Raw genomic sequence first — 113,567 nt, 5'->3', positions numbered from 1 at the left:
GCGGTTCAACCCCATCATCAACCTGCCTCATGCCGTCGATTCCTATTATTGGCAGAAGGCCGGGCCGCAACATAATCCGGAGGTCGTCGTGCGGACTCGCATCCTCTCCGTGATCGATTACCTGAACCGAATTCAGCAGAAATAGCGGCCAAACAGCGTCGCTCGCCGCCTGCTACCCGGCCTCGCCTGCCGCCCACCGATCGGGGTCCGGACTGTGTCCGATCAGTGCCAAGCCATAGGCGATCGACTCGAACTGATCGCCCGACATCAGACGGTCGTTGCCGAACCGCTCGGAGAACAGCTTTCGCACTGCCGGCACAAAGGAGGTGCCGCCGGTCAAGAACACCTTCTCCACCTCGCGCGCGGTGATGCCGGCCTTGGCCAGCACCTTGTCGACGGTGGCCCCCAGCCGGGCGATGTCGTCGGCAATCCAGGATTCGAATTTCTTTCGCGTGATCGCCGCGCCGATGTCGACTCCGCCGCCCTTGAAACGGAAGTCGACCTCGTCCTGTGCAGACAATGCCACCTTGGCATCGGACACCGCACGGTACAGCGGAAAGCCGAGGTCGAGATCGACGATGGTGATGAAATCCTCGAGCAGTTCCGGCTTCAACGCGGTGCGCGCAAGCTCCCTGAGCTCGCGCAGATCGCCGTTGCTCTTCATCATCGCCAGTTGATGCCAGCGCGCGAGGTTGGTGTAATGGCCGCTGGGGATCGGCAGCACCTTGTCGAAGGAGCGGAAGCTCGAGCCTTTGCCGAGCCGCGGCGAGACGACGCGGTCGACGATGCGGTAGTCGAACGTGTCGCCGGCGATGCCGATGCCTGCATGGCCGAGCGGCTCGGCGCGCAGATGGCCGCCCGCGCGCGAAAAGCGCATCACGGAGAAATCGCTGGTGCCGCCGCCGAAATCCGCAACCAGCACGGTGGCATCGCGCTCCAGCCTTCGCGCAAAGGAGAACGCCGCACCCACGGGCTCATAGACATAGCGGGCGTGGCCGGCACCCAAGCGCTCGAACGCGGCGCGGTAGCGCTGCATTGCCAGCGCCTCGTCGGGATTGCCGCCGGCGAAGCGCACGGGGCGGCCCACCGTGATGGTCGACGTCTCGAAGCCGAACTTGTCGCCGCCATGGCGCGCCAGCGTCCGCAGGAATGCCGCCAGGATGTCCTCGAACTTGAAGCGCTGCCGGAAGACCTGCGTGGTGTTGAAGCTGCTGCTCGCAGCGAACGTCTTGAACGACTGCAGGAAGCGGTAGATGTGGCGGCCTTCGAGGAATTGCTCGATCGCCCACGGGCCGCCCTCGGCCTGGGCGCCGGCGCCCGGCCGGTCCTCCCAGAAGCACAGCGCCGACACGTAGACGCTGTGGCGCTGTCCGCCATGGTCGAAGCGGATGGCCTCGACCCGGCGGTCATCCGCCGCGATGGCTACGACCGTATTGCTGGTCCCAAAATCGATGCCGATCGAGACGGCGGCCGAGGCGCTCGACATGAACCACTCTGACAGTTGATTGGATAGGGGGCGGACCACTAGCGGCTTTGACTTGTCCTGCCAAGGCCCGCCCGTTGCAGTGCGGCCGTAACTTGGAGAGCATCTCTGCGACATCGCTTCGAACCGGATACTTCAGCCTGCCTTTCGCGGCTTTCGGCACTGGAAAGCCCGGGCAGTCCGCAGGCTCCGGCAATTTTATCTCCGAAACGCCCCCGTTAACCCGGCATTATGCTGCGATGCGAGAGTCTTCATGCTGCTATGCAAACAAGAGCATGGACATTGGCATCTGGTATACATAACTTGCCTTTCGAAATGAGACAGCAAGGCTGACTGTCTTCTAGAAAGGGAATTCCGATGTCCAAGACCGCTTCCGTTGCTCTCGCCCCCTCCTCCTCGCTGTTCGCCCGCCTGATGGCCTCGATCGACAGTTTTCTGATGGCAAGCGCCGAGATTTCCAACCGCAACGGCGATCTGCCGCGTTTCGGCCTGTAAGAAGACCCTTCAAGAAGGGCCTTGCCCGCCGGCTGGCAGTCCAGCAGAGGCACGGTTTGATCAAATGGCTCCGCAAGTCGGGGCCATTTTCTTTTGCGCCCGATCCGGGCCCGCCACCACAACTGCGACAATTCGTCCGCCGCCTGCCCCGCCGATCTGATTGTTTGTCTACTGGCATTTCGCATACCATTGGACAAATTTGAACGATTGCACGATCTCAGGTGCAAGACGGGGAAACGTAACGCAGGACGGGAACAGCCGAGGGGCAAACCTGCCGCAACCTTGGCGACGCCCCTTAGCCGAAAGAAGCGGATGCCGCGCGTTATCCCTGCTCATAGAGTTTCTATCGGGACTGCCTTTGGAGACGGCCCATTGGGGTTGACGCCGGGCATGTGAATCGAGATGGGCTGACGCAAGCCGACAGAGAGCGGCTGCGTTCGAGGTTCGACAGGGAGAGAAACAAGATGAAGCCATTCGTTCTGAATGTCGCTCTGGCGGCAATCGCAATGTCGTGCGCCAGCAACACCGCAAGCCGTGCTGCCTGGGAACCGGTCCGTCCCGTCGAATTCGTGGTGCCGGCGGGCACCGGCGGCGGCGCCGATCAGATGGCACGCACCATCCAGGGCATCGTCACCAAGCACAATCTGATGAAGCAGCCGCTGGTCGTCATCAACAAGGCCGGCGGCGCGGGCGGCGAAGGCTTCCTGGATCTGAAGACGTCCTCGGGCAATCCTCACAAGATCATCATCACGCTGTCGAACCTGTTCACGACGCCGCTGGCGACGGGGATTCCGTTCAACTGGAAGGATCTGACCCCGGTTGCGATGCTGGCGCTCGACGAGTTCGTGCTCTGGGTGAATGCCGAAAAGCCGTACACCACGGTCAAGGACTACGTCGACGCGGCGAAGAAGGCACCGGCCGGCTCATTCAAGATGGGCGGCACCGGCTCCAAGCAGGAAGACCAGATCATCACGGTCGGCATCGAGAAGGCGATCGAGGCGAAGTTCACCTACATTCCCTACAAGGGCGGTGGCGAAGTCGCCGTTCAGCTCGTCGGCAATCACGTCGATTCGACCGTCAACAATCCAATCGAGGCGGTCGCGCAATGGCGCGGCGGCAAGCTCCGCCCGCTCTGCGTGTTCGACGCCCAACCGATGGCCTATGACGAGCCGGTCGCCGAGGGCAAGGCCTGGAAGGATATTCCGACCTGCAAGTCGCAGGGCCTTGCAATGGAATATCTCATGCTGCGCGGCATCTTCATGTCGCCCAAGGCCACCAAGGATCAGATCGAATATTACGTCGAGCTGTTCAAGAAGGTCCGCGCCACGCCGGAATGGCAGGATTTCATGAAGAGCGGCGCCTTCAACACGACCTTCCTGACCGGCGCCGACTACGCCAAGTGGATCGAGGCGGAGGAGAAGCGCCACGAGGGCTTGATGAAGGACGCCGGCTTCCTCGCATCGGCAAACTGACGGGGATTTCGACGACGGCTGAGGACGCTGGCCGTCCTCCCGTCTGCCGCGATCGCGAAAGACTGAAATTCCGCCTGGAGGTCCCATGACTGAACGATCCGGATCCGCATCTGGCCCGGCGCACAAGACGCTGGAGATCGGCATGGCGCTGCTGATCGGCGCCTTCGGCCTGGTCGTGATCTTCGGCAGCCTGAAGGCCGGCATCAACTGGGGCGCCGAGGGCCCGCGTGCCGGCTTCTTCCCCTTCTATATCGGCGCCGCCATCGTCGCCTCGAGCGCCATCAACCTGTGGCACGCGCAGCGCGACGACGACGGCCGGCTGTTCGCAGAATGGGGACAGCTGCGCCAGGTCATGAGCGTCGTCGTGCCCACCGCGATCTATGTCGGCTCGATGCCGTTCATCGGCCTCTACGTCGGCTCCATGGTCTTCATCGCCTGGTTCATGCGCTGGCTCGGCGCCTATCGCTGGCTGACGGTTGCCGCGATCGCCATCGGCATGCCGGTCGTGACCTATCTGGTTTTCGAGCGCTGGTTCCTGGTCCCGCTTCCCAAGGGACCGCTGGAGGAATGGCTCGGTCTGTAAGAAGCTGCGCCGTCATCCCCGTTATTGCTTATTGCTGCAGGACGTATCGACATGGAAGAGTTGGCCAATCTGTTTCACGGCTTCGCGGTCGCCCTGCAGCCCTACAACATCATGCTGATGATCATCGGCATCACGCTCGGGGTCATCATCGGCGTGCTGCCGGGGCTCGGGGGCGCCAACGGCGTCGCCATCCTCTTGCCGCTGACCTTCAGCATGCCGCCGACATCGGCGATCATCATGCTCTCCTGCATCTATTGGGGCGCGCTGTTCGGCGGCGCCATCACCTCGATCCTGTTCAACATACCCGGCGAGCCCTGGTCGGTGGCGACCACCTTCGACGGCTATCCGATGGCTCAACAGGGCAAGCCCGGCGAAGCCCTGACCGCCGCCTTCACCTCCTCCTTCGTCGGCGCGCTGTTTGCCGTCATCATGATCACGCTGGTTGCGCCCCTCGTCGCGGGCTTCGCGCTGAGATTTGGTCCAGCGGAGAAGTTCGCGGTCTATTTCCTCGCCTTCTGCAGCTTCGTCGGGCTGAGCAAGGAGCCGCCGTTCAAGACCATCGCCGCGATGATGATTGGCTTCGCGCTCGCCGCGGTCGGTCTCGATTCGATCACCGGGCAGTTGCGGCTAACCTTCGGCATCACCGAGTTGCTCAACGGATTTGACTTCCTGATCGCCGTGATCGGCTTGTTCGGCATCGGCGAGATCCTGCTGACCATGGAGGAAGGGCTGGCGTTCCGCGGCGGCAAGGCCAGCATCAACCTGCGCGTCGTGCTGCAGACCTGGCGGGAACTGCCCGCCTATTGGATGACTTCGCTGCGTTCCTGCCTGATCGGCTGCTGGATGGGCGTCACGCCCGCCGGCGCGACGCCGGCCTCCTTCATGAGCTACGGCATCGCCAAGCGCCTGGCGCGGCGCGGCAACAATTTCGGCAAGGGCGAGATCGAGGGCGTGATCGCGCCGGAGACGGCCGCGCATGCCGCGGGCACCGCGGCGCTGCTGCCGATGCTCTCGCTCGGCGTGCCGGGCTCGCCGACCGCGGCGGTGCTGCTCGGCGGCCTGCTGATCTGGGGCCTGCAGCCCGGCCCGATGCTGTTCGTCGAGCAGAAGGAGTTCGTCTGGGGCCTGATCGCCTCGATGTATCTCGGCAATATCGTGGGCCTGATCGTCGTGCTGACCTGCGTGCCGATCTTCGCCGCGATCCTGCGCGTGCCCTTCGGCATCATCGCGCCTCTGATCCTGGTGCTCTGCGCGATCGGCGCCTATTCGGTGCACAACAGCACCTTCGACGTGATGCTGATGCTGGTGTTCGGCGTGATCGGCTATCTCCTGAAGAAGTGCAACTACCCGCTCGCGCCGCTGGTGCTCGCCATCGTGCTCGGCGACAAGGCGGAGGAAGCCTTCCGCCAGTCGCTGCTGGGATCGCAGGGCTCGCTGGGCATCTTCTTCTCCAACGGCCTCGTCAGCACGATCATGGCGCTCGGCCTGGTCGCCCTGTTCTGGTCCGCGATCCAGGAAGGCTACAGCCGCCTGCGCATGTCGATGGCGTGAGGCGTGATTCGCCCCGCCGCCACTGCCAAACCGTCGCAGGCTGAACTGCTGGGATAACGAATTCCAGCAAGAGCGCCCTCGTCCAACGCTCCCAGCCGGCAGCGCGCGAGCAGCGCATGAGCGGAAAATTCTCCGCACGCACCAACTTTTCCCGCACCCTCCGGGCGGCACTTTCTTGGTGAAAATACCCATTAAATCAACTATTTGCATGACTTCCTAGCCATTCCCATCGGCACGCGGGCAGCACGCGGGTCTTTACAATCCGGCGCTGATGGCGCATGTGAACAGGCCCGCGTTATTTCGCCGCACCTCCCCGTCCTCAGCTTGAATCTTGGCATAATGCATACCAGGATGCGGGCCAGCGCATGCATAAAAATGATCGGCGCGTTCGGGAGGGTTTTTAATGACGGACATGGTGCATTCGGCAGCGGCCCCTGGTGTCGCGCGCGTAAGCGACGCCTATCGGTGGACGCAGCTGGCGGTTGGCGTCGCGGCGATGGTGATGATCGCCAATTACCAATACGGCTGGACGTTCTTCGTCCCTGACATCCAGAAGACGTTCGGCTGGGATCGCGCCTCGATCCAATGGGCCTTTACGCTATTCGTGCTGTTCGAGACCTGGCTGGTGCCGATCGAAGGATGGTTCGTCGACAAATACGGTCCGCGAATCGTCGTGCTGGTCGGCGGCGTGCTCTGCGCCATCGGTTGGGCGATCAACGCGCAGGCCACCACGCTCAACGGCTACTATCTCGGCATGATCATCGCGGGCATCGGCGCCGGCGGCGTCTACGGCACCTGCGTCGGCAACGCGCTGAAGTGGTTTCCGGACAAGCGCGGTCTTGCCGCGGGCATCACGGCCGCGGGCTTCGGCGCAGGCTCCGCGCTGACCGTCGCGCCGATCCAGGCCATGATCAAGGACAGTGGCTTCCAGACCACCTTCCTCTATTTCGGCCTCGGCCAAGGCCTCATCATCTGCATCCTCGCCTTCTTCCTGCTCGCGCCGAAAGCCGGCCAGGTGCCCAACGTGGTGGCGAACGCCAATCTGCTGCAGACCCGCCGTAACTACCAGCCGACCGAAGTTCTGCGTCAGCCGATCTTCTGGCTGATGTACTTCATGTTCGTGATCGTCGGCGCCGGCGGCTTGATGGTGACGGCAAATCTGAAGCCGATCGCGGCCGACTGGAAGGTCGACAACGTGCCGGTCACGCTGATGGCGGTGACGATGACGGCAGTGACCTTCGCGGCGACGATCGACCGCGTGCTCAACGGCCTGACGCGTCCGTTCTTCGGCTGGATCTCCGACATGATCGGCCGCGAGAACACGATGTTCATCGCCTTCGGCATGGAAGGTTTCGGCATCTGGATGCTCTACCTCTGGGGCCACGATCCGATCTGGTTCGTGCTGCTCTCGGGCTTCGTGTTCTTCGCCTGGGGTGAGATCTACTCGTTGTTCCCATCGACCTGCACCGACACGTTCGGCGCCAAGTTCGCGACCACCAATGCCGGCCTGCTCTACACCGCGAAGGGCACCGCCGCGCTGCTGGTGCCGATCGCGAACTACATGCAGCAATCGTCGGGCACCTGGGACGCCGTGTTCATCATCGCGGCAGGCGCCAACATCCTGGCTTCGCTGCTGGCGATCGCGGTGCTCAAACCCTGGCGTAAGGTCGTCGTCGCGAAATCGACCGTCTGACACTCCACCACATTCACCAAGCAAGACGCCCGGCCGCACGGCCGGGCGTTGTCGTTTGCGGACGATGCCATGCGCCCCCTCCGACAGGGAACCGGCGCCGTTCTGCAGAGAGGACGCCAAGTTAGGGCTTGCAATCTGGAATATCGTATACCAATCTCCGGCTAGCGCCTGCGACGATAAGCCACAATCTTTGCGACATCAGGTCATCTTGCGATCCTGTGTTGCAGCCAATCAGGCGCGTTGGGAGGTTCTCGATGATTTCCAGCCCGGATGGCGCCGTCACCGCCGCGCCGCTTCGCACAGGTTTCCGCTGGCTCCAGCTCGGCATGGGCATCGTCTGCATGGCGATGATCGCCAATCTGCAATATGGCTGGACCCTATTCGTCGATCCGATCGACGCCGCCCACCATTGGGGGCGCGCCGCCATCCAGCTCGCTTTCACCATCTTCGTCGTCACCGAGACGTGGCTGGTGCCGGTCGAGGCCTGGTTCGTCGACAAATACGGCCCGCGCATCGTCATCATGTTCGGCGGCGTGATGATCGCGCTCTCCTGGATCCTCAACTCCTATGCCGACTCGCTCACCCTGCTCTACGCAGCCGCGATCATCGGCGGCATGGGGGCGGGCGCGGTGTACGGCACCTGCGTCGGCAACGCGCTGAAATGGTTTCCGGATCGCCGCGGCCTTGCCGCCGGCGCGACCGCCGCTGGCTTCGGCGCCGGCGCCGCGCTCACCATCGTGCCGATCGCCAGCATGATCGCATCGAGCGGCTATCAGCACGCCTTCCTCACCTTCGGCATCGGCCAGGGCGTGATCGTCTTCGCACTCGCCTTCTTCATCCAGCCGCCGCGGCTCGCGATCCCGCCGAAGAAGAAACAGCTCAATCTGCCGCAAACCAGGATCGACTTCACCCCGCCGCAGGTGCTGCGCACCTCCATTTTCTGGGTCATGTACCTCGTCTTCGTCATGGTCGCCTCGGGAGGCCTGATGACGGCGGCGCAGATCGGCCCGATCGCGCACGACTTCAAGATCGCCGACACGCCGGTCACGCTCGTCGGCTTCCAGATGGCGGCGCTGACCTTCGCGATCTCGCTCGACCGCATCCTCGATGGTTTCGGCCGTCCGTTCTTCGGCTTCGTCTCCGACACGATCGGCCGCGAGCACACCATGTTCATCGCGTTCGGCACCGCCGCCTTGATGCTCCTGACACTGTCAGCCTACGGCCACATCCCGCAGGTCTTCGTGCTGGCGACCGCGGTTTACTTCGGCGTGTTCGGCGAGATCTACTCGCTGTTTCCCGCCACCTGCGGCGACACTTTCGGCTCGAAGTTCGCAACCACCAACAACGGCATGCTCTACACCGCAAAGGGCACCGCCTCCCTGCTCGTTCCGCTCGCAAGCGTCATCTCGGCTGCCTATGGCTGGAAAGCCGTGTTCGTGGTCGCGGTGGCCTTGAACGCGACGGCGGCGCTGATGGCGCTGTTCGTGATCAAGCCGCTGCGCCGCTCCTTCATCCTCGGCAAGGAAGCCGAGAGCACCGAGGCCGCAACCGGTCGCGCCAAGACAACCGCAAAGACCGAGACGGTCTGACCGCCGCACGCTTTCGCGCAAGGGGAAAGGGGCGCAGCGATGCGCCTCTTCCTCCTCTCCTTGCGTCAAATGTCAGTATTGCTGTCGCAAGATTTTTCGGATCACCCAAATGCAGCGCTTGACGATTGGCATTATGTATACCACACTTCTCCCAACATTCACCCAGGGAGGTTGCAATGCTGGTCGGAGACATTCTGCGCAAGAAGACGCCGCGCGTTGTCACGGTGCGAATGAACGAAACGGTGGGCATCGCCGCCAAGCTGATGCGCGCCAACAACATCAGCGCTCTCGTGGTCAAGGACGTGGTCCGCTCCGAGGGTAACACTGCGGTCGGCATGTTCACCGAGCGCGACGTGGTGCGCGCCGTCGCCGAGCACGGCGCGAACGCCGTCAACGTCAAGGTCTCGCAGCTCGTCTCGGTGCAGCAGCTCGTGTCCTGCGCCTCGAGCGACACGATCGAGCAGGTCCGGCATCTGATGAACATTCATCACATCCGCCATTTGCCTGTGATCGACGATTACAGCCTCGTCTCCGTCATCAGCATGCGCGACATCGCAGCCGCCATGGACGAGGCCATCAACGGCAAGCCGCAAGCGGCAGCCTAAAAGCGCCAAAACTTCCCCTGTGACTACCGGCCCCGGCTCGGATCCTTCCGAGCCGGACCGGATCTTTCGTCCCAAATTCCGGCTTCCGCTGCTTCGCGAGGACTTCATGAAGATCTGCATCTACGGCGCCGGCGCGATCGGCGGATATCTCGGAGTTCAGCTCGCGCGCGCGGGCGCCGATGTCAGCCTCATCGCACGCGGCGCCCACCTTACCGCCATGCGCGAGCGCGGCCTGACGCTGCTCGCGGGCGAGGACAAGCACACCGTTCATCCGCGCTGCACCGACGACCCCGCCGAACTCGGCGTGCAGGACTACATCATCATCACGCTGAAGGCGCATTCGATCACCGGCGTGATCGAGAGGATGCAGCCGCTGCTCGGGCCGCACACCCGCATCGTCACCGCCGTCAACGGCATCCCCTATTGGTACTTCTACAAGCACGGCGGCCAATACGAGAACGCGACGCTGGAGAGCATCGATCCCGGCGGGCGGCAGTGGCGCGAAATAGGCGCCGAGCGCGCCATCGGCTGCATCGTCTATCCCGCAACCGAGATCGAAGCGCCCGGCGTGATCCGGCACGTCTACGGCAACAATTTCCCGCTCGGCGAGCCCTCGGGCGAGATCACCTCGGACGTCACGCGCATCGCCGATCTCTTCGTCGCCGCCGGGCTGAAGGCCCCGGTGCTCGACCGCATCCGCGACGAGATCTGGCTGAAGCTCTGGGGCAATGTCTGCTTCAACCCGATCAGCGCGCTCACGCACGCCACGCTCGACGTGATCTGCACCGATCCGGCAACGCGCTCGCTGTCGCGCGCGATCATGGTGGAGACGCAGGCGATTGCCGAGACGTTCGGGGTCAAATTCCGCGTCGACGTCGAGCGCCGCATCGAGGGTGCCCGCAAGGTCGGTGCCCACAAGACCTCGATGCTCCAGGATCTCGAGCGCGGCCGCCCCATGGAGATCGACCCGCTCGTCACCGTCGTACAGGAGATGGGCCGCCTTACCGGCATCCCGACGCCCGCGCTCGACTCGGTACTGGCGATGGTGACCCAGCGCGCCCGCATCGCCGGCCTCTATGACGGCGTCTCGACGCCGGCAGATCCCCGCGCATTGGCGGTGGCGTGATGACGACCGCGGTGAAGAAGTGGCTGCGCTTCCGTCATGCCGGCGCGACCGGTTTCGGCATGCTGACGCCATCGGGCATCAGCGTCCATGAAGGCGAGATGTTCGGCCGCAACGCCGCGACCGGCAAGAGCCTGGCGCTCACGGAGGTCGAGCTGCTCGCGCCGTGTGCGCCCAGCAAGATCGTCGCGCTCTGGAACAATTTTCACGCGCTCGCGGCCAAGCTCAACCAGCCCGAGCCGCCGGAGCCGCTCTATCTGCTCAAGGCCACCACCACCATCACGTCGCCGGGCGCCGTGATCCGCCGCCCGTCCTACTACGACGGCAAGACCACCTATGAGGGCGAGCTCGGCATCGTCATCGGCAAGACATGCGCGCGTGTCTCCCCGGGCGAGGCCGACGGCTTCATCTTCGGCTACACCTGCGTCAACGACATCACCGCAAACGACATCCTGACCAGCGACCCCACCTTCCCGCAATGGGCCCGCGCCAAAGGCATCGACGATTACGGCCCGTTCGGCCCCGTGATCGCAACCGGTCTCGATCCCGCAAGACTCACGGTCCGCACCATCCTCAACGGCGCAGAGCGGCAGAACTACCCGATCTCCGACATGATCTTTTCGGCGCAGGAGCTGGTCAGCAGGATCTCCCATGACATGACCCTGCTCCCCGGCGACCTCATCGCCGTCGGCACCTCGGTCGGCGTCGGCGTGATGAAGGAGCCGGTGAACATCGTGACCGTCGCGATCGACGGCATCGGCGAGCTCACCAACGAGTTTCGGCTGTAGCGGCGAACACGGCGCAGTAGCCCGGATGAGCGAAGCGACATCCGGAGAGGTCTGTCGTGTCGCACTTCGCTGTCGCGGGACTCATGCGGGCTACGACCTTACCTCTCTCTCTCCGTCATTCCGGGGCGCGCAAAGCGCGAACCCGGAATCCATCGAGCGGCAGTGACGGTCGATAAATGGATTTCGGGCTCGGCGCTTTGCGCCGCCCCGGAATGACGGCGGGAGAGGCAGCCCCGCTCGTCGGGAAAAATCTACCGTAGCCCGGATGAGCGAAGCGACATCCGGGACGATCGATCGGCAAGAACATCCGTAAACATCACATCTTCGCGCGCCAATGCCGCCGACATGCCCCGCGCACGCCGCAACTTGGACGCATTCGGCCGCCCTTCTGTGAGGCGTGTCTGGGGGCACGGCATGGCCGTGTTTGGGCCAAACCTTCTAGGGGTATCACTGTGAAGAAGATTGTATTTGCTCTGGGTGCCACGCTTGCTCTGGTGACGGCCGCGAACGCTGCGGATCTGCCGCGTCGTCAGCCCGTGCCGGTCTACCCGGCCGAGCAGGCGCCGATCGGCAAGATGCCGATTGGCAAGAGCCCGGTTGGAAAGGCTCCGATCGGCAAGGCGCCGGGCCCGGTCGCAGCGCGCTACTGACGCGCCGCGCAAACCAGCGTAGGCGGCCGACAGTCGAGGGGCACAGCGTGACGAACAAACCTGATCGATCGGGATCCTGCATCCTTGCGGGGCTCGCGCTCGCGGCGATGATCGCGTGCCTGATGCCCTCGGCTTCGGCGCATGAGGCGAACAAGCGCGTTGCCGACGCCAATGCGCTTGCCACGACCGGCTCCACGCCGCGGCCGGCGCCGCAATCGACGCGGCGCTCCGTCGCGCGCGCGGAGAAAGGTCCGTATTACGTCGACTTCCGCGCCCGCACGGCCGCAAGCTGGGGCCATGCTTTCGTCTGGTACGGCAAGACCAGCGAGAAGGCGGTCGAGGTCGCAGGCCTCACGCCTGCCGGCGACACGCTCGCTTACGTGCTCGGTCATATCACCTTCGTGCCGTCAGAGACCGGCGCGAGCTACGGCGATCTCGATCCGGACTATCTGACCGCGAGCTATCGCGTCTATCTGAACGAGGCCGACGCCAAGCGCGTGTTCGCCTATATCAAGAAATTGCAGGCCAGCTCGCCAGTGTGGAACGCCGAGACCGTCAACTGCACCGGCTTCATCGGCGACATCGCCGAGTTCATGGGCCTCGAGGTCCCCAACCGCTGGCAGCGCCCGGAAAACTTCGTCAACCGCCTCAAGGAAATGAACGGCGGCCGCCAGATGGTGCGGCTGTCGGCGGAGTAGCCGCCCGTTCCAAACTCGGTGTCATTGCCCGCGAAAGCGGGCAATCCAGTATTCCAGAGACAGCAAGGCTGAAACCGACAAGCCGCGGCGTACTGGATGCCCCGGTCAAGCCGGGGCATGACAGTGTTTGGTGTGGCAACAATTTGCTCGCCCGTCGGGCAAAACACCCCGCCAATTCCTCCCCCTCGCCTGTCAAGCCCCGCTTGCGCAAATATTCTACTTTACCGAATTTCTGATTTATCGTACAAGCAAAACACCCTGGCCCGAGACAAGGGGCGGATCGCGATCGTCACGAACCGCGGGCTGGGCAGCGATGGACGCGACGGCGTCGGGCGCGAAGCGCATTCAGGGCGGGTAACCGTGAGCAAGGCGCTTTCCGCGCATACGACCCGGCGCCGACAGCGTCTTCGCATGGCTTCGGGCGTGAGCACGCGCCAGCGTTCGAAGCGACATGCGAGGACGTGCGCGGACGGCCAAGTCGTGTGGTCCTGACGCCCGGGGTCTGTGCGTCAAGTCCTGCGGTGATGCCGCGACCAACCGGTACGCGCATCGATCATCCGCAAGGCGACGGGGGCAATAGTGCAACGCTCCCCGAGGAGAGCACGAAGTACGCCGTAAACCATTGCGCAGGGAAGGCCGGGCGTTCGGCTCACCTGTGGTCCACCCCGTGTGCATCTTTTCGCGCACGGATCGCGGGTGCCAGCCGGCGCCCGGCCTTCCCTGCGCCCTTGTCTCGATAGGGGCGATGCGATCAGCAAGACTCGGGCGGAACATGCCGCGAGAGGGCGAAGGTGTGTCTGCGATCTGAAAGCTGACGAAACGAGCGGTCAATCATTTGTCCGTGCCCCGGACGCAGCGCAGCGTCTCGATGGCGATGCGAAGCATCGTCCAGTGGGACGGCGCGCTGCAGAGCGGCGCCCCATCTCTCGGATTGTTCGTGGAACATGGGTCCCGGCTCTGCGCAGCAACGCTACGCGCTGCAGCGCGTCGGGGACACCAGACCGAGTGGCGCTGCCACGTCCCTCGTTGCGTCCCGATTACCGCCCCACGGAATCCCTCATCCCCCGCATGATTGCCCCGCCCTTACCGCAAGCCGATCCAAATAGACATTTCCCGACCCCGGCGGCATCCTGCGCCATCAACCGATAACAGAGCGCCATGAGCGGCAGGGGGAAACAGACAATGTTGCAGACACGGTTCACCAAACTCGTCGGCGTCGAGCACCCGATCGTCCAGGGCGGCATGCAATGGGTCGGCCGCGCCGAGCTGGTTGCCGCCGTCGCCAATGCCGGCGCGCTCGGCTTCATCACGGCATTGACCCAGCCGACGCCGGAGGATCTCAGGAAGGAAATCGCGCGCTGCCGCGACCTCACCGACAAGCCGTTCGGCGTCAACCTCACCATCCTGCCCGCGATCAAGCCGCCACCCTACGCCGAATACCGCGCCGCCATCATCGAGAGCGGCATCAAGGTGGTCGAGACCGCCGGCAACAAGCCGCAGGAGCATGTCGACGAGTTCAGGAAGCACGGCGTCAAGGTCGTGCACAAATGCACCAGCGTGCGCCACGCGCTGTCGGCCGAGCGGATGGGTGTCGATGCCATCTCGATCGACGGCTTCGAATGCGCCGGCCATCCCGGCGAGGACGACACGCCCGGCCTGATCCTGATCCCGGCCGCCGCCAACAAGGTCAAGATCCCCATGATCGCCTCGGGGGGCTTCGCCGACGCGCGCGGCCTGGTCGCGGCGTTGGCCCTGGGTGCCGAAGGCATCAACATGGGCACCCGCTTCATGGCGACCAAGGAGAGCCCGATCCACCAGCTCATCAAGGAGAAAATCGTCGCCAATGACGAGCGCGAGACCGAGCTGATCTTCCGCACCATGCGCAACACCTCGCGCGTCGCCAGGAACGAGATCTCGACGAAGGTCGTCGCCATGGAGAAGGAAGGCGCCAGGTTCGAGGACATCCGCGAGCTCGTAGCGGGCGCCCGCGGCAAGATGGTCTACGCGACCGGCAATTCCGACGAGGGCATCTGGTCGGCCGGCCAGGTGCAGGGCCTGATCCAGGACATCCCGAGCTGCGCCGAGTTGATCTCCCGCATCGTGCGCGAGGCGGAAGCGATCATCCGCAGCCGGCTGGAGGGCATGATCGTTCAGCCGCAACGCGAAGCCGCGGAACAACAACTGCAAGAAGCGAGAGCATCATGAAAGCCTATGTCTATGGCGCCAACGGCGCGACGATCTCCGACGTCGCCCAACCAAAGCCCAAAGGCACGCAAGTGCTGGTCCGCGTCCGCGCCTGCGGGCTGAACCGCGCCGACACCGGCATGCGCAAGGGCCACGCCCATGGCGCGGCCGGCGGCGCCGGCACCGTGCTGGGCATGGAGTGGGCCGGCGAAGTCGCCGAGATCGGGCCGGATGCCAAGGGCGTCAAGATCGGCGACCGCATCATGGGCTCGGGCGCCGCCGCGTTTGCCGAATACGCGCTGGCCGATCACGGCCGGCTATTTCATGCGCCCTCGAACATGAATTTCGAGGAGGCGGCCACCCTGCCCGTCGCGCTCGCGACGATGCACAACGCCGTCGTCACCGTCGGCGGCGTGCAGCCTGGCCAGAGCGTGCTGATCCAGGGCGCGAGCTCCGGCGTCGGACTGATGGCGATGCAGATCGCAAGGCTCAAGGGTGCAAAGCTCGTGATCGGCTCGTCGACCGATGCCACCCGCCGCGGCCGGCTGAAGGAGTATGGCGCCGATCTCGCGGTCGACAGCTCCGATCCGACATGGGTCGACGAGGTGCTGAAGGTGACCAACGGCGAAGGCGTGGACCTCATCGTCGACCAGGTCTCGGGCAAGGTCGCCAATCAGAACCTCGCGGCTACCAAGGTGAAGGGCCGTATCGTCAATGTCGGCCGGCTCGGCGGCACCCATGCCGATTTCAATTTCGACCTGCATGCGGCCCGCCGCATCGACTATGTCGGCGTCACGTTCCGCAGCCGCACCATCGAAGAAGTCCGCGAGATCTTCGAGGAGGTCCGCAAGGACATCTGGGGCGCGGTGGAGTCGCGAAAACTGCAGCTGCCGATCGACAAGGTGTTCGCGTTCGACGACATCGATAGGGCATTCGAGCACATGGAGGCGAACAGGCATCTGGGGAAGATCGTGGTGACGTTATAGGGGCGGCGGGTGGAGCGATGAGACCATCATTCCGGGTTCGCCTTCGGCGCCCCGGAATGACAGCCCGTCAAGCTCCCCGCTCCTGCAACTCACTAGCGACTACTTCTGTGGATCACCGCTTGATGTTCACCCACGCCCTGCTAAATCCCCGCCATGACCTCCCAGCACGACAAAACCTCGGTCGCCGCGATCTCGATCGTCGCCAGCGGCGCCATGGCGGCGGCCAAATTCGCGGTCGGGATCGCGATCGGCTCGCTTGCGCTGATCTCCGAGGCCCTGCATTCCACGATCGATCTGGTCGCAACCATCATCACCTGGGCGGTGGTGCGGGTGTCCGACAAGCCGGCGGACGAGGAGCACCATTACGGCCACGGCAAGCTGGAGAGCGTCTCGGCGCTGGGCGTCACCGCCCTGCTCTACGTGCTCGCCGGCGGCATCCTGGTCGAGGCCTATAGCCGGCTGAGCGAAGGGACCCCGCCGCCGACCATTTCGGCCGTGCCGTTCGTGGTGTTGGTGATCGACATCGTCGTCAATCTCTGGCGCGCCCGCGCCCTGCACCGCGCTGCGCGGGAGACCCGGAGCCAGGCGCTGGCGGCGGATGCGCTGCATTTCGCCTCCGACGTGATGGGCTCGTTCGCCGTGATCGCGGGCCTGATCCTCGCCGGCCTCGGCTTCTGGTGGGGCGATGCGGCCGCAGCCGCCGCAGTCGCCGTGATGATCGCCCTGCTTGGGCTGCGCATGGCGGGCTCGACCGTACAGACGCTGGTCGACCGCGCCCCCGAGGGCGCGCACGAGAAAGCCACGGCCGCGATCCGGAGCGTGGCCGGCGTGATCGATATCGAGCGGCTGCGGGTGCGCATGGTCGGGGCGACCACGTTCATCGACACCATCGCCAAGGTGCCGCGGACCTATCCGATCGACCGTGTCGAGGACATCAAGCGCAACGCGCAAGCCGCCGTCAGCAAGGCGTTCGGGGACGCCGACCTCACCTTCGCCGCGGTGCCTGTCGCCCGCGACAACGAGACCGTGCGCGACCGCATCATGGTGATCGCGCGCAACTCCGGGCTCGCCATCCACCACGTCACGGTGCACGATCTCGGCGCCAAGCTGATCGTCAGCATCGACCTCGAGGTCGACGGCGGAATGCAGCTCGACGCCGCTCATGACGTCGCCAACGCCCTGGAGCGCAACATCCAGGAGGAGTTCGGCGACGACGTCGAGGTCGACGTCCATATCGAGCCGCTGGAACCGGAACTGCCGTTCGGGGTCGATGCCACGCCGGAACGGGTGCGGACGATCGCGGCCGCGCTGACGGAATATGCCGCCGGCGGCGAGATCCACGACATCCACAATGTCCGTGTCCGCAACACCGATGCCGGGGAGATCGTCAACTTCCACTGCCGCGCCACGCCGTCGATGAGCGTGATCAAGGTGCACGAGCATGTCGACGCGATCGAGCGTGCGCTGCGGCGCGCGTTCCCGAGCGTGAAGCGCGTGATCAGCCACGCCGAGCCGCCGCGCGCGTGACGCGCGCACGAGACGAAGAACGTGCAGGGAATTCCACGTTCTCGTTTCGGACTCCTCGCGCCCGTGAGTTTGCGGACGCACGACGCGGAAACTGCACATTGGATAAGAATAATTTCGCGTTAACGATTCGTTGACTCTCGACAGCCCGCGAAAACTGGATTCAAATCGCTGTGATTCGGAAGCGATGTGGGGCTGCTTCCGGACTTCAGTTGCAAGCTGGTTTTCAGGGGGCCGAAGGCATGTCGCGTGCAGACGCCGCGAACGCGTGCGTCCAATCCGATTCGATCAAGGGATTGGCGCAATCGATCGCGAAACCTGCCTATCATCGGCTCTTGATCGCAGAGCCGGCGCTTCGTCGCGCCGTGCCGACGCTGATCATCGCTTTCCTGATCACGATCTGTCTCGGCGCATTCGTTCAGGTGGTCGACCAGACCCGCCAGAAGCGGCTGGTGATCCGCCACGACATCTCGGCGCTCGCCGATCTGCTCGCCGAACGCATCGACCGCCTCACCTCCGTGCGGCAAGAGCGGATCAAGAACATCGAGAGCCTGCCGGCGCTGCTGCCCGACCTGATCCCGACCTGGGGCACGGCCTCGGGCCGCCACGTCATCGTCACCTCGGCCGGCATCGACCGCCGCGTCCTCGCCCGCGTTCCGATCGACAACGATCCGTCAGGCAACGACCGCCTGCTCGATGCGATCACCACGGCACAACTGCTCGCGGCGCCGACGCGCGACGGCAACATTGCCGACATGACGCTGCCGAGCGGCAACGCCGCGATGGCGACCTCGCGGCAGATCAAGTCGATGCCCGGCTTCGTCACCGTGATCCAGGAGCGCAACGAGCCGATCTGGGGATCGGACGCGGCGCTTTCGGTGACGCTGTCGGCGACGACGGGCTTCGTCGTCCTGATCCTCGGCTTCGCCTTCCACTGGCAGTCCACCCGCGCCCGCGAGGGCGACCTCATCAACGACGCCGTGCGCGGCCGGATCGACACCGCGCTCAACCGCGGCCGCTGCGGCCTGTGGGACTGGGACCTCTCGCGCGGCCGAATCTTCTGGTCGCAGTCGATGTTCTCGATGCTGGGCCTCGACGGCCGCCACGAGCTCCTCACCTTCGGCGAGGTCAACGCGCTGGTGAAGTCGGACGACATCGACCTGTTCGCCATCGCCGATCAGCTCATCTCCGAGAAGATCGACCACATCGACCAGACCTTCCGCATGCAGCACGTCGACGGCCACTGGATCTGGCTCCGCGTCCGCTGCGAGAAGACGCGCGGGGCGACCGATTCCAGCGTGCACCTGATCGGGATCGCCGTCGACATCACCGAGCAGAAGAGCCTCGCCGAGAGGACGGTGGAAGCCGACCTCCGCCTGCGCGACGCCATCGAGACCATTCCGGAAGCCTTCGTGCTCTGGGATGCAAGCGACCGCCTCGTGCTCTGCAACTCGCACTTCCAGCGCCTGCACAAGCTGCCCGACACCGCCGTCATTCCCGGCACCTCCTACGAGACCGTGCTCGAGGTCGGCCGCATGCCGGAGGTACGCACCCGCCACAACGAGACCGCTGCCCAAGGCCCTGGCGCGCGCACCTTCGAGGCCCAGCTCGACGACGGCAGCTGGCTGCACATCAGCGAGCGCCGCACCAAGGACGGCGGCTACGTCTCGGTCGGCACCGACATCACCCGCATCAAGGAGCACGAGCAGAAGCTGGTCGACAACGATCTGCGCCTGCGGGCCACCGTCATCGACCTCAAGCGTTCGCAGGCCGCGCTGGAACGCCAGGCGGTCGAGCTCGCCGATCTCGCCGAGAAGTACCAGCGCGAGAAGACCCGCGCCGAGGAAGCCAACCAGACCAAGTCGAAATTCCTGGCCAATATGAGCCACGAGCTGCGCACGCCGCTCAACGCCATCATCGGCTTCTCCGAGATCATGGGCTCCGGCATGTTCGGCGAGCTCGGCAGCGAGAAGTACCAGGAGTACTGCCAGGACATCCTCACAAGCGGCCACTATCTGCTCGAGGTCATCAACGACATCCTCGACATGTCCAAGATCGAGGCAGGCCGCATGAAGCTCGACATGGAAGAGCTGGACCTCGCGCAGACGCTGGCGGAGTCGCTGCGGGTCGTCACCGGCCGGGCCCAGGACAAGTACCTGACACTCGACGCCGATATCGCAAAATCCATCTCCGTCGTCGCCGACCGCCGCGCCACCAAGCAGATCATCGTCAATCTGCTCTCCAACGCCGTGAAGTTCACGCCCGACGGCGGACGCATCGTGGTGCGCAGCCGGCAGCTCGACGACAGGATCGTGCTGATGATCGCCGACACCGGCATCGGCATCGCGCCGCATTCGCTGACCCGGCTCGGCCGCCCGTTCGAGCAGGTGGAGAGCCAGCTCACCAAGACCTATCACGGCTCGGGCCTCGGCCTCGCGATCGCGCGTTCGCTCGCGCAGCTCCACGGCGGCTCGATGCGGCTGCGCTCCAAGCTGGAGGTCGGCACCGTCGTGCGCGTGACCCTGCCGCGCGACGCCGTCAAGGCGGCGTCCGGAATATCGGCCGCGGCTTGATCCCTACAGTTGCAGCTTCGGCGCCACTTCGCGCGCGACATTGACCAGGGCCGCGATCAGCGGCGTCATCGGATCGCGCTGCGGGATCACCATGCCGATGCTGTAATTGACGTCGGGATCGACGATCGGGATCGAGCGCACCGTGTCGGACAGACCGAGCGTCTCGGCGAGCTTGGCCGGCATCACGCTCGCCCAGCGCCCCGTCTTGACATGCGTGAACAGCACCAGCAGGGAGTTCGAGGTCAGCGTCGGCGTCGCCTCGGCGCCGACCGAGCGCAGCGCCCGGTCGATGATGCGGCGGTTCTGCATGTCAGGTGTCAGCAGGCAGAGCGGCACCTGCCCGACCTCCGTCCATGTCACCGTCTCGCGGTCACCGAACATCGCATCCGGCGCGGTCAGGAGACGATAGCTCTCATTGTAGAGCGGAATGGTACGCACCTTGCCGATCGGCTCGTTCTCGATATAGGTCAGCCCCGCGTCGACCTCGAGATTCTCGAGCAGCCCCAGCACCTCGGACGAGGTGGTGGACTGGATGCGGAAGCGCACCTCAGGATGCCGGGCGCGGAACGGCGTCGTCAGCGCGGCGACCATGCCGAGCACGGTCGGGATCGCCGCGATGCGGATCTCGCCGGAGAGCTGGTGCTTCAGCCCGTTGATCTCGTCGCGCATGGCGCGGGCATCGCCGACGATCCGCCGCGCCCAGTCCAGCGCCCGCTCGCCTTCCGGGGTAAAGCCCTGGAAGCGGGACCCGCGCTGGACCAGCATCACACCGAGGATCTCCTCGAGCTGCTTGAGCCCGGTCGACATCGTCGGCTGCGTCACGCCGCAGACCTCCGCCGCGCGTCCGAAATGGCGCTCCTTCGCCAGCGCCAGCAGCAGTTCAAGCTTGTCGAGCAACCGAACGTCCCCTCGAATTCTGTCGTGGCATGCAAGCTAGCACGCCTGCCCTCTCCCAAACACGCAAAAACGCGCTGCGGAACGCCCAAATTGCAATTTCGCATCGTGTGATCGCATTCGCCAATCGATTGAAATCCGCAATCGCCGCACGGAACAGCTTTATTGATCCTCGAATGATTCCAACTAGTTTGCGGCCAGGGAACGCTCAGGTCGAGACGAATAATGACAGCGGTTTACGAGCCTTGGAACGAGACGCGCGGCGCCGAAATCATCGCCGAACATGCGAGCCAGGAGGGCGCGACGCTGGTCATCCTGCACGCGCTGCAGGAGGCATTCGGCTACGTACCGGAGGCCGCCGTTCCCATGGTGGCGCAAGCGCTCAATCTGTCGCGTGCCGAAATCCATGGCGTATTCACGTTCTACCATGATTTCCGCCACAAGCCCGCCGGCCGTCATGTGCTCAAGCTCTGCCGTGCGGAGGCCTGCCAGGCCGCGGGCGGCGATGCGTTGGCTGCGCGCGCGGAAGTAAGGCTCGGCGTGGCGCTCGGCAACACCACGGCCGATGATCGCGTCACGCTGGAGCCGATCTACTGCCTCGGCCTGTGCGCGACCGCGCCGTCCGCGATGCTCGACGGTCGCCTCATTGGCCGGCTCGATCAGAAGCGCCTCGATGCGCTGGTCGCGGAGGCGCAAGGATGAGCATCCGTCTCTACGTCTCACGTGATGCCGGCGCGCTCGCCGTCGGCGCCGACGAGGTTGCGCTGGCATTGGAGCAAGCCGCCGCGAAGGGCGGTGTGGCCATCGATATCGTCAGGACCGGCTCGCGCGGCCTGTACTGGCTGGAGCCGTTGGTCGAGGTCGCAACGCCGCAGGGCCGGATTGCCTTCGGCCCCGTCACCGAGACCGACGTAGCGTCCCTGCTCGACGCGCTCGCCGGCAACACGCCGCACCTGTTGCGGCTCGGCGCAACCGACGAGATCCCCTGGCTGAAGCGTCAGACCCGCCTCACCTTCGCCCGCTGCGGCGTGATCGATCCGCGCTCGCTCGACGACTACCTCGCCCATGGCGGCTACAAGGGCTTGCAGCAGGCACTGTCGCTCGGCACGGATGCGATCCTCACCGAAGTCACGGCATCGGGCTTGCGCGGCCGCGGCGGCGCCGGCTTTCCGACCGGCATCAAGTGGAAGACCGTTGCGCAGGCCAAGGCCGACCGCAAGTTCATCGTCTGCAACGCCGACGAAGGCGACAGCGGCACCTTCGCCGACCGCATGATCATGGAGGGCGATCCCTTCCTGGTGATCGAAGGCATGACCATCGCCGGCATTACGGTCGGCGCGACCAAGGGCTATATCTACATCCGCAGCGAATATCCGCACGCGGTCGAGGCGATGAACGCTGCCATCGTGGTCGCCAGGCGCGGCGGCTATCTCGGCGACAAGATCGGCGGTTCAACGTACAGCTTCGATCTCGAAGTCCGCGTCGGTGCCGGCGCCTATGTCTGCGGCGAGGAAACCTCGCTGCTGGAAAGTCTCGAAGGCCGCCGCGGCATCGTGCGCGCCAAGCCGCCGCTCCCCGCGCATCACGGCCTGTTCGGCAAGCCGACCGTCATCAACAACGTGCTGTCGTTCGCCGCCGTCCCCTTCATCCTCGCCGAAGGCGCCAAGGCCTACGCGGATTTCGGCATGGGCCGCTCCCGCGGCACGATGCCGATCCAGCTCGCCGGCAACATTCGCCATGGCGGTCTGTTCGAGACCGCCTTCGGCGTGACGCTCGGCGAGCTCGTCGACGACATCGGCGGCGGCACGCTCACAGGCCGCCCGGTTCGCACCGTGCAGGTCGGCGGGCCCTTAGGGGCCTACTTCCCCCGGACGCTGTTCGACACGCCGTTCGATTACGAGGCCTTCGCCGCGCGCGACGGCTTGATCGGCCACGGCGGCATCGTCGTGTTCGACGACAGCGTCGACATGCGCAAGCAGGCGCGCTTCGCGATGGAGTTCTGCGCGGTCGAATCCTGCGGCAAGTGCACGCCGTGCCGGATCGGCTCGACCCGTGGCGTCGAGACCATCGAGAAGATCATCAACGGCGAGCGCGTGAGCGAAAATCTCGCGCTGGTCGAAGACCTCTGCAACACCATGAAATTCGGCTCACTCTGTGCGCTGGGCGGCTTCACGCCTTACCCCGTGCTCAGTGCGTTGAAGCATTTCCGGGAGGATTTCGTCCCGGCACCGACCACGCTTCAGGCCGCGGAATAGGAGAACGACGATGTCTCTGATCGAGGAAATCGACTACGGCACGCCGGCTTCCAAATCGAAAACGATGGTGACGCTGACCATCGACGGCAATGAGGTCACGGTGCCCGAGGGCACCTCGATCATGCGCGCCGCGATGGACGCCGGCCACCAGATCCCAAAACTCTGCGCGACCGACATGGTCGACGCGTACGGCTCCTGCCGTCTCTGCCTCGTCGAGGTCGAGGGCCGCGCCGGCACGCCCGCGTCCTGCACCACGCCGGTGATGTCCGGCCTCGTCGTGCACACCCAGACCGAGCGGCTCAAGAAGCTGCGCAAGGGCGTGATGGAGCTCTACATCTCCGACCATCCGCTCGACTGCCTCACCTGCGGCGCGAATGGCGACTGCGAATTGCAGGACATGGCCGGTGCAGTCGGCCTGCGCGACGTGCGCTACGGCTATGAAGGCGAGAACCACGTCTTCGCCAAGACACCTGGCAAGTCGGACGGTCGCGCCAACGACCACTGGATGCCGAAGGACGAGTCCAACCCCTACTTCACCTACGATCCCTCCAAGTGCATCGTCTGCTCGCGCTGCGTCCGCGCCTGTGAGGAGGTACAAGGCACCTTCGCGCTGACGATCTCCGGCCGCGGCTTCGACAGCCGCGTCTCGCCGGGCATGAGCGAGAGCTTCCTCGGCTCCGAATGCGTCTCCTGCGGCGCCTGCGTGCAGGCCTGCCCGACCGCGACGCTGACCGAAAAATCCGTGATCGAGATCGGCCAGCCCGAGCACTCCGTGGTCACCACCTGCGCCTATTGCGGCGTCGGCTGCGCCTTCAAGGCCGAGATGCGCGGCGAGGAAGTGGTGCGCATGGTGCCCTACAAGGACGGCAAGGCCAATCGCGGCCATTCCTGCGTCAAAGGCCGCTTCGCCTGGGGCTACACCAACCACAAGGAACGCATCCTCAACCCGATGATCCGGGATCGGATCGAGGATCCCTGGCGCGAAGTGTCCTGGGATGAGGCGTTCTCGTTTGCTGCAACCAGGATGCGCGGCATCCAGAAAAAATTCGGCCGCGACGCCATCGGCGGCATCACCTCATCCCGTTGCACCAACGAAGAAACCTACCTGGTGCAGAAGCTGATCCGTGCCGGGTTCGGCAACAACAATGTCGACACCTGCGCCCGCGTCTGCCACTCGCCGACAGGCTATGGTCTCTCCACCACCTTCGGCACGTCCGCCGGCACGCAGGATTTCGACTCGGTCGAAGATACCGATGTCGTCGTGATCATCGGCGCCAATCCGGCCTCCGCTCACCCGGTGTTCGCCTCGCGGCTGAAGAAGCGGCTGCGCCAGGGCGCCAAACTGATCGTGATCGATCCGCGCCGCACCGAGATGGTGGAATCGCCGCATGTGAAGGCGCTGCACCTGCCCCTGATGCCCGGCACCAACGTCGCGGTGATGACTGCGCTGGCGCATGTCATCGTCACCGAAGGCCTCGTCAACGAGACGTTTGTGCGTGAACGCTGCGACTGGAGCGAGTTCGAGGAATGGGCGGCGTTTGTCGCCCAGCCCAAGAACAGCCCGGAAGCCACGGCCATCCTCACCGGCGTCAACCCGAAGGACCTGCGCGAAGCAGCTCGCACCTACGCGACCGGCGGTAACGGTGCGATCTATTACGGCCTGGGCGTCACCGAACACAGCCAGGGCTCGACTACCGTGATTGCGATCGCGAACCTCGCGATGGTCACGGGCAATATCGGCCGCCCCGGCGTCGGCGTGAACCCGCTGCGCGGCCAGAACAACGTGCAGGGCTCCTGCGACATGGGATCGTTCCCGCACGAGCTGCCCGGCTACCGTCACATCTCCGGCGATGCTGTGCGCGACCAGTTCGAGGCACTGTGGAACGTCAAGCTTAACCCCGAGCCGGGCCTGCGCATTCCCAACATGTTCGATGCCGCGGTCGAAGGCACCTTCATGGGGATCTACGTGCAGGGCGAAGACATCCTCCAGTCCGATCCGAACACCTCGCACGTCGTCGCGGCGCTGTCGGCGATGGAATGCGTCATCGTCCACGACCTCTTCTTGAACGAGACCGCAAACTACGCCCATGTCTTCCTGCCCGGCTCGAGCTTTCTCGAGAAGGATGGCACCTTCACCAACGCCGAGCGCCGCATCCAGCGCGTTCGCAAGGTGATGACGCCGAAGAACGGCATGGCCGACTGGGAGGTCACGATCGGCCTCGCCAAGGCGATGGGTTTCGAGATGAACTATAGCCACCCCTCGGAGATCATGGACGAGATCGCGGCGCTGACGCCGACCTTCGCCGGCGTCTCCTACGCCAAGCTCGACGAGCTCGGCTCGGTGCAGTGGCCCTGCAACGAGAAGGCGCCCGAAGGCACGCCGGTGATGCATATCGACGGCTTCGTTCGCGGCAAGGGCAAGTTCGTCGTCACCGAGTATGTCGCGACCGACGAGCGTACCGGCCCACGTTATCCACTGCTGCTCACGACGGGCCGCATCCTCAGCCAGTACAATGTCGGCGCGCAGACGCGGCGTACCGAGAACGTGGTCTGGCACGCCGAGGATCGCCTCGAGATCCATCCCCACGATGCCGAGCAGCGCGGCGTGCGCGAGGGCGACTGGGTGCGGCTGAAGAGCCGCGCCGGCGAGACCACGCTGCGCGCCGAGATCACCGATCGTGTCGCGCCCGGCGTCGTCTACACCACCTTCCACCATCCGGATACGCAGGCCAACGTCATCACGACCGACTATTCGGACTGGGCGACCAATTGTCCCGAATACAAGGTCACGGCGGTGCAGGTGTCGCCCTCGAACGGCCCGTCCGACTGGCAGAAGGCCTACGACGCGCAGGCGCGGCAATCGCGCCGCATCGCGCCGGCCGAGGCCGCGGAGTAGAGGCATGCACGTCCCGGTCCTGGCGATCGATCGCGAAATCTGGCGCAACGGCGTGGCGTCCGAAGGAACGCGATTGATTCCGGAAGAGACGCCGCTGGCACTGACCTATAATGGCGGCACCTATGCCGTCATGATGGGAACGCCGCAGAACCTGGAAGATTTTGCCGTTGGCTTCAGTCTGAACGAAGGCATCATCAAGTCGGTCGACGACATCAAGTCACTCGAGATTGTTCGCCTCGACGACGGCATCGAACTCAGAATGTGGCTGGCGGCGGAGGATGCGGCGCTCATCAGCGAGCGCCGCCGCCATGTCGCGGGCCCCACCGGCTGCGGCATTTGCGGCATCGAGTCCATCGCCGAAGCCGTGCGCCCCGCGGCGGTCGTGCCGCACGATCAGACCTTCACGCCCGGGCAGATCATGGCGGCGATGCAGGCCATCGCGCCGCTGCAATCGATCAATTTGCAAACCCGCGCCGTGCACGCAGCCGCATTCTGGTCCCCTGCCGGCAGCATCGTCGCGCTGCGTGAGGATGTCGGCCGCCACAATGCGCTGGACAAGCTCGCCGGCGCGCTGGCACGCAGCCGCACGGATGCTCACGGCGGCATGGTGCTGCTGACCAGCCGCGTCTCGGTCGAGATGGTGCAGAAGGCGGCCGCAATCGGCGCCCCGATGATGATCGCGGTCTCCGCGCCCACTGCGCTCGCAGTGCGCACTGCGGAAGCCGCCGGCATCACGCTGATCGCGATCGCCCGGCAGGACGGATTCGAGATATTTACGCACGGCAGCCGGATCGTGGCTCGCCATGCCACGGAGGTTGCCGATGTCGCCTGACCGTCTGATCTACATGGCCAACCAGATCGGAACGTTCTTCCGCAGCCAGGGCCATGGCAAGTCCGTGCCGGGCATTGCCGAGCACATCAGGAAATTCTGGGATCCCCGCATGAAGCGCGCGATCTTCGCCCATCTCGATGCCGGCGGCGCGGGCCTCGAGCCTGATGTGCGCGAGGCGATCGCCTCGCTGAAGCAGGCTACGCCCCTTCCAGCAGCGCCCTGAACACGCGCCGCACCTCGCTTTGGGTCTCCTTCACGCGCGCCTCCAGCGACGAGAAGTCCGGCGCGTCGCCGGCCCGCGCCATCACGCGCTGCAGATCGGTGCCGGCGGTTTCCGGCTTGAAACGGTCGCTGACGCACAGCCGCAGGATCTGCGTGAGGTCATGATAGAGCCGGGCTGCAGCTCGCAATATCTCGGTCTCCGACTGCGAGAGCACGCCGAGCCTGCATGCGTTCTCCAGCACCTGCATGGTGCTGACGTCGAGAATCTCAGGCTTGTCGTGCGCGTGCACGAGCTGGAGATATTGCGCGATGAAGTCGATATCGACCATGCCGCCGGCGGCATGTTTGAGATCCCAGCAATCGCCCTCGCCCTTCTCCTGGGCGATCGCGCGCCGCATGTCGGCGACGTCATTGGCGGTGATTCCAGGGTCGCGTCGGCGGGTCAGGACGTCGCGGATGACGCGCTCGATCCGTTCCCGAAATTCGGGCGAGGCCGACACCACGCGGGCGCGCGTCAACGCCATGTGCTCCCAGGTCCAGGCCTCGTTGGCCTGGTAGTCCGCGAACGAAACGAGGCTCGAGGCCACGGGACCCGCGCGTCCCGACGGACGCAGCCGCATGTCGATCTCGTAGAGCACGCCGTAATTGGTGCGCGTCGTGAACGCGCTGATCAGGCGCTGGGTCAGCCGCGCGAAATAATGCGCGCCCTGAAGCGATTTCGCGCCGTCGGAGTCCGGATTGTCGCTGTCGAAATCGTAGAGCAGGATCAGGTCGAGATCCGACGAGGCCGTCATCTCGCGGCTGCCGAGCCGGCCCATCGCGATGATCGCAGTCTCCTGCCCCTCGATCCGGCCGTGCTGGGCGGCGAAGCGCTCCGCGACGAGGCCGTGCACGGTGTGGACGATGCCTTCGGCGACATCGGCAAAGGCCGTGCTCGCCTGCTGCGCCGAAACGGTGCCGGAGAGAATCCGCGTGCCGATCAGGAACAGGCTCTCCTGCCCGAACAGGCGCAGGCGATCGAGGAATTCTTCGTACGAGCCGGCATCCTGCACGGTCGCAGCCAGCCGCCCCGACAATTCCTGCCGGTCCGGCATGGCGCCGAAGAAGCGCGGATCGATCAGGCCGTCCATCAGTTGCGGCTGCCGTGCCAGCATCTCGCCCAGTCGCGGCGCCGCGCCCAGCACCAGCGCGACCAGCGCAACGAGGTCGCGGTTCTGGCCGAGCAGCGTGAACAGTCGGCCGCCGCGCTGAAGTGCGCCGAGGAAATGGTCGAACGCCACGACGGCGCGATCCGGCTCCTCGGCGTGGGCGAGCCCGTCGATCAGGGCCGGCACGAATTCGATGAAGGCGTTCCGCGTCGCCTCATTGCGGAACACGCGATAGTCGCCAGTGATCCAGTCGCGCACGGTCTGCGCGACGGCGGCGGGCTTCTTGAAGCCGAGCATTGCGAGGTGCTGGAGCAGCCTCGGATCGTCGGCACCCGCACCGTAGTCGAGTGCAGGAAGCTTGGCGGTCCCGGTCGGATCGTCGCCCTCGAAGAGCTTTTCGTAGTGCCCCTGCACGATCTTGAGATGCCGCAGCAGATCGCTCGCGAAGGCCTCGCGATCCGGATAGCCGAAGAAGCGCGCGAAACGCTCGACCGCGTCCTTGTCTTCGGGCAACGTATGGGTCTGCTCGTCGGCGATCATCTGAATGCGATGCTCGACCCGGCGCAGGAATTCGTACGCAATGGTCAGCTCGTCGCGCGCGGCAACGGTAATCCAGTTGCTGGAGGCGAGAATGTCGAGCGCCTTCAGCGTCGGCCGCACGCGTAATTCCGGATGGCGGCCACCTGCGATCAATTGCTGGGTCTGGGCGAAGAACTCGATCTCGCGGATACCGCCGCGGCCGACCTTGACGTTGTGTCCCTCCACCGCGACCTCGCTCTGGCCGCGATAGATCTGCATCTGCCGCTTCATGTCGTGGACGTCGGCGAGCGCGGCGAAGTCGAGATGCTTGCGCCAGACGAAGGGCGCGATCTCGGCGAGCATCGCCTCGCCCGCCCGGGGATCGCCGGCGCAGGCGCGCGCCTTGATCATCGCGGCGCGCTCCCAGGTGCGCCCTTCCCGCTCATAATAGTTCAGCGCGGCGTCCCGCGAGATCGCCACTTGCGTCGAGGACGGATCGGGCCGCAGGCGCAGATCGACGCGGAAGACGTAGCCGTCGTAAGTGCGCTGCTGCAGGATGCGGGCCATTCCTTGCGTCACCCGGACGAAGAACGGCTGCGGTTCGATGTCGGGCGCAAGCGTCGTCGCCTCGGGGTCGAAGAACACGATGAGGTCGATGTCGCTGGAATAGTTCAGCTCGCCCGCGCCCATCTTGCCCATCGCGAGCACGATGAGCCCGCAGCCCACTTCGGGCGCCTCGGGATTGGGTGGCGAGAGCTTTCCGCGTGCGGCTTCCTGCCGCAGCAGATATCGCAGCGCCGCCTGCACCGAGGACACCGCGACATCGGTCAGCGCCGCCGTCACCCGCATCACCGGCCAGACGCCGCCGATGTCGCACAAGGCCGTCAGCAGCGCGGCCTCCGCTTTCATGCGGCGAAGCAGCCGCATCACCTCGACCTCATCCGCCGCCGCGAGCACCGCATCCCTCGCCTCAGCGATCAGCGCCGTCAGATGCGCATCCGGATCGCATTCGAGCAGCCGGATCAGGCGCAAGGCATCGGCGCGCACCAGATCGAACAGATAGGGTGAGAACTCCGCGATTCCGGCGAGGATATCCCTCGCGAAGGGATGGGCCAGCAGCGCGTCGAGACGGGCTGCTTGGGCCAGCTCGAGCTCGCTCAGCCAGCTTTCAAGACGTCGTTCGTCGGTTGTGGAAGCGGCAATATGGGGAGCTTCCGCAAAGCGCGCGGCCAGCTTCTCGCCATGCTTGTCCGCGTTTCCCGGCGCGGAGTGGTTCATGCCACCTTCTGTGGCACATCCGGTATTGGCGGAGCAACCCTGTCGCCGGCACTGAGGCGCGCAGGCAACACCAGCGTGGCGACGAGGCCGGGCTGGGCATCGCCCAGGCGCAATTCGCCGCCGTGCAACGTCGCGACCGCCGAAGCGAGGCTGAGACCGAGACCGGAGCCCGGCAGCGTGCGGCTGGCTTCCAGTCGGACGAATCGCTCGACGGCATGCTTGCGATCGCCCTCGGGGATCCCGGGACCGCGATCGGTGACGCTGAGCAGCACCTGGTCGCCATCGCGCCTGGCCTCGATCAGAATTGGCCGGGCGTCCATGCTGACCACGGTTCCGCCGGTCTGCGCGACCGGTTTGCCGTATTTGATCGCATTCTCGACCAGATTGGCGAGCGCCTGGCTGACCAATTCGCGGTTGGCGTGAACCGGTGCCGGCTCGGCCCTCACGTTCAAGGTCATGCCGTCGTCCTCGGCGAGCGGCTCGTAGAGCTCATGGATTCCGTTCGCCACCTCGGCCGCGTCGAAATCGTCCATGTTGCCGCGCGCCTGGCCCGACTCGGCGCGCGCGATCATCAGCAGCGCGTTGAAGGTGCGGATCAGGCCGTCGGATTCCTCGATGGTGCGCTCCAGCGCCGCGCGGTAATCGGCTTCGCCGCCCGATCGCGCCAGCGCCTCCTCGGCGCGGTTGCGCAGGCGCGTCAGCGGCGTCTTGAGATCATGCGCGATGTTGTCGGAGACTTCCTTGAGCCCCGCCATCAGCGCCTCGATGCGCTCCAGCATGGCGTTGAGGTTCTCGGCGAGGCGATCGAGCTCGTCGCCGCTGCGCCCGACCGGCAGGCGCTCGCTGAGATCGCCGGACATGATGCGCTGAGTCGTTCCCGTCATGGCATCGATGCGCCGAAGCACGCGGCGGGCGACGAACACGCCGCCGGCGAGGCCGAGCACGACGACGATCAGGACCGACCATTGCGCGGCCTTGGCGACGATGCCGAACAGCCGCCGCCGTTCGGCAAGGTCGCGGCCGATCAGGAGGCGAAAGCCGTTCTCCAATTCGGTGACGCGCACCAGCGCGCGGTGGTCGCGGTCGTCGGCGTCCTCGAGGCGCCGGTAGGCGGTCTCCGACCAGCCGCGCGTCGCCATCACCCCGGGCGCCAGTGAGCCGACATTGCCGGCAATCGCCTGCCCGGTCGGCGTGGTCACGAGATAGAGGTTGGCGCCCGGCCGCAGCGCGCGATACTCGATCGCGAGAACGAGGCCGCGCAGGCCGCGTCGGCCATAGATCTCGCTGATCTCCGAGGTCTCGGCATTGACCGTCTGCGTGATCTCCTCGGTGATGAGGCGCCGCGTATTCCAGGCGAAATAGGCCAGCAGCGAGGCCGCGAACATCGCGAACAGCAACAGATAGACCAGCGTCAGCCGGAACGCCGTGGTGCGGACGAGTTTACCGAATGCCGTCACGGATCATGTATCCCGCGCCGCGGATGGTGTGCAGCAGCGGCCGCTCGAAGCCCTTGTCGATCTTGGAGCGCAGCCGTGAAATGTGCACGTCGATCACGTTGGTCTGCGGATCGAAATGATAATCCCAGACGTTCTCCAAGAGCATGGTGCGCGTCACCACCTGGCCGGCATGCTTCATCAAATATTCGAGCAGGCGGAATTCGCGCGGCTGCAGCGTCAGCTCGTCCTTGCCGCGGGCGACGCGATGGGAGAGCCGGTCGAGCTCGAGATCGCCGACGCGGTAGAGCGTGTCCTCGGCGGGACCGCCGCGGCGGCGCGACAGCACCTCGACCCGGGCCAGCAGCTCGGCAAAGGAATAGGGTTTGGGCAGATAGTCGTCGCCGCCGGCGCGCAGGCCCTTGATGCGGTCGTCGACCTGTCCGAGCGCGGAGAGAATCAGCACCGGCGCCGTGTTGCCCTTGTCGCGCAGCGCACCGATCAGCGACAGGCCGTCGCGCTTGGGCAGCATGCGATCGACCACCAGCACGTCGTAATCGCCGTTCTCGGCCATGGCGAGGCCTTCCTCGCCGTCGGCGGCGTGATCGGCAATGTGTCCGACTTCGCGAAACGCCTTCACGAGGTAATCGGCGGATTCACGGTCGTCTTCAATGATCAGGAGGCGCATCGTGCGTTCGGCGGCGGTCAAGGAGGTCAACCTTCTCTAAACATGGCGCGAGCGGCAATCGCATGCAAGCCGAGGGGGAGACTCTGGCATCGAGAAAAAGGCGGGCGGTGAAGCTGGGGGGACTTCACCGCCCTAGGCCTTCCGACGGAGGGGGGCGTAATTCCACCGGAAGGTAGACAGGGGAAGCGAAAATTACGCTGCTTCCCCGAAGGGCGCCGACGGCGGGGGCGACTGATGCCGGCGACGCCCTTCATCTCGAGAGCATCCTTAAGGCTTACCCCTTGGCGATGGGCACGGCGACGAAGCGCGACTGGCCGCCGCTCTTCACGCGCATCAGGACGCTGTTCTTGTTGTCGGTCCGCGCCGTACTGATGGCATCGCGGACTTCGCCGGCGGTGGCGACGCTCTTGCCGCCGACCTCCAGAATCACGTCGCCTTCCTTGAAGCCGCGTTCGGCCGCAGCGCTCTTCGGATCGACCTGGGTGACCACGACGCCTTCCTTGCCGGCACCGGCCACGGAGTTGGCGGGCGCGACGGTCATGCCGAGCTTGGGCACGTCGGTACCCTTGTTGGCGCCCTTGCCGCTGTCGCTGTCAATGTCAGCCTTGGCTTCCACCGTGTTCGGCAGCTGGCCGAGGGTAAGGTTGACGACCTTGTCCTGGCCCTTGTGCAGCACGTTGAGCTTCACGGTCGCGCCGGGCGCCATGCCGCCGATGGTGCGGGCGAGTTCGCGCGCGTCCTTCACGGCCTCGCCGTTGACGGAGGTGATCACGTCGCCGGACTCGATGCCCGCCTTCGCGGCCGGACCGTTGGCCTGCGGCTCCGCCACCAGCGCGCCCTCGGCCTTCTTCATGCCGAGGCTGTCGGCGATGTCGGACGTCACGGGCTGAATCTGCACGCCGATCCAGCCACGGCTGACCGAGCCCTTGTCCTTGAGCTGGGCGACCACGCTCTTCACGGTGCTCGCCGGGATCGAGAAGGCAATGCCGACGCTGCCGCCGGAAGGCGAGTAGATCGCGGTGTTGACGCCCATCACCTCGCCGTTGGTGTCGAAGGCCGGACCGCCGGAATTGCCCTTGTTCACGGGCGCGTCGATCTGGATGAAATCGTCATAGGGGCCGTTGCCGATGTCGCGGCCGCTGGCCGAGACGATGCCCGCGGTCACGGTGCCGCCGAGGCCGAAGGGATTGCCGACGGCGAGCACCCAGTCGCCGATCCGCGGCTTGGCGTCGGCGAGCTTGGCGAACGGGAAGTTCGAGCTGCCCTCGACCTTGATCAGAGCAAGGTCGGTGCGCTGGTCGGTGCCGATCACCTTGGCGGTGTAGGTCTTGCCGTCGTCGGTGGTGACCTCGACCTTGTCGGCGCCGTCGACCACGTGATTGTTGGTCACGGCATAACCGTCGGCCGAGATGAAGAAGCCGGAGCCCTGGCCCTGCACCACGCGACCACGGCCGCCACCCTTCAGACCGGGGATGCCGTCCGGACCGCCGAAGCGGCGGAAGAAGCGCTCCATCGGCGAGCCCGGCTGGAACGGCGAAGAGGAATCGTCGCCGTCATCGTTGCTCGCGGTCTTCTCCTTCATGTTGACCTTCACCGAGATCACCGACGGCTTCACGCGTTCGACGACGTCGGCGAATCCGACCGGACGCTCGACCTTGCGGACCTCGTTGTTGACCTGCGCATGCGCCGGGCTCGAGAACAGATCGGCCGGCGAGGTCGAGGGGCTGAAGCCGTACACGGCGGCGCCGAGACCGGCGACGACCGAGGCCATCAGCGCGATCTTGCGCGCGGAGAACACCGACGGGCGCGGCTGCCGGTAGGAGGGAAGGTTCGAGAGGTCGGGACGGTCGGTCATGCGGAGATCTCCAGGGCCTTGAAATTCATTGGCGCCCGATGGCGGCACCTTACGGACCTGAACATGGGGGCTCCCGCCTTACCGCGCGCTGGCGGCGGGGTTAAACTTTTGTAATGAAGCGGTGAGGCGGATGCGGCAGTTCAGCGCAGCCCGAAAATCGTGATCTTACAGGAACTTAATCGAGTTCCCGCAATGCCTCAAAACGCGATTCTTTGGCGCCGCCTAGCTCGCCTTGACGCTGACGATGAACTCGTCGACTTCGCGCTTCAAGGTTTCGGCCTGCTGCGACAGGTCGACCGCGGAATCCCTGGCCTCGGCGGCCATGCGGCCGGTCTCCGCGGAGGTCGAGGTGATCTGGACGATATGGTTGGAGACGTCGTCGAGGGTGCCGCGCGCGGCGTCCTGGGCGCTGCGCGTGATCTCCTGCGTGGCATTGCGCTGCTGGGCCGTATCGACCTCGATGCCGGACATGATGGACGAGATCTCCGACAGCGTCTTGGAAATGCCGTCGATCGCGCCGCGCGTTTGTGCGGTGATGCCTTGAATGCTGGCGACATGGGAGGTGATCTCCTCGGTCGCCTTGCTGGTCTGATGCGCCAGATTCTTGACCTCGGAGGCAACCACCGCGAACCCTCTGCCGGCCTCCCCTGCCCGTGCCGCCTCGATGGTGGCGTTCAGCGCCAGCAGATTGGTCTGCGATGCGATCGCCTGCACGAGTTGCACGACCTCGCCGATCTTGTCGGCGGCATCCGGCAGCGTGTGGATGGTGTCGCGGCTCTTCTCCGCCTGGGACGCTGCGCCCTCGGCACGTTGGGTCGCGTCCGTGACGCGGCGGCTGATGGTGCCGATCGAATTCGTCATCTCCCCGGCGGAACCTGCGACTGTCTGCACGCTGGTGCTGGCCTGGTTCGCGGCGCTCGCGACCGCGTTGGCCTTGGTGCTGGTGTCGTTGGCCGTCCGCGACAGCGTCTCGGCGTTGCTCTTCAGATGCACGGCCGATGACGCCACGCTGTCGACGACGCTGGCGACGAGATCATTGAAGCGCTTGATCCGGTCGTCCAGGAATTTCGATCGCTCGGCCTGGTGCTGCGCTTCTTGCATCTGCCGTTCGGTGAGGTGGCGCCGCTCGAGGCCGTTGGTCTTGAAAACCTCCAGCGCACCGGCGAGCAGGCCGATCTCGTTGGTGCGGCCGAGCCCGGGCACGGGCGTCTCGAATTTCTGGTCGGCGACCTCGCGCATGGCATGCACGATCGCCGCGAGCGGACTGAGGATGCCGTTGCGCACGGCGAACCAGGTGGTGAGACAGATCGCGACGGCAACGACGGCGATCACGCCGCAGGCAACCAGGAAGTAGGAGAACGCGGTCTGCGCCTGCTGATAGATCTGCATGGCATGGTCGCGTGCAGGACCGCTCAGCGCGGCGAAGTCCGAGGACAGGCTAGTGATCTCGTTGTTGAGATAGAGCACCGCGATGAAGCCAGTGCCTCCGCCGATTCCCAGCAGGAACAATAATGCGGCGACGACGGCGCCGACCAGGAAGCGGATCGTCAGATTGCTGTTCGCGAACATCGGGGACTCGGAGTCTGGAATCACATCTCGCGACAAGCTTCCAGACAAAGGTCAACATAGCATGAAGCACGCGCGAAGCGGGCCGGCGGCCTAGTTCATGACGTCGCCAGGACGATCCTAAAGCTCGGGAAATCTAGGAAGATTTCGCATCGTCCGACATCAACGCAGCGAGCCGTGCCTTCTCGTCGGGCGAGAGTGGCGGGGCCGGTACGTCTGCACCACTGCGCGCACGACGCCGGATTTGCAGCCATAGCGCCACGCCGCCCCCGATCAGCAGCACCGGCCCGAGCAGCCACAACAACAGGGTCTGCCGCTCGAAGCGTGGCTTCAGCAGCACGAACTCGCCATAGCGGGCGACCAGGAAGTCGAGCACCTGCGAGTTGCTGTCGCCGGCACCGATGCGCTCGCGCACCAGCAGCCGCAGGTCGCGCGCCAGCGGCGCATCGGAATCGTCGATCGACTGGTTCTGGCAAACCATGCAGCGCAACTCGCGCGACAGCTCGCGTGCGCGGGCTTCCTTGGCGGGATCCGACATGATCTCGTCGGGCTGCACCGCGTGCGCCGCAGGCAAGGCCAGCAGCATCAGCAGGGTGAACGCGGCCATCATCCGACGCATCGGATCACTCCGCAGGCTGGAGGCGCTGCTTGGCCCGCGCCGGCTTCGGCGCGCCGACCCGCAGGCGCCGGTCGGACAGCGAGAGCACGCCGCCGAACGCCATCAACACCGGCCCCCACCAGATCAGGAGCACCAGCGGCTTGTGATAGATGCGCACGGCGATGGCGCCCTCGGCCGTGGCGTCGCCAAGCGAGATGTAGAGCTGGCTCGCGCCGCGCGTCAGCAGCGCGGCCTCGGTGGTCGACGAGCCGCGAGTGGTGAAGCTGCGCTTGGAGGGCGTCATGACGCTGAGGGTCCCGCCATCACGGCTGACGTTGAACTCGGCGATCATCTCGCGGTAGTTCGGGCCCTGACGCTGAAGCACCCCGTCGAGCTTCACGTCGAAGCCGGCGATGTGGACGACGTCGTTCTGCTTCATGGTTGCGATATGTTCGCTGTTCCAGGTCGTTTCGCAGACGATCCCGATGAGCGCCACGCCGAGGCCGGCATGCGCGAACGCCGTGCCCCAGACCGAGCGCGGCAGGCCGCGCGCCCGGTGCAGCACCGTTGCGAACGGCAGCCGCACGAGGCCGGTGCGCTCGACGATGTCGGTGACCGCGCCGGCGATGACGAAGATGCCGAGGCCGATCGCCAGCGGCGCCAGCGCACTGCCGCCGCGCGCCCAGCCCCAGGCAATGGCGACGGCAACGAGCCCGGCAACGCCCGCGGCTAACAGACGCTGCATCACGCCGAGCAGATCGCCGCGCTTCCACGCCATCATCGGCCCGAACGGCACGGCCAGCAGCAACAGGGTGAACAGCGGCGCGAAGGTGAGATTGTAGAAGGGCGCACCGACCGACATCTTGAAGTCGGCGAGCATCTCCATCGCCAGCGGATAGAGCGTGCCGAACAGCACAACCGCGCAGGCGACCGTGAGCAGCAGATTGTTCAGGACAAGCGCGCCCTCGCGCGAGATCGGCGCGAACAGGCCGCCCTGCTTCAACGAGGTGGCGCGGCCCGCGAACAGCGCCAGGCTGCCGCCGATGAACAGGCAGAGGATCAGCAGAATGAACACGCCGCGGGTTGGATCGGTGGCAAAGGCGTGCACCGAGGTAATGACGCCCGAGCGCACCAGGAAAGTGCCGAGCAGCGACAGCGAGAAGGTCAGGATCGACAACAGGACGGTCCAGACCTTCAGCGCGTTGCGCTTCTCCATCACCAGGGCGGAATGCAACAGCGCGGTGCCGGAGAGCCACGGCATCAGCGAGGCGTTCTCGACCGGATCCCAGAACCACCAGCCGCCCCAGCCGAGCTCGTAATAGGCCCAGTACGACCCCATGGCGATGCCGAGCGTCAGGAAGATCCAGGCGACCAGCGTCCACGGCCGCACCCAGCGCGCCCAAGCGGCGTCGATCCGTCCCTCCATCAGCGCCGCGATCGCGAAGGAGAACGAGATCGAGAAGCCGACATAACCGAGATAGAGCATCGGCGGATGCACGGCGAGCCCTATGTCCTGGAGCACGGGATTGAGATCGCGTCCCTCGATCGGCGGGCTCGCGATGCGCAGGAACGGATTCGATGTCACGAGGATGAAGAGGTAGAAGGCACTGGCGACCCAGGCCTGCACCGCCAGCACGTGCGCGCGCAGCGACAGCGGCAGATTGTTGCCGAAAGCCGCGACCAGCCCGCCGAACAATGCGAGGATCAACACCCACAGCAGCATCGAGCCTTCATGGTTTCCCCACACGCCCGTGATCTTGTAGAGCAGCGGCTTCATGGAGTGGGAATTTTCGTAGACGTTGGCGACGGAGAAATCCGAGTTCACGTGCAGCAGCACAAGCGCCGTGAACGAGGCACCGACGAACAGCAGCTGCGCCAGCGCGGTGGAGCGCGCCACGTTCATCAGCGCGGCATCGCGCAGGCGCGCACCGATCAACGGCACGACGGACTGGATCAGCGCGAGGGCGAGCGCCAGCACCAGGGCGTAATGTCCTGACTCCGCGATCACCGCACCGCTCCTTGTGGATTGCCCTGCGCCGTCGTGGCAGCGGGCTTGCCGCCGCCAGACGGCTTGGCGTCAGAAGTCTTGCCGTCGTAATCGTCCTTCCAGTGCCCCTGCTTCTTCAGCGCATCGGCGACGTCCTTGGGCATGTAGGTCTCGTCGTGCTTGGCAAGGACGGTATCGGCCTTGAACACGCCATTGGCGTCGAGCGCGCCTTCGGCGACAACGCCCTGTCCCTCACGGAACAGGTCGGGAAGAATGCCCTTGTAGGCCACCGGCAGCTTGGCGCCACCGTCGGCGACCTCGAAGGTCACCATGAGATTGTCGCCACGATAGAGCGAACCGGGCTGCACCAGCCCACCGAGGCGAAACCGCTTGCCGGGCTCGACCTGCTTCTCGGCGACCATGGTGGGGGTCGAGAAGAACACGATGGAGTCGCGAAGCGCGTTGAGCACCAGCGCGGCCGCGAGGGCGAGCACGGCGAGCGAGCCGCCGATGATGGTCATACGTCGCTGCTTGCGCGTCATGGCGTATCAATTCTCCGCTCGTCTCGTCTCGACATCGTCATCCGCCGAGTCCGAGAGTTCTGAGGCCTTCGTTGAGCTGGCGCAGCCGTTCGGCGTCGCTGGCGACCGCCTGCCGGGCATCGGCCGATGCCCCCACGGCCTTGTCCCGTTCGCCCATCACGAGATAGGCGCGCACCAGGCGCAGCCAACTCTCGACGTCGTCGCCCTTCTCCTTCAACCGGGTGGCCAGACGTTCGACCATGCCGCGCACCATCGCGTTGCGATCGCCTTCTGCCATCTCCTTGGAAGCAGCAATCGTTTCATCGGACAGCGCCGGCATCGTGCCGCCGCCACCGACTCGCGCCAGCGAGGACTGCACCAGGGCACGCCATGGCGCATCCGCGGGCGCTTTCGCAAGCAGCGCGCGCCAGATCGTGGCGGCATCGTCCTTGCGGCCATCCTGCTCGGCGGCAAGGCCGAGGAAGTAGTTCGCCTTGGGATCATCGGCATTCAGGGCGTGTGCACGCTCGAATTCAGTCTTGGCCTCGGCGGTCACCACGCCACCGGCAGCGGCCGCGAGTGCTTCGCCGAGATCGGACCGGCGCTCGGCGCTCTCGCCATTGTAGGTGAGCGAGTTGCGATAGGCGCGCACCGCGTCGTCGAAACGGCCAAGCCGCTCCAGCACCGGCGCGAGCACGTTCCAGCCGCGCCCGTCGGTCGGGTTCTTCTCGAGATGGTCCTGGACCTGCGCCACGAGATTCTCGAGCGACTGCGCCATGCCGGACCCGGATCCGCGCTCCCGCTCCGCCAGGGGAAAGTCCTGAAGCCGGGGCGAGCCGAGCGGCATGTAGACGCCGACCGCAATGAGCGGCAGGCCGGCGAGCGCCAGCACCGCCGCCACGCGGCGCCATTTGAGATTCGACGTCGGCGCCACAACGGGTTCGCTGGCCGCGGCGGCGAGCAGCCTGCGACTGACCTCGACGCGCGCCGCCTCGGCGTCCGGTGCGGGGATCAAGCCCGCGGCGAGATCACGCTCGATCTCGGCCAACTGGTCCTTGTAAACCGCGACCTCGCTGCCCTGGTCTTGCGCGCGCGCGCTGCGGCCAAGCGGCAGGAGCACGGCGAAAATCGCCGCGACCGTCATCAGCGCGAACACGAACCATAGCGTCATCAGGTAAACTTCCGGCAGCGCACGAACCGCGCCCATAGGTGGCTTTACACCACGGCCAGACGATGCGGCAATTGACAATTGTCAATTCGGCGCGACCCGTGCGCGTCCCGAAACGGTGAAACTCCAACGGCTTAGCCGATCTCGAAGTCCGTGCTTTGCGCGGCATCCTCACCGTGGCCGTTGAGAGCCTTGAGGAAGTACGTTCCGGGCCTGATTGTCGCGGGCAGTCGGATGCGCAACGCCCCGACCGGAACCGGCGAGGCGACCCTGGTGACTGTCTCAGGCAGTTGCCGACCGCTTGCCTTTTCGACCAGCACCACCTGCGCGCCGACCATCAATCGTTGATATTTGGCAGTAATGACGCGGTTCTCGATTTCGATGGAGCTGATAACGGGTTTCATGCGCCCACAAATAGAAGTACCCCGGACTTGCACGGGGACCGTAGGGCGCGCAACCGGCACGGTCAACTACAAATTGTGATCACGAAAATATGCGCTTGGATCAGCTTGCGCGCGACGATTTGCGCTCGCCGGTGGCTGCGTTTTCCGCTGCCCGGCTCATCAGCGAGGCGTAGTCATCGCCGAACAACACCTGACAGAAGCGAATCGCGGCCTGCACCTGCTGTTGCCTGTAGGTGCGGACCTTGTGATCGGCGGCACGCAGCGACTGCACCAATTGCTCGGTCGAGCGTTCGACATATTGCTGGAGATCGGAATAGGTGCGCAGCGTCACCTCGTTGATCGCAAGCTCACTCGCATAGTTGCGACAGGTGGCGACAAAGTCGATCAGCGCCACCGCTTCCTCGACCTCAGTGCTGTCGATCCGCGCGCCCGGCGGAATGTCCTTCTCCGGGCGCTGGCGCAGGATACGTCGAACGCGGCCGGGAACGCTGTCGATCTCGGATTGCAGCGCATTGGAGATGTCGGCCCGGATCGAGGTCAATTGCTTGCCCCAGGCGGAATCGTTGCGCAGGTCGAGTTCGGTGCGCAGGCCGCGCACGCCGTCGTGCAATGTCTTGAGATTGCCCGCAACGTTGTCGAAATGGCCGCGCTTGATGTCCATGCGCAGGGTGGCGGCAACACAGGACAGATCGTGCAGCGCGATCGTGACGGCGATGCCATAGGGCGTCGCCGCGACGCGGATCTCGTCGTCGGACGCAGCAATCTTGATGGCGAGGCGAATGATCTGCCAAGGGGCGGTCATCCGCTGCACCACGATCGACAGCGCAAAGGGCAGCATCTGCGGCGTCTGGAGCACCGGAATGTTGAGCGCCGACGTCACCGAGGCGATCTGGGAATCGCCGAAAGCGCGCAAGGTGCGCGGCAGCTTCTCGTTCAGGCTGGCGATCGCCTCCCGGACCTGAAGCACCGCTCCGATCGAATAAAGGTCCTCGATCACGTTGGGCGGGCCGACCCGGGCCAGCGCGCGCGACTTGTCGCCGCCACCGGGGCCCGTCAGCTCGAAAATGGCGTCTGCAGCCACCGCTTGGAGCTTCTGCGCCAAGGCCTCGACCTGTCCCGCGCTGTCGGCCGGCATGCGCGCCAGCGCCGCCTCGAATTCGCTTACCTTGTCCGGGGCGCCGTCGCGGCCGAGCCATTGCCAGATCGGATGCAGCGAGGAGCGGCGGATCTGCCCGGCCCTGACAGGGGCGCCCGCCTCGACCAGGAATGGTTCCAACACCTGGAACAGCAGCCGCGACAGATCGTCCGTACGTGGAGGCACGGCCTCCTCGGCTTCGGTCTTGCGGACGATCTTGCGCAATTGCTCGAGCACGAGGGTTGCGACGGCCGTGTCCTGGCCGCGCTCCAGGGCGCGCTCGAACTCCCGCATCAGCAGGGCCTGCGCCTGCGGCGGGAGCTGCGCGAGATAGTCCCTCAGCCGCTCGATCGATGTCTGGCTCATGCGCCCGGGTAATGCACGGTAAAATGGCGGACCTGGGATGCGTCCGGGCGCGATCATAGGAGGACCCACTTAAGAAGCCGTTTAGGAAGTCGGACGGAATCCGTCCGGTCGGCTTCGGCCGAGCCTTGGCGAAGACGAAAGCCACGTTTGAACAACGGATTACACTCCCGGAAGGACCAGGTCGGCCCGTAGGCCGCCGGTCGGCGCCCCGCCGAGCGAGAGGCTGCCGCCATAAAGCGCGGCAAGGTCGGTCACGATCGACAACCCTAGTCCCGAGCCGGGCTTGGATTCGTCGAGCCGCTGGCCGCGGCGGGAGACCTGGGCGCGCTCGGCCTCCGACAGACCACGGCCGTCGTCGTCGACGATGATCCGCAGGCGCGGACCCGCCCCCGCCTTGTGCGGCGTCTCCACGGTGACCTCGATGAAGACGCGCGAGGCTGCCCATTTGCAGGCATTGTCGACGAGATTGCCGACCATCTCCTCCAGATCCTGGCGCTCACCGCGAAATCTTGCCGACGGATCGGCCTTGGCTTCGAGCACGATGCCGCGGTCGCGATGGATCTTCTCCATGGTCCGCCGCAGCGCCTCGATGGCGGGCGCCACCTCCGTCACGGTCGCGACCACCGAGACCCGCGCTGCGATGCGCGCACGCTCCAGATGGTGGGCGACCTGGTCGCGCATCAAATCCGCCTGCTCCATCACCTTGGCTGCGAAGGGATCGGCGGCATGGGCGCCGGCCTCGTTGACGATGACCGAGAGCGGCGTCTTGATCGCATGGGCGAGGTTGCCGACATGGGTGCGCGCGCGTTCGACGATCTCGCGATTGGCCTCGATGAGGGCGTTGGTCTCGCGCGCCAATGGCGCGATCTCGACCGGGAACTCGCCCTCGAGCCGCTCCGCCCGCCCGGAGCGGATGTCGGCGATGGATTCGGAGATGCGCTTGAGCGGCGCCAGGCCGAAACGGACCTGGAATACGGTCGTCAGCAGCAGCACGATGCCGAGCGCGGTGAAGGTGCCGCCGAGATAGTAGTCGAAGCTGCGCGTCTCGTCGAAAATCTCGGTGTCGTCGCCGGCGACGCTGACCAGATACTTGCCGTCGGCGCCGAGATCGACCGGACGTTCGACCATGCGCAGGTTCTGCCCCTCGGGCCCGTCGACATAGGCGAGGCGAATGCCGGCGGCGGTGAGCTCGGCGCCCTGCTCTTCGAGCTTCGGCAGCTTCTTGTCCCAGAGCGAGCGCGAGGAGCGGACTTCGGGCTTTTCAGTGTCGGTGCGCGTGATCTGCCAGTACCAGCCGGACAGCGGCAACTCGAACAGGGGCTCGCCAAGCGACTGGAACTGACGGTCCGGCGGCTCGTCGGGGGTCGCGACCTCGGCGATGAGGGTCCGGAGATAGAGATTGAGCCGGCGGTCGAAGGCGCGCTCGGTGGCGCTCTTGTAGACCGACGACAGCACCACGCCGGTGACGGCCAGGATCACCACGAGCCAAGCGGTCGCCGACAGGAACAGGCGGTTCGCAAGCGAACTAGCGCGCATCGGAATGATCCCGGGAGGCGCAGGATGGCAGGGCGTCAGAGCTCATGTCCGGACCAAGGCCCCTGTCGGGCTGCCCGTCAAGCCCGAACGCCTCAGGCCGCCGGCGGGGTCAGGAGATAGCCGAGGCCGCGGACGGTCTGGATGATGTCGACGTCGAGCTTCTTGCGGATGCGGCCGACGAAGACTTCGATGGTGTTGGAGTCGCGGTCGAAATCCTGGTCGTAGAGGTGTTCGACCAGCTCGGTGCGCGAGACCACCCGCCCGGAATGGTGCATCAGATAGGCCAGAAGCCGATATTCGTGCGAGGTCATCTTGACCGGATTGCCGGAGACGCTGACCCGGCCGGTCCTTGTGTCGAGGGTCACAGGGCCGCAGCTGAGTTCGCTCTGGGCGTGGCCAGTCGAGCGGCGCAGCAGCGCGCGGATGCGGGCCAGCACTTCCTCGAGGTGGAAGGGTTTGGGGACATAGTCGTCGGCGCCGGCGTCGAAGCCCTGCACCTTGTCGCTCCAGCGGTCGCGGGCGGTGAGGATCAGGACCGGCATGGTGCGGCCGTTGCGGCGCCAGGCCTCCAGCACCGAGATGCCGTCCTTCTTCGGCAGGCCGATGTCGAGCACGACGGCATCATACGGCTCGTTGTCGCCGAGATAATGCCCCTCCTCCCCGTCGAAGGCCCGATCGACGACATAGCCGGCGTCGGTCAGCGCCTTGGTGAGCTGGCGATTGAGATCGGGGTCGTCCTCAACAACGAGCAGGCGCACGCTTCTCTCCAGACATTGGCCACATCAACACCGCACCAGATGAGCAATTCCGGCGTGAACCGAATATGAACGCCGGGAACCGGCCGCATTACTTTTCGGTCATATACGATGTCTTTGCAGCCAACGCGACTGCGCCCGCCCTGCGGCCGGACGAGCCGGCTGCAGGGCGGGCGCAATTGCCGCGTACCGCGGCGCGCGCCGGAAGGTCCGCCCTTCCCGTGAATTCGGCCGTCAGGTCCGGAAGAACACGAACCAGACGACGGCAAGGATCAGGATCGCAAGGCCGGTCGAGATGGCGAGCAGCGCCGCCACCGAAGGCCCAGGCTCGCCCTGACGCGCCTCGGTCGGAGTTTCCACGATCTGACGCTGCTCTCGCGTGGTTGCCATGATGCCCTCAATCTCTGGATGTCGCTTTCGGGTAGCCGCGACCTCCTCGCAGCCATGTTCGAAGCCAACGCGTGATTGGATATGATGTTCCGGCTGTTGCGGTCGGATCGGGCAGCGACAGCTTGGCCCAGCGGCCGGTTAACGCAGTTGGAAGATTCAGCAACCGACCTTGCTTTGATTCGTTGTTCCGCGATGGTATCCTGATCGTCTGTCCCTGTTGCGTTTGGAGTAGCCCATGGCCCCCCGCGCCAATTGGAAGGGTTTTCTGCGTCTGTCGCTCGTGACCTGTCCGGTCGCGCTCTATCCGGCCACTTCGGATACCGAGAAGGTCTCCTTCAACCAGATCAACCGCAAGACCGGCCATCGGATCAAGTACCTCAAGGTCGACGCCGAGACCGGTGACGAGGTGACTTCCGAGGACATCGTCAAGGGCTACAAGGTCGACACCGACACCTATATCGAGGTCACCAAGGACGAGCTCGACGACATCGCGCTCGACTCGACCCACACGATCGACATCGACGAGTTCGTGCCGAAGGCCGACATCGACAACCGCTATCTGATCCGCCCCTATTATCTCGTGCCGGACGGCAAGGTCGGCCACGACGCCTATGCCGTGATCCGCGAGACCATCCGCAGCATGGACAAGGTCGCGATCGGCCGCGTGGTGTTGACCAACCGCGAGCACATCATCGCGCTCGAGCCGCTCGAGAGCGGGCTGATGGGCACGCTGCTGCGCTATCCCTACGAGGTCCGCAGCGAGCAGGAATATTTCGACGACATCCAGGACGTGAAGCTGACGAAGGACATGCTCGACCTCGCCAGGCACATCGTCGAGAAGAAGTCCGGCGCGTTCGAGCCCGAGCTGTTCGAGGATCATTACGAGACCGCCCTGATCGATCTCATCAACAAGAAGCGCAGCGGCATGCCGATCGCGGCCAAGGCCACGCCGAAGAGCGGCGGCAACGTCATCAACTTGATGGACGCGCTGAAGAAGAGCATCGCGAACGAGAAGGACGCTGCGCCTGCGGCGAAGGTCGCCAAGGAGACTGCCAAGGAGACCACCAAGGCCAGGAAGCCGAAGAAGCGCGTCGAGGGCCAGCGCGAGATGCTGCTCCCGATCGCAGGCAAGGGCGGCAAGGACGCTGCGGCGAAGACGGCGAAGGAAGCCCCGAAAAAGGCCGCCGACAAGCCGGTGCGCGCGCCGGCGCGGGCGAAGAAGGCGAGCTGACAGCATCGCAGCCGCAGTCACGCCGTGATGTCACTCCTCGCGGATCAGGCGGCCTGACATGCCCTGGTCGACGGCGTTCGACGATCCCGTTCGCGTGGACAACAAGCGCGAGCTGCTGACGCTTCAGCAGGCCGCGGACTACATCATGCACCTGCCCGAGGACGCCCAGCACGAGGCGCACTGGCAGACCGCGATCGAGACCTTGATCGAGGCGGCCGAGACGGGCGGCGGCTGGGTGATGTTCGCCCGCATCGCCATGCTGCGGGCGATGAACGCGGGTGGCCGGCGCGGCTGAGCGCGATGGCCTGGCAAACAGCCTCAATAATTCGTTAAGCGGCACTCCCCTGCCCGGCACGGAGAGCCCCTTCCGGCGCGCTTCACCACCCCTCACGGCGGTGGGTGGCCGATTTGAATCCATTTGGACGCACCGGTGGAACCTTAATTTAAGGGGTGCCGTCGTATGAGCGGGGGGCGCCCTCGCCCGGGCTTAATTCTTTTGGCGCGCATAAAGACTTATTCGATCTATTTACGAGTCCGATGACGATGCGACCATACGTTGGATCGGATGAACAGGAGTTGGCAATGCGTTTGCTCAAGTCGTTCCTTGCCGATGAGAATGGTGCAACGGCGATCGAGTACGGCCTGATTGCGGCGGGGATCGCGCTGGCGATCGTCACCATCGTGAACAGCACGGGCGGCGCGCTACTCAACAACAAGTTCAACTCGATCGACTCCGCCATGAAGTAACTGGCCGCCCCGGTCGGATGCAGCCATCCGGTATCGGGGACATCACCATGGCGCGCAGGCCTCCCGCAGGCCATGATCTGGGTCAACAGCATCAGGACCGCGACGTCTAAGCATGGAGGCCGGGTTTCCTCCTTGCCGGCCTGTCCATGCATCCAGACCTCCCGCACTCCCAGCTGAAGATCCGCCGCGTCCGGCTCGATACCGGTCGCGAAAACGTCGTCGTCGTCTCCCGGCAGTCGAAAGCGCTGCGCGCCGAGATCTTCCGCGGCTTCAGCCGCGTCGAGCTTCGCCAGGGCGACAAGGTCATGCTGGCGACGTTGCTGATCACGGACGACCACGCGCTGGCTGCCCCGGACGAGATCGGGCTCTCTGAACCGGCGTTCCGGCGCTTCGCGCAAGGCGTCGGCACGCTGGTCACGGTCAGGCCCGCCTCGCCTCCGGAGAGCCTGGAAGCGGTGCGCGCGAAGATCCGCGGGCGAACCTTGAGCCAGGCCGAGATCGGCGCGATCATCGACGATCTCGCACATTATCGCTACTCGGACATGGAGATCGCCGCCTTCCTGATCGGTTCGGCGAGCTTCATCACCAGCGACGAACTGCTCGCCCTGACCGGAGCGATGGCCCAGGCCGGCACGCAATTGGTGTGGCCGACCCCGATCATCGTCGACAAGCATTGCATCGGAGGCATCCCCGGCAATCGCACCTCGATGGTGGTGGTGCCGATCGTCGCCGCCCACGGCCTGCCGATCCCCAAGACGTCCTCGCGCGCCATCACCTCGCCTGCCGGCACCGCCGACACGATGGAGGTGCTGGCGCGGGTGAATATCGGCGTCGAGGAGATGAAGGCGATCGTCTCGGCCTGCAACGGCTGCCTGATCTGGGGCGGCCACGTCAACCTGTCGCCGGCCGACGACGTCCTGATCTCGGTCGAGCGTCCCCTGAGCCTCGATACCCGCGAGCAGATGGTCGCCTCGATCATGTCCAAGAAGATCGCGGCGGGTTCGACGCATCTGCTGATCGACATTCCGGTCGGGCCGACCGCGAAGGTCACCAGCGGCGTCGAGGCCATGCGGCTGCGAAAGCTGTTCGAATTCGTCGGCGACCGCTTCGGCCGCACCGTCGAGGTCATCATGACCGACGGAAGCCAGCCGATCGGCAACGGCATCGGGCCGGTGCTCGAAGCCAATGACGTCATGGCCGTGCTCGGCAACGATCCGGATGCGCCGCGCGATCTGCGCGAGAAATCGCTCCGGCTCGCCGCTCATCTGCTGGAATACGATCCGAAGCTGCGCGGCGGCGCCGGCTATGCGAGAGCGCGCGAATTGCTCGACAGCGGCGCGGCACTGAAGCAGATGCAGAAAATCATCGACGCCCAGGGTCCGTCGACATGCAGCAGCGAGCTGGGGCCGATCAGCTTCGATGTCAAAGCGACGCATGACGGCACCGTGTCCGCGATCGACTGCCTGCGTCTGAACCGCCTCGCCCGCACCGCCGGAGCACCGCTCGACAAGGGCGCCGGCATCCGCCTGTTCAAGAAGATCGGCGATCGTGTCGAGCAGGGCGAGCCGCTCTACCGCGTCCATACTTTCGATCGCACCGAGCAGGATCTGGTTGCCGATGCCGCCGCCGAGGAAACCGGGTATGTCGTCAACGGTCACGAGGCCCTGCAAGGCAAGACCGCGCCGTGAGCACGATCGCGCTCCAGACACTGCCCGGCGGGAGCGATGCGGCGAAACGGCTTGCGGCGCGGCTCGGGCTTTCCTGCAGCGAGATCGCCGTCCATCGCTTTCCGGACGGCGAGCTGCGCGTGGCCGTCGCGCCGCCGACCGACATCGTCCTCCTCTATGCCCCGCTCGATCAACCCAATGACAAGCTGATCGCCCTGCTGTTTGCTGCGGAGGCCCTGCGACGTGGTGGCGCCAAGCGGCTGGTGCTGATCGCGCCCTATCTCTGCTACATGCGGCAGGATGCAGCATTTCATGCGGGCGAGGCGATCAGCCAGCGTGCCATGGGCGGTCTGCTTGCAACGATCGTCGACCGAATCGTCACCGTGGATGCGCACCTGCATCGCACCCCCGACATCGCGTCCGTTTTTCCAGGTATCGAAGCCGAGAACCTGTCCGCCATGCCGGCGATCGCGAACGCACTGGCGAGGGGCGGCGGCATCGATCCCGCGACGATAGTGATCGGACCCGACATGGAGTCCGAGCCCTGGGTGAACGACGTCGCGAGCCGGCTCGGATTGCAGCACACGGTGGCGCGAAAGACGCGGCACGGCGATCGTTCCGTGGCGATCAGTTTCGCCGATCCCGGCCTGCTCGCGGGACGGCCGGCGCTCATGGTGGATGACATCGTCTCCTCCGGGACGACGCTGATGGCCACGGCGAAGGCCCTGACGGCGATGGGCGCGACCGCCGTCGATGCGATCGTGACGCACGCGCTTTTCCCAGCCGGGATGATCGCCGCATTCGCCGAGGCCGGCATCCGGTCGGTGCGCTCGACCGACAGCGTGCCGCATCCGACCAATGCGATCGCGCTCGACGAGATTCTCGCGGCCACCCTGCGGTCCGAACTGCCGACGGCACATCTTCCGGAGACGACGACATGAGCATCACCGTTCGATTTTGCGGCGCCGCCCGCACCGTGACCGGTTCGAGCTATCTGTTTCAGACCGCAGGCGGTCGCTTCCTGGTCGATTGCGGCCTGTTCCAGGGCCAGAAGACGCTGAAGGAGCTCAACTACGGCGCCTTTCCGTTCCGCCCCGCCGATATCGATGCCGTGCTGCTCACGCACGCCCATATCGACCACAGCGGTCTGCTGCCGAAACTCGTGCGCGCGGGATTCGAGGGACCGATCCTGGCGACGCGCGGCACGATCGACCTCTGCTCCTACATGCTGCCCGACGCCGGCAGCATCCAGGAATCGGAAGTCACGCAGCTCAACCGGCGCAACGCCTCGCGCGGTCGCAAGCAAGTCGCGCCGATCTACACGCAGGCCGACGCTATCGCATCGCTGCAATCGTTTCGCGCGGTCGATTATGAAACCTGGACCGACGTGATCCCGGGCGTCCGCGCGCGCTATTGGAACGCGGGCCATCTGCTCGGCTCGGCCTCGATCGAGCTCGAAATCGCCGAGCAGGGTTCGACGCGTCCGCTGCGCGTGCTGCTCTCCGGCGACGTCGGGCCGGAGGCCAAGCTGCTCCAGCCCGATCCCGAAGCGCCGACCGATTTCGACTATGTCATCTCGGAATCGACCTATGGCGACCGGGTGCGCGAGGCCACGACGCCTGCGCTCCGCCGCAAACACCTCGCGGCCGAAGTGCGCGATGCGGCAGCGGCCGGCGGCGCGCTGCTGCTGCCCGCCTTCGCGGTCGAGCGCACCCAGGAACTGATCGTCGACCTCGTCGACCTGATGGAGCATGGCGAGATTCCGACGGCACCGATCTTCCTCGACTCTCCGCTCGCGATCCGCGCCACCGAAGTGTTCCGCCGCCATGCGGAGAGCCTCGACCCCTCCGTCGATGCCAGCCGGCTGCTCAACTCGCCGCATCTCAAATTCACCGAGACAGCGGACGAGAGCAAGGCGATCATGCGTCTGTCCGGATTCCATATCATCATCGCCGCGAGCGGCATGTGCGATGCCGGCCGTATCCGACATCATCTGAAGCGCTGGCTGTGGAACGAGCGCGCGACCGTGCTGCTCGCCGGCTTCCAGGCCAACGGCACGCTCGGCCGCTTCCTCCAGAACGGGGCCAAGGCCGTGCGGATCCAGGGCGACGAGATCAAGGTCGCGGCCCGCATCCGCATGATCGACGAATATTCGGGCCATGCCGACGGCGCCGGCATCGCCGGCTGGATCGCGGCACGGCGGCCGATCGCCCGCGGGTTGTTCCTGGTCCATGGCGAGGAAGCAGCGATCGCGGGCCTCGCCGAACGCGTCGCCGAGCGCATCATTCCGGCGGCGAGGGTCTACCAGCCAATGCTGGACGACATCTACGAACTCGCCGCACCCGAACCGCGCGTGCGCGACGTCGATCATCGCCGGCGGCTCGCGCCGGAGGCCGTGACCCGTCTCGACTGGCACAACGAAATGTCGGAACTCATGCTGGACATCAACGACCGGATTGGGGCCGCCGCCGACGACCGCGCCCGCGGCGTCATCATCCGCAGGCTGCGCCGGGCGTTGCAGGAGACGACGTAGCGGCGCGTTGGCGCCTCTCCAGCCGACGTCATTGGCCATATCGCGCCGCTCTCGTGTCCCGAACGCGCTGTGAGACTGGGCCCCGGCTCTGCGCCGCATCACTTCGTGCTGCGGCGCGTCCTGGGCACGAGACCGCTGTTTGGCGATGGACATGGCTGATCATCCCCGCGGCATGTTTCGCCCGGGCTTTGCGTTCGTCTCGCGCCCTTTGAAAGCAAGGGCGCAGGGAAGGCCGGGCGCCGGCTGGCACCCGAAGTCCCGCGTGTGCTAAAAGAAGCGCACGGGGTGGACCACAGGTGTTGCCGGTCGCCCGGCCTTCCCTGCGCGATGGTTTTCACGGTGTCCTTCGTGCTCTCCTCGGGGAGCGTTGCACTATTGCCCCCGTCGCCTTGCGGATTTCAGATGCGCGCACCGGTTGGCCGCCACATCACCGCAAGCCTTAACGCCAGAACCCCGGGCGTCAGGACCACACGACTTCTCCGTCCGCGCACGTCCTCGCTGGGTTCTCGACGGCTGGCGTGCGCTCGCCGCAAAGACCATTCGAAGACGCTGTCAGCGCCGTGTCGTATCGCGCCTGCCGCTGCTCACGGGTTTCCCCGCCCTGCAGCCACCATTGCGCGCCGACGCCGTCGCGGCCATCGCATCCCGGCCCGCGTCTCGTGACGATCGCGAAACGCCCCTTGTGGCGGGCGGGATGGCGGAGCTTGTACGGCAAAACCGAACTTCTGTAAATTCGAATATTTTGACGTCCGGCCATCGACCCAGCCGTGGTATGTTTTGCCCGTCGGGCAGCACAACGGATGGTAGGTGGATCGGCCAAGCTGCCGTGAAATCCGGCCGCGTCGAATTGCCGTTTTACCCCTGCGACAGCACTTGGCATCCGACGCGCAGGACCGTCAATTCGGACAGGGTTGCCCCGCCGCTCCCCACTTCGCCATATCCTTGACGTGATCCTCGAATGAACCCGGCGGCGTCGACCGGCCCGCGCCGGGCGCCCAGCCGCGCGGAATGAATCCGTTCAGCGAGGCATCGTGCCGCAAATGCTCGACGAGGCCGGCGGCATCGCGTCCGCCATTGCGCTTGGGGTCCTTTATCTGCGCGCAAATCTCAGACCCGCTCTTGCCGAACCAGATGAAGGCCACCGGGGCAAGCTGCCAGTCGATGCCGGCGCGTGGCGGCGCCGGCGCGGGCTCGTTCGCCTGGGTCGAAGTCATGTGACAGGTCGAGCACGGGATCGCCTCCGCGCCGATGCGGCTCTCGCCGCCGTGGATGTTCATGCCGTGCACGCGGGGCTTGGTTTCGCCTGCCGGCGTCCAGATCGGGATGGCCTTGGCATCGACATGGCAATTGGCACAACGTGGATGCGTCACCACTGCTTCGATCCGCTTCCAGGCCTCCAGCCCCTCGACGCGGCTGACGCTGCCCGGCGGCAGCAGGTCTTTGGCGACCTCGTCCTTGGCCGCGACGATGCCGGTGACGGCGGCGATAGTCGAGCCCGCGAGGACGAGCGCAATCAGAGATCCCTTCATGGCCTGCCTCACACGAAATCGATGAACTTGTTGAAGGGCATTTCGCGGATGCGCAGCCCGGTCGCAGCGAAGATCGCGTTGGCGAGCGCGGGCGCGGCCGGCGGAACGGGCGGTTCTCCGACTCCCCTCACCTTGGGCTCGTTCTCGAGCCCGCGAACCTCGATCACCGGGCATTGATAGATGCGCATGGCCTCGTGGTGGTTGTAATTGGTCTGCTGCACCGCGCCCTTCGCGTAAGTGAGCTCGCAGTTGATGGCGTGGCCGAGGCCCCAGACCACCCCGCCCTGTACCTGGTTCTCGAAATTGACGGGATCGATCACCTTGCCGACGTCGACCGCGACCCAGACCTTGTCGATCCTGATGCCCCGGTCGGTTTTGGTGACCTCGACGACTTCGGCGACCGGTGTGCCGAAGGACTCGACCAAGGCAACGCCCCGGCCCCTGCCGTTGCCGAGCGGTCCCTTCCAGTCCGACATCTCCGCGAGCGTCTCCAGCAGCTTGCGGTAGTGTGGCACGGCGCACATCTCGATCCGCGCCTTCATCGGATCGAGCCCCGCCGCATGGATCAATTCGTCGATGAAGCTCTCGGTGAAGAAGCCGGCCGTCGAAGCGCCGACCGACCGCCATGTGGTGCTCGGCGACAGTCCCTGCGCCTCGTAAGTCGTGGCCCGGAAATTCGGGATGTCGTAGGAGACGTTCCAGAGGCCGGCCGCCAATTGCGCGTCGGGATCCTTCGAGGGGGCGCCCGAACGTTCGAGCAGCCCCTTGAGCGGCGCCGTCGAGGCCAGCTGCAAATCGGCCGCGACGATCTTGCCCTTGTCGATGCTGCCTCTGTGCCGAGCGATGGCAATCTGCCGCGGAATGTCCTGGAGGAAATCCTCCTCGCGCGAGAACAACAGCTTGATCGGCGTGCCGCGCATCTGGTTTGCGATCTCGGCAAGCACACGGACGTTCTCGTATTCGAGACGGTGGCCAAAACTCCCGCCGGTCCACTGATTGTGGAAGGTGACCTGTTCCGGCTTCAGGCCGATCGCGGTCGCCGCGACATGTTGCACGAATTGGGGACTCTGGTGTCCGACCCAGATCTCCATCCCCTTCTCGGTGACGAGGCCGATACCGTTGAGCGGCTCGAGCGGCTGATGGGCGACATAGGGCGCGCGATACTCCGCATCGATGCGCGTTCCCGTCTTCAGGCCGGCTTCGACATCGCCGATCGTGCGCCATTCCTTGCCCAGGAACTCCGGCTTGAAAGACGATTCCAGAACCTTCCAGTGGTCCGCCTGCTCTGCGGGATAGGTCGAGGGCGCCCACTCGCAAACGATGGCGTCGGCCGCCTTCATTGCGTACCAGCTGTTCGTCGCGATCGCCGCGACGCCGTTCCTGAGCTCGAGGACCTTCTTGACCCCCGGCATCGCAAGCGCCTTGCGCGCATCGTAGGATTTCAGCGGCTGTCCCTTGTTGGGGTTCAGCTTGACGGAGGCGTACAGCATGCCGTCCATTTTCATGTCGATGCCGAACTTCAGCTCGCCCATCACCTTCGAACGCACGTCGAGGCGCATCATCGGCTTGCCGATCATGCGCCAGGTGGAGGGATCGCGCGTCTGCGCGTCGAGCACCGGGGGGATCTTCGCGGCGTCCGCCGCGAGCTCGACATAGGGAATCTTCTTGCCGTCGGGGAAGATCACGTGCCCGGATCGGGTGCGGATGTCCGCCACCGCGACGCCCGAACGTTTGGCGGCAGCAGCCTTCAACGTTTCGCGCGCAACGGCGCCGGCCTTGCGCAGCTTCTCGTAGGTGTCGGGGATGGTGCTCGAGCCGCCCGTCATCTGCAGGCCGGACTTTCGAAGACCCTCGAGCGCCGCAGCGCGACCCGCTTCGGCCGCGGGGCTCTGATCCGAGGCGAGGAAAGGCGCCAGTTCCTCCTTGAACCCGGTGTTGAAATAGGCGGGACTCGGGCCGGCGAAGCGAACTTCGAACTGGCCGGGATCGAGGTCCATCTCCTCGGCGATCATGATCGGCTGCACCGAGCCGACGCCCTGACCGATGTCGGCATGCTGTGCGATCAGCGTGATCTTGTCAGGGCTGATTTCGACCCAGGGATTGAACGTCACGGAATTAGGCCCCAGGCCGGCGGTCAAGGGATTGTCGCCGGCGGTCGGTGCGGCCGCTTCGGCACCGCTGTAGGAGCCGAAGGCGATTCCGCCCGCCAGCGCGGCGGAGCCGAAGACAAAGGCGCGGCGCGAAAGGTCCTGCATACGACCCATATCACTTCTCCGCCATTTTCTTGGCCGCGGCCGCATGGATCGCCGCGCGGATGCGCGGATAGGTGCCGCAGCGGCAGAGATTTCCCGCCATCACCTGATCGATCTGCTCGTCCGTCGGTTTGGGGATCTTGGTGAGCAGCGTGATCGCCTGCATGATCTGGCCAGTCTGGCAGTAGCCGCATTGCGGAACCTGATGCTCGATCCAGGCCTGCAACACCGGGTGGTGGTCCTTGTTGCCGAGGCCTTCTAGTGTGACGACCGATTTGCCGGCGACCTCGCCGATATGCGACTGACAGGACCGCACCGCCTTGCCGTCGATGTGTACGGTGCAGGCGCCGCATTGCGCGACCCCGCAACCGTATTTTGCGCTGGTGATGCCGAGCTCGTCGCGCAACACCCACAACAAGGGCATCTCGGGAACGACGTCGACACGGTGCTTGGTTCCGTTGACGGTGAGCTCAATCATGTCGGTATGTCCGTTTGCGCATTTCCAACAGAACTGCACGACGGACGCTGAACCGTATTGCCGAATCCTGCGGGATCATGCGCAATCCCTGCGGAACGCCTTGTCGTCGCGATCGGCTTTCACGTCGGTCACGGTCACCGCATCCCGGCCCGCGTCTCGGGTCCGGGCCGGCGACCACTCGTATCCCATTTCCGTCAACTTTGACCGCCATGCGACTGCGCGATAGTCTTCATAGCGCCGCTCGACGCGCGATGCCGTCATTCGATGGACCGGAGCGGCTTGAGGGATGCGGATGAGAAGCGTGACGCTCCTGGCGGTCGGCCTGATGTCGATCGGCGCCTGGACGCAGGACAGCGCGAGGGGACAGGCTTCGGTCGAGCCGCCGGTGTCGCTGGTTCCGCAAACTGCCTCGCCGTCGCGCGCGAACACCGGGAATTCCAGGATTCCGCCGGCGGCCGATTACGACGGCTTCAGCGCCGCGGACGAGACTGACATCCCGAGTCAGGTGACACCTCCTGTGAGATCCCGCGCCCGAGGAGGCTCCGGCTCCTATCCGGATGCAAGCAGCCTCGACCATGAGGACGAGGCGTTGAAGCGCAAACTGACGATCTGCAAGAATTGCAGATAGCCGGCTCCATAGCCCGGATGGCGCAAGGAGAGAGCAACTCACGCCAATGCAGTTTTATCCCGGATGCGCTGCGCTCCATCCGACTATGACAGTTTCGCTGCATAGCTGACTGTCGCCTGCCCACGCTTTACGCTCCCGGCATTTCCTGATCCTCTCTGCCCAAGCAGCCGGACCAACCGGCCAAGCCTCGAGGAGAGAGACGCCATGAAGCTCGGCACCGCCATTGCGGAAATCATGAAGCGCGAGGGGATCGAGATCCTCTGCGGCTATCCCGTCAACCATCTGATCGAGCATGCGGCCAAGGCCGAGATCCGCCCCGTGATGGTGCGGCAGGAGCGCGTCGGCATCCACATGGCGGATGCGATCTCGCGGGTGACGTCGGGCCGCAGCATCGGCGCGTTCTGCATGCAGCATGGGCCGGGCGCCGAGAACGCGATGGGCGGCGTCGCGCAGTGCTTTGGCGAATCCGTGCCGGTGCTGGTGCTGCCGATGGGCTATCAGCGCAGGCTGGCGCATATCGAGCCGAACTTCAATTCCAGCGAGGCGATGAAGCCGTTCGCGAAATCGTCGGAGCCGATCATCCTCGCCGCGGAAGTCGCCAACATCTTCCGCCGCGCCTTCACCAAGCTGAAGAACGGCCGCGGCGGGCCGGTGATCGTCGAGATCCCCTCCGACATGTGGAACGAGGAGGTGCCGGAGCCGCTCGACTACACGCCGGTGCTGCGCACCCGCTACGGCGCCGATCCGGTCCACGTGAAGGAAGCCGCCAGCCTGCTCGTGAATGCAAAACGGCCTGTGATCTATGCGGGCCAGGGCGTGCACTACGCGCAGGCCTGGCCGCAGTTGAAGCGGCTGGCCGAGCGGCTGGCGATCCCCGTCACCACCAGCCTAGGGGGCAAATCATCGTTCCCGGAAACGCACCCGCTCTCGCTCGGCTCGGGTGGGCTTGCGGTGCCGCGCGCGGTGCCGAAGTTTCTGAGCGAGGCCGATGTCGTCTTCGGCATCGGCTGCTCCTTCACCGAGACCAATTTCGGCATCGCGATGCCGAAGGGCAAGACCATCATCCATTCCACACTCGACCCCAATCATCTCAACAAGGACGTGGAAGCCAAGATCGGCCTCGTCGGTGACGCCGGCCTCGTGCTCGACGCGCTGCTCGAGGAGATCGGCAAGACCGTCACCGCGGATCGCGATGCTTCCGCCGTCGCGGCCGAGATCGCGGCCTCGCACAAGGAATGGCTGGCGAAATGGATGCCGAAGCTCACCAGCAACGACGCGCCGCTCAGCCCCTATCGCGTGCTGTGGGATTTGCAGCACACCGTCGACATCGAGAACACCATCATCACCCATGATGCCGGCAGTCCGCGCGACCAGCTCTCGCCGTTCTGGAAGTCGGTCAAACCCCTCACCTATCTCGGCTGGGGCAAGACGACGCAGCTCGGCTACGGCCTTGGGCTGGCCATGGGCGCCAAGCTCGCAAGGCCCGACAAGCTCTGCATCAACGTCTGGGGCGATGCGGCGATTGGCTTCACCGGCATGGATTTCGAGACCGCGGTGCGCGAGCGCATCCCGATCATGTCGATCCTGCTCAATAATTTCTCGATGGCGATCGAACTGAAGGTGATGCCGATCTCGACTGAAAAATATCGCTCGACCGACATCTCCGGCGACTATGCCGCAATGGCGCGCGCCTTTGGCGGCTATGGCGAGCGGGTAACGCGGCCGGAGGACATCATTCCCGCGATCAGGCGCGGCATCCAGAAGACGCAGGAAGGCGTGCCGGTGCTGCTGGAGTTCATCACCAGCAAGGAGACGGAGGTGTCGCGTCCGGGGACGTGAGTCCTCAAGGCTTCCGAGACTGGCTCCCGCCGTGGGGGATGTGATAATCCGGCCCGGTGCCGCGCAGCTCGCGGCATCGAGCTGGATTGCGAATGACTGACCGTCCCAACGATATCGCCGACGAGAACGCCCGGCTGCGCAGCGAGCTCGCGATCGCGCGGGATCGTCAAAACGCTAGCGCCGAGATCCTGCGCAATATCGCGGCCTCGCCCTCCGATGCCCGGCCGGTCTTCGCGGCGATCGCGTCCAGTTCCAAGCGTTTGCTCGACGGCTTCTCCGCCACCGTGCTTCAATTCATCGGCGACGAGCTGCATCTCGTGGCGTTCACGCCGACCAGCCCGGAGGCGGATGACGGGCTCAAAGCCTCGTTCCCGCGCAAGATTGCGGACTTCCCGACCTTTGCCCTGGTGCGTGACGGAAAGACCATCCAGTTTCCGGACAGCGAAGCCGATGACGTCCCGGAGCTAAACCGCGAGCTGGCGCGGCTGCGCGGTTTCCGCAGCGTGCTGTTCATGCCGCTGATGAACCGGGGCACGCCGGTCGGCATGATCAGCGTCACCCGCGCCGAGCCGGGCGCGTTCGCGCCCGATCTCGTGCAGCTGCTGCAGACCTTCGCCGACCAGGCCGTGATCGCGATCGAGAATGCACGGTTGTTCAACGAGACGCGCGAAGCGCTCGAGCGCCAGACCGCCACGGCGGACATTTTGAAAGTGATGGCGGCCTCGCCCTCCGACGTGCAGCCGGTGTTCGACGCCATCGCCGCCAACGCCAACCGGCTGATCGGCGGCTTTTCCACCGCGGTGCTGCGCTATGTCGACGGCGCCGCGCACCTCGCCGCATTCACGCCGACCGATCCGGCCGGCGACCGCGTGCTCCAGGCGTCCTTTCCGGTGCCGTTCGCGCAATTCCCGCCCTGCCAGCTCGTTGCCAATGGTGCCGCCGCGCAGCTGCCCGACACCGAGATCGAGCCCGCGGCGCGCGACATCGCGCGTGCGCGGGGCTATCGCAGCATGCTGTTCACGCCGCTGATGAGCGAGGGTGAGGCCATCGGCATCATCATCGCCACGCGCCGTGCGACGGGCTCGTTCGGCGACCATCACGTGCGGCTGCTGCAGACTTTCGCAGACCAGGCGGTGATCGCGATCAAGAATGTCAGCCTGTTCAACGCAACCAGGGAAGCGCTGGAACGCCAGACCGCGACCGCCGACATCCTCAAGGTGATCGCGGCCTCGCCCGCAGACGTCACCCCGGTGTTCCAGGCGATCTCCGACAGCGCCAAGGCGCTGATCGGCGGGCACTCCTCCACCGTCACCCGCCTCATCGACGGTATGCTGCATCTGGCCGCCTTCACCACCGACAATGAGGCCGGCAACGCCGATCTGCTCGGCTCCTTCCCGGCGCCGCTATCGGCGTCAGGCATTCACAGCCGGGTGGCGGCGAGCGGAGAATATGCCTTCCGCAGCGACATGCAGAACGAACCCGACCTCACCGAGGCCATGAAGGAGCTGGCGCGAACGCGAGGCTATCGCAGCATCCTCGTGGTGCCGATGCTGCGCGACGGCGTTGCGATCGGCACCATTGCCGTGACGCGGCCGGAGCCCGGTCACTTCCCGGACAAGGCGATCAACCTGCTCAAGACCTTCGCCGACCAGGCCGTGATCGCGGTCGAGAACACGCGCCTGTTCAACGAGGTGCAGGACCGCACGCGCGAGCTTGGCCGATCGCTGGACGATCTGCGCGCCGCGCAAGATCGCCTGATCCAGACCGAGAAGCTGGCATCGCTCGGCCAGCTCACCGCCGGCATCGCGCACGAGATCAAGAACCCGCTCAACTTCGTCAACAATTTCGCCTCGCTCTCCGCCGAATTGACCGAGGAGCTGAACGAGCTGCTCGCACCCGTCGCCCTCGCGGACGATATCCGCGGCGAAGTCGACGAGCTCACCGGGCTCCTGAAGGACAATCTCGGAAAGATCGTGCAGCACGGACGGCGCGCCGATTCCATCGTCAAGAACATGCTGCTGCATTCGCGCGAGGGTGGCGGCGAGCACGGGCTGAGCGACATCAACGGGCTGGTGGAAGAGAGCCTCAATCTCGCCTACCACGGCGCCCGGGCCGAGAAGCCGGGATTCGACGTGACGTTGCAGCGAGAGCTCGATCCGGCGGCCGGGCAAGCCGAGGTGTTTCCGCAGGAAATCACCCGGGTGCTGCTGAACCTGATCTCGAACGGCTTTCATGCTGTCACCAAGCGCAAGGCCGACGGCGCCGCCGGTTACGAGCCGGTAGTGACCGCAGCAACCCGCGACCGCGGCGGTAGCGTGGAGATCCGCATCCGCGACAACGGCACGGGCATTGCCGACGAGGTCAGGGAAAAGATGTTCAATCCGTTCTTCACCACCAAGCCGGCCGGCGAAGGCACCGGCCTCGGACTGTCGATGAGCCACGACATCGTGGTGAAGCAGCACGGCGGCGCGATCGACGTCGCGACGGTGCCCGGCAAGTTTACCGAATTCACGATCGTGCTGCCGCGCAAGAGCGGTCTGTCAGACAACAGCTGAGGTTAAATCGCGCAGTGGGTGCCTTCGGCAAACTGGCGTGGCTCATTCGGCGGCAATTGCTGTCGTTGTCCGGCGTCGGCCTCATGCTCGGTGCCCTGTTCTTCGCAGCCTCGCTGACGCCGACGCTGATTCCGCGGAGCTATCTCACGCAGGGCGCCATCGCCGGCGCGTGCTTCGGGATCGGCTATCTCGCCGGCAATGTCTGGCGCTGGCTGTGGCACTATCTCGAATTGCCCGAGCCGTCGGCGCGCCTGAGATCGACCGCAAACGCACTGGTCGCGGTCGCCTGCCTGCTCGTCGTCACTGTTTTTCTGTGGCGGGCGGCAGGATGGCAAGACTCGATCCGCAGCGTGATGAAGATGGCGCCGGTCGAGACCGCCCATCCGCTCAAGGTCTGCGCCATCGCCGTGATGACGTTCGTCGTGCTGCTGGCGCTGGGGCGGCTGTTCGCGCTTGCCGTGCGCTTCATCGCCGCGCGTGCGAGGCGCGTCATTCCGCGGAGGATCGCGAACGTCATCGGCGTGCTCGCCGCGGGCCTGTTGTTCTGGTCCATCGCCAGCAATGTCCTGATCCGCACGGCGTTCAACGCGCTCGATTCGTCCTTTCGCGAAGTCGACGCCTTGCTCGAGCCCGAGCGGCCGCAGCCGACCGCGCCGGAACGGACGGGAAGTGCCGCCTCGCTGGTGAAATGGACGCAGCTCGGACGCATGGGGCGCCGGTTCATCGCCTCGGGGCCGACCGCAACGGAGATCAGCGCCGTTACGGGACGGCCCGCGCAGGAGCCCGTGCGGGTCTATGTCGGCCTAGGTGGCGCCGACACGGCGCAAGCGCGCGCCAGGCTCGCGCTCGACGAGCTCAAGCGCCAGCACGGCTTCGACCGCAAGATCCTGATCGTCGTCACGCCAACCGGAACCGGCTGGATCGACCCCGCCGCGATGGACACCGTCGAATATCTCCACCATGGCGACGTCGCCAGTGTCACGATGCAGTATTCCTATCTCAACAGTCCGCTGTCGCTGCTGTTTCAGCCCGAATACGGTGCAGAAGCGGCGCGCGCCCTGTTTTCAGAAATCTACGGCTACTGGACGACGCTGCCAAAGGACCGGCGGCCGAAGCTGTACCTGCATGGACTGAGCCTCGGCGCGATGAACTCGGAGAAATCCGCAGAGCTGTTCGAGATGATCGGCGATCCAATTGCGGGCGCACTCTTGAGCGGCGCGCCGTTCGAAAGTCGCATCTGGCGCTCGATCACGGCGGGTCGCAATCCGGGCACGCCGGCCTGGCTGCCGGAATTCCGCGACGGCCGCTTCGTACGCTTCATGAACCAGAATGGACCGACCGTGCCGGCAGATGCGCCCTGGGGTCCGATGCGCGTCGTCTATCTGCAATATGCGAGCGACGCGATCACCTTCTTCGCCTATCGCGACGCCTATCAGGCCCCTGACTGGATGACGGCGCCGCGCGGGCCGGATGTGTCACCGGAATTGCGATGGTATCCCGTCGTGACCATGCTGCAGCTCGCCCTCGACATGGCGGTCGCGACCAATACGCCGATGGGCTTTGGCCATGTCTACGCGCCCGAACATTACGTCGATGCCTGGGTCGCCGTCACAGATGTCCGGGATTGGTCCGCCAAGGCGCTGGCGCAGCTTAAGACCCACCTCGCAGCGGCGGCGCGAAAGGCCGCCGAGGGCAATGTCGCAGACGAGCCTTACGCCGATCGAGGCGGCTAGCCTACTCCGCCATCTCGACGGGTTGCTTCGCCGAGGGACCGGCCAGCGGCCGCTCCTCCATCATGATCAGACAGAGCGCGGCAATGGTCATCAGCGCGGTGGCGGCGCCGAACACGTAGCGGAAGGCGTGCCGCATGTCTTCGGCGGGAATGGCGACGCTGCCTGCGGCATGATGCTCGCCGGCGAGCGGAACGTCGATGCCGAGCGCGATCAGCAGGATAGCCGCGAAAGCGGCGACCGTGAAGGACGACATCAGAGAGCGGAAGAAGTTCAAGGCGCCGGTGATGGTGCCGACCTGCGCCCGCGCGACCGAATTCTGCACCGAGACCACGCAGACCGGAAAGGTGGTGCCGAGGCCGAGCGCAAACGCCGCCATCAGCGTCAGCAGGCCCCATAGCGGCAGCGTCGTCAGCGTGAGGCCAAGGCCACACAGCACGGCCCAGGAGGTGCCGATGATGGCGACGCGCTTGTAGTGCTTGGCCCGCGCCATGGTGCGGCCGGCAACGGCCGCGCCAACGGTCGAGACGGCCGCGAGCGGAATGAGCGCAAGGCCCGCCTCGCTGGCGGTGAGGTGATAGACGGATTCGTAATAGAGCGGGAGCTGGACCGTGAGGCCCGTGATGGCGCCGAGAGCGCAACCGCCGGCCATCAGCCCGAACGGCACGACGCTTCCGCCGAGCAGCGGCAGCGGCAGGAACGGCTCGTCGGCGCGCCGGGCGTGCCACACGAAGCTGACCGCGAGCGCGACGGCGCCGCCGACCATCGCCAGCACGGTCGGCGACAGCCACGGAAAGCGCGTGCCGCCCCAGGTCAGCACCAGCATGAAGACCACGGCGGAGGCCATCAGCAGAACGCCGCCGAGCCAGTCGACCTTGCGCTTGCGGTGGAACACCGGAATCTTCTTCATCTTCGGCAGCAGCAGCGCGAGCGCCGCGGCCGTCAGCGGCAGATTGATCCAGAAGATCATCGACCAGTGCAGATGCTCGGCGAACACGCCGCCGATGACCGGGCCCAGGATGCCGCCGACCATCCACACGCTGGAGAAATAAGCCTGGTACTGGCCGCGCTCGCGCGGGGAGACGACGTCGGAGATCACGGTCTGCACCACAGGCATGATGCCGCCGCCGCCGAGACCCTGAAGGCCGCGCGCCAGGATCAGCATCGGCATATTCGGCGCGATCGCGCACAGCACCGAGCCTGCCACGAACAGGCTGAGCGAGATGATGATCATGGCGCGCCGGCCGTAGATGTCGCTCAAGGTGCCGAACACCGGCGCGACCGCGGTCGAGGCGAGCAGATAGGCGGTGATGACCCAGGAGAGATTGGAGACGTCCTGGAACTGGCGCCCGATGGTCGGCAGCGCGGTCGCCACGATGGTCTGGTCGAGGGCGGCCAGGAACATCGTCAGCATCAGGCTGATGACGATGGTGCGGACCTCGTCCTGCGACAGCGGCGTCGGCGGCGCGATCGACGGGGCATCATCGACGCTGATGACTTCGCTCGGAAGCCGGGACAGCTCTTCGGCGATATCATCGGGCAAAGTCTGGGTATCGGCAGAACTGGTCTGCCGTTCGAACTTGTTCATTTCGATCGGGCATCGTGGGGCGGCGCAACGCCGCGATGGATTCGTTCTATGCAGCCAATGTAGACAGCAAAGTTTGTCCCAGGCAGGCACCGCGGCGCATGGGAGCATCCCGCCCGGGGGTCATCCCGAACAATTGAACGGCGGCGTGCGTCGGATCAGTCCTTCGGACGTCGCTTCAGGCGGGCCCGTTTCGGCAGCAGCGCCGGCCATTGCACGATGTGGTCTTCGAGCTCCTCGTCCGGAATCTGCTCCTCGCTGCCTTCGACCCGGCCGCGCACGGAGACGCCGGCGTCATGCACGGTGTTGGGATCACCGGAGACCAGCGGATGCCACCAATAGAGATCGCGGCCTTCGGCAACGAGCTTGTAGCCGCAGCTCGGCGGCAGCCAGTTCAGGGTACGAACATTGGCCGGGGTCAGGCGGACGCAATCCGGAACCTTGTCGGAGCGATTCGGATAGTCCTTGCAGCCGCAGCTCGCGCCATCGAGCAGCTTGCAGCCGATATGGGTGAAATAGATCTGCCCGGTGTCCTCGTCCTCGAGCTTGTTCAGGCAGCAGCGCCCGCAGCCGTCGCACAGGCTTTCCCATTCGGGCCCCGACATCTCTTCCAACGTCTTGGTTTTCCAGAAGAATCCTTCCTGGCCTGAAGGTCGTTTGGGAACTGCGGTCATGCGCCTCAACAAAAATTCGAAAGAGCTACGGCGAAACCATCTAGGGCGTGGGGCCGGGGTGGTGCAAGCAACGCACTTTTGGGGCCCGTAATGACCCGGGGTCGATTCAGCCTGTTGTTCAAAATCGCGAGCGTGACCATTGGTTTATGGGCTCCGCTCGGCTAGAAGGAACAGCAAGTCCCTCGGATGCTGGCCGGGCGCCTTGGGTTTGCCGCAACATTCTCCCAAGACGTCTCGATGCCGCCCCGGCCGGGTGCTTGAACGCTTTCGAAGCGAGCCTCAAGGGTTCTAGGTGCGCCAGATCATACCACCGCATTGGAAGCAGAGGATCCGGAATTTCTTCCTGGATCTGGACGCGCGCATCGACTCCTCGCTGTTCTCCTCGGCCAAGGGCATCCGTGAGCTCTACGAGCGCTACTCGACCTTCATGGACCGCTTCTATGTCGGGCGGTGGAAGCGCTGGGTGTTCATCGAGCCGCTGTCGGAGGCCGCGACCCTCGGCCTCGGCGGCCTGGTCGTGATGCTCACCCTCGCCATTCCCGCCTTCCGCGAGACCGCGGACGAGGACTGGCTGAAGAAGTCCGATCTGGCGGTGAGCTTCCTCGACCGCTACGGCAACCCGATCGGCAGCCGCGGCATCAAGCACAACGACTCGATCCCGCTGGAAGATTTTCCTGACGTGCTGATCAAGGCGACGCTGGCGACCGAAGACCGCCGATTCTACGAGCATTTCGGCATCGACATCGCCGGCACCGCGCGCGCGCTCGTCACCAACGCGCAAGCTGGCGGCGTCCGCCAGGGCGGCTCCTCCATCACCCAGCAGCTCGCCAAGAACCTGTTCCTGAGCAACGAGCGCACCATCGAACGCAAGGTCAACGAGGCCTTCCTCGCGATCTGGCTTGAATGGCGGCTGACCAAGAACGAGATCCTCAAGCTGTATCTGGACCGCGCCTATATGGGCGGCGGCACCTTCGGCGTCGACGGCGCGGCGCATTTCTACTTCAACAAATCCGCGCGCGACGTGACGCTGGCGGAAGCGGCGATGCTCGCCGGCCTGTTCAAGGCGCCGACCAAATACGCGCCCCACATCAACCTGCCTGCGGCGCGCGCCCGCGCCAACGTCGTGCTCGACAATCTCGTCGATGCCGGCTTCATGACCGAGGGCCAGGTGTTCGGCGCCCGCCGCAACCCCGCCTTCGCGGTCGACCGCCGCGACGAGGCGTCGCCGAACTATTATCTCGACTACGCCTTCGACGAGATGCGCAAGCTGGTCGACACCTTCCCGAAATCCTACACCGAGCGCGTCTTCGTGGTCCGCACCGCGATCGACGCCAACGTGCAGAAGGCCGCCGAAGACGCGGTCGAGAACCAGTTGCGCCAGTTCGGCCGCGACTATCACGCGACGCAGGCCGCGACCGTCGTCGCCGATCTCGACGGCGGCATCCGCGCCATGGTCGGCGGCCGCGACTACGGCGCCAGCCAGTTCAACCGCGCCACCGACGCCTATCGCCAGCCCGGCTCCTCGTTCAAGCCTTACGTCTACACCACCGCGCTGCTGAACGGTTACACGCCGAACTCGATCGTGGTCGACGGCCCGGTCTGCATCGGCAATTGGTGCCCGCAGAATTATGGCCATTCCTATTCCGGCTCGGTGACGCTGACGCAGGCGATCACGCGCTCGATCAACGTCGTGCCGGTGAAGCTGTCGATCGAGATCGGCCGGAAGAACGAGCCGAAGACGCAGAACCCCGCCAAGGTCGGCCGCGCCAAGATCGTCGAGGTCGCGCGCCGGTTCGGGCTCAAGGCGCCGCTGCCCGACACGCCGTCGCTGCCGATCGGCTCGGACGAAGTCACCGTGCTCGAGCACGCCGTGGCCTACGCGACGTTTCCGAACCGCGGCAAGGCCGTGACGCCGCACGCCGTGCTGGAGGTGCGCACCGGCGCCGGCGATCCGGTCTGGCGCTGGGACCGCGACGGGCCGAAGCCGCGGCAGGCGATCCCCGCCTCCGTTGCCGCCGACATGGCCGGCATGATGAGCCACGTCGTCAGCGAAGGCACCGCGCGCCGCGCAGCCCTCGACGGCATTCCGACCGCGGGCAAGACCGGTACCACCAACGCGTATCGCGACGCCTGGTTCGTCGGCTACACCGGCAATTTCACCTGCGCGGTGTGGTACGGCAACGACGACTACTCGCCGACCAACCGCATGACCGGCGGCTCGCTGCCGGCGCAGACCTGGCACGACATCATGCTCGCGGCGCATCAGGGCATCGAGGTCCGGGAGATCCCCGGCATCGGCATGGGCCAGAAGCTGCCGCCGCAGCATGTCAGCAACGCGCAGGCCAATGCGGCGCCGAAGATCCTGGAGACCAAGCCGGGTCCGCCGCCGGTACTGACCAAGCGCGGCGCCGACATCCTGGTGCGCGTCGAGAAGCTGCTGGATGACGCGGCCAAGTCTGCAAGGAAATCGGCGGATGCCGACACCAAGCCGGCCGGGCCGTCCTCGGCGGCGAGCGCGCTCGCCTTCCCGCAGAATTATGCGGAAGAGAATGCCAACGTGTCCGTCCCGCGCAAGAACTGATCGAAACAAGTGCGGCTGATCCTGATCACATTGACGGCCCTCCTGCTCGCGACCGTGGTCGGCGTCGGCGCGACCTGGATGACGACGACGCGAGGCACCGAGATCGGCGCGCTGACCATCGGCGCCTGGACCGCGCGGCCGCGCACCGGCACGGCAGACGTCGATCCCTATTCGCGCGCCACCATCGTGCGCAACGGCGAGCTGCCGATCGGCACCGGCGACGGCGTCGCCTTCACCGCCACCACTGACGACAAGAAGAAGGCGCTCGACGGCCGCTGCGACGTCGTCGTTTCCGGCGTGACGCCGCCGGCGCGGTTCTGGACGCTGACGCTCTACGACCGCAAGGGCCACCTCGTCGCCAATTCACTCCAACGCTACGGCTTCACCAGCCAGGAGATCGTGCGGCAGTCCGACGGTTCATTCGAAATCCGCATCGCTTCGCGCTCGCGCGCCGGCAATTGGCTGCCGACCGGCGGCATCGAGCGCTACGCACTCATGCTGCGCCTCTACGACACCCCCGTTGGCGTTGCGACGCGCACCCAGCGCGATGCGCCGATGCCCAGCATCACGACGGCGGGCTGCTCATGATCCGCCTGCTGTTCACCATCATCGCCGGCATCGTTCTGGGCCTCGTCGTCCATCTCGTCAGCGTGCTGGCGCTGCCGCGGATCGCGACGCAGGATGCCTATTCGCGGCTGACGCCGATGACGAAGCTCAACGGCGTCAGCCAGCTTCCCCTCGCCGATCCCAACACCTCGCCAATGCCGTTCATGGATCCGGCCTTCGCGCTGGCGATCTGCCGCTATGACCTGACGAACGGACCGATCAAGCTGACGGTGCCGGTGAGCCAGGCCTACACCTCGGTGTCGTTCTACACCCGCAACGAGATCGCCTATTACGCCATCAACGACCGCTCGGCGGGCCGCAAGGTGATCGAACTCGACCTGATGACGGAAGCGCAGCACAGCGAGCTGCCCGAGGACGAAGAGGTCACCGCGGCCGACCGACTGATCATCGATTCCCCCTCCACCACCGGCCTGATCGTGATGAAGGCGCTCGCCCCCGAGCCCGGCCTGATGCCGCAGGCGCAGGCGACGCTTGCAGCCGCGAGCTGCGGACCACAGACCGATCAGCCCGCCAAGGCCGAGGCGCCGCGTGGCCGGCGCTGAGGCGCGGCCGTTTCGCCAGCCTCATAACAAAAAGTGCGAAAACAACCCCATGCACAGTAGCGGGGCCATTGAAATCATTGGGGTCTTCAGTCGTCGGTGACGACACGATGGCTCGCAATGACGCTGCTTTGACAGGTCGGGCAAAACACCCGCAGAACGGCATCATCGCGAGGAACGGTCGTCCCCGGTCAATGAATGATCTGGCCGAGAAAATCCCTCGCCCGTTCCGTGCGTGGCGCGCGGAAGAAGGTTTCGGGATCGGCTTCCTCGACAATCGCCCCGCGGTCCATGAAAACCACGCGGTCCGCGACTTCGCGGGCGAAGCCCATCTCGTGCGTGACGCAGACCATGGTCATGCCGTCCCGCGCGAGCTCCACCATGATGTCGAGCACCTCCTTGACCATCTCGGGGTCGAGCGCGGACGTCGGCTCGTCGAACAGCATGATCTTCGGCTGCATGCAGAGGGCGCGCGCGATGGCGACACGCTGCTGCTGGCCGCCGGACAGCTGTCCCGGATATTTGTTCGCCTGATCGTGGATGCGCACCTTGCGCAGGAAACCCTGCGCGCGCTCGTGCGCCTGCGCGCGTGACAGGCCGCGCACCTTCATCGGCGCCAGCATGCAATTCTCGACGATCGAGAGATGCGGAAACAGGTTGAAGCTCTGGAACACCATGCCGACCTCGCGGCGGACGGTGTTGATGTCCCCCATCCGGTCCGTCAGCTCGACGCCGTCGACGACGATCCGGCCGGAATCATGCGTCTCGATATGGTTGATGCAGCGGATCAGCGTCGACTTGCCCGAACCCGACGGACCGCAAAGCACGATCTTCTCACCTGCCCTCACACTGAGATTGATGTCATTCAGGGCCGTGAAGCGGCCGAACCGCTTCACCACCCCCTCCACGGCGACGATGGCCTGCGGTCGGCCCGTCTCGCCCACGGCGGTCTGCTGAACCATTTTCGTCTCCCAGGGGACAGGATGTCTCGCAACGTTGCTCATTGGCGCGTTCCGGCAATCGCATAGCGCTTGCGCAGCAGCGCAACACCTTGCGAAGCCGCCGAGCTGATCGCGAGGTAGACCACGACGATCACGAGGTACATCTCGACGAGGCGGCCATTGAGCTGCGCCAGCTTCGAGGCTGCGCCGAGCAGATCGGTGAGCGAGAGCACGTAGACCAGCGACGTGTCCTGGAACAGGATGATGGTCTGGCTCAGGATGATCGGGCTCGCCACGCGGAGCACTTGCGGCATGATCACGCTGCGATAGGTCTCGAAGGTGGACAATGCGAGCGCCTGGCATGCCTCGAACTGCCCGCGGTTCACGGCGCGCAGGCCGACGCGGATGATCTCCGAATAATAGGCCGCCTCGAACAGGCCGAAGGTGATGAAGGCCGTCCAGGTCGCGCCGATCGGGACCGGCCGCCCGCTTCCGCTGAGATGGCCAAGCACGATCGGCACCAGGAAGAAGAACCAGAACAGGACGAGGATCAGCGGGATCGAGCGGACCAGGGCGATGTAGCCGCGCACGATCTTTGCGATCACCGGCACCTCGAAGTGCTGCAGCAGTGCAAAGCAGGTGCCCAGGACCATGCCGACCACGAAGGCGACTGCGGTCAGCGCCAACGAAAACAGCAATCCGGACCAGAGATAGGGCCACGCCTGCAGAACGATCGAGAAATCAAGACTGTTCATTTCGCGATCTCCATTTCCGCAGGCAACGAGCCGGCCTGTTGAATATCCTCGGCGAGGTTCGGCGCGATATCATCGTGTGTCCGCGCCGTGCCGGGGATGCGCACGGCCCGGTCGATCAGCGCCATCCCCTGATACGCAATCAGCGCCAGCGCGAGGTAGATCAGCGTCGCAGCGCCGAACGCCGTGAAGGTCTGGAACGTCGCTTCGCTAATCTGGCGCGCCTGGGCCGTGAGCTCCATCAGCCCGATCGTGAGCGCGACCGAGGTGTTCTTGTAGATGCCCATCACCTCGCTCGTCAGGCTCGGCACGATCAAGCGCAGTGCCTGCGGCACGATGATGTGGCGATAGGTCAGATACGAGCTGAGCCCGAGCGCGCTCGCCGCCTCGGTCTGTCCTTTCGGCAGGGCCTCGATCCCCGCACGGACCTGCTCGGCGATCCGGGCCGCGGTGTAGAGCCCAAGGCAAATGAGCGCCGGAAAGAACGATCCCCAGGGCGGCGGAATCTGCTTGATCGCGTTTCCAAGCGTCGTGGGAAGGATCTCCGGCAGGACGAAGTACCAGAGGAACATCTGCACCAGGACCGGGATGTTGCGGAAGATCTCGACATAGAGCCGCGCAAGCGCCGCAACCGCCCGGTTCTGCACGGTGCGGCCGATGCCGACGACGATTCCGACCGCAAAGGCAATCCACCAGCCGAAGAACGCCAGTGCCAGGGTCCAGCCGAGGCCCGACAACAGCCAGTCGATGTAGCGCTGGCCATCTGCCGTCGGTTCAAAAAGCACTGCGAACATGGCCAACCTCGAAGCTTTCGGATGCGAGAGAGGGTCAGCGTGCGACGGACATTCCTGTTCTCCGGCTAATCGACCGCGTCGCTGGGATGGGCGATCCGCTGCTGCAGTTCGTCCGTCAGCGGGAAAGCGAGGTTCTCGCCCTTGGGCGGAATCGCCCGCGTGAACCATTTGGCGTAAGTCTTTTCAAACTGGCCCGAGGCCATCTGCTTCGACAGAACGTCGTCGACGAGCGCCTTGAAGGGCGCATCGCCCTTCGTGAACATCAGGCCATAATAGATCTTGGCGTAGCCCTCGGGGAGAAAGATCAGCGCATCCGGTTTCGGAGCCGCGGCCTTGAGGCCGGCGAGAAGGATATCGTCTTCCATGAAGGCGGCCGCGCGGCCGGTATTCAGCATCAGGAAGGATTCGGCGTGGTCTTTCGCCTGGACGATATTGAAGCCGAGCTGCTCCTTTGCGTTTACGCCTTGCGCGAAGCCGACGGCATTGGAGCCCTGGGTCACGACGATGGTCTTGCCCTTGAGATCGCCCGCCGTCTTCAGGCCGCTATCCGCCTTGACCAGCCAGCGCGGCTGGCTGACGAAGGTGGCGACCGAGAACGAGACCTGCTCCTGCCGCTTCCTGTCGTTCGCCGTGCCGCCGCACTCGATGTCGATAGTGCCACTTTGAATGAGGGGGATCCGGTTGGACGAGTTCACCGGCGTATATTTGACGGCGAGATTGGGCAGGTTCAGCTCCGTCTTGACCCTCTCGACGATCGCCGCGCAGAGGTCCATCGAGAAGCCGATCGGCTTTTGATCGGGACCGAGATAAGAGAACGGAATGGACGCCTCGCGATGACCGATGGTGATGGCCCCGCTCGACTTGATCCTGGCGAGCGTGGGACTGTCGGCCGCGATCGACGGCGCAGCGAAGGTGGCGGCGGCCGCAAGGCCGGACAGAACGCCCCAGACACGTGCAAAACCAGTCATGTGCATCTCCCCTCTGAAATACAGTCTAGGCGGCCCTGAATGACGGCTTCACGCCGCGCCGCCTGATGACGTCGATCAGACGATCGACGTCGGCGAAATCATTGAACATCCCGAACGACACGCGAATGCCGTCGCGCTCCGGCGACACGCGAATGCCGTTCTCTTCGAAATGGCCGAGCCATTCGGCGGCAGGGAGCGCGATGACGTAGATGTGCGGCGCGCGGTGCCGCCGCTCGCGGGGACCGACGAGGCGAATATCCAGCGCGTCGAGGCCGGCGATGAGATGATCGCCGAGATCGAGACAATGGTTCTGAATGTTCTGCACGCCCAGGGCTTCGATCATGTCGAGCGAGGCGCCGAGCGCGTGGATCGCCGGAAGATTGAAGTTGCCGAGCTCGAAGCGGCGCGCGCTGGCGGCGAGCTCCAGTTTGTCGGGCCGGGCGATCAGATCGGCCGGGACCTCGGCAAGGCCGGCGGCGGCGAGATAAGCGGGCGCGAGCTCGGTCCTCGACTTGTCCCAGACCAGCAGGCCAAGCCCCTGCGGCACGAGCAGGCCCTTGTGACTGCCCGACCCGATGAAGGTCGCGCGCATCGCCCTCGCGTCGATCGGCGCGACGCCGATCGCCTGCATCACGTCGACGACGAAATAGAGCCCCTTCTCCGCGCAGAGCGCGCCGACGCTTTCGACGTCGAAACGATGACCGGCGTGGAAGGTCACCTGCGACATCGAGATCGCCCGGGTCTTCTCGCCAATATGCGGACGAAGGCTGTCTGCGTTCACGACCTCCGTCATCGGCGCAAAATCGACCGTCACGCCCTTGCGCCTGAGATTGAGGAACGCATAGGCGTTGTTGGGATGATCGCCGTGGATCATCAGCACCTTGTCGCCAGCGCGCAGAGGCAGCGCGTTGGCGGCGATGTTCATGCTTTCCGAGGTGTTCTTGGTGAAGGCGACCTCATCGCCCGTCACGCCGAGAAACCGCGCCAGCTTCTCGCGGGTCTGCTCGACACGGTCGAGCCAGACGCTTTTCGGGCCGGCCGTCTCAAGACCCTCGCGGAGGAAAAGATCGATCGCCGCCTTGACCGGCCGCGCGAGCGGGGCCTGGAAGCCGGAGTCGAGATAGGTGATACGCTCGACGGCCGGAAATTCCTTCCGCACGGCATCGACGTCGTAATGGCGAGACATCCCGTTCTCCCGATGAGCGCGCCCGGAGCCGGGGACGCACTGCACAAATCCCGATCACCTTTCGGCAACGCCAACGATATGAGCAATCCGGACGAACGGTCGAGATCAATTTTCATATTTCAATAGTATTTATTCCGAAAAATGATAATTATGCAATTCCGAGGGAGGACGGATACAGATGCCGGAGATCAATGCCGATGGACCGCTCGACCGGGCATTCGCCATCGTGGGTCACGTCGCCGGCCAGGTCAGAGCGGTCTCGGTCGCGGAGATCGCCAGCGCGCTGGCCCTCCCGCTGCCGACCGCGCATCGCCTGATCGGCAATCTCGAGCAGCGCGGGCTTCTGCAGAAGGCGTTGGGAACCAAGCGCTACGTGGTCGGCAATCAACTGGTCACGCTGTCGGCCAAGGTCATCGGCGCGGCCTTCCGCACCGCGCGCCGGCACGCCGTGCTGCGCGCTGTCGCGGCCGAGATCGGCGAGCAATGCGAGATCGGCGTGGTGCGGGACAATGTCGTGGCCTATGTCGACAGTGTCCGCGTGTCGCAACCGCAGGGGCTGCAATTCAATCCGGGCCAGGCGGCGCCGCTGCACTGCACCTCGACCGGCAAGATCTATATGAGCCGGCTGCCGGAGCGGGCGCGCGAAAAGCTGTGCCGCGCACTTGTACTCACCAAGTACACGGAGACCACCATCGTCGACGTCGAAGGTCTGATGAAGGTCCTCGACGAGACCCGCAAGCGCGGCTGGGCCAAGACCAACGAAGAATATGTGCGAGGGGTGGTCGGCTGCGCCGTGCCCATCCTGTCTCCGGACCGCGAACTGATCGCCTGTCTCGGCGTCTCCGTTCCCCTGGCCCGCGTGAGCTTCGCCGAGCTGGACCGCTTCATCGCGCCTCTTCAGAAGGCCGCCGCGCTGCTGTCGGAAACCATCCTTCAGGCTGACGAGGACGGTGCGGGCGATGGATCTGAGAAGCTCTAGTCCTGCATCGCCCGCAGCCCAGATCGCACCCGACAAGTCGCAGCTTTCCGATTGGCCGTACTTCCCCTCGCACAAGGAGGCATCGCGTGGCGGCAACCAGAATCAATTCGACGTTGCGCAAGATCGTTCCTGCGAACCGCATAAGCCTTCGATGAATGTCATCAGGAACGTTTGCGCGCGGCTTTGATTGGCGTGTCATCGTCAACCGGAGTTTGAACAATGCGAAAGACAATCTTCTCAGTGGCCATGTGTGCGTTGCTTGCCGGCGCGTCGATCGGTTTCGCCCATGCGCAGGCAGGAGGCGGCGCGGGTGGAGCCGGCGGTGCAGGCGCTGGCGCTGGAACTGGAGGAGCCGCCGCCGGCTCGGATGGCGGAACGAGCGGCGCTGCGGCGGGAACAGGGTCGAGCGGGACGGGTGCGACGGGCGGCACGACCGGATCCGGCGCGAGCACCGGCGGGGGTGCCGCGGGTGCCGCTGGCCAGGGCGGTCCCCAGACTATCCGTCCCGGCGGCTCCAACGATCCGACCCGACGGTAACAACCTCCTCGCCTCGTGATGTGAGGAAGGGAGCTGCTGGTTTATACCAGCAGCTTCCCTCGGGGCCGTCGGCCATGCGGCGCGTCACGGGCCAACGCTACGGGCTGAACAGGCTACGGAGAAACCGCTCCTTTTCGCCAGGCGCGTAACCCTGAGACGCGCCAAAATACGGCTCACTGAAGCCAGGGTAGACCGCGGCCCCGTGTTGCGTCGTCGGAGGTGAGTAGGCAAAGGCGGACGTGGGACCCGATCGGATCACGCCCTGACCGGAATGAACAATATCGTGGCGCCGCTGTGGATGATGCACCTGCGCCGCGTTGGCCACGCCGCCCAAGGTGATCAGAAGACTCAAGGCCAGAATGAACCGCATCGCTGTTTCTCCAAACCCCCGCCTGCTTAGTTGGCGTTCGGCCGGAGCGTTCCAACACATCGTGGCCTCACGATTGCTCACATCCCTGGCACCGGGAACGCCCTGCAGGCGTAATGTTTGTGCCTCCTCAGTCGCAACAGTTGGAGGGTTCCCTTTTCGCCCGCTTTCCTCCATAGTTCGGCATGGCAAAAGCAAAAGTGAGCTTCAAACCGGTTCGTAAATCTGAGGGCGACTGGGCTATCATCGCCGAGTACCCAGGCGCAGAACCCCGAGAGATAACGGGCTTCGCGAGCAAGGCCGATATTGACGATTGGATGAATGGAGAGCGTCGGATCGCTTGGCTCCGATCACAGGGCTACGCGAAGTGACTCGATAACTCTTCCGCTTGTCGCCTGCGGCTTCTGGCTTGCGGTGAAGGTCTGCCGAGTTTGCGGCCAGCTGTTATGGCCATCAGCGCCAAATGGCGACGCGGCCCTGATCAATGGGTAAGGATCCAGCAATGACCAAAACCAAACGCTCCGCCGAGCAGCAGATCGCCGATGAGGCGGACCGACGGGCGCAGAACCCGAACGGAGCGCGGCAGACGATCGCGGACAGTCAAGCCGATCCAGAGTTTCACGAAAACCACAAACGTCTCAGGGCGGAGCGGTTGGCGCGAGATGCAGCGCACAAGTCGTCCAAATGAGTCGCGCGTGCGACGAACCACGAGTCGCCATTTGGGCTCCGATTGAGCTGGCTGCCTCCCGACGGTATGGGAGGCCAATGGACGCTTGCGCTTGCGGAATGGATCCGGGACGTCACTGAAAATACGAAAGCTGATCTTCCGTAACGACGCGCTCGATCTTCTCGGACTTGCACTTGATACGATACCTCACTCGCCCATCCGACTCGATGGGCATGTGCTGTACGATCGTATAAATCATCGGCGGTTCAGTTGCGGCGCGCCCTTGTGGGCCTTGAGCTTGGTGGCGAACGTCTTCATTCAGCTTATAGGCATATGGCATGTTTTTACCTCACCGTTTACGGGTTGTGTCCGGCCCCATGCGTTCCAGGCGAATCCTCTAGTCCTCAAGAATGGATTTCGTAGCCTCGAATATCTGTTCCGCTGTGCCCTTGATCGTGCCCTTCGCCCAGGCCTGAAACACGGTCACGTAGGCGTTCTTGTAAGCCACGTCGTCTGCAGAAAAGTAGACCTCGTCCGTGGCGGTGTCCAAGACAAGCGCTCCTGTATCAATGCAAATCTCCTCGACCAGGACCAGGCGTTCTTCATGCTCGGCCAGATGACGTCTTACAATGCTCATTAAATCTCCTGCTTGGTACCGACCATATCACGTCCCGGACGCACCCACGCTTGGTGAATAGGCCGCCGTGCTCGGCAGACGGTCGAAAGCCTCTTACCGGGGCAGCCTGTAGACGTCGCCCGGCTCTAGGTTTGCGCTTCGAGAAGCTCTCGTGCGGAGGGCCCAAACGGCGTTCCGCCGTCCGGCCTTCGAGACGGCTGCGAGCACCAACGTCAGCGCCCGACCTGGCTTGGCGAACGCAAGCACGGACCAGCCTACTTTTCCGGATCTCGTTTGCCGGACTGAAATCAAAAACCCCGCTCCCGATGGCTCGGGGGCGGGGCGGGACCACAAGCTCCGCCAGTACATCCGTGGCTGGAGCGACAGGTCTGTCGTGCTCTTAACTAAGCAGCACGAAGGTTTTCGGCAGCGGACTTGCCCGTGCGACGGTCTGCGACGACGTCGTAAGACAGCGTCTGACCTTCGTTCAGTGTTCCCATACCGGCGCGTTCGACCGCGCTGATATGAACAAAAACGTCGTTGCTGCCGTTTGATGGCTGGATAAAGCCGAAGCCCTTTTGGGTGTTAAACCACTTCACTGTACCTGTATTCATCAGGATTTCCTTTCGCATGCGCGCAGGACCTGGCGCGCAGAGGTGCGGCCAGCGGTCCGGTTAGTCGATGATGGAGAATGTCTGAAACGTGCGCGCCGTCAGGATATGAGGCGAAAGCGGAACAGTTGTTCGGCCAGTATCGATGCAACGGACAATATACCAGCAGTTGAGAGACTTCAAGGAGAAAAGCCGACGGTGCGTCACACGGACATTCGTTGCTGCTCGAATACGCTGCAACGATGCCGACGAGGTGGCGTGCGGGTCTCGCCACCAGCTTTTTTGCTGCTGGCCGGCTCTCGATACGCCGGCATTGAAAAGCAGCTCTCCCTCTCCGCACCGTTGCCGCGACGCGTGCCGGCTTGATCGGACGTAGTTTGGCTGCGCGCGCTGCTAGCGCAGCCACTCCTTGATCTGCCGCGTCACTTCCGCGGTCGAGATGCCGTAGCGATCGTGCAATGTCGGCAGCGCGCCAGCAGCCAGAAACTCGTCGGGGAGCCCGATCTGCCGGAATGCCGGATGCACGCCCGCGCGCATCAGCAGCGCGGCAACGGCTTCGCCGAGGCCGCCGATTACGGTGTGGTTCTCGGCGACGACGACGAGGCGGCCGGGCTTGCCGGCTTCGCGCAGGATTGCCTCGGCATCGAGCGGCTTGATCGTCGGCACGTGCAGGACCGCCGCATTGACGCGATCGTCCGACAGCGCCTTGGCCGCCTCCAGCGCGCGCATGGTCATGATGCCCGAGCAGACGATCAGAACATCGGCGCCGTCGCGCAGCAGCGCGGCCTTGCCGAGCTCGAACCGGTAATTGTACTCGTCGAGCACCAGCGGCACCTGGCCGCGCAGCAGCCGCATGTAGACGGGCCCGCGATGCGCGGCGATGGCAGGCACGACCTGCTCGATCTCGTGCGCGTCGCAGGGATCGATCACGGTCATGTTGGGCATCGCGCGGAACAGCGCGAGGTCTTCGGCGGCCTGGTGGCTCGGCCCGTAGCCCGAGGTCAGGCCGGGCAACGCGCAGGCGATCTTCACGTTGCGGTCTTCTTCCGCGATGGTCTGATGGATGAAGTCATAGGCCCGGCGCGAGGCGAACACCGCATAGGTGGTCGCGAACGGCATGAAGCCTTCGGCGGCAAGACCGGAAGCGGCGCCGAACAGAAGCTGCTCGGCCATGCCCATCTGATAGTAGCGATCGGGGAAGGCCTGCGCGAAGATGTGCAGATCAGTGTATTTGCCGAGATCGGCGGTCATGCCGAGGACGTCTTCGCGGCTGCGGGCGAGCTCGACCAGCGCGTGCCCAAACGGGGCCGGCCTGGTGCGCTGCCCTTCCGCCGCGATCGAGGCGATCATGGCCGACGTCGTCAGCCGCGGCTTTGCCGACGTGGTTGGCGCGGTGGACTTCATGGCTGCTCTCCCGCGTCCAGTGCCGACAGCGCGAGCTGCCATTCATGCGGCTCGACGCGAATGAAATGGTTCTTCTCGCGTTGCTCCAGGAAGGGCACGCCCTTGCCCATCAACGTGTCAGCGACGATCATGCGTGGCTTCGGCTCGGAATGCGCCATCGCGGCATCGAAGGCGCCGACGACGGCGTCGAGATCATTGCCGTCGACGCGTTGCACGAACCAGCCGAACGCCGCGAGCTTGTCGACCAGCGGCTCGAAGCCGAGCATCTGCCTGGAGGGACCATCGGCCTGCTGATTGTTGACGTCGACGATCGCGATGAGATTGTCGAGATTGTGGTGAGCCGCCGACATGATGGCCTCCCATTTGGAGCCCTCGTCCAGCTCGCCATCGGAGAACAGCGTGAAGATCCGCGCGGCCGACCGCTTGCGCTTCAGCCCGAGCGCCATGCCGACTGCGATGCCGAGGCCAAGGCCGAGCGAGCCGCCCGACATCTCCATGCCCGGCGTATAGGACGCCATGCCGGACATCGGCAGCCGGCTGTCGTCGAAGCCGTAGGTTTCGAGCTCGGCTTCGGGAATGATGCCGGCCTCGATCAGGGCTGCGTAGAGCGCGATCGCATAATGTCCGTTCGACAGCAGGAAGCGGTCGCGGCCTTCCCAGGCGGGCTCTTCCGCGCGAAAACGCATGGCGTGGAAATAGGCCACCGCCAGAACGTCGGCGATGTCGAGTGCCTGGGCGATATAGCCCTGGCCCTGGACCTCGCCCATCAGCAGCGCGTTGCGGCGGATGTTGCGGGCGCGCTGCGCGAGCGTCGGCGCGTTTGCGAGCGTTAGTGCTGCCATGATCGTCTCTCCCCTGCTCCGCTCAGTGGATCAGCATGCCGCCGTTGACATCGATCACGGCGCCAGTGACATAGGCCGAGAGGTCGGAGGCGAGGAAAGTATAGATGCCGGCGACATCGGCGGCCTCGCCGAGCCGGCCGAGCGGAATGCCCTCCAGGATCTTCGCCCGCATCTCGTCGGTGAGCTTGCCCGCCGTGATGTCGGTTCCGATCAGGCCCGGCGTCACGCAGTTGACGCGGATGCCGTCAGGTCCGAACTCGCGCGCCATCGCCTTGGCAAGCCCGAGCACGCCGGCTTTCGCGGCCGAATAATGAGGTCCGCCGAAGATGCCGCCGCCGCGCTGCGCCGAGACCGAGGACATGCAGGCGATCGAGCCGCGCCGACGCTTCTTCATGTGCGGGATCACCGCTTGCGACAGGAAAAGGATGCCCTTGAGATTGACGTCGTGGATGCGGTCCCAATCTTCCGGCTTGATGTCGAGAAGCTTGACCGGCTGGGTCACGCCGGCGTTGTTGATGAGGATGTCGATCTGGCCGAATTTGGCGATGACCGCATCGACCGCCCTGATGCAGGCCTGCTTGTCGGAGACATCCAGGGCAAGGCCGTGATGCGGCTCGCCCATGGCCGGTTCGAGGCCGCGCGCGGCAGCTTCCGCCGCCGGGCCGTCGATGTCGAGAATGGCGACGCGGGCTCCCTCGGCCGCAAAGCGGCGGGCGGTCGCAAGGCCGATGCCGCGCGGAGACGCAGCTCCGGTGATGATGGCTGTCTTGCCGCGCAGCAGCATGATGGTCCTCCCTCGATGGATTTGCCGGGCACCCGACGGTGCCGCCGTCTTGCCCGTGATTATGCGGGCGTCCGGTCATCCGACAAACGCGCTGTTGTCTTGCATGGGTGAATTTGGTTCACTTGTCGGATGTTGCTATCCAGCATCCCGATATCCGCGATCCGCGCCTTCGAGGCGGCCGCACGCACCGGCTCGTTCCGGGACGCCGCGAACGAGCTTCATCTCACGCCGAGCGCGGTCAGCCACGCCATCCGAAAGCTCGAAAGCGCGATGGGCACCGTCCTGTTCGAACGCAGCGCCCGGGCGGTCCGGCTGACGCCGGCGGGCGAGAACCTGATGCGCCATGCCGGCGCCGCGTTCGATAACCTGCGCCGCGGTATCGAGGAGGTCGCAGGCCGCGGGCCGCAATTGCTGCGGGTGCACTGCGCTCCGAGCTTCGCCGCGCAGTGGCTCGCCCCGCGCCTCGCCCGCTTCATGGCCGCCGAGCCCAGGCTCGAGGTGCGGCTCGCCGCCAACACCGAATATGCAAGGTTCAGCAACGACGATTTCGACATCGACATCGTCTACGGCCAGCCGCGGGCGGAGGGTGTCGAGGTGATTTCACTGGGCGAAGAAACCGTGACGCCGCTGTGCACGCCCGGGCTCGCGAGGAAGATCCGCAAGCCGAAGGATCTGCTCGACCAGGTGCTGATCCGCTCGGATGTCAAGCAGGTGCAGTGGCATCAATGGTTCACCGCCAACGGCCTCGAAGCGCCGGCCATCCACGGCATGCGCTTCGACCGCAGCTTCCTGGCGATCGCGATGGCCTCGGGCGGCCTCGGCGTAACGCTGGAATCGACGCAGCTCGCCGAACGCGAGATCGCGACCAGGCGGCTGGTGGCGCCCCTTGCCGGACGTTCCACCGACATTCGCTATGTCGGCCATCATCTGGTCTTTCCCCGCGCAGGCCAGCAGCGCCGGGCCATCCGCGCCTTTACCGAGTGGATCACGCGCGAGCTTGCGGCCGGCCGCCCGGCTTGAGCGACGGCGCCCGCAATGGCAGCAGTTGTCAGGCGACAGTAGGACGCAATCGCAAATCGATTGCAGCGTTGAAGCAGCAGGCCTCGGGAGCTATCGATCTGCAAAACTTGCTCTCAAGCGGGAGGAACGCATGAGCACCATCACCGGCGGCTGTCATTGCGGCGCAATCCGATATCAGATCGACGGCGAACTGATCGTGCATGCACTGTGTCACTGCCGCGATTGCAGGCTGCAAGCCGGCGCCCCTGTCGTCGGCTGGACGATGTACGCAGAAGATGCCGTCAAGGTCACCAAGGGCGAGCCCAAGGTGTACCGGTCTTCGGAACACGTGCAGCGGCAGTTCTGCGCCGACTGCGGAACCGGCCTGTTCTACGTCAACGCCAGCATGCCCGGGATCATCGACGTGCAGAGCGCCACCAATGACGATCCGAATGCGATCCCGGCGACGATGCAGATCCAGGTCGCCGAGCGTCTGCGCTGGATGGAGCATGCACACGAGCTGCCGATGTTCGACCGTTTTCCTCCACAGCCTTGACGCAAGGCCCGCTCAGCTCACGCATTGCCTCGGCTCGGGAGCGGCTCCGATGTCGTCCGATCCGCACGCAACAGCAGAAGCGCGACAAGCGCGGAGATCGATGCCAGCGCGCTCACCCATAGCGCGCTGCTGCCGAAATGCTCCACCATCAGACCGAGCGCGAGCGGCGCAAGAGCCCCTGTTATCCTGGACGGAAGCGAGATCATGCCGACGCGCCTGCCGAATCCCGTTGGCCCGAACAGCGCCAGTGGGAGCGTGCCACGGGCAATGGTGATGATGCCGTTGCCCGCGCCGTACAGCACCGCGAAGGCCGGCGCGAGGAAAGGTCCCCCCGCGACCAGCGCAACGACACCGATCGGATTCATGAGCATGGCGAGCCTCGCCGACAGCAGCGGATGAAACCGGCCGAGCCACCCGGCTTCGAGGAGACGGGCTCCGACCTGGGCAGGTCCGACCAACGCTCCCGCGAGCAAGGCCTCTCCCGGGCTCGCGCCGAACCCGACCAGCATGGTCGGCAGGATTGCCGAGACTCCCGAGCTGACGAAGCTTGCGGCGGCGAACATGTAGGCCAGCAGCACCATCGCGAACGTCTCGCTCTGGCGTCCTGAGCCATGCCCCGGTGCCGACGCCGGTCGCGCCTGATCCTGCGGCACGGCACGCGGCAGCAGGAGGTTGAGCGGCAGCGCCAGGAGGATGTGGATCAGCGCCCAGACCTGACAGGCCACGCGCCAACCGTACTCGGAATCCAGCCAGGACGTGAGCGGCCAACCGAGCGTGCTGGCGAAGCCGGCGATCAGGGTGATGCCCGTGATGGATTTTCGCGCGCCCGCGCCATAGATGCGGGCCAGTGTCGCAAAGGCCGCCTCGTAGAGGCCCATGCCCATGCCGATGCCGAGCAGCATCCACGCGGCGATCAGCACCGCCGCCCCCTGCGCAAAGGACAGCAGAAGCAAGCCGACGGCGAAGACGAGGTTCGAGACCGCAAGCAGACCGCGTCCCCCGAACGTATCGATGGCATGACCGACACGGGGACCGAGAAGGCCGGAGATGACGAGCGCGCCGGACAGCGCTCCGAACACGTAGGTCGGCGCAAGCCCCAGGTCTCGCGCGATCGGCGCAGCAAGAATGGCGGGAAGATAATAGCTCGACGCCCACGCAATGGTCTGCGTGGTGCCGAGTGCGATGATCAAGGCAAGCGGACCTGTCGCCCGACCGCCGACAATTTGCCTCATGAGCAGCCGCAGCCGGAAGCGCCCGCCTTCTTCGCCGTCTCGTCGGCGGCACAGCACGCCGAGACATCTTCCTTGGCCGGACCGCCGCAACATCCCGCCGCAGCCCCCGACTCCACCCCGCCGCGCGTGCAGACGCCGGTCTCCGGCAAGACCAGCTCGACGCGCGCTGCGGCCGCCTTGTCGCCGGCGATGTCGGCGGCGATGGAGCGGACCTGCTCGTAGCCGGTCGTCATCAGAAAGGTCGGCGCTCGGCCGTAGGATTTCATGCCGGCGATGTAGAAGCCCGGCTCGTCATGCGCGAGCTCGCGCGCGCCGTGAGGACGGACTGTGCCGCAGCTGTGCTCGTTGGGATCGATCAGCGGCGCGAGCGCGACCGGCGCTTCGATGGCCGGGTCGAGCCGAAGCCGCAGCTCGGACAGAAATGAAAGGTCCGGGCGAAAGCCGGTCGCGACGATCAGCTCATCTGCAATCACGCTGCGCGCGCCGCAACAGGCGCCGGCCGAAATCCTGAGGCGGCCCTCGGAATCCGACACGTGCGTCGCGCCGAATCCGGTCTCGACCGCGATCTTGCCCGCAGCGACGAGCGCGGCGAAGGTCGAGCCAAGCTCGCCGCGCGCGGCAAGCTGGTCGTTGCTTCCGCCGCCGAAGGCCTTCGCGGGTTCAGTGCCGCGCAGGAGCCAGACCGGCCTGGTACCCGGCACTTCGTCAGCGAGTTGCACGAGATCGATCAGCGTGCCCACGGCGGAATGGCCGGCGCCGAGCACCGCGACGGTCTTCCCGGCATATCTGGCGCGCTTTGTGCCCCGCACGTCCGGCATGCCATGGGCGATGCGGTCCGTGCGCTCGTGTTCGCCGATCGCGGGCAGACCGTTGCTGCCGGCGGGATTGGGCGAGAACCACGTGCCTGACACATCGATAACGGCGTCGGCGCGCAGCACCTCGGGACCTTTGCCGTTCTGATAACGGATTTCAAATGGCGCCTGCTCCCTGCCCTTCGTCTTCGCCTTGTCGTAGCCGGCCCGGCTGATCGCCGTGACGCGGCTCGAGGTCCGGATCGCCTCGCGCAGCGGCGTTCGCGTCGCGAGCGGCTCGAGGTAGCGCTCGATCAGCTCGCCGCCGGTCGGATAGGATTGCGGGTCCGGCGAATTCCATCCCGTCGGCGCCAGCAGGCGCGCCGCCGCCTTGTCGACATTGTATTCCCAGGGCGAAAAGAGCTGCACGTGCTGCCACTGGCGGACCGCGTGGGCGGCCTCACCTCCGGCCTCGAGCACGATGGGCGACATGCCGCGTTCGAGCACGTGCGCGGCCGCCGCAAGACCAACCGGCCCTGCCCCGATGATCGCAACCGTCTTCTCGCTCATTCTACTTCTCCCATTTTTCTAGAATCATGGAATAAACGGACAAAAAAGATCAGGCCGCCGTTTGCGTACCCTTGCATTCGGCCTCGTCGGCACAACATTCCGCCGCCATGAAATCGAGCAGGCCCCGCATCGTGTCATAGTTCGCGTGACAGACCAGGCTGGTAGACTCACGCACCTGACTGACGAGCCCGACCGAAACCAGGCTCTTGATGTGGTGGGACAGGGTCGAGGCCGGGATCTTCAGTTTGTCCTGCAAGCGGCCGACGGGCATGCCTGCGTGCCCGGCCCGGACGAGGGCCCGATAGATCTGGAGCCGGGTCCGGTTACCCAGGGCTTCCAGCCGCGCTGCTGCGTCATCGATCTTCATGATCGACAACCTGCGCCCATTCTCGGATTCATGTCAACTATATTTCTAGAATATTCGAAATATAATCCCCGCCCTTCTCCAGTTGACGTGGATCCAATAATTCCATAAATCTGGATATATGGAAACTGACGAAGCTGTCCTGGCGCTCGCGGCGCTGTCCCAATCGACCCGCTTGGAGGCCTTCCGGACGCTGGTCCGGCACGAGCCTGACGGACTTGCGGCAGGCGATCTCGCCCGCCTGCTGGAGGTCCCCCAGAACACGCTTTCGGCGCACCTGGCGATCCTGAGCCGCGCACGCCTGGTGTCGTCCGAGCGGCACAGCCGCTCGATCGTCTATCGCGCCAACCTCGACGAATTTCGCGACATCGCGGTCTTCCTGCTGCGCGATTGCTGCGGCGGACGCCCCGAAGTTTGCGAGCCCGTCGTTCAAACCCTGCAATCCTGCTGCTCGCCGAAGCGAAAGGAGAGAAGCCGTGGCTGACCAGATCTACAACGTGCTGTTTCTGTGTACTGGCAATTCGGCGCGTTCGATCCTCGCCGAGTCGATCCTTCGCGAGGATGGCGCGGGCCGCTTTCGGGCGTTCTCAGCCGGGAGCACACCGAAGGGTATGGTGCATCCGCTGGCGCTCCGCACGCTTCAGACCATGGATTACCCGATCGACGGAATGCGCTCGAAGAGCTGGCTCGAGTTCGCCGCGGCAGATGCGCCGGTGATGGATTTCGTCTTCACCGTTTGCGACAACGCCGCCGGTGAATCCTGTCCGATCTGGCCGGGTCAGCCGATGACGGCGCACTGGGGCATCGAGGACCCTGCCGCCGCCGAAGGCTCAGACCTCGACAAGCAGTTCGCGTTCACCACCGCATTCCGCCATTTGAAGAACCGGATCGACGCTTTTGCAAGCCTCCCGTTGAGGAGCATCGACAAGCTCTCGCTCGGCACCAGGCTGCGCGAGATTGGCCGCAGCGAAGGGACGACTTCCAACAGGAACGATGTGGCGTGACCATGGGTACTTTCGAACGATATCTCACTCTGTGGGTTGCGCTTTGTATCGTCGTCGGCGTCGCGCTGGGACACGCCATGCCCGGTTTCTTCGGCGCGGTCGCAGCCGCCGAGATTGCCAAGGTCAACATTCCGGTGGCGTTGCTGATCTGGCTGATGATCGTGCCCATGTTGCTGAAGATCGACTTCGGCTCGCTGGGCCAGGTCCGGGAGCATTGGCGCGGTGTCGGCATCACCCTCTTCATCAACTGGGCGGTGAAGCCGTTCTCGATGGCGCTGCTTGGCTCCTTCTTCATCGGTCACCTCTTCGCACCATGGCTGCCGGCCGGCCAGATCTCGTCCTATATCGCTGGGTTGATTCTGCTGGCAGCCGCGCCTTGCACCGCGATGGTATTCGTGTGGTCGAACCTCTGCGAGGGAGAGCCGCACTATACCCTCAGTCAGGTGGCGCTGAACGACGTCATCATGGTGTTCCTGTTCGCTCCGCTCGTGGGGTTACTGCTCGGAGTGGCGTCGATCACCGTCCCCTGGGGCACTTTGTTGCTGTCCGTTCTTCTCTACATCGTGGTCCCGGTGATCGTCGCACAGCTCTGGCGCAAGGTACTGCTGCGAAATGGCGGCGGCAGCTTCGGCCACGCCATGCGAATACTGCAGCCTCTTTCTCTGGTTGCGCTGCTCGCGACGCTGGTGCTGCTTTTCGGCTTCCAGGGCGAGCAGATCGTCAGGCAGCCGGGAGTCATTGCCATTCTCGCAGTGCCGATTCTGGTCCAGGTCTATCTCAACGCCGGGTTGGCGTACTGGCTGAGCCGACGGTTCGGCGTAGCCTGGTGCGTAGCCGCTCCGGCCGCCCTGATCGGCGCGAGCAACTTCTTCGAGCTGGCGGTTGCCGCCGCAATCAGCCTGTTCGGCCTGGATTCCGGCGCTGCGCTGGCGACTGTGGTCGGAGTGCTCGTCGAGGTTCCGGTGATGCTGTCCGTCGTCCGCATCGTCAAGGCGACCCGGGGCTGGTACGAAGCGGGCGCTGGCAAAGCCACGGCAGCCTTGGAGGCGCGCCAATGACGTACCATATGCCGCTGATGGCGTAGGCCAGCCTACTGTCGTAGAGATCAGATCATGACCGTCACCATCTATCACAACCCCGCCTGCGGCACCTCGCGCAACACGCTCGCGATGATCCGGCAGAGCGGCGTCGAGCCTGACGTGATCGAGTATCTGAAGACGCCGCCATCGCGCGACAGACTGGTCGAGCTCGTCAAGGCCATGGGGATCTCCCCTCGGGCGCTGCTGCGGGAGAAAGGCACGCCCTTTCACGAGCTCGGTCTCGACGACCCGAAATGGACCGATGACGAGTTGATCGACCAGATGCTGGCCCATCCCATTCTGATCAACCGTCCGGTCGTCGTGACGCCAAAGGGCACGCGGTTGTGCCGCCCCTCGGAGGCCGTCATCGACCTGCTGGACAATCCCGTCGGCCGCTTCGTGAAGGAGGACGGCGAAGTGGTGGAAGGGCGACAGGTTTAAGGCTCCGCGGCATCGCCGGCGCAACCCTGCTGACGCCGGTACGCAATCGCAACCGCTTCGCGGGCATGCGCCTTGCGATCCTATTCGGCCGCTTGCGAAGCTTGCATGCCGCGCGCCTCGTCCGCGGCATGTCCGGCGAGCGCCGGCTGCTCGTCATCAGGCAATCCCCGCCCCTTCACCAGGCCGAAGATCGCCGGAATCACGATCAGCGTCAGCAGCGTCGATGAGATCATCCCGCCGATCATCGGCAGGGCGATGCGCTGCATGATCTCCGACCCGGCACCGGTGCTCCACATGATCGGCAGCAGGCCCGCCATGATGGCGACCACCGTCATCATCTTGGGCCGGACGCGCTCGACGGCGCCCACCATGATGGCGTCGTGGAGATCCCTTCGGGTGAACAGGCTGCCCTCGGTGTTGCGCTTCGCCTTCATCTCCGCCAGCGCGTGATCGAGATAGATCAGCATCACGACGCCGGTCTCGGCGGCGACGCCCGCGAGCGCGATGAAGCCCACGGCGACCGCGACGGACAAATTGAAGCCGAACCACCACATCATCCAGATGCCGCCGACCAGCGCGAACGGCAACGACAGCATGACGATGAGGGTCTCGGTCATCGCCCTGAAGTTCAGGTACAGCAGCAGGAAGATGATCGTGAGCGTCACGGGGATCACGATCTTGAGGCGCGCTGCCGCGCGCTGCAGATATTCGTACTGGCCGCTCCAGACCACATAGGTGCCGGCGGGAAACTGGATGCTCTCCGTCACGGCGCGTTGCGCGTCGGCGACGTAACTTCCGATGTCGCGATCGCGGATGTCGACATAGATGTAGGTCGCGAGCTGACCGTTCTCCGTGCGGATCGACGTCGGCCCGCGCGCCGGCTCGACCTTCGCGACTTCGCCGAGCGGCACGGCGCCGCCCGACGGCATCGGCACCAGGATATCGCCAGCGATCGCATTGGGATTGTCGCGGAGGTCACGGGGGTAGCGCATGTTCACCGTGAAGCGCTGACGTCCCTCCACCGTCGTGGTCACGGTCTGGCCGCCGAGCGCCGCCGCGATGGTGTCCTGAACGTCCTGGATCAGAATGCCGTAGCGGGCGAGCGCCTCGCGGTCCGGCACGATCTCGAGATAGTAGCCGCCGATGCCGCGTTCGGCGTAAGCGGACGACGTGCCCGGGACGGTCTTGATCACCCCTTCGACCTGCCGCGCCAGCCGGTCGATCTCGACGAGGTCGGTGCCCATGACCTTGACGCCGACAGGCGTACGGATGCCTGTCGACAGCATGTCGATGCGTGCCTTGATCGGCATCGTCCAGGCGTTCGAGACGCCGGGAAACTGCAGCGCCTTGTCCATCTCCGCAATGAGACTGTCGATGGTGACGCCGGGGCGCCAGAACTCCTTCGGCTTCAGGTTCACCACCGTCTCGAACATTTCGGTCGGGGCCGGATCGGTCGCGGTCGCCGCGCGCCCCGCCTTGCCGTAGACGGAAGCGACTTCGGGGAACGACTTGATGATGCGGTCCTGGGTCTGCATCAGCTCGGCCGCCTTGGTCACCGAGATGCCGGGCAGCGTCGTCGGCATGTAGAGCAGCGTGCCCTCGTTCAGGGTCGGCATGAACTCGGTGCCGAGCTGGCGGGCCGGCCATATCGTGACGGCGAGCACGACGAGCGAGGCCAGGATCACCAGCGTCTTGGCGCGAAGCACGCCCTTGATCACCGGCCGGTAGATCCAGATCAGGAAACGATTGATGACATTCCTGCCCTCCGGCACGATCCGGCCGCGGACGAAAATCACCATCAGCGCCGGCACCAGGGTGACGGACAAGAGGGCCGCAGCCGCCATCGAGAACGTCTTGGTAAATGCCAGCGGGCTGAACAGCCGCCCCTCCTGCGACTCCAGCGTGAAGATCGGCATGAACGACACGGTGATGATCAGCAGGCTGAAGAACAGCGCTGGGCCGACTTCGGATGCCGCATCGATCAGGACCTGAACGCGGGACTGATCGGGCTTGGCGCGTTCGAGATGCTTGTGAGCGTTCTCGATCATGACGATCGCGGCATCCACCATGGCGCCGATCGCGATCGCGATGCCCCCGAGGCTCATGATGTTCGAGCCGAGGCCAAGCAACTTCATGGCACCGAACGCCATCAGCACGCCGACCGGCAGCATCAGGATGGCGACCAGCGCGCTGCGGACGTGCAGCAGGAACACGATGCAGACCAGCGCAACCACGACGCTCTCCTCGAACAGCGTGTGCTTGAGCGTGTCGATGGCCGCGTAGATCAGGTTGGAGCGGTCGTAGACCGGGACGATTTCCACCGATTTTGGCAGGCTGCTCGCGATCTCCTTGAAGCGCCTCTTGACGTTCTCGATGACGTCGAGGGCGTTGACGCCGAAGCGCTGCAGCACGATGCCGCTTGCGACCTCGCCCTCGCCGTTCAGCTCGGTGATGCCCCTGCGCTCGTCCGGTCCGAGCTCGACATTGGCGACGTCGCGGAGCAGCACCGGCGTGCCATTGCTCGTCTTCAGGACGATATTGCCGAGATCGTTGATGCCCTTGATGTAACCCTTGCCGCGAATGACGTACTCGAACTCGGCGAGCTCGACCGTGCGCCCGCCGACGTCGGCATTGCTGGCGCGGATCGCCTCCCGAATCTTCTGCATGCTGATGCCGCGATCCCGCATCCGCTGGGGATCGAGCACCACGTTGTACTGCTTGACGAAGCCGCCGATGCTGGCGATCTCGGCGACGCCTTCGGCCTTGGCCAGCGCAAACTTCAAATTCCAGTCCTGGAGCGTGCGGGTATCCGCGAGGTTCAGTTCTTTCGACAGAACAGCGTACTGATAGACCCAGCCGACGCCGGTCGCATCGGGCCCGATGGTCGGGCTGACGCCGGCGGGAAGCCGCGACGCAGCGCCATTCAGGAACTCCAGGACGCGCGAGCGCGCCCAATAGATGTCGGTGCCGTCCTCGAAGATCACGTAGACGAACGACACGCCGAAGAACGAGAAGCCGCGCACGACCTTCGATTTCGGCACGGTCAGCATCGCCGTCGTCAGGGGATAGGTGACCTGGTCCTCGATCACCTGCGGCGCCTGGCCGGGATACTCGGTATAGACGATGACCTGGGTGTCCGAGAGGTCGGGGATCGCATCCAGCGGAAGATGGATCAGCGCATAGAGACCGGCTGCGGCCGCAAAGCCGGTGCCGAACAGCACCAGCAGCAGGTTGCGCGCCGACCAGGCGATGATGCGGGCGATCATTTGTGATCTCCGGTCGCATGGCGAGGTTCGGACGCCGGAGGAGCCGCCTCGCCAAAGCTCTTGAGCGCAGCCTTGAGATTGCTCTCCGCATCGATCAGGAAGTTGGCGGATGTGACCACCGCCTCGCCGACCGCAAGTCCGTCGCGCACCTCGATGTAACCGCCGCCGCGCCGGCCGAGCTTCACCTCGCGCGGCTCGAAGCGCCCCTCTCCCTTGTCGACGAGGACGGCCTGGCGCGTGCCGGTGTCGAGCACCGCGCTGTCCTGGATCGCAAGAACTGGCGTGCCATCCGCGGTGTCGATGTCGGCATCGACATACATGTCGGGCAGCAGCACCGCATTGGGGTTGGCGAGCTCGATCCGGACGCGCACCGTTCTTGTATCGCGGTTCACCTGCGGATAGACGACCGCGATCTTGCCGCTGAAGACCCGGCCGGGAAAACTCCGCGCGCGCACCGCCACGGACTGCCCCAGCGCGATACTGCCGAGATCGCGCTCGGCGACGTCGGCCAGCGCCCAGACCAGCGAGGTGTCCGCAATTCGGAACAACACATCGCCGGGATTGGCGCGCATGCCTTCGATCGCGCTGCGCTCGAGCACGATGCCGTCGCGCGGGGCCGACCAATGCACGGTGACGGGCGCGACGCGGGTCCGCTCCATCTCGGCGATCACCTGCTCGGGGACGTCGAGATTGACCAGCCGTTGCCGCGAGCCGCGGCCATACATTTCGACGCCGCCCACCGTCTTCGAGGTGATCGTCGCGAGATATTCGGCGGCGGCGGAGGCGACTGCCGAACTGTAGATCTCCATCAAGGGCTGCCCCGCCTTCACCCGCGTGCCGGTGGTGACGTCGGCGACCTTCTGCACGAAGCTCTCGGCGCGCATTGCGATCACGGAAATGCGGCGTTCGTCGAGCTGGATCGTGCCCGGCGCCTTGACCGAGACACGGATCGCGCGCCGCTCGACAGGTTCGGATTTCACGCCGGTGCGCTGGATCTTGCCCGGCGAGAGCTTCACCGTGCCGTCGTCGATCTCGTCGCCTTCGTAGACGGGGATGTAGTTCATCCCCATCGGATCCTTCTTCGGCACCGGCGAGGTGTCGGGCAGGCCCATGGGATTGCGGTAGTAGAGGATCTTTCGCGATGACGCCGCTTGAGGCGGCTTCGGTGGCGCTTCTGCCTGATTGTCCTCGTAGACCGGCAAATAGTCGCGCCCGCGGTCGTCCTTCTTCGGACCGGCGGACCAGAGCGGCGCACCACTGGGGTCGCGATAGTAGAGCGGAGCTCGATTCGCCTCGGCCGCAGCCGGGTTCACCTCCGCATGAACGGACCAATGCCCGTCGTTCGAGGACCAGTACGTCGCCAAGGCGAGGCCACCGCCGAGAGCGAGAGTCGTCAGGAGACGCAGCGTCTTCATGGTGTGTGTTCGCGCGCCCGGCGCGCGTCCATGTGAATGGGAAAGGGAAATTCGGACGCCGCGAGCGGCGTCCGCACGCTCACTTGGTCGCCGTGACGATCACCTTGCCGGTGACGGTCTCCGTCTCGCCCTGCACCTTTGCCGACAACGTGACCTGGTAGCGGCCGGCCATCGGCAGGTCCGTCTTGAAGGCGTAGACGCCCGGTTCCTTCGACGGCAGCGGCGCCACCGCCGATTCCATCTCGGCCATCCCGTCCGGGGCCATGTCGATGCGGGTCTTGAAGATGACGGCATCCGCCACCGGCTTGCCGGTCTGCTTGTTGGTCAGGCGAACGGAAAGAGTGACGTCGTCACCCTTCTTCATTTGCGCATTGACGGGCTCGAAGGCGTAGTCGGCGGCGCCCGCCATCGCGGCGGAAGCGGCAAGCGAAAGGGTGGCGGCGAGCGCCGCGGTGCTGAACTTGAAAGGCATTGTCCTGTCCTCATGAATGATCTCTCGCCGTGGCGCATGGCGCGCACGTCAGTCGTCATCGCGAGCAGGCGTGCCGCTCGCGTCTCGGGCTCAGCGAGATCAGATTCGAGGAGGTCGGAAGGGAGGACTGCCGCCGCGGACGGACACGACCTGATCGGCAGGAAGGGCGATCCTGCTCGCCGCTACGACGACATGGCCGAAGGCGACGGGCCTGATGTCGTCGAGCGCAATGGTGCCGCCGACGCAGCAAAAACCCATCCCGCATTTGTAGGCGCCGGTCTGGGAGGACGTCCCCTTCATGTCGGGACAGCAATCGTCCATCGCCATCTCGGCGTCGCCGCCCATTTGCATGGTCGCCTGCATGTCATCCGACGACATTGCAAGGCTGGATGCGGACGCGCCAACGGGCAGCATCGCCAGGGATAGGGCGATTGCACATGCCAGGATGGTACGGACGAACCGCATCTCTATCGACTTGCCTTTCGGGGGCCGGAGCGCCTCCTTAGTAACATATCCCGGTGCCCGTGGCGCTTTTTGATCCGGATCAAGCATTCGTGACCGCGGTGCCTACCGGCACCGCCGCCGCCCGCCCGGTTCAGATCTTCGGGATCTTCGCCCGCTCGACCACGCCGGTCCATTTGGTGATTTCGGTCTCGATCAGCCGCTTCATCTCCTCGGGCGAGCTGCCGCGGACCTCGCCGCCGACGGCCGTCTCCAGACGCTGCTTGATTTCCGAGTTTCCGAGTGCGTCCAGCGTCGCTGCATTGAGCGCGGCGACGATGGCGGGCGGCGTGCCCTTGGGCGCCAGCAGGCCTGCCCAGGTGCGCACGTCGTATCCCTTGATGCCGGCTTCCTGAACCGTGGGAACATCGGGGAGCAACGCGGTGCGCGTCGGCGAGGTCACCGCCAGGCCACGGATCGCGCCGCTCTGGATTTGCGGGGCCAACAGCACGGGCGTGCCGACGATGACGGGAACGTCTCCACCGAGCAGCGCGGTGGTGGATTGAGAATCGCCGCGATACGGCACGTGCACGATCTCGACACCGGCGGTGGCGTTGAGCAATTCGCCCGCGAGGTGGTGGGTGCTGCCGAAACCGACCGATCCGAAGCTGAGCGAGCCGGGCTTTGCCTTGGCGATGGTGATGAGCTCGCCCAGTGATTTTGCCGGATGGTCGTTACGCACCGCAATCACGAGTGCGTAGTACACCAGCGTCGAGATCATCTCGAAGCTGTCGGCGGGCTGGTAGGCGAGGCTCTTGTAGGTCGCCGCTGAAATCGCATGCGCGCCGGTGACGAGCCCGAGCGTGTAACCGTCGGGCACCGCCTTTGCGATCGCATCCGCGGCGATGTTGCCGCCGGCGCCCGGCTTGGCCTCGACGATGACCGGCTGCCCCAGCTTCTTCGACAACCCGTCGGCGATGATGCGCGACAGCGTGTCGGCCGCGCCGCCGGCGGCGAAGCCATGCAGCAGGCGGATCGGGCGCGACGGATAATTGTCCGCCGAAGCAGAGCCGGCCGGACAACAGGCAAGAAAAACGCCGAGCAGAAAAATGGCCGCAGCAAGCCGCTTCATCCCTCGCATGGATGCCTCTCCCTTTGATTGTTCTATCGTTGGCCGCCGCGCGTGCGGCGTCTTCCAGTCGTATCGCGCTAGCGCGCGAACTCCGTGCATTCAGGCGATGGCGGCATGCCCCAGACGTCGCGCGGCAGCCCGACCCAGACCTTCGGCCGCTGCGGACGATCGCGATGCCAGGGACGCGGCTCGAAATAACCGAGCTCCTCGTCCACTATCCGGTCGAGATCGCAGAACAGCTCGACCAGATGCCCGTCGGGATTGCGGTGATAGATCGCGGTGTTGTGGCCGGGACCGTGACGCACCGGGCCCCAGAGCACCGGAAGCTTGTGCCGCGCGAGATGATCGCAGGCCCTATGGATGTGGTCGGGGCCGCGCAGCTCGAAGGCAAGGTGATGGAGACCGCGCGCCGGCGCGCGAGCGAAGTTCAGCGTGTGATGCTCGAAGCCGCTGCGCATGAACACGAAACGGTCCTCGATCCAGTCGGAGACCCGCAGCCCCGTCACGTTGGAGTAGAACTCCGAAGCAGCCTTGGGATCGGGCGTGCGGAGGGCGACATGGCCAAGCTTGCCGACGGCGAGCCCGCCGATCCGCTCCTGTGCTGGCGTCGGCGTCCATCCCTGTATCAGCTCGAAGCGTGTCCCTTCGGGGTCAGAGAACGACAGCAGCCTGGAGACGCCCGGCAGGGAATCGCTCCGAAACTCCGGCCGCAGATGGGCCTGCTTCAGTGCGGCGCCCAGCGTTTCGATCTCGACATCGGGCGATATCTCGAAGGCGATGCTCCTCAGCGCGGCGTCTCCGGGCTCGATCACGAGAGAAAGCTGCTCGGAATCGCTGGCGAGGAAGATACGGCTTCCATCGCGGCCGACCAGGCCAAGTCCGATCACGCCGCGATAATAGTCGAGCAACCGCTCCGGATCGTGCGAGGCGAAGGTGGCGTGTCGCAGCCGGGTGAAGCGTGCAATGGGTGCTTGTGTGCTCATCGTGCGATCCATCCCCTCATGGAATCATGATGATCTTGCCGAGCGCCGAGCCCTGCTCCAGCAGCGTATGCGCTTTCCTGACCTCGTCGAGCCTCAGCACGGCCGAGATCGCCGGCCTGATCGCGTTGCGACCGAGCGCCTCGATCACGCTGCGCATCAGGGCGCGGCGTCCGTCGCGATCGTGGTCGTAGATGTGGAAGGAGAAACAGCGCACGGCCGGACAGATGTCGAGATGGTTGCGCATCGCCGCCATCAGATTCTCTTCCGGCAATCCGGCGAAGGCGTTGTACGACAGCAGCGTGCCCCATTTGCCGAGTGCGCCGAGATAGGAGGTGAACTCCGGTCCGCAGACGTGATCGAGCACGAGGCCGACGCCCTCGCCCTTGGTCAACTCACGAGTGCGCGCCACCACATCCTCGTTCCGGTAGAAGATGACATGATCGGCGCCGTTCGCCTTCGCGAACGCGGCTTTCTCCTCGGTCGAGACCGTGCCGATGACGGTCATCCCGGCGAGCTTTGCCAGTTGCACCAGCGCGGTACCGACGCCGCCGGCCGCGCCGATCACCAGCGCACTCGCGGGCGCGCGCGGATGGCGGCACTCGTGCAACAGGGCGTAGGCGACCTGATAGTTCGACAGGCACACGGCGGCTTGCAGGTCGACATTGTCGGGCAGCGCGTGAACCGCGTCCGCGGGCGCGACCACGTAATCGGCATAGCAGCCGCCGCGCTGGGACAGGTCGCGGGCGCTGAGCAGCACCTTCTGGCCGATGGCGAAGCCTTCGACGCCGGGCCCGAGGGCGGAAATGCGCCCCGCAACGTCATTGCCGGGATTGGCCGGCAGCGGCGGCATCCATTTGTAGACGCCGCGCCGGATCAGTGCGTCGGGCTGACCGACCCCGAACGCCTCGGCCCGGATTTGCACCTGGCCAGGTCCGGGCGCAGGCACCGGTAGCTCGACCACCTCAAGTGCATCCGGCCCACCCGGCTGACGCACCAGCACTGCCCTCATGTTTCCGTACTCCCCCAGACCGCATTTTCGAAAATCATACCGTTTACGAAAATTATTGCAAGATGGTCGTTGGCGCGGCATGGTGGGGCATCGATTCAACGACAGACATCATGCCCGAGAGCGCCATCCGCCCCCGCAAGGAATTCGGCAAGACCATCGCCGCCGACATTACGCATCGGTTGCGGGAGGAGATCATCGCCTGTGCGCTTCCGCCGGGCGAGCCGCTGCGCTTCGACGTGCTGCGCGAGCGGTTCGGCGCCAGCTTCACGACATTGCGCGAGGCGCTGACTGCGCTTGCCGCGGAAGGGCTGGTCGATGCGCAGGAGCAGCGCGGCTTTCGCGTCGCGCCGGTCAGCCGCCAGGATCTAATCGAAGTCACCGACGCGCGGGTGCTGATCGAGATGGAGTTGATTCGCCGCTCGATTCAAAGGGGCGACGACGATTGGGAAATCGCGGTGATTTCAACGCTGCATCGCCTGAAGCGAATCGAGCAGCGCGATCCCGAACATCCCTTGCGCGACCCCGAATGGAAGATCGCGCATCGCCAGTTCCATCAGGCGCTGGTGTCCGCGTGCGGCTCGGCGACGCTGCTCGCCATTCGCGCCGAGCTGTTCGATCGCGCCGAGCGCTACCGGCACCTCTCCGCCAATTTCCGCCCGCGCCCGCGCGACAAGGCCGGCGAGCACCAGGCGATCATGCAGGCCGCCATTTCGCGCAATGCGGATCTCGCCGTGCAGCTGATCGAGACCCATATCCGCTCGACCGCCGACAACGTCGCCAAATACGCCGCCCACCTGCTCGACACCGAATAGGAGCCGGAATTTTCACGCGGCAGGCTTGCGCCGCGGCTAATTTTCGAAAATAATGTAACATATCGAAAATTGGAACCCTTGGGGCGAAACCATGAAGCTGCTGTCGTTCTTGGAAGGAAATCGGGAAAGCTGGGGCGCCGTCGTCGAAAACGGCGTGGTGGATCTCGGCCGTGCCCTGCCCCAATACCCGACGCTTGCGGACTTCCTCGGGAGCGATGATTACGCCAAGCGCGAAGCCATCGTCGCTGGCCACAGGCCCACGCTGGCGCTGAGCGACGTCAAATATCTGCCGGTGATCCCGCGCCCCGAGAAGATCGTCTGCGCCGTGCGCAACTATCTCGACCACCACAATGAGGCGGTGGCGTTCGGCATGAAGCGTGAGATCACCGAGTTTCCGCCGATCTTCCTGCGGGTCTGGCGCTCGCAGGTTGCGCACAACGCGCCGGTGATCCGACCAAAAGTCTCCGACAATTTCGACTGGGAGGGGGAGCTGGCGGTCGTCATCGGCAAGGGCGGCCGTCACATCAGCCAGGCCGACGCCTGGAGTCACGTCGCGGGCTACTCGATCTACAACGACGTCAGCGTGCGCGACTGGCAGCGTCACGCCCAGCAGATCGCCTCCGGCAAGAACTTCGTCGGCACCGGCCCGTTCGGGCCTTGGCTGGTCACGCCGGACGAGATCGGCGATCCCACCAAGCTGAAGCTTCAGACGCGCGTCAACGGCAAGGTGGAGCAGTCGTCCGACACCTCGATGCTGATCTTCTCGATCCCGCGGCTGATCGAATATTGCTCGACCATTTTCGATCTCGTCCCCGGCGACGTCATCGCCACCGGTACGCCGGCCGGCGTCGGCTTCACCCGCAAGCCGCCGGTCTTTCTCAAGCCAGGCGACGTGGTCGAAGTCGAGATCGAGAATATCGGCGTGCTCAGCAATCCCGTCGTGGACGAGGCGTAAGGCCGCTGATGTCCCACGATATTCGCAAGTCCGCGCTCGGCGTCGAGACCATCTGGCACGAGCGCGGCCCGCGGCTGGAGCAGCCGCTTCTGGTCGGCACCGCCATTGCCGTGATCCGCAACCCCTTCGCCGGCCGCTATGAGCCCGACCTGATGCCGTTCCAGGCCTCCTTGCGTGAGCTCGGGCGCGAGCTCGCGGGCGCCCTAATCGCGCAACTCGGCGGTGCGCCGCGCATCGAGGCCTATGGCAAGGGCATCATCGTCGGCGAGGACGGCGAGCTCGAGCATGGCGCCGTCTGGCACGAGGCCGGCGGCCAGGGCATGCGCGAGGTGCTGGGACAGCCAAAGGCGATCGTCCCGGCCGCGAAGACCATCGGCGGTCCCGGCACGCGCCTGATGGTGCCGCTCGGCCACATCCACGCCGCCTATGTCCGCAGCCATTTCGGCACCGCGGAGATGACGCTGTGGGATGCGCCAAGGCGCGACGAGATCGCCTTCGGCCTCGTGATGGCAACCGGCGGCCGCCCTCACGCGCGCATCGGGGGCCTCAAGGCATCCGATATTTCCGTGCATGACGGCCAGCGGTGACGGCTGGCTATCCAAGCAAGCCCTTCAATCCCGCGTAGATCGAGCCGACCGCGGTCGCGGCGACGCCGACCAGCGGCCCAACGGTCTGCATCAGGTCCTGGATCAAGCGGGCGCGTCGCCGCAGCTGTTCCTCGCCGACGTGCTGTCCGAGCAGGCGCGCCGAGCGGAAGGCGAACGCATTCGGTTTGCCGCCCTGTGTCAGCACGCGCGGCAGGACCTGGAAGACCACGACGCTCAAGATGTTTCCCGAGACGAAGGCGAGCAGGATGCTGGCACCGTATTCGAACACTTCCCGCCATTCGATCCAGGCTTGCGGCAGGATCGGGACATGATCGTGAATCCCGGTGACCGTCAGCATCGACAGCACGCTGACGGCCGCCGCCAAGAACGCCAGCAGAAAGGCCGTCAAGGCCGAAACCCGGTGCAGCGGGTAGGCCAGGAATCCGAACAGCAGCGGTATGGCGATGGAGGCAATCCGAAGCGGGATCGGAGACGCGTTGAAAGTGATGGTCACGAGCACGTGCGCGATCACCAGAAGAAGGGACGGTATCGCGACGTAGAGCACCGCATGCGTCGTGAAATAGCGCAGCGGATTCTTGTACCTCTCGAGCCGGACATTGACCCGGTCGAGATCGCGCCTGAGCTTGTCCAGATCGGCGACGATCTCCTCGATCTCGAGCAAGGTCGGCCGCACCACGCGCAGGTCGCGCGAGCAGTGCTTGCACGCGATGGCTTCGTCCTTGATCGTCTCGGCGCAGAACGGGCACTCCATCGCTAGCGCGAATGCCTCCGCCTGATGAAGGCTTCGGCCTCGTCTCTGGCCCGTTTCAACTCGTCGCGCAGCTCCTGCCGCTTGCGCAGGAGATCGTCACGCTCCGCGATCAGCGTCGCGGGAACGGCGATGTCGCGTCCGCAGGACGGGCAGACAAGCGCGCCTTCCCCGGTCCCTGCCTTGCAGTAGGGGCACGTCACTTCGGCGCGACCTTCAGCATGAAGATGGTCGTGCCCGAACGGCCGTCACTGTCCTTGATATCGACACGCACCGCGTATTCGCCGGGCGGCAGCTCCGCATCCTGCATGTCGATGCCGTCGGCCTTCACGAACGGCTTGACGCGCGAGGTCAAGTCGACATTCGGGGTCCGCAGGAAGATCATCTTGACGGAGTCCGGATCGATCTTCGCCCCGCCATAGGACTGGAATTTCAATACCAGCGGCAGGGGCGAGCTCGCCGATGCACCCGGCGAGACGAACTCGACCTTCGGGCCGCGCATGATGCCGCGCTGATCGACGGCAACCGCGCCTTTCGGCGGCGGCAGCTTGGCTTCCTCCTCCGTGATCAATGGCACCGCAAGCGATGGTCCGGACGACAACAAACCCGCGACCACGAGGCCCAGCAAAACAGTCCGCTTCATTTTCCGTGCACCCCTTTCCCAGTTCGTCAACGCAAGCCGCCATCGCCGATGATGGTGTAAGGCGCCCAGAACAGCGGATGGGCATAGGCAAACTCGGTCTTGCCTTCGCTGTTGAGATAGCCGGGACCATCGACGAGGGCCATCGTCGCCTGGCGCAGCGCTTCACCGCGCGACAGCTTGGGATCGTCGGCCTGCCGCTTGAACAGGTCCGTCACCAATTGCCGCGCGGACTGCGAATGCACCGACCAGTTCGTCACCAGCAGCGCGCGCGTGCCGGCGTAGAAGAACGCACGGCCGAGCCCGGATGCCGCCTCGGCGCCGGCGCCCGCGCCCGCACCGGTGTTGCAGGCGGACAAGACGACCCAGTCCGCGTCCAGCTTGAGGCCGAGGATCTCCTCCATGGTCAGGAGCCCGTCGCCGCCCTCGCCCGTCACCACCGGCGACGACAAAGCGAGCGCCGGTTGCGTCAATCCGTTCAGCTCGCCCGGGACCAGACCGTGGGTGGCAAAAGCCAGGATCTTGAAGCCCGAGAGGTTCATGGTCTTCACCGCGCTCTCGGTCGCGCTCTTGCCGAGGAACAGCACCTTCGAGGGGTCCGCCTGCAAGGCCAGCGCGATCGACTTCAGCTCGTCGGCGGTATCGGGAAGCCTGGGCAGGAGGCCCAGCTCGGCGCTGTCGACGCCGTCGAGCTTGGGACTGTTGCGCCGCTTCAGCGGCCCGCCGCGCGTGGTGTTGCCGCCGGCATCGGCGACCTGGATCTTCTCCCCGCTGCTTTCCGCCTCGGCGTGCTGATCGGCGTTGAAATAGGGATCGCCGAACGCGACGAGGTCGCCGCGGCCCGGCTTGCCGGGCGGCAATTGCCGCAACGTGCGCAACGCTGCCGCCGACGGCACCGTCGACACGGCATGGGTCCGCGCCAGCCACGGCACGTTGCGATAGCCGACGAAAAGGGGATCCTCGTCCGCAGCCACCTCTGCCGGTGCCGTCGGCAACAGGGACAGCGGCAGGAGTCCAAGCGCGCCGTTGGTCACGACGATCAGGTTCTTGGCCGGCTTCCAGCCGCTCTCGACCGGCTTGAGCAGCAGCTCGTAGAGCTCATGACCGAGCTTGAGGTCGAACGGCGGAATGTCCGAGATCGTCGCAGCCTGCGGCTCGAGCGCTTCACGCAGCTTGCGGATCTTGCTCTCGATGTCGCCGATCTTGGCTTGCACGGCGGCGAACGCCACCGGCCCCGATTTCGGCACGGCCCAAACGAAGCTGCCGTTCTGGCCGAAATAGAACGACAGCATGGCCTCGTCGTCGGCCAGCGTCGCGCGGATCTCGGCGACGCTCGGCGGCTTGGGCGAGACGAGATCGGCGTAGATCGGGAACTTCTGCTTGATCTCCTGGCGCGCCTTGTCGCGCTGGCCGCGCAACGCCGCGATCGAGGCCTGAATTTGTGCAACGCCTTTCTCGTCGCGCTCCGCCGCCGGAAGCGTAAGCACGTTGTTGAGCGTGCCGAGCTGAGCGTTGACCTGCTTGGTCAGATCCTGCTCCTTGCGCACGAGCTCGGCGAGCGCGGGATCCTTGGCCGCCGCGCGCGCGCTCGAAGCTGCCAATGCCTGCTGCACCGAGCGGCCGCGGACGGCATCGGCGAGGCTGAACGTCTCATCACCGACGTTCTTGCCGGCTCCTTCCGCCCTGCCGAGCAGCAGCAGATAGCTCTCGACGATGGTCTGCAGCCGCTGGCTGCGCGCGGCCACTACGGTCGTGTTCTCGTCGTCGGCGTTCTCGTTGGCGCTCGCCATCATGACCGGAATGGCGGCCTTGAACTCCCTGATCGCGTCGGCATCGCGCCGCGCGCGCATCAATCCGACCGCCAGCGTGCCGCGCGCCGAGGCGGCGTCGAAGTGGTTTTCCCCGACCCGGGCGACCTGCTTCTTCACGAGCTGTTCGGCGGCGGCGATGCCGGCGTCCAGCTGCCCGGCACCATAGAGCGACAGGATCCGGGACGGATTGAGCTCGAACACCTGGCGACGCTGCGCATCCCAGCCGGCGACGGCCTTGTCGATCCGCGCGAACATCGCGTTCGCTTCGGCATTCTGGCGCCGCAGCGTCAGGATGCCGGCGAGCTGCGAAAGCAGTTGCACGGTGGTCTGCGCCTCCTCGGGCACACCGACGGTCTTGTTGATATCGAGGGCGACGCGGCCGAGCTTCTCGGCTTCTTCGTAACGGCCCTGGTCGACCAGAATGCCCGCCAAACCCATGACGTAGCGCGGCGTAACCGAGTTGTACTTGCCGGTGTCCTGCAGGCGCGAGAGCAGCGCACGGCGCGCGTCCACCTCGGCCTCGGCGAGCCGGCCCTGCTTCGCCTTCATGCGCGCCTGGCTCAAGACGGTGCCGTCGATCGCCTGCAGCAGAATCGTCTCGGCCGGCGCATTGTCGGACGCCATGATCGCCTTCGTGCTCGCGCGCTTGCGCACCTCCGCCATGCGGTACGCTGCCTCGGCGTCGGCATACTGCCCGCGCGCCTCGAAGACGAGTGCCCGAGAGATTTCAAGCTCGCCTTCCCAGCTCTGCCCGAACTTCGCATAGGCGGCTCGCCAATTGGGATGGCCGCTGGTGCGCGCCTCCTGGATAGCGCTCTGGCTGCGGCGGAGATAGGCCTCGGCTTGCGCGAGATCGCCCATCTGGACCAGAACGGCCGCGATCGCGCGGTTCGTGGTGAATATGAAGCCCTTGGCGCCCGGCATGCTGGCCGATTCGCGGAGAAGCCTTTGCATGATCTCGAGCGCGCGCTTCGGATCACCGGCGATAGAGTGCTGAAGCGACTGAAGCTGCAACATCCGCCCGAGCAGTTGCGGGCCGACAGCCCCGCGCCCGACCTCCACGGCCTTGTCGGCATCGGACATCGCTTCGGCGAGGCGTCCGAGCTGCGCGCGCGCATTGGCGCGATCGAAATAGAGCTGCGCGAGATCCTGGCGGGACTCCTTCCCGGTCGGTGCCGTGTCGGCGTCCGCCTTCAGTTCGGCGATCATCTTCTCGTCGGGCTTGTCGCCATCGAGGATCGCCGTGATGTCGGCGATGCTGCGCGGCGGCGCGACGAAATCCTTCGGCAGCGCCGTACCTGACTCGAGCTTGGGCGCCGCGTCCTTGGGAAGCTCCACCGCAACATTGGCACGCCCATTGGCGGCATTCAGCGCGGCCATCACACAGGCCCTGACCTGAGGCGCTGCCTTGGCGCGGCAGGCTTCGAGATTGGCGCCTCCGGCCGGCCCTCCGCCGGCGCGCATGCAAGCTTGCACGATCGGCCGGCCGGCCGTCATCCGGCAATTCTCGAGCGCTCCTTCCTTGCTCAGCGCGGCTGCGGAGCCGGTGGACCCGAGCAGAACGGCAAGTGCCAGCAGATGGCGGGGGAAAGCGTCCGGACGGCTCTTGAACGGACGCGGGGCGTCTAAGCTCATCTCTAAGGACCTTTGGAAAAATGACTTTGAAGAAACGTGACAATCCTATCTGGCCGGCCCGGAAGGACAAGGGCCTTCAATGCCGGTTCCCGTCTGCCTCAACAGGGTTGGGCGGCTAGGGCCGGCACGGTTCCATGGATACGGACAGGCGGCTCAGGCTGATCAGCCGCCGGGCCAAGATGGCCGCATTCGACAGACGGAGACCGCCCTCAGCCCTTCGAGACGACGGCGCGGCCGTAAGGCGGCTGCGCCGCGACCGGCGGGTTGGCGGTCTGGGCGGCGAGCTCGCCGATCAGGCGATCGGCATCGGCCGCCATGCCGTCGGGCGCCTGGATCACCAAGCGCTCGAGCGCCCAGCGGTAGGACGAAACGCGCTGCTCCAGGCACTGCTGCACCCACTGCACGATCAGCGAATTCTCCTGCATGCGTGCGACCGCGTCGGCCTTCTCCCGCGGCGAAAGGGCAGAGACGCGCGCCATGCTGGCGTCGCGCTTCCTGTCGAGATCGATGACGCGGATCGCAGAGGCGAAGAACGGCTCGAAACGGGTGATGTCGTTGCGCACGTCCTCGATCAGCTGCGCATAACGTGAGGAATGCGAGCGGTGCGGCTCGTCGATCAGCGTGCGTCCGTACATGGTTCGGTCGAACACGATCTTCTGACGCCAGGGCGAGGGTAGCGGCTTGTAGTCGCCGAACACGCTCTTCCAAGCGGGGCGCGACAGCGGCGGCTCGATCATGGGATAGGCGAGGTCGCGCAGCTGGCGCTCTTCGTCGGTGAGCTGGAATTGCGAAGGATTCAGGCCGACGCTGGAGGTGACCTCCGCGCCCAGCCAGCGATGCATGTCGTCACTGCGCATGTCGGCGCGGGTGCGGCCGAAATCACCACCGCTGCACGCGCCGAGCGTGGCAGCAAGCAGCGCGAGCAGGACGGCCGATAGGACGGGCCGGATCTGGCGGATGGTATCCGGCATTGCAGGTAACCGGATGTCAGCGACGGCGGCGTCGGCGCCCCGGCGCTGTGCCCTGCTCAGGCCCGCGATCGCCGCTGGTTTCATCTGCCTCGCGCTCGATACGGATGACGGGAAGGATCAGGATCGTTCCCATGTCCGCGCGCGGAGCGACATCCCCCGACGAGCCCACCCGGCGACCGGCCGGAAATTCTATGATGGTCCCCATGTCAGCTCTCTTCAATTGCCGCGCGACCGAACGCGCCCCTGCAACATGCAATTCATTAAGATCAGTTCATGGTTAACGGGGTGTAAACGCGGCGTTCGGACCGTATCCGCACGGGCCGGCCGCGGTGTCCCGCTGCGGCACGAAACCGCGGCAAGACGAGCGTTCCGCTTCACGCCTCGTTTTCCTTAACGAGCCTTTAAAGGAGCCCGCGATAGGCTGGCGACGAGTATCTCTTCCAGGTCGCGTATTTCTCCATGACCAAGTCGCTGTTTCCCGGATTCGACGGGCTGATGTCCCTCTCCCGTCGCGAAGGCGTCGATGTTCGGCCGACGCTGCTGCGCGTGCTGACCGACCTTTACGTCCAGACGCGCGTCCACAGCGAGGACGAGCAGCGTCAGTTTACCGAACTGGCAACACGGCTGATCGACCAGGTCGACGATGCGACGCGTGCGGCCATCAAGGCCAAGCTCGCGATCTATCCGCAGACGCCCGTCCCGGTGCTGCAGAAACTCGGGCTGGTCGCCGCGCAGGAAGGCCGCAGGGTTCCGCTCGCCCGCGAGATCCCAACTCCCGCACCCGCTCCAGCGCCGGTCCGCACGCCCTCGGACGCCGAGCTGCGCATGGCCTCGAACATGGCGATGCAGCCGAAAGACGCCGCCGAGATCCACGACATGTTCTTCCGCGCCGGCGCATCCGAGCGCGCGCTGATCCTGCACAATCTGGCTCAGACCCCGCTGAAGGCCGCGCCGCGGATTCCGACCGTGCGCGCCAAGCGCGCGATCCAGATCCTGGAGATGGCGGCGGTCGCGGGCGACGTCGAGAGCTTCACCCTGGAGCTCGGCGACAGCCTGATCCTGCCCTCGCGCGTCGCAGCGCAGATCGTCGACGATGCCGGCGGGGAGGCGCTCGCGGTCGCGGCGCGGGCGCTCGACATGCCGAGCCCGAACTTCCAGCGCATTCTGCTGTTCTTCAAGCCGGAGATCGGCACGTCGGTGACCGAGGTGTACCGGCTGTCGCGGCTCTACGACCGCCTCAGCGACCGCTCGGCGCTGGTGATGCTGGCGGCCTGGCGCGGCTCGACGCTCGCCGTCACCCGCGCGAAGTACCAGCCGTCACTTCACGACGGCGAACGCCAGCGCGTCCGCGCCGGCGCGAGCCAGACGCGGCCGGGCGTGCAGCCCGGCGCGATGCCGCCGCGCCGCACTGGCACCGACGGATCGTCGGAGCGGTGAGGCTGAACGCGACTTGATACGGTCGGTCGCTCCACAAACGCGTCATGCCCGCGCTTGTCCCGCGCATCCACGTCTTGGCTTCATACGAGAAGAACGTGGATGGCCGGGACAAGCCCGGCCATGACGCCGCGATAGCGTCCTAGTTACGCCTTCGCCAATTCCAGAAAATGCCGCCCGGCGCGATCCTCGGTCTCGACGATCCAGGCGTCCGGATCGAAGCGGACTTCCTTAGTGAGACGTTCCTCGATGGTGTGCTCCGGCAGCGGCTGCGGCGCGACCGGCACGAAGAAGCGATCGACGGGGCGGCCGTCGTCGTAAGAGGTCTGCGGCGCCGGCGCGTAGAGCATCGCATGGCCGTTGAGCAGCGACACCTTCACGAACACCGCGCCCGCCTCCTCGGCGCCGCGACGGCGGACCGCGCCGAACACGCCCTCGGTCTGGCACCGGCGCAGGTAAGCCGCGACCCATATGTTGGATTTCAAACGCATGAGTCGAACGATAGGCCAGCGCGGCGCACGCCGCCAGTGTCAGCGTCCGATTGTCACGCCTTGCCTACACCCTGCCCGCCGTTGATCTGGCGCGCAACGAGGTATGACAGCGGCATCGCAAGCGCAAATCCCACGGCGACCGCGTAGGGAATGTTCCTGATCGCGTCGGCGGCGAAGCTCGGCACCATCAGCACCACGATCAGGCTGACGCCCGCCAGCACCGTGCCGAGCATGATCCAGACCAGGACGGAGACCTTGAACATGACAACCTCTCTTCTTCGTTGAAGACGAGCGATCATGTTCCCGCATCTGTCGGCCGTCATTGATCCCAAGCAAATCGCGCCTGCAGGACGCGCCATGGTCTGCCGGCGCGTGACGGGCGGAATTGATCGGCGTCAATGACAGTGGAGTGCGCGTTATTCGACGGGATGGCCGATCGCGGCTCCGAGTTCGCGCAGCAGCCGATCGGACACCTGGCCGGTGACCTGCATCTTGTGCTCGCGCTCGAACTTCTGGATCGCGGATTGGGTCTCGCCGCTCATCGTGCCCGTGATCTTCAAGTTCCCGTAGCCATATTCGGACAACGCACGCTGCACGCCGGCGATACGCCGTGCGGCCGGGCTCTGCGGCACGGGAATCGGCGCCGGCGGACGCATCGCGGACGGCGGCGTCGACGTCGTTTGCTTGACCAGATTGGTCATCGGATCGTTCGAGCGCGTCGAGGCGGTCGCTTCGACCGGCTTTTCGGGCGCCTTCTCGGCGGCGCGCTCGGCAGGTCTGGGCTCGGCAGGTCTGGGCTCGGCGCGGAATTCCGTCGCGCGCGGCTCGAGCGGCGATGTGTCGGCGCCGACCGGACGCGGACGCGGCAAGGGATTCGACAGCGACGCCGAGGACGGCGCGGGGAGATTGATCACCGTGCCGAACATCGGCGCGGGATGCCGGCCGGTCTGGAGGAACAGCGCATTGGCAACGATCGCACCGATCGCAGCGACGGCGACGAGGCCGGCCAGCGTGTCCTTGGGGCTGTGCAGCAGCACGCGCAAGACGAGATTGCGCTCGGTCTCGACATCGACAACCGCGGCCTTGGCGCCGCGGCGGCGACGAGCGGATTCGTCCTTGGCAGACTTCTTAGGCACTTTTCTTCACCAGAGCGGGTTGGTCAGTTTGGTCATGAGACTCCTGGCGCAGCACCGGAGTCAGCGTGGCGATCTTGCTTTCGGCCGGCTTGACTTGCAGCGGGGTGTAGACGAGCGGCAGCTTGACGGTGACGGCGGTGCCCTCCCCCAGCTTGCTTTGTACCGTCAATTCGCCGAGATGCAACGCTATGAGACTCTTCACGATCGAAAGTCCGAGGCCGGTGCCTTCGTGACGGCGCTGATAGGTCTTGCCCGCCTGGAAGAACGGCGCGCCGATGCGCTTGAGATCATCGGGCGCAATGCCGACGCCGGTGTCACTGATGCGCAGCGTCAGCTGCGATCCGGTCACCGCAGCGGAAACGGAAACCTGGCCGCCGCGCTCGGTGAACTTGATGGCGTTGGCGACGAGATTGAGCACGATCTGCTTGAAGGCCCTGGGATCGCCGGTCATGACGGGCAGGTCCTGCGGCGCGTCGGTGACGAGATCGATGCCGTTCTCCCGCGCCTTCAGCGCCAGCAGATTGCAGCAATGCAGGAGCGAGGGACGCGGCGCGAACGGCTCGGACGCGATCTCGAAATTGCCCGACTCCATCTTCGACATGTCCAGGATGCCGTTGACGACAGACAGCAGATGCTGGCCGGAAGCGTTGATGAGTTGGGCATATTCCTTGCGCTGGGCCGCACCCAGCATCAAGGTCTGCTCCTGCGCGATCATCTCGGAGAAGCCGATGATGGCGTTGAGCGGCGTCCGCAGCTCGTGGCTCATGGTGGCGAGGAAACGCGACTTGGCGGCATCAGCCGCTTCGGCGGCGCTGCGCGCCTGATCCAGCGCCTGCTCGGACAGCTTGTGGCCGGTGACATCGCGCATCACGGCGACGACTTCGACCTCGCGCGTGACGTCGCTATGGGGATTCTGGCCCACATCGTGGTCGAGGGGGCGGCAGCGCATCTCGACCCAGAGGAAATCGATCTGACCACGGTCCGAACCGTCCCGCTCACGCCGCAACCGGAACTCGACGCTTCGCACGTCGCCGCGCGCAGCATCGGACAGCGCGGTGAGATAGGCGGGGCGATCGGCGACATGGACGCGGTCGAACAGGCCATGACCGAGCAGTTGCGCCGCCGATGTGCCGAGCATGGCCTCCGCCGCCGGTGAGATGAACTGCACCGCGCCGTTGCGCCGATGCCGCGAGACGACGTCGCTCATGTTGCTTGCGAGCAGGCGATAACGCTCCTCCTCGCGCGACAGCAGCGCCACGCCGGTGCGCGCGAGCGATTCCGCGCCGAAGGCGAGGCCCGCGGCGTAGAGCGTCGCCGAGGCGACGCCGAACGCCATCAGCACGCCGCGTTCTGCGCCGCTGGTGTCCGCTGGCGGCAGCCAGCCGAGCTGACTGAGGAGGATCAGGATTCCCGCACAGGACAGCGCGAGCAATGACGCGAAAGCAGTGACGCGACGCGATGCCGACAGCGCAGCCTCCAGGGGAACCACGACCAGCCAGACCGCGGCGAATGATTCGATGCCGCCCGTCGTGCCAGCGACCGCCACGATCAGGCCCGCGAGCGCCAGCGACGACAGCACATGCGCACCTTCATAGCGGCCGGTGCGCGACAGGAACCAGGAGAGCAGGATCGGTGCGATCAGCCATGCAAAAGCGGCGACCTCGATCGCGCTCGGCGCCCCCCGCATGGCGAGATAGACCGGAAATGCGGCAAAGGCCGCCAGGCTGCCGAGCAGCCGCGGCGCCATGAAGGCACGATGGCGCGCCCGCATCAGCGCATCGTAACGCGCGGAGGGATGCAGCAGCGCATCGAGACAATCGCGGATGATACTCAAAACTGTCACGGGTCTCGCGCTTCGGCTCAATCGTCCTGGAAGACGCGCCGGAACGCCTCCTTGTCGTTGAGCCACCGTGTCAGAGCGACCTTAAACGAGTGCTAAGGCGGCGCGGAGTGCGGCCGGAGGCCGGGACATCGCGGGGCTTTTTAGACGATTTGGCGACGTCTTCAGTGAGGATGGTGAACACAGGGTTTCACCTTGCGGCGCATGGTTTCGAAATGGTGGATGCGCCCGCCGGCGGAATCACGGGCGCCGGCGTCAATCGAAAATTTACGACATCTTCGATCTCGAAGAATTTTGCGTAAATTTTCCGCGAATTAAGCTCAAGGCAATCACTTGCGATTTATCGAGAGTTGCTAGGTCCGACTTCCGCGGAGATCGCCGCGGGCGAGATCGAACGTACAGGTCGCAAGATGCGCTTTCTGCTTCGCATCACATTCTGGCTCGGGCTGGTGCTGGTGCTCCTGCCCAGGGACAAGACACCCGAATCGGAGAAGCTGCCGCAGATCGGCGCCGCCGACGCGGTGCAGGCTGCGACCGCGGCCGTCTCCGACATGACCCAATTCTGCAAGCGCCAGCCGGCGGCCTGCGAGGTCGGCGGACAGGCCGCGACCATCATCGGTCAGCGCGCACAGGACGGCGCGCGCAAGATCTACCAGATCATCAACGACAAGAAAGAGCAGATCTCCAACGACAAGAACGAGAAGAACGAGAAGAACGAGAAGAAGGCGCCCGACCATACCGGCTCGATCGCGATGGTCGGCGAAGGCGATGTCGTCGCGAGCGAAGCGCGCGACACGCTGAGCCAGGACGACCTCGCGCTGGAATGGCGCGGCCCGCAGGCGGCGAACTAGGGAGCGTCCTCGCAAGCTCCGGCCGTGTCCGCATGGCTCGCCGCTTTCCGCAGCGGCAGCTTCAGCCTTATTTTTCCCGCGACAAGACCAGATCGACCTCCCCACGCATGGAGAGCTACCAGAGGGCCGGCCGTAAGCGTTCCGATCGACAATTCGTGCCCAAACCCTATCGATTTCGGCTTCTCGGACCCCTATATTGGCGGGAAGCGGGAACACGGGCAGCATGACCACCATCGACGAAATCAGGGACAATTTCGAGCTTCTGGACGAGTGGGACGACCGCTACCGGTATGTCATCGAGCTTGGGCGCACCCTGGAACCGATGCCCGAGGCGGAACATTCCGCCGAGAACAAGGTCAATGGCTGCGTCAGTCAGGTCTGGCTCCAGAAGCTGGTCGATCGTGACGGCGGCGCGCCGATCCTGAGATATCGCGGCGACAGCGACGCACATATCGTGCGCGGTCTGGTCGCGATCGTGCTGTCGCTCTATTCCGGACGCACGCCGCAGGAGATCCTCGATACCGACGCGATCTCCGTATTCAACGAGTTCGGCTTTCGCGATCATCTGACGCCACAGCGCTCCAACGGCCTGCGCTCGATGGTCGAGCGCATCAAGACCGATGCGAAAGAGGCGCTGGCGGAAGCGTCGTAAAGCAGCTTCGTCGGGTAGGCAAAGCGACTTGTCCGCATCGCTCGAACAGCGACGGCGGAAGCGTGCCCGCTTCTTCTTCCTTCGTAATCACCGAGAGATGGTGGGCACGGCGTTCTGCGCCTTTGCCCACCCCAAGCGCCTCGCCCTTATTTTACCTCTGCCAGAGCCGCGAGGATGCGGGCCCAGGAGCGGATGCCCTTCTGGAAGCTGCGGAGGTCGTATTTCTCGTTCGGCGAGTGGATGTTGTCGTCGTCGAGCCCGAAGCCGACCAGCAGCGAGTCGAGGCCGAGCGTGCGCTTGAAGTCGGCGACGATCGGGATCGAGGCGCCGGAGCCCATCAGCACGGTCTCCTTGCCCCATTCGTCCGTGAGCGCCTTGCTGGCGGCGGCGAGCGGCTTCATGTTCCAGTCGAGTGCGACCGCGGGCGCGGCGGAATGGTCGCCGAACTCGACCTTGCAGTCGCCCGGCAGCCGTGCCGTGACGTAATCGCGGAAGGCTTTGCGGATCTTCTGAGGGTCCTGCCCCTCGACCAGGCGGAACGAGACCTTTGCCGAGGCGTGCGATGGGATCACCGTCTTGGAGCCCTCCCCGATATAGCCGCCCCAGATGCCGTTGACGTCGCAGGTCGGGCGCGACGAGGCCTGCTCGATCAGGAGACGCCCCTTCTCGCCGGCGGGGATAGACAGGCCGATCGGCTTCAAGAACATCTCCGGCGTCAGGTTGAGCTTCTTCCATTGCTCGAGGATGTCGGGCGGCAGATCCTTCACGCCGTCATAGAAGCCGGGAATGGTGATGCGATTGTCGTCGTCGAACAGGCCGCCGAGAATTTTCGTCAGCACCCGGATCGGATTCATCGCGCTGCCGCCGAACACGCCGGAATGCAGGTCGCGATTGGCGGCGGTGATCTTCAGTTCCTCATAGAGCAGGCCCCGCAGCGAGGTGGTGATCGCCGGCGTGTTACGGTCCCACATGCCAGTGTCGCAGACCAGCACGTAATCGGCCTTGAACTCGTCCTTGTTGGCCTCGATGAAGGGCACAAAATTCTTCGAGCCGACCTCCTCCTCGCCTTCGATCAGGAAGGTGACGTCGATCGGCAGCGAACCCGTCACCTTCTTCCAGGCGCGACAGGCTTCGACGAAGGTCATCACCTGCCCCTTGTCGTCCTCGGCGCCGCGCGCGACGATGATCCTGCGGCCGTCGGCGTGATCGGTGACGACGGGCTCGAACGGCGGGCGGTGCCAGAGATCGAGCGGATCGACCGGCTGCACATCGTAGTGGCCGTAGAAGATCACATGGGGCCGTCCGCCGGCCCCGGTCTTGCCGACGATGGCGGGATGGCCGGCCGTCGGTCTCACCTCGGTGGCGACGCCCAGGCTCGCGATGTCCTTCGCAAGATGCTCCGCCGCCGCCTTGCAATCCCCGGCAAAGGCAGGATCCGCGGAGATCGACTTGATCCGGAGCAGCGCGAACAGGCGCTCCAGGCTGTTGTCGAAATCCTTGTCGATGTGGTCGAGCACGGATTGAAGCTGCGCATTGGCCATGGTCGGAGTTCCTGACGTTTGAGTCTCAAGACGGCATTTCAAGATGCCTGGGTTTTAGACCCGTCGCAGGCTGCGAGCCAGCCGCAACCGGCGGATGGCGGATGTGCCATGCGAGCGTACCCGCAAGAACGGCGGTCGCGAGAAGGTTGTTGCCCCAGGCCTGGAGGGCATTGGGAAACCACGGCAGCGCCAGCAGCAGGAGAACGCCGGCGGCGCCGAGGGCGAGCCAGGTTCCCAGGCGTACCTTTGGCCGCATGTCGAAGGCGGCACGATGCATCAACACCGCCATCGGGAAGAACAGCCACATGAAATAATATTGGCGCGCAAGCGGCGAGGCCACCGTGATCAGGCAGAGCAGGATGCCGAGCTCCTCGGCATCCGAGCGCGCCGTTCGCCGCGCTTGCCGCGGCATGATCGCGACGAAGCCGAGCCCGAGCAATGCCGACAATGCCAGCACGATCCAGTTTGCCGTCCGGTAGTCGACGTCGATGATATTCATCGTGCGCGGCGGCTTGTTGGGACTGTCCTGATTGTAGTTGATCGGGCGGACGAGGCGGTGCGTGACGGCGATCAGCGACTGGTTGACCCACGACCAGTTCTGCTCGTCGCGCTGGCCAAAGCCCTTTTCCGAGCTCGTTCCGACCATGCCGTGATACCAGAGCGCAAGCTCGGCCGCGTTGCGTTCGAAGCCGCGGATCGGCGCCGGCACGACATAGAGAAGGATGCCGGTGAAGGCGACCGTAGCGGCGGCAGCGGCCCATTTCCGCCGCCAAAGCAGATAGGGCAGCACCGCGATGGGAAACACCTTGATGGCGGTGGCGAGCGCGAACATGAAGCCGGCGAGCCATGGCCGCTGATGCCGCAAGCTCCAGAAACCGTAGAGCATCATCGCGAGCAGGACGAGGTTGGGCTGGCCGAGGTCGAACATGTCGAACACGAAGGGCACGGTGACGAGAACAGGCAGCGCTTCCAGCCAGGGACCCGGCTTGCGGTCCGAGCCGGCCATGACGTGGGAGAACGTTCCGGTGTACCACCAAGCCAAGGCATTCAGGATCGACAGGACGACATAGAGCGGAATCTTGCCGAACCAGCTCGGGATCGCCAGCAGGATCGCCGGCAGCGGCGGATAGATGAAGTCGAAATACTCGATGGCCGTGGCGGGATAGAGCGACCCACCCTGCAAGACCTGCTGGCCGGCCCAGTACCAGAGCAGGTAATCCTTGGTCTTGCCGCGGCCGAAAATCTCGGGGACGAGCACGTCGGCGGTCAGCAGGAGGCAGCAGAACAGGAAAAGCAGGTCGAGCGGCGCGCGCAGCGACAGGCGTCTCGGCGTATCAGGCTTGGCTAACGGGGCGAGCGAGGTCACGGGTGCGGTCCAATCGGCGGCAGGCCAGCAGGTAGCAGACGGCCGAACTCTTGAAGAGGCCCTCACCGGAATTTGTGCCGGTGGTGATCGGACCTCTACCCGCGCGGAGCGAGCTTCGCCAGCCGATCGACGGCCTCAGTCCGGCCCTGCCTATCTTCGCAGCAATCCGCCGAGCGCTCCGCGGACCAGGGTGCGGCCGATCGAGCCACCGAGCTGGCCGGCAACCGACTTGCCGATATTGGCCGCCATCCCCCCGATCACCTGGTTGGTGACCGATCGCGTCACGTCCCGCGCAATGACCTGACCGGTGGACAAGCGGCCCCGCTTGACGTTGGTGCCGAAGATGGAGCCGACGATCGAGCCGATCTGGCCGAGGACACCGCCACCGCTTGCGCCGGTCGGGCCGTCCACCGTTACCGCCGTGCCGGCGATGCGTTTCTGAAGGATCTCGTAGGCGGACTCGGCATCGACGGCGGTGTCGTATTTGCCCTTCACCGGGCTTGCAGCCATGATCGCCTTGCGCTCATCCGCCGTGATCGGTCCGATGCGGGCCGATGGCGGCCGGATCATCACCCGCTCCACCATCGCCGGCGTGCCGTTGCCCTCGAGAAAGGACACCAGCGCCTCGCCCTTGCCGAGCTCCATGATCACCTTGGTGGTGTCGAGCTTCGGGTTGGGACGGAAGGTCTGGGCCGCAGCGGCGACCGCCTTCTGGTCGCGCGGGGTAAAGGCGCGCAGCGCGTGCTGCACCCGGTTACCCAGCTGTCCGAGCACGCGATCGGGCACGTCGACCGGGTTCTGTGTCACGAAGTAGACGCCGACGCCCTTGGATCGGATCAGACGCACCACCTGCTCGATCTGGTCCAACAGCGCCTTGGGCGCGTCGTTGAACAGAAGATGCGCCTCGTCGAAGAAGAACACGAGCTTCGGCTTTGCCAGATCGCCGGCTTCGGGCAGCTCCTCGAACAGCTCCGACAGCATCCACAACAGGAATGTCGCATAAAGCCGCGGGCTCTGCAGCAGCTTGTCGGCGACGAGGATGTTGACCATGCCGCGGCCGTCGCGGTCGGTCTTCATGAAATCCTTCAGCGTCAATGCCGGCTCACCGAAGAATTTGGTACCGCCCTGATTCTCCAGCACCAGGAGCTGCCGCTGGATCGTGCCGACGGTGGCCTTGGTGACGTTGCCGAACCCCTGCGCGGCCTTCTTGACGTCGGCCAGCGGGCTGTCTTCGGC

103 protein-coding genes (2 of these 103 only partly in view) are annotated in these 113,567 nt (G+C 65.2%); 48 read left to right on the top strand and 55 right to left on the bottom strand.

Features of this window, described 5'->3' with window-relative positions:
• On the top strand, positions 1 to 145 hold the 3' portion of the coding sequence (locus ACFDR6_RS21895) for a c-type cytochrome (protein ID WP_375859456.1). 281 nt of this gene lie to the left of the window's left edge; 145 of the gene's 426 nt are visible here — the last part of the coding sequence; its start codon lies beyond the left edge, outside the window; its stop codon occupies positions 143 to 145.
• A gap of 27 nt (positions 146 to 172) precedes the next feature.
• Here the strand turns inward: ACFDR6_RS21895 and ACFDR6_RS21890 are convergent, their stop codons facing one another.
• On the bottom strand, positions 173 to 1,486 hold the full coding sequence (locus ACFDR6_RS21890) for an Hsp70 family protein (RefSeq protein ID WP_375859455.1): 1,314 nt from the start codon (positions 1,484 to 1,486) through the stop codon (positions 173 to 175).
• A gap of 354 nt (positions 1,487 to 1,840) precedes the next feature.
• Here ACFDR6_RS21890 and ACFDR6_RS21885 point away from each other — a divergent pair, with 354 nt between their 5' ends.
• From ACFDR6_RS21885 to ACFDR6_RS21815, 15 genes are all read left to right on the top strand, one after another.
• On the top strand, positions 1,841 to 1,978 hold the full coding sequence (locus tag ACFDR6_RS21885) for a hypothetical protein (protein ID WP_212092342.1): 138 nt from the start codon (positions 1,841 to 1,843) through the stop codon (positions 1,976 to 1,978).
• A gap of 464 nt (positions 1,979 to 2,442) precedes the next feature.
• Entirely contained in the window at positions 2,443 to 3,450 is a 1,008-nt protein-coding gene (locus tag ACFDR6_RS21880; protein ID WP_375859454.1) for a Bug family tripartite tricarboxylate transporter substrate binding protein, read from the top strand.
• Between the two features lie 85 nt (positions 3,451 to 3,535).
• Positions 3,536 to 4,033, top strand: a complete 498-nt coding sequence (locus ACFDR6_RS21875; protein WP_212092340.1) for a tripartite tricarboxylate transporter TctB family protein — start codon at positions 3,536 to 3,538, stop codon at positions 4,031 to 4,033.
• 51 nt (positions 4,034 to 4,084) lie between these two features.
• Positions 4,085 to 5,584: a tripartite tricarboxylate transporter permease gene (locus ACFDR6_RS21870; RefSeq protein ID WP_212092339.1), complete on the top strand. Its 1,500-nt coding sequence runs from the start codon at positions 4,085 to 4,087 to the stop codon at positions 5,582 to 5,584.
• 403 nt (positions 5,585 to 5,987) lie between these two features.
• Positions 5,988 to 7,277 carry an oxalate/formate MFS antiporter gene (oxlT, locus tag ACFDR6_RS21865; RefSeq protein WP_212092338.1) on the top strand — a complete coding sequence of 430 codons (1,290 nt, stop codon included), beginning with the start codon at positions 5,988 to 5,990 and terminating at the stop codon, positions 7,275 to 7,277.
• 254 nt (positions 7,278 to 7,531) lie between these two features.
• Complete coding sequence (oxlT, locus tag ACFDR6_RS21860; RefSeq protein WP_375859453.1) at positions 7,532 to 8,866, top strand: oxalate/formate MFS antiporter; 1,335 nt, start codon at positions 7,532 to 7,534, stop codon at positions 8,864 to 8,866.
• A 176-nt stretch (positions 8,867 to 9,042) separates the two neighbouring features.
• Positions 9,043 to 9,471: a CBS domain-containing protein gene (locus ACFDR6_RS21855; RefSeq protein ID WP_212092336.1), complete on the top strand. Its 429-nt coding sequence runs from the start codon at positions 9,043 to 9,045 to the stop codon at positions 9,469 to 9,471.
• 106 nt (positions 9,472 to 9,577) lie between these two features.
• A complete protein-coding gene (locus ACFDR6_RS21850; protein WP_375859452.1) occupies positions 9,578 to 10,597 on the top strand; it encodes a 2-dehydropantoate 2-reductase in 1,020 nt (339 codons plus the stop codon).
• Positions 10,597 to 11,382: a fumarylacetoacetate hydrolase family protein gene (locus ACFDR6_RS21845; RefSeq protein ID WP_317240318.1), complete on the top strand. Its 786-nt coding sequence runs from the start codon at positions 10,597 to 10,599 to the stop codon at positions 11,380 to 11,382. The genes ACFDR6_RS21850 and ACFDR6_RS21845 overlap by 1 nt, the downstream gene beginning before the upstream one ends.
• A gap of 446 nt (positions 11,383 to 11,828) precedes the next feature.
• Entirely contained in the window at positions 11,829 to 12,032 is a 204-nt protein-coding gene (locus tag ACFDR6_RS21840; RefSeq protein WP_209965301.1) for a hypothetical protein, read from the top strand.
• 47 nt (positions 12,033 to 12,079) lie between these two features.
• On the top strand, positions 12,080 to 12,730 hold the full coding sequence (locus tag ACFDR6_RS21835; RefSeq protein WP_317240319.1) for a hypothetical protein: 651 nt from the start codon (positions 12,080 to 12,082) through the stop codon (positions 12,728 to 12,730).
• Positions 12,731 to 13,912: 1,182 nt separating this feature from the next.
• Positions 13,913 to 14,935 carry an NAD(P)H-dependent flavin oxidoreductase gene (locus ACFDR6_RS21830; RefSeq protein WP_375859451.1) on the top strand — a complete coding sequence of 341 codons (1,023 nt, stop codon included), beginning with the start codon at positions 13,913 to 13,915 and terminating at the stop codon, positions 14,933 to 14,935.
• Positions 14,932 to 15,900 (top strand): quinone oxidoreductase family protein, encoded by a 969-nt coding sequence (locus tag ACFDR6_RS21825; RefSeq protein WP_375859450.1) that lies wholly within the window; start codon positions 14,932 to 14,934, stop codon positions 15,898 to 15,900. The genes ACFDR6_RS21830 and ACFDR6_RS21825 overlap by 4 nt, the downstream gene beginning before the upstream one ends.
• A gap of 153 nt (positions 15,901 to 16,053) precedes the next feature.
• A complete protein-coding gene (locus ACFDR6_RS21820; protein ID WP_375859449.1) occupies positions 16,054 to 17,427 on the top strand; it encodes a cation-efflux pump in 1,374 nt (457 codons plus the stop codon).
• A 239-nt stretch (positions 17,428 to 17,666) separates the two neighbouring features.
• Positions 17,667 to 19,997, top strand: a complete 2,331-nt coding sequence (locus ACFDR6_RS21815) for a PAS domain-containing sensor histidine kinase (RefSeq protein WP_375859448.1) — start codon at positions 17,667 to 17,669, stop codon at positions 19,995 to 19,997.
• 3 nt (positions 19,998 to 20,000) lie between these two features.
• Here ACFDR6_RS21815 and ACFDR6_RS21810 read toward each other — a convergent pair whose 3' ends face one another.
• Positions 20,001 to 20,894: a LysR family transcriptional regulator gene (locus tag ACFDR6_RS21810; protein ID WP_212081369.1), complete on the bottom strand. Its 894-nt coding sequence runs from the start codon at positions 20,892 to 20,894 to the stop codon at positions 20,001 to 20,003.
• 222 nt (positions 20,895 to 21,116) lie between these two features.
• Here ACFDR6_RS21810 and ACFDR6_RS21805 point away from each other — a divergent pair, with 222 nt between their 5' ends.
• The 5 genes from ACFDR6_RS21805 to ACFDR6_RS21785 are packed head-to-tail and all read left to right on the top strand — an operon-like array spanning position 21,117 to position 27,097.
• Positions 21,117 to 21,593: a formate dehydrogenase subunit gamma gene (locus ACFDR6_RS21805; RefSeq protein ID WP_317240324.1), complete on the top strand. Its 477-nt coding sequence runs from the start codon at positions 21,117 to 21,119 to the stop codon at positions 21,591 to 21,593.
• On the top strand, positions 21,590 to 23,146 hold the full coding sequence (locus ACFDR6_RS21800) for a formate dehydrogenase beta subunit (protein ID WP_375859447.1): 1,557 nt from the start codon (positions 21,590 to 21,592) through the stop codon (positions 23,144 to 23,146). The genes ACFDR6_RS21805 and ACFDR6_RS21800 overlap by 4 nt, the downstream gene beginning before the upstream one ends.
• A gap of 10 nt (positions 23,147 to 23,156) precedes the next feature.
• Positions 23,157 to 26,042 (top strand): formate dehydrogenase subunit alpha, encoded by a 2,886-nt coding sequence (gene fdhF, locus ACFDR6_RS21795; protein ID WP_375859446.1) that lies wholly within the window; start codon positions 23,157 to 23,159, stop codon positions 26,040 to 26,042.
• A gap of 4 nt (positions 26,043 to 26,046) precedes the next feature.
• Entirely contained in the window at positions 26,047 to 26,874 is an 828-nt protein-coding gene (gene fdhD / locus ACFDR6_RS21790; RefSeq protein WP_375859445.1) for a formate dehydrogenase accessory sulfurtransferase FdhD, read from the top strand.
• Positions 26,864 to 27,097 carry a formate dehydrogenase subunit delta gene (locus tag ACFDR6_RS21785; protein WP_375859444.1) on the top strand — a complete coding sequence of 78 codons (234 nt, stop codon included), beginning with the start codon at positions 26,864 to 26,866 and terminating at the stop codon, positions 27,095 to 27,097. The genes fdhD and ACFDR6_RS21785 overlap by 11 nt, the downstream gene beginning before the upstream one ends.
• Here ACFDR6_RS21785 and ACFDR6_RS21780 read toward each other — a convergent pair.
• The 14 genes from ACFDR6_RS21780 to ACFDR6_RS21715 all read right to left on the bottom strand — a co-directional run bounded on the left by ACFDR6_RS21780 (position 27,072) and on the right by ACFDR6_RS21715 (position 44,443).
• Complete coding sequence (locus tag ACFDR6_RS21780; RefSeq protein ID WP_375859443.1) at positions 27,072 to 30,041, bottom strand: bifunctional [glutamine synthetase] adenylyltransferase/[glutamine synthetase]-adenylyl-L-tyrosine phosphorylase; 2,970 nt, start codon at positions 30,039 to 30,041, stop codon at positions 27,072 to 27,074. The two genes, ACFDR6_RS21785 and ACFDR6_RS21780, sit on opposite strands and share 26 nt — an antisense overlap.
• Positions 30,038 to 31,498 carry a sensor histidine kinase gene (locus tag ACFDR6_RS21775; protein WP_317240330.1) on the bottom strand — a complete coding sequence of 487 codons (1,461 nt, stop codon included), beginning with the start codon at positions 31,496 to 31,498 and terminating at the stop codon, positions 30,038 to 30,040. Before ACFDR6_RS21775 ends, ACFDR6_RS21780 begins: the two co-directional genes overlap by 4 nt.
• On the bottom strand, positions 31,482 to 32,162 hold the full coding sequence (locus ACFDR6_RS21770) for a response regulator transcription factor (protein WP_039185038.1): 681 nt from the start codon (positions 32,160 to 32,162) through the stop codon (positions 31,482 to 31,484). The genes ACFDR6_RS21775 and ACFDR6_RS21770 overlap by 17 nt, the downstream gene beginning before the upstream one ends.
• 274 nt (positions 32,163 to 32,436) lie before the next feature.
• Positions 32,437 to 34,017 (bottom strand): Do family serine endopeptidase, encoded by a 1,581-nt coding sequence (locus tag ACFDR6_RS21765; RefSeq protein ID WP_375859442.1) that lies wholly within the window; start codon positions 34,015 to 34,017, stop codon positions 32,437 to 32,439.
• Between the two features lie 222 nt (positions 34,018 to 34,239).
• Positions 34,240 to 35,586: a methyl-accepting chemotaxis protein gene (locus ACFDR6_RS21760; protein ID WP_375859441.1), complete on the bottom strand. Its 1,347-nt coding sequence runs from the start codon at positions 35,584 to 35,586 to the stop codon at positions 34,240 to 34,242.
• Positions 35,587 to 35,719: 133 nt separating this feature from the next.
• Entirely contained in the window at positions 35,720 to 36,202 is a 483-nt protein-coding gene (locus ACFDR6_RS21755; RefSeq protein ID WP_317240332.1) for a cytochrome c-type biogenesis protein, read from the bottom strand.
• 4 nt (positions 36,203 to 36,206) lie between these two features.
• Entirely contained in the window at positions 36,207 to 38,189 is a 1,983-nt protein-coding gene (locus ACFDR6_RS21750) for a heme lyase CcmF/NrfE family subunit (RefSeq protein WP_375859440.1), read from the bottom strand.
• Positions 38,186 to 38,710 carry a cytochrome c maturation protein CcmE gene (gene ccmE / locus ACFDR6_RS21745; RefSeq protein WP_375859439.1) on the bottom strand — a complete coding sequence of 175 codons (525 nt, stop codon included), beginning with the start codon at positions 38,708 to 38,710 and terminating at the stop codon, positions 38,186 to 38,188. Before ccmE ends, ACFDR6_RS21750 begins: the two co-directional genes overlap by 4 nt.
• A gap of 37 nt (positions 38,711 to 38,747) precedes the next feature.
• Positions 38,748 to 39,860 carry a c-type cytochrome biogenesis protein CcmI gene (gene ccmI / locus ACFDR6_RS21740; RefSeq protein WP_375859438.1) on the bottom strand — a complete coding sequence of 371 codons (1,113 nt, stop codon included), beginning with the start codon at positions 39,858 to 39,860 and terminating at the stop codon, positions 38,748 to 38,750.
• A 131-nt stretch (positions 39,861 to 39,991) separates the two neighbouring features.
• A complete protein-coding gene (locus ACFDR6_RS21735; RefSeq protein WP_212081355.1) occupies positions 39,992 to 40,261 on the bottom strand; it encodes a hypothetical protein in 270 nt (89 codons plus the stop codon).
• Between the two features lie 100 nt (positions 40,262 to 40,361).
• Positions 40,362 to 41,762 (bottom strand): hypothetical protein, encoded by a 1,401-nt coding sequence (locus ACFDR6_RS21730; protein ID WP_212081354.1) that lies wholly within the window; start codon positions 41,760 to 41,762, stop codon positions 40,362 to 40,364.
• Positions 41,763 to 41,921: 159 nt separating this feature from the next.
• Entirely contained in the window at positions 41,922 to 43,298 is a 1,377-nt protein-coding gene (locus tag ACFDR6_RS21725; RefSeq protein WP_375859437.1) for an ATP-binding protein, read from the bottom strand.
• A 92-nt stretch (positions 43,299 to 43,390) separates the two neighbouring features.
• Positions 43,391 to 44,056: a response regulator transcription factor gene (locus ACFDR6_RS21720; protein WP_063195961.1), complete on the bottom strand. Its 666-nt coding sequence runs from the start codon at positions 44,054 to 44,056 to the stop codon at positions 43,391 to 43,393.
• 231 nt (positions 44,057 to 44,287) lie between these two features.
• Positions 44,288 to 44,443 carry a hypothetical protein gene (locus tag ACFDR6_RS21715; RefSeq protein WP_187435894.1) on the bottom strand — a complete coding sequence of 52 codons (156 nt, stop codon included), beginning with the start codon at positions 44,441 to 44,443 and terminating at the stop codon, positions 44,288 to 44,290.
• A gap of 235 nt (positions 44,444 to 44,678) precedes the next feature.
• Between ACFDR6_RS21715 and ku the strand changes: the two genes are divergently transcribed.
• The 6 genes from ku to ACFDR6_RS21685 all read left to right on the top strand — a co-directional run bounded on the left by ku (position 44,679) and on the right by ACFDR6_RS21685 (position 50,621).
• Complete coding sequence (gene ku, locus ACFDR6_RS21710) at positions 44,679 to 45,674, top strand: non-homologous end joining protein Ku (protein ID WP_212081352.1); 996 nt, start codon at positions 44,679 to 44,681, stop codon at positions 45,672 to 45,674.
• A 58-nt stretch (positions 45,675 to 45,732) separates the two neighbouring features.
• Positions 45,733 to 45,969 (top strand): hypothetical protein, encoded by a 237-nt coding sequence (locus ACFDR6_RS21705; protein ID WP_212081351.1) that lies wholly within the window; start codon positions 45,733 to 45,735, stop codon positions 45,967 to 45,969.
• 287 nt (positions 45,970 to 46,256) lie between these two features.
• Entirely contained in the window at positions 46,257 to 46,421 is a 165-nt protein-coding gene (locus ACFDR6_RS21700; protein ID WP_212081350.1) for a Flp family type IVb pilin, read from the top strand.
• Between the two features lie 146 nt (positions 46,422 to 46,567).
• A complete protein-coding gene (locus tag ACFDR6_RS21695; RefSeq protein ID WP_317240334.1) occupies positions 46,568 to 48,109 on the top strand; it encodes a thymidine phosphorylase family protein in 1,542 nt (513 codons plus the stop codon).
• On the top strand, positions 48,106 to 49,029 hold the full coding sequence (locus ACFDR6_RS21690; protein WP_375859436.1) for a ribose-phosphate pyrophosphokinase: 924 nt from the start codon (positions 48,106 to 48,108) through the stop codon (positions 49,027 to 49,029). The genes ACFDR6_RS21695 and ACFDR6_RS21690 overlap by 4 nt, the downstream gene beginning before the upstream one ends.
• On the top strand, positions 49,026 to 50,621 hold the full coding sequence (locus ACFDR6_RS21685; RefSeq protein WP_375859435.1) for an MBL fold metallo-hydrolase: 1,596 nt from the start codon (positions 49,026 to 49,028) through the stop codon (positions 50,619 to 50,621). Before ACFDR6_RS21690 ends, ACFDR6_RS21685 begins: the two co-directional genes overlap by 4 nt.
• An 896-nt stretch (positions 50,622 to 51,517) precedes the next feature.
• Here the strand turns inward: ACFDR6_RS21685 and ACFDR6_RS21680 are convergent.
• Genes ACFDR6_RS21680 through ACFDR6_RS21670 form a run of 3 tightly spaced genes read right to left on the bottom strand, consistent with a single transcriptional unit; the run spans position 51,518 to position 54,880 of the window.
• Positions 51,518 to 52,150 carry a hypothetical protein gene (locus ACFDR6_RS21680; RefSeq protein WP_375859434.1) on the bottom strand — a complete coding sequence of 211 codons (633 nt, stop codon included), beginning with the start codon at positions 52,148 to 52,150 and terminating at the stop codon, positions 51,518 to 51,520.
• 8 nt (positions 52,151 to 52,158) lie between these two features.
• Positions 52,159 to 54,414: a xanthine dehydrogenase family protein molybdopterin-binding subunit gene (locus ACFDR6_RS21675; protein ID WP_375859433.1), complete on the bottom strand. Its 2,256-nt coding sequence runs from the start codon at positions 54,412 to 54,414 to the stop codon at positions 52,159 to 52,161.
• A gap of 1 nt (position 54,415) precedes the next feature.
• The gene (locus ACFDR6_RS21670) at positions 54,416 to 54,880 is read right to left on the bottom strand and encodes a (2Fe-2S)-binding protein (RefSeq protein ID WP_375859432.1); all 465 of its coding nucleotides are present in this window, start codon (positions 54,878 to 54,880) and stop codon (positions 54,416 to 54,418) included.
• Between the two features lie 292 nt (positions 54,881 to 55,172).
• On the opposite strand from ACFDR6_RS21670, the gene ACFDR6_RS21665 reads away from it, so the two are divergent.
• The 4 genes from ACFDR6_RS21665 (at position 55,173) to ACFDR6_RS21650 (ending at position 61,635) form a co-directional block, all read left to right on the top strand.
• Positions 55,173 to 55,508: a hypothetical protein gene (locus tag ACFDR6_RS21665; protein ID WP_212081343.1), complete on the top strand. Its 336-nt coding sequence runs from the start codon at positions 55,173 to 55,175 to the stop codon at positions 55,506 to 55,508.
• Positions 55,509 to 55,712: 204 nt separating this feature from the next.
• Complete coding sequence (locus tag ACFDR6_RS21660; RefSeq protein ID WP_375859431.1) at positions 55,713 to 57,347, top strand: thiamine pyrophosphate-requiring protein; 1,635 nt, start codon at positions 55,713 to 55,715, stop codon at positions 57,345 to 57,347.
• Between the two features lie 92 nt (positions 57,348 to 57,439).
• Positions 57,440 to 59,902, top strand: coding sequence for a GAF domain-containing sensor histidine kinase (locus ACFDR6_RS21655; RefSeq protein ID WP_375859430.1), 2,463 nt, complete (start codon positions 57,440 to 57,442; stop codon positions 59,900 to 59,902).
• An 83-nt stretch (positions 59,903 to 59,985) separates the two neighbouring features.
• On the top strand, positions 59,986 to 61,635 hold the full coding sequence (locus tag ACFDR6_RS21650; RefSeq protein WP_375859572.1) for an alpha/beta hydrolase: 1,650 nt from the start codon (positions 59,986 to 59,988) through the stop codon (positions 61,633 to 61,635).
• A 1-nt stretch (position 61,636) separates the two neighbouring features.
• Here the strand turns inward: ACFDR6_RS21650 and ACFDR6_RS21645 are convergent, their stop codons facing one another.
• Together ACFDR6_RS21645 and ACFDR6_RS21640 are read right to left on the bottom strand one after the other, a co-directional pair.
• Positions 61,637 to 63,220, bottom strand: coding sequence for an MDR family MFS transporter (locus tag ACFDR6_RS21645; protein ID WP_375859429.1), 1,584 nt, complete (start codon positions 63,218 to 63,220; stop codon positions 61,637 to 61,639).
• A gap of 155 nt (positions 63,221 to 63,375) precedes the next feature.
• A complete protein-coding gene (locus ACFDR6_RS21640; protein WP_212081339.1) occupies positions 63,376 to 63,891 on the bottom strand; it encodes a YcgN family cysteine cluster protein in 516 nt (171 codons plus the stop codon).
• Between the two features lie 292 nt (positions 63,892 to 64,183).
• Between ACFDR6_RS21640 and ACFDR6_RS21635 the strand changes: the two genes are divergently transcribed.
• From ACFDR6_RS21635 to ACFDR6_RS21625, 3 genes are read left to right on the top strand one after another with little or no spacing between them, the layout of a single operon-like run.
• Positions 64,184 to 66,472: a transglycosylase domain-containing protein gene (locus tag ACFDR6_RS21635; RefSeq protein ID WP_212081338.1), complete on the top strand. Its 2,289-nt coding sequence runs from the start codon at positions 64,184 to 64,186 to the stop codon at positions 66,470 to 66,472.
• Between the two features lie 9 nt (positions 66,473 to 66,481).
• Positions 66,482 to 67,060, top strand: a complete 579-nt coding sequence (locus tag ACFDR6_RS21630) for a DUF1214 domain-containing protein (RefSeq protein ID WP_317240343.1) — start codon at positions 66,482 to 66,484, stop codon at positions 67,058 to 67,060.
• Complete coding sequence (locus tag ACFDR6_RS21625) at positions 67,057 to 67,641, top strand: DUF1254 domain-containing protein (protein WP_212081336.1); 585 nt, start codon at positions 67,057 to 67,059, stop codon at positions 67,639 to 67,641. Before ACFDR6_RS21630 ends, ACFDR6_RS21625 begins: the two co-directional genes overlap by 4 nt.
• A gap of 188 nt (positions 67,642 to 67,829) precedes the next feature.
• Here the strand turns inward: ACFDR6_RS21625 and ACFDR6_RS21620 are convergent, their stop codons facing one another.
• The 5 genes from ACFDR6_RS21620 to ACFDR6_RS21600 form a co-directional block, all read right to left on the bottom strand.
• The gene (locus tag ACFDR6_RS21620) at positions 67,830 to 68,600 is read right to left on the bottom strand and encodes an amino acid ABC transporter ATP-binding protein (protein WP_249153051.1); all 771 of its coding nucleotides are present in this window, start codon (positions 68,598 to 68,600) and stop codon (positions 67,830 to 67,832) included.
• A 38-nt stretch (positions 68,601 to 68,638) separates the two neighbouring features.
• Complete coding sequence (locus ACFDR6_RS21615; RefSeq protein ID WP_317240344.1) at positions 68,639 to 69,334, bottom strand: amino acid ABC transporter permease; 696 nt, start codon at positions 69,332 to 69,334, stop codon at positions 68,639 to 68,641.
• Positions 69,331 to 70,125 carry an amino acid ABC transporter permease gene (locus tag ACFDR6_RS21610; protein ID WP_317240345.1) on the bottom strand — a complete coding sequence of 265 codons (795 nt, stop codon included), beginning with the start codon at positions 70,123 to 70,125 and terminating at the stop codon, positions 69,331 to 69,333. Before ACFDR6_RS21610 ends, ACFDR6_RS21615 begins: the two co-directional genes overlap by 4 nt.
• Positions 70,126 to 70,190: 65 nt before the next feature.
• Positions 70,191 to 71,099 (bottom strand): amino acid ABC transporter substrate-binding protein, encoded by a 909-nt coding sequence (locus ACFDR6_RS21605; protein WP_317240346.1) that lies wholly within the window; start codon positions 71,097 to 71,099, stop codon positions 70,191 to 70,193.
• Positions 71,100 to 71,118: 19 nt separating this feature from the next.
• Complete coding sequence (locus ACFDR6_RS21600; RefSeq protein WP_375859428.1) at positions 71,119 to 72,279, bottom strand: aminotransferase class V-fold PLP-dependent enzyme; 1,161 nt, start codon at positions 72,277 to 72,279, stop codon at positions 71,119 to 71,121.
• Positions 72,280 to 72,457: 178 nt separating this feature from the next.
• Here ACFDR6_RS21600 and ACFDR6_RS21595 point away from each other — a divergent pair, with 178 nt between their 5' ends.
• The gene (locus ACFDR6_RS21595) at positions 72,458 to 73,258 is read left to right on the top strand and encodes an IclR family transcriptional regulator (RefSeq protein ID WP_212081331.1); all 801 of its coding nucleotides are present in this window, start codon (positions 72,458 to 72,460) and stop codon (positions 73,256 to 73,258) included.
• A 634-nt stretch (positions 73,259 to 73,892) separates the two neighbouring features.
• On the opposite strand, the gene ACFDR6_RS21590 is transcribed toward ACFDR6_RS21595, so the two are convergent.
• A complete protein-coding gene (locus tag ACFDR6_RS21590) occupies positions 73,893 to 74,165 on the bottom strand; it encodes a hypothetical protein (protein ID WP_375859427.1) in 273 nt (90 codons plus the stop codon).
• A gap of 499 nt (positions 74,166 to 74,664) precedes the next feature.
• On the opposite strand from ACFDR6_RS21590, the gene ACFDR6_RS21585 reads away from it, so the two are divergent.
• Entirely contained in the window at positions 74,665 to 74,850 is a 186-nt protein-coding gene (locus ACFDR6_RS21585) for a hypothetical protein (RefSeq protein ID WP_212081329.1), read from the top strand.
• A gap of 376 nt (positions 74,851 to 75,226) precedes the next feature.
• On the opposite strand, the gene ACFDR6_RS21580 is transcribed toward ACFDR6_RS21585, so the two are convergent.
• The 5 genes from ACFDR6_RS21580 to ACFDR6_RS21560 form a co-directional block, all read right to left on the bottom strand.
• Positions 75,227 to 75,466 carry a hypothetical protein gene (locus tag ACFDR6_RS21580; protein ID WP_375859426.1) on the bottom strand — a complete coding sequence of 80 codons (240 nt, stop codon included), beginning with the start codon at positions 75,464 to 75,466 and terminating at the stop codon, positions 75,227 to 75,229.
• Positions 75,467 to 75,849: 383 nt separating this feature from the next.
• Complete coding sequence (locus ACFDR6_RS21575; protein ID WP_212081327.1) at positions 75,850 to 76,059, bottom strand: cold-shock protein; 210 nt, start codon at positions 76,057 to 76,059, stop codon at positions 75,850 to 75,852.
• A 390-nt stretch (positions 76,060 to 76,449) separates the two neighbouring features.
• A complete protein-coding gene (locus tag ACFDR6_RS21570; RefSeq protein ID WP_375859425.1) occupies positions 76,450 to 77,460 on the bottom strand; it encodes a transketolase family protein in 1,011 nt (336 codons plus the stop codon).
• A complete protein-coding gene (locus ACFDR6_RS21565) occupies positions 77,457 to 78,302 on the bottom strand; it encodes a transketolase (protein ID WP_212081325.1) in 846 nt (281 codons plus the stop codon). The genes ACFDR6_RS21570 and ACFDR6_RS21565 overlap by 4 nt, the downstream gene beginning before the upstream one ends.
• Positions 78,303 to 78,324: 22 nt before the next feature.
• Entirely contained in the window at positions 78,325 to 79,086 is a 762-nt protein-coding gene (locus ACFDR6_RS21560; protein ID WP_212081324.1) for an SDR family NAD(P)-dependent oxidoreductase, read from the bottom strand.
• A gap of 132 nt (positions 79,087 to 79,218) precedes the next feature.
• Here ACFDR6_RS21560 and ACFDR6_RS21555 point away from each other — a divergent pair, with 132 nt between their 5' ends.
• Positions 79,219 to 80,106, top strand: coding sequence for a LysR substrate-binding domain-containing protein (locus tag ACFDR6_RS21555; RefSeq protein ID WP_375859571.1), 888 nt, complete (start codon positions 79,219 to 79,221; stop codon positions 80,104 to 80,106).
• A 130-nt stretch (positions 80,107 to 80,236) separates the two neighbouring features.
• On the top strand, positions 80,237 to 80,641 hold the full coding sequence (locus tag ACFDR6_RS21550) for a GFA family protein (protein ID WP_212081323.1): 405 nt from the start codon (positions 80,237 to 80,239) through the stop codon (positions 80,639 to 80,641).
• 17 nt (positions 80,642 to 80,658) lie between these two features.
• On the opposite strand, the gene ACFDR6_RS21545 is transcribed toward ACFDR6_RS21550, so the two are convergent.
• Genes ACFDR6_RS21545 through ACFDR6_RS21535 form a run of 3 tightly spaced genes read right to left on the bottom strand, consistent with a single transcriptional unit; the run spans position 80,659 to position 83,601 of the window.
• Complete coding sequence (locus tag ACFDR6_RS21545) at positions 80,659 to 81,873, bottom strand: MFS transporter (RefSeq protein ID WP_375859424.1); 1,215 nt, start codon at positions 81,871 to 81,873, stop codon at positions 80,659 to 80,661.
• Complete coding sequence (locus tag ACFDR6_RS21540) at positions 81,870 to 83,234, bottom strand: NAD(P)-binding domain-containing protein (protein WP_375859422.1); 1,365 nt, start codon at positions 83,232 to 83,234, stop codon at positions 81,870 to 81,872. The genes ACFDR6_RS21545 and ACFDR6_RS21540 overlap by 4 nt, the downstream gene beginning before the upstream one ends.
• Positions 83,235 to 83,283: 49 nt before the next feature.
• Positions 83,284 to 83,601, bottom strand: a complete 318-nt coding sequence (locus tag ACFDR6_RS21535; RefSeq protein WP_212081320.1) for an ArsR/SmtB family transcription factor — start codon at positions 83,599 to 83,601, stop codon at positions 83,284 to 83,286.
• A 118-nt stretch (positions 83,602 to 83,719) separates the two neighbouring features.
• Between ACFDR6_RS21535 and ACFDR6_RS21530 the strand changes: the two genes are divergently transcribed.
• From ACFDR6_RS21530 to arsC, 4 genes are read left to right on the top strand one after another with little or no spacing between them, the layout of a single operon-like run.
• Entirely contained in the window at positions 83,720 to 84,082 is a 363-nt protein-coding gene (locus ACFDR6_RS21530; RefSeq protein WP_375859421.1) for an ArsR/SmtB family transcription factor, read from the top strand.
• The gene (locus tag ACFDR6_RS21525) at positions 84,075 to 84,602 is read left to right on the top strand and encodes an arsenate reductase ArsC (protein WP_375859420.1); all 528 of its coding nucleotides are present in this window, start codon (positions 84,075 to 84,077) and stop codon (positions 84,600 to 84,602) included. Before ACFDR6_RS21530 ends, ACFDR6_RS21525 begins: the two co-directional genes overlap by 8 nt.
• A gap of 2 nt (positions 84,603 to 84,604) precedes the next feature.
• On the top strand, positions 84,605 to 85,660 hold the full coding sequence (gene arsB, locus ACFDR6_RS21520) for an ACR3 family arsenite efflux transporter (RefSeq protein WP_375859570.1): 1,056 nt from the start codon (positions 84,605 to 84,607) through the stop codon (positions 85,658 to 85,660).
• Between the two features lie 54 nt (positions 85,661 to 85,714).
• Positions 85,715 to 86,122, top strand: a complete 408-nt coding sequence (gene arsC / locus ACFDR6_RS21515; protein WP_375859419.1) for an arsenate reductase (glutaredoxin) — start codon at positions 85,715 to 85,717, stop codon at positions 86,120 to 86,122.
• An 80-nt stretch (positions 86,123 to 86,202) separates the two neighbouring features.
• Here arsC and ACFDR6_RS21510 read toward each other — a convergent pair whose 3' ends face one another.
• From ACFDR6_RS21510 to ACFDR6_RS21480, 7 genes are all read right to left on the bottom strand, one after another.
• Complete coding sequence (locus ACFDR6_RS21510) at positions 86,203 to 89,388, bottom strand: efflux RND transporter permease subunit (protein WP_375859418.1); 3,186 nt, start codon at positions 89,386 to 89,388, stop codon at positions 86,203 to 86,205.
• Positions 89,385 to 90,803, bottom strand: a complete 1,419-nt coding sequence (locus ACFDR6_RS21505; RefSeq protein ID WP_212081315.1) for an efflux RND transporter periplasmic adaptor subunit — start codon at positions 90,801 to 90,803, stop codon at positions 89,385 to 89,387. The genes ACFDR6_RS21510 and ACFDR6_RS21505 overlap by 4 nt, the downstream gene beginning before the upstream one ends.
• Before the next feature lie 79 nt (positions 90,804 to 90,882).
• Entirely contained in the window at positions 90,883 to 91,275 is a 393-nt protein-coding gene (locus ACFDR6_RS21500; protein ID WP_317240359.1) for a FixH family protein, read from the bottom strand.
• Positions 91,276 to 91,374: 99 nt separating this feature from the next.
• A complete protein-coding gene (locus ACFDR6_RS21495; protein ID WP_212081878.1) occupies positions 91,375 to 91,740 on the bottom strand; it encodes a hypothetical protein in 366 nt (121 codons plus the stop codon).
• A 130-nt stretch (positions 91,741 to 91,870) separates the two neighbouring features.
• A complete protein-coding gene (locus ACFDR6_RS21490; protein ID WP_375859416.1) occupies positions 91,871 to 92,857 on the bottom strand; it encodes a tripartite tricarboxylate transporter substrate binding protein in 987 nt (328 codons plus the stop codon).
• A gap of 68 nt (positions 92,858 to 92,925) precedes the next feature.
• The gene (locus ACFDR6_RS21485; RefSeq protein ID WP_375859415.1) at positions 92,926 to 93,831 is read right to left on the bottom strand and encodes a VOC family protein; all 906 of its coding nucleotides are present in this window, start codon (positions 93,829 to 93,831) and stop codon (positions 92,926 to 92,928) included.
• 16 nt (positions 93,832 to 93,847) lie between these two features.
• Complete coding sequence (locus tag ACFDR6_RS21480; protein WP_375859413.1) at positions 93,848 to 94,840, bottom strand: zinc-dependent alcohol dehydrogenase family protein; 993 nt, start codon at positions 94,838 to 94,840, stop codon at positions 93,848 to 93,850.
• 110 nt (positions 94,841 to 94,950) lie between these two features.
• Here ACFDR6_RS21480 and ACFDR6_RS21475 point away from each other — a divergent pair, with 110 nt between their 5' ends.
• The 3 genes from ACFDR6_RS21475 to ACFDR6_RS21465 all read left to right on the top strand — a co-directional run bounded on the left by ACFDR6_RS21475 (position 94,951) and on the right by ACFDR6_RS21465 (position 97,194).
• Entirely contained in the window at positions 94,951 to 95,652 is a 702-nt protein-coding gene (locus tag ACFDR6_RS21475; protein ID WP_317240364.1) for a GntR family transcriptional regulator, read from the top strand.
• Between the two features lie 91 nt (positions 95,653 to 95,743).
• Positions 95,744 to 96,607, top strand: a complete 864-nt coding sequence (locus ACFDR6_RS21470; RefSeq protein ID WP_317240365.1) for a fumarylacetoacetate hydrolase family protein — start codon at positions 95,744 to 95,746, stop codon at positions 96,605 to 96,607.
• 8 nt (positions 96,608 to 96,615) lie between these two features.
• A complete protein-coding gene (locus ACFDR6_RS21465) occupies positions 96,616 to 97,194 on the top strand; it encodes an amino acid synthesis family protein (protein WP_375859411.1) in 579 nt (192 codons plus the stop codon).
• Positions 97,195 to 97,201: 7 nt separating this feature from the next.
• Here the strand turns inward: ACFDR6_RS21465 and ACFDR6_RS21460 are convergent, their stop codons facing one another.
• The 6 genes from ACFDR6_RS21460 to ACFDR6_RS21435 form a co-directional block, all read right to left on the bottom strand.
• Positions 97,202 to 97,966 carry a hypothetical protein gene (locus tag ACFDR6_RS21460; RefSeq protein WP_212081313.1) on the bottom strand — a complete coding sequence of 255 codons (765 nt, stop codon included), beginning with the start codon at positions 97,964 to 97,966 and terminating at the stop codon, positions 97,202 to 97,204.
• A 2-nt stretch (positions 97,967 to 97,968) separates the two neighbouring features.
• A complete protein-coding gene (locus ACFDR6_RS21455; RefSeq protein WP_317240368.1) occupies positions 97,969 to 98,166 on the bottom strand; it encodes a hypothetical protein in 198 nt (65 codons plus the stop codon).
• The gene (locus ACFDR6_RS21450; RefSeq protein WP_375859410.1) at positions 98,163 to 98,606 is read right to left on the bottom strand and encodes a hypothetical protein; all 444 of its coding nucleotides are present in this window, start codon (positions 98,604 to 98,606) and stop codon (positions 98,163 to 98,165) included. Before ACFDR6_RS21450 ends, ACFDR6_RS21455 begins: the two co-directional genes overlap by 4 nt.
• A gap of 26 nt (positions 98,607 to 98,632) precedes the next feature.
• Positions 98,633 to 102,049 (bottom strand): CHAT domain-containing tetratricopeptide repeat protein, encoded by a 3,417-nt coding sequence (locus ACFDR6_RS21445; RefSeq protein ID WP_375859409.1) that lies wholly within the window; start codon positions 102,047 to 102,049, stop codon positions 98,633 to 98,635.
• Between the two features lie 209 nt (positions 102,050 to 102,258).
• Positions 102,259 to 103,020 carry a hypothetical protein gene (locus ACFDR6_RS21440; RefSeq protein WP_317240370.1) on the bottom strand — a complete coding sequence of 254 codons (762 nt, stop codon included), beginning with the start codon at positions 103,018 to 103,020 and terminating at the stop codon, positions 102,259 to 102,261.
• Positions 103,021 to 103,036: 16 nt separating this feature from the next.
• The gene (locus ACFDR6_RS21435; protein ID WP_212067156.1) at positions 103,037 to 103,225 is read right to left on the bottom strand and encodes a hypothetical protein; all 189 of its coding nucleotides are present in this window, start codon (positions 103,223 to 103,225) and stop codon (positions 103,037 to 103,039) included.
• A 254-nt stretch (positions 103,226 to 103,479) separates the two neighbouring features.
• Between ACFDR6_RS21435 and ACFDR6_RS21430 the strand changes: the two genes are divergently transcribed.
• A complete protein-coding gene (locus tag ACFDR6_RS21430) occupies positions 103,480 to 104,457 on the top strand; it encodes a DUF2336 domain-containing protein (RefSeq protein ID WP_317240372.1) in 978 nt (325 codons plus the stop codon).
• Positions 104,458 to 104,600: 143 nt separating this feature from the next.
• Here ACFDR6_RS21430 and ACFDR6_RS21425 read toward each other — a convergent pair whose 3' ends face one another.
• The 4 genes from ACFDR6_RS21425 to ACFDR6_RS21410 form a co-directional block, all read right to left on the bottom strand.
• Positions 104,601 to 104,945 (bottom strand): DUF1491 family protein, encoded by a 345-nt coding sequence (locus ACFDR6_RS21425; protein ID WP_212081309.1) that lies wholly within the window; start codon positions 104,943 to 104,945, stop codon positions 104,601 to 104,603.
• A gap of 53 nt (positions 104,946 to 104,998) precedes the next feature.
• Positions 104,999 to 105,208, bottom strand: a complete 210-nt coding sequence (locus tag ACFDR6_RS21420) for a hypothetical protein (protein ID WP_212081308.1) — start codon at positions 105,206 to 105,208, stop codon at positions 104,999 to 105,001.
• 153 nt (positions 105,209 to 105,361) lie between these two features.
• The gene (locus tag ACFDR6_RS21415; RefSeq protein WP_375859408.1) at positions 105,362 to 106,081 is read right to left on the bottom strand and encodes a peptidoglycan-binding domain-containing protein; all 720 of its coding nucleotides are present in this window, start codon (positions 106,079 to 106,081) and stop codon (positions 105,362 to 105,364) included.
• A complete protein-coding gene (locus ACFDR6_RS21410) occupies positions 106,074 to 107,924 on the bottom strand; it encodes an ATP-binding protein (RefSeq protein WP_375859407.1) in 1,851 nt (616 codons plus the stop codon). The genes ACFDR6_RS21415 and ACFDR6_RS21410 overlap by 8 nt, the downstream gene beginning before the upstream one ends.
• Before the next feature lie 407 nt (positions 107,925 to 108,331).
• On the opposite strand from ACFDR6_RS21410, the gene ACFDR6_RS21405 reads away from it, so the two are divergent.
• Both ACFDR6_RS21405 and ACFDR6_RS21400 read left to right on the top strand, forming a co-directional pair.
• Positions 108,332 to 108,772: a DUF5330 domain-containing protein gene (locus ACFDR6_RS21405; RefSeq protein WP_375859405.1), complete on the top strand. Its 441-nt coding sequence runs from the start codon at positions 108,332 to 108,334 to the stop codon at positions 108,770 to 108,772.
• Positions 108,773 to 108,995: 223 nt separating this feature from the next.
• A complete protein-coding gene (locus ACFDR6_RS21400; protein WP_212081304.1) occupies positions 108,996 to 109,424 on the top strand; it encodes a SufE family protein in 429 nt (142 codons plus the stop codon).
• Between the two features lie 146 nt (positions 109,425 to 109,570).
• On the opposite strand, the gene ACFDR6_RS21395 is transcribed toward ACFDR6_RS21400, so the two are convergent.
• From ACFDR6_RS21395 to ACFDR6_RS21385, 3 genes are all read right to left on the bottom strand, one after another.
• Positions 109,571 to 110,965, bottom strand: a complete 1,395-nt coding sequence (locus tag ACFDR6_RS21395; RefSeq protein ID WP_375859404.1) for a M20/M25/M40 family metallo-hydrolase — start codon at positions 110,963 to 110,965, stop codon at positions 109,571 to 109,573.
• A gap of 25 nt (positions 110,966 to 110,990) precedes the next feature.
• A complete protein-coding gene (locus tag ACFDR6_RS21390; protein ID WP_375859403.1) occupies positions 110,991 to 112,331 on the bottom strand; it encodes a glycosyltransferase family 87 protein in 1,341 nt (446 codons plus the stop codon).
• Between the two features lie 150 nt (positions 112,332 to 112,481).
• Positions 112,482 to 113,567, bottom strand: partial view of a helicase HerA-like domain-containing protein gene (locus ACFDR6_RS21385; protein ID WP_375859402.1) — the 3' portion only. The gene runs 537 nt beyond the window's last position; 1,086 of the gene's 1,623 nt are visible here — the last part of the coding sequence; its start codon lies off the right edge, out of view — the gene reads right to left on this strand; the stop codon is at positions 112,482 to 112,484.

The sequence above is a fragment of the Bradyrhizobium tunisiense genome, assembly GCF_042263385.1.
Lineage (GTDB): Bacteria > Pseudomonadota > Alphaproteobacteria > Rhizobiales > Xanthobacteraceae > Bradyrhizobium > Bradyrhizobium tunisiense.
The sequence above is the reverse complement of the archived record's forward strand: the minus strand, read 5'-3'. Positions and strand labels throughout refer to the sequence as shown.

Excerpts from the sequence above, each read along its gene's own strand:
- ACFDR6_RS21445 (WP_375859409.1), bottom strand. The coding sequence starts at position 102,049 with ATGAGCTTAGACGCCCCGCGTCCGTTCAAGAGCCGTCCGGACGCTTTC.
- ACFDR6_RS21575 (WP_212081327.1), bottom strand. The coding sequence starts at position 76,059 with ATGAATACAGGTACAGTGAAGTGGTTTAACACCCAAAAGGGCTTCGGC.
- ACFDR6_RS21830 (WP_375859451.1), top strand. The coding sequence starts at position 13,913 with ATGTTGCAGACACGGTTCACCAAACTCGTCGGCGTCGAGCACCCGATC.
- ccmE (WP_375859439.1), bottom strand. The coding sequence starts at position 38,710 with ATGACGCGCAAGCAGCGACGTATGACCATCATCGGCGGCTCGCTCGCC.
- ACFDR6_RS21590 (WP_375859427.1), bottom strand. The coding sequence starts at position 74,165 with ATGCGGTTCATTCTGGCCTTGAGTCTTCTGATCACCTTGGGCGGCGTG.
- ACFDR6_RS21845 (WP_317240318.1), top strand. The coding sequence starts at position 10,597 with ATGACGACCGCGGTGAAGAAGTGGCTGCGCTTCCGTCATGCCGGCGCG.
- ACFDR6_RS21755 (WP_317240332.1), bottom strand. The coding sequence starts at position 36,202 with ATGCGTCGGATGATGGCCGCGTTCACCCTGCTGATGCTGCTGGCCTTG.
- ACFDR6_RS21675 (WP_375859433.1), bottom strand. The coding sequence starts at position 54,414 with ATGGGTCGTATGCAGGACCTTTCGCGCCGCGCCTTTGTCTTCGGCTCC.
- ACFDR6_RS21645 (WP_375859429.1), bottom strand. The coding sequence starts at position 63,220 with ATGAACAAGTTCGAACGGCAGACCAGTTCTGCCGATACCCAGACTTTG.
- ACFDR6_RS21425 (WP_212081309.1), bottom strand. The coding sequence starts at position 104,945 with ATGCGTTTGAAATCCAACATATGGGTCGCGGCTTACCTGCGCCGGTGC.
- ACFDR6_RS21705 (WP_212081351.1), top strand. The coding sequence starts at position 45,733 with ATGCCCTGGTCGACGGCGTTCGACGATCCCGTTCGCGTGGACAACAAG.
- ACFDR6_RS21495 (WP_212081878.1), bottom strand. The coding sequence starts at position 91,740 with ATGCGGTTCGTCCGTACCATCCTGGCATGTGCAATCGCCCTATCCCTG.
- ACFDR6_RS21450 (WP_375859410.1), bottom strand. The coding sequence starts at position 98,606 with ATGAAGCGGACTGTTTTGCTGGGCCTCGTGGTCGCGGGTTTGTTGTCG.
- ACFDR6_RS21480 (WP_375859413.1), bottom strand. The coding sequence starts at position 94,840 with ATGAGGGCAGTGCTGGTGCGTCAGCCGGGTGGGCCGGATGCACTTGAG.
- ACFDR6_RS21565 (WP_212081325.1), bottom strand. The coding sequence starts at position 78,302 with ATGGCAGCACTAACGCTCGCAAACGCGCCGACGCTCGCGCAGCGCGCC.
- ACFDR6_RS21615 (WP_317240344.1), bottom strand. The coding sequence starts at position 69,334 with ATGAACAGTCTTGATTTCTCGATCGTTCTGCAGGCGTGGCCCTATCTC.
- ACFDR6_RS21560 (WP_212081324.1), bottom strand. The coding sequence starts at position 79,086 with ATGCTGCTGCGCGGCAAGACAGCCATCATCACCGGAGCTGCGTCTCCG.
- ACFDR6_RS21475 (WP_317240364.1), top strand. The coding sequence starts at position 94,951 with ATGCCCGAGAGCGCCATCCGCCCCCGCAAGGAATTCGGCAAGACCATC.
- ACFDR6_RS21580 (WP_375859426.1), bottom strand. The coding sequence starts at position 75,466 with ATGAGCATTGTAAGACGTCATCTGGCCGAGCATGAAGAACGCCTGGTC.
- ACFDR6_RS21870 (WP_212092339.1), top strand. The coding sequence starts at position 4,085 with ATGGAAGAGTTGGCCAATCTGTTTCACGGCTTCGCGGTCGCCCTGCAG.
- ACFDR6_RS21665 (WP_212081343.1), top strand. The coding sequence starts at position 55,173 with ATGAGAAGCGTGACGCTCCTGGCGGTCGGCCTGATGTCGATCGGCGCC.
- ACFDR6_RS21405 (WP_375859405.1), top strand. The coding sequence starts at position 108,332 with ATGCGCTTTCTGCTTCGCATCACATTCTGGCTCGGGCTGGTGCTGGTG.
- ACFDR6_RS21510 (WP_375859418.1), bottom strand. The coding sequence starts at position 89,388 with ATGATCGCCCGCATCATCGCCTGGTCGGCGCGCAACCTGCTGCTGGTG.
- ACFDR6_RS21700 (WP_212081350.1), top strand. The coding sequence starts at position 46,257 with ATGCGTTTGCTCAAGTCGTTCCTTGCCGATGAGAATGGTGCAACGGCG.
- ACFDR6_RS21725 (WP_375859437.1), bottom strand. The coding sequence starts at position 43,298 with ATGCGCGCTAGTTCGCTTGCGAACCGCCTGTTCCTGTCGGCGACCGCT.
- ACFDR6_RS21650 (WP_375859572.1), top strand. The coding sequence starts at position 59,986 with ATGCTCGGTGCCCTGTTCTTCGCAGCCTCGCTGACGCCGACGCTGATT.
- ACFDR6_RS21460 (WP_212081313.1), bottom strand. The coding sequence starts at position 97,966 with ATGGAGTGCCCGTTCTGCGCCGAGACGATCAAGGACGAAGCCATCGCG.
- ACFDR6_RS21765 (WP_375859442.1), bottom strand. The coding sequence starts at position 34,017 with ATGACCGACCGTCCCGACCTCTCGAACCTTCCCTCCTACCGGCAGCCG.
- ACFDR6_RS21695 (WP_317240334.1), top strand. The coding sequence starts at position 46,568 with ATGCATCCAGACCTCCCGCACTCCCAGCTGAAGATCCGCCGCGTCCGG.
- arsC (WP_375859419.1), top strand. The coding sequence starts at position 85,715 with ATGACCGTCACCATCTATCACAACCCCGCCTGCGGCACCTCGCGCAAC.
- ACFDR6_RS21715 (WP_187435894.1), bottom strand. The coding sequence starts at position 44,443 with ATGGCAACCACGCGAGAGCAGCGTCAGATCGTGGAAACTCCGACCGAG.
- ACFDR6_RS21640 (WP_212081339.1), bottom strand. The coding sequence starts at position 63,891 with ATGACCGCAGTTCCCAAACGACCTTCAGGCCAGGAAGGATTCTTCTGG.
- ACFDR6_RS21685 (WP_375859435.1), top strand. The coding sequence starts at position 49,026 with ATGAGCATCACCGTTCGATTTTGCGGCGCCGCCCGCACCGTGACCGGT.
- fdhF (WP_375859446.1), top strand. The coding sequence starts at position 23,157 with ATGTCTCTGATCGAGGAAATCGACTACGGCACGCCGGCTTCCAAATCG.
- ACFDR6_RS21730 (WP_212081354.1), bottom strand. The coding sequence starts at position 41,762 with ATGAGCCAGACATCGATCGAGCGGCTGAGGGACTATCTCGCGCAGCTC.
- ACFDR6_RS21825 (WP_375859450.1), top strand. The coding sequence starts at position 14,932 with ATGAAAGCCTATGTCTATGGCGCCAACGGCGCGACGATCTCCGACGTC.
- ccmI (WP_375859438.1), bottom strand. The coding sequence starts at position 39,860 with ATGACGCTATGGTTCGTGTTCGCGCTGATGACGGTCGCGGCGATTTTC.
- ACFDR6_RS21595 (WP_212081331.1), top strand. The coding sequence starts at position 72,458 with ATGCCGGAGATCAATGCCGATGGACCGCTCGACCGGGCATTCGCCATC.
- ACFDR6_RS21530 (WP_375859421.1), top strand. The coding sequence starts at position 83,720 with ATGGAAACTGACGAAGCTGTCCTGGCGCTCGCGGCGCTGTCCCAATCG.
- ACFDR6_RS21820 (WP_375859449.1), top strand. The coding sequence starts at position 16,054 with ATGACCTCCCAGCACGACAAAACCTCGGTCGCCGCGATCTCGATCGTC.
- ACFDR6_RS21850 (WP_375859452.1), top strand. The coding sequence starts at position 9,578 with ATGAAGATCTGCATCTACGGCGCCGGCGCGATCGGCGGATATCTCGGA.
- fdhD (WP_375859445.1), top strand. The coding sequence starts at position 26,047 with ATGCACGTCCCGGTCCTGGCGATCGATCGCGAAATCTGGCGCAACGGC.
- ACFDR6_RS21485 (WP_375859415.1), bottom strand. The coding sequence starts at position 93,831 with ATGAGCACACAAGCACCCATTGCACGCTTCACCCGGCTGCGACACGCC.
- ku (WP_212081352.1), top strand. The coding sequence starts at position 44,679 with ATGGCCCCCCGCGCCAATTGGAAGGGTTTTCTGCGTCTGTCGCTCGTG.
- ACFDR6_RS21470 (WP_317240365.1), top strand. The coding sequence starts at position 95,744 with ATGAAGCTGCTGTCGTTCTTGGAAGGAAATCGGGAAAGCTGGGGCGCC.
- ACFDR6_RS21420 (WP_212081308.1), bottom strand. The coding sequence starts at position 105,208 with ATGTTCAAGGTCTCCGTCCTGGTCTGGATCATGCTCGGCACGGTGCTG.
- ACFDR6_RS21770 (WP_039185038.1), bottom strand. The coding sequence starts at position 32,162 with ATGCGCCTCCTGATCATTGAAGACGACCGTGAATCCGCCGATTACCTC.
- ACFDR6_RS21855 (WP_212092336.1), top strand. The coding sequence starts at position 9,043 with ATGCTGGTCGGAGACATTCTGCGCAAGAAGACGCCGCGCGTTGTCACG.
- ACFDR6_RS21890 (WP_375859455.1), bottom strand. The coding sequence starts at position 1,486 with ATGTCGAGCGCCTCGGCCGCCGTCTCGATCGGCATCGATTTTGGGACC.
- ACFDR6_RS21625 (WP_212081336.1), top strand. The coding sequence starts at position 67,057 with ATGATCCGCCTGCTGTTCACCATCATCGCCGGCATCGTTCTGGGCCTC.
- ACFDR6_RS21655 (WP_375859430.1), top strand. The coding sequence starts at position 57,440 with ATGACTGACCGTCCCAACGATATCGCCGACGAGAACGCCCGGCTGCGC.
- ACFDR6_RS21550 (WP_212081323.1), top strand. The coding sequence starts at position 80,237 with ATGAGCACCATCACCGGCGGCTGTCATTGCGGCGCAATCCGATATCAG.
- ACFDR6_RS21880 (WP_375859454.1), top strand. The coding sequence starts at position 2,443 with ATGAAGCCATTCGTTCTGAATGTCGCTCTGGCGGCAATCGCAATGTCG.
- ACFDR6_RS21610 (WP_317240345.1), bottom strand. The coding sequence starts at position 70,125 with ATGTTCGCAGTGCTTTTTGAACCGACGGCAGATGGCCAGCGCTACATC.
- ACFDR6_RS21490 (WP_375859416.1), bottom strand. The coding sequence starts at position 92,857 with ATGCGAGGGATGAAGCGGCTTGCTGCGGCCATTTTTCTGCTCGGCGTT.
- ACFDR6_RS21500 (WP_317240359.1), bottom strand. The coding sequence starts at position 91,275 with ATGCCTTTCAAGTTCAGCACCGCGGCGCTCGCCGCCACCCTTTCGCTT.
- ACFDR6_RS21805 (WP_317240324.1), top strand. The coding sequence starts at position 21,117 with ATGACAGCGGTTTACGAGCCTTGGAACGAGACGCGCGGCGCCGAAATC.
- ACFDR6_RS21605 (WP_317240346.1), bottom strand. The coding sequence starts at position 71,099 with ATGCACATGACTGGTTTTGCACGTGTCTGGGGCGTTCTGTCCGGCCTT.
- ACFDR6_RS21800 (WP_375859447.1), top strand. The coding sequence starts at position 21,590 with ATGAGCATCCGTCTCTACGTCTCACGTGATGCCGGCGCGCTCGCCGTC.
- ACFDR6_RS21760 (WP_375859441.1), bottom strand. The coding sequence starts at position 35,586 with ATGTTCGCGAACAGCAATCTGACGATCCGCTTCCTGGTCGGCGCCGTC.
- ACFDR6_RS21680 (WP_375859434.1), bottom strand. The coding sequence starts at position 52,150 with ATGAAGGGATCTCTGATTGCGCTCGTCCTCGCGGGCTCGACTATCGCC.
- oxlT (WP_212092338.1), top strand. The coding sequence starts at position 5,988 with ATGACGGACATGGTGCATTCGGCAGCGGCCCCTGGTGTCGCGCGCGTA.
- ACFDR6_RS21585 (WP_212081329.1), top strand. The coding sequence starts at position 74,665 with ATGACCAAAACCAAACGCTCCGCCGAGCAGCAGATCGCCGATGAGGCG.
- ACFDR6_RS21885 (WP_212092342.1), top strand. The coding sequence starts at position 1,841 with ATGTCCAAGACCGCTTCCGTTGCTCTCGCCCCCTCCTCCTCGCTGTTC.
- ACFDR6_RS21400 (WP_212081304.1), top strand. The coding sequence starts at position 108,996 with ATGACCACCATCGACGAAATCAGGGACAATTTCGAGCTTCTGGACGAG.
- ACFDR6_RS21570 (WP_375859425.1), bottom strand. The coding sequence starts at position 77,460 with ATGAAGTCCACCGCGCCAACCACGTCGGCAAAGCCGCGGCTGACGACG.
- ACFDR6_RS21430 (WP_317240372.1), top strand. The coding sequence starts at position 103,480 with ATGACCAAGTCGCTGTTTCCCGGATTCGACGGGCTGATGTCCCTCTCC.
- ACFDR6_RS21505 (WP_212081315.1), bottom strand. The coding sequence starts at position 90,803 with ATGAAGACGCTGCGTCTCCTGACGACTCTCGCTCTCGGCGGTGGCCTC.
- arsB (WP_375859570.1), top strand. The coding sequence starts at position 84,605 with ATGGGTACTTTCGAACGATATCTCACTCTGTGGGTTGCGCTTTGTATC.
- ACFDR6_RS21600 (WP_375859428.1), bottom strand. The coding sequence starts at position 72,279 with ATGTCTCGCCATTACGACGTCGATGCCGTGCGGAAGGAATTTCCGGCC.
- ACFDR6_RS21785 (WP_375859444.1), top strand. The coding sequence starts at position 26,864 with ATGTCGCCTGACCGTCTGATCTACATGGCCAACCAGATCGGAACGTTC.
- ACFDR6_RS21660 (WP_375859431.1), top strand. The coding sequence starts at position 55,713 with ATGAAGCTCGGCACCGCCATTGCGGAAATCATGAAGCGCGAGGGGATC.
- ACFDR6_RS21395 (WP_375859404.1), bottom strand. The coding sequence starts at position 110,965 with ATGGCCAATGCGCAGCTTCAATCCGTGCTCGACCACATCGACAAGGAT.
- ACFDR6_RS21540 (WP_375859422.1), bottom strand. The coding sequence starts at position 83,234 with ATGAGCGAGAAGACGGTTGCGATCATCGGGGCAGGGCCGGTTGGTCTT.
- ACFDR6_RS21815 (WP_375859448.1), top strand. The coding sequence starts at position 17,667 with ATGTCGCGTGCAGACGCCGCGAACGCGTGCGTCCAATCCGATTCGATC.
- oxlT (WP_375859453.1), top strand. The coding sequence starts at position 7,532 with ATGATTTCCAGCCCGGATGGCGCCGTCACCGCCGCGCCGCTTCGCACA.
- ACFDR6_RS21875 (WP_212092340.1), top strand. The coding sequence starts at position 3,536 with ATGACTGAACGATCCGGATCCGCATCTGGCCCGGCGCACAAGACGCTG.
- ACFDR6_RS21535 (WP_212081320.1), bottom strand. The coding sequence starts at position 83,601 with ATGAAGATCGATGACGCAGCAGCGCGGCTGGAAGCCCTGGGTAACCGG.
- ACFDR6_RS21780 (WP_375859443.1), bottom strand. The coding sequence starts at position 30,041 with ATGAACCACTCCGCGCCGGGAAACGCGGACAAGCATGGCGAGAAGCTG.
- ACFDR6_RS21465 (WP_375859411.1), top strand. The coding sequence starts at position 96,616 with ATGTCCCACGATATTCGCAAGTCCGCGCTCGGCGTCGAGACCATCTGG.
- ACFDR6_RS21620 (WP_249153051.1), bottom strand. The coding sequence starts at position 68,600 with ATGGTTCAGCAGACCGCCGTGGGCGAGACGGGCCGACCGCAGGCCATC.
- ACFDR6_RS21435 (WP_212067156.1), bottom strand. The coding sequence starts at position 103,225 with ATGGGGACCATCATAGAATTTCCGGCCGGTCGCCGGGTGGGCTCGTCG.
- ACFDR6_RS21440 (WP_317240370.1), bottom strand. The coding sequence starts at position 103,020 with ATGCCGGATACCATCCGCCAGATCCGGCCCGTCCTATCGGCCGTCCTG.
- ACFDR6_RS21545 (WP_375859424.1), bottom strand. The coding sequence starts at position 81,873 with ATGAGGCAAATTGTCGGCGGTCGGGCGACAGGTCCGCTTGCCTTGATC.
- ACFDR6_RS21670 (WP_375859432.1), bottom strand. The coding sequence starts at position 54,880 with ATGATTGAGCTCACCGTCAACGGAACCAAGCACCGTGTCGACGTCGTT.
- ACFDR6_RS21735 (WP_212081355.1), bottom strand. The coding sequence starts at position 40,261 with ATGAAACCCGTTATCAGCTCCATCGAAATCGAGAACCGCGTCATTACT.